Source organism: Streptomyces sp. B8-7, assembly GCF_058833805.1.
Genome location: NZ_JBYRRL010000001.1, coordinates 1,265,485 through 1,379,408, shown reverse-complemented (window position 1 = coordinate 1,379,408; position 113,924 = coordinate 1,265,485). Strand labels below are relative to the sequence as shown.

The following is a 113,924-nucleotide window of genomic DNA, read 5'->3' as shown; positions in this document are numbered from 1 at the left end:
GACGCGGCCTGCAGGGCGTTGACCGACACGCCCTGCCCGAACGGGATGGTGAACGCCTGCGAGGTGGACCACTTCTCCGGCGGGGCGAGGATGCCCCGGGTCTCCCCGGGGAAGCCGAGCCCGGTGGGGCTGCCCAGGCCGAACTTGCGCAGGTAGGAGTACAGGACGCGGTTGGCCTCGGCCTGCGTCTTCCCGAGCTGCCCGGTGGCGAGGATGGTGCCGATGTTGCTGGACTTGGCGAGCACCCCGTTGAGCGTGAGGTACCAGGTGGGGTGGTCGATGTCGTCCTTGAACAGGCGGTCGCCGCGGTGCAGCCGGTTGGGCACGACGACGTGCGTGTCGGCGGTGGCGGCGCCCTCCTCCAGGACGGCGGCCATGGAGACGACCTTCGCCGTGGAGCCGGGCTCGTAGGCGTCCAGCAGGGCCGCGTTGCCCAGGGAGGCCGGGTTCGCCCTGGTGAGGTCGTTGGGGTCGAAGCCGGGCGCGTTGGCCATGGCGAGGATCTCGCCGGTGCGGGTGTCCTGGACGATGACGTAGCCGCGGTCGGCGCGGGACTCCGCGACCTGCCGGGAGATGGCGTTCTGCGCGGCCCACTGGATGTCGCGGTCGATGGTCAGCTCGATGTCGGAGCCGGGCACGGCGGGCGTCTCGGTGGAGCCGGCCGTGGGCACCTGGCGGCCGCCTGACTGGGCGTAGCGGATCTCGCCGTCCCGGCCGGCGAGCTGCTCGTCCAGCTGCTGCTCGATGCCGCCGCCGCCCTTGCCCTCGGCGTTGACCCAGCCCAGTATCCCGGCGGCGAGGTCGCCGTTGGGGTACACCCGCTTGCTGCTGGGGACGGCGAAGACGCCGGCCAGCACGTTGGCGGTGGCGGGGTCGGACCGCGCCTTCCTGGCCAGGGCCGACCTCAGGTCCTTGATCTGCTGCCAGACCTGGGGGGTGCGGCGGTGCGCGAGCAGGGCGTAGCGCAGTTCCCTGTTCTCGGGCCGCAGCTTCTTCACGAGCTCGGCCTGGCCGCGGCCGAGGATGGGTGCGAGCAGCGCGGCCGCCTGCTCGGGGCCGTCGGCCACGCCCAGCTGCTCGCTGGTGAACAGGGTGGGGTCGGCGGTGATGTCGTAGGCGTCGACGCTGGTGGCCAGGGCGACGCCGGTGCGGTCGGTGATCTCGCCCCGCTCGGCGGCCAGCACCTGGCCGACGTACCGGTTCTGTTCCGCCTTCGCGGCGTAGGTGCTCGCGTCGACGGCCTGCACCTGGAGCAGCCGGGCCACGAAGGTCAGCAGCACGAGGGTGAAGGCGAGGCCGACCATGCGCAGCCGGGGGCGCGGGCTGCCCAGCCGCAGCGGGCGCGGGCCGGCGGGGCGGGGGGCCGCGGGCCGGCGGCCGGGCCGGGCCCCGGGGCCCCGGGGCCGGCGGCCGGCCGGGCGGGCGGGGCGCGCGGGGCCGGGGACCCGCCGGCGCGGGGGCTGCCTGCCGAAACTGTCGGCCACTTCCGTCACCTGCCGGGGGTCGGGGTAGGGGTGGACGGGGGCACGGCGGACGCCCCGCCGGGCTGCGCACCGGGTTTCGCGCCGGGTTCCGTGCCGGGTTTCGTGCCGGGTTCCGGATGGGGCCCGGCGCCGGTCGCCGCACCCGGCCGGGTGCCGGATTCCGTGCCGGTCGGGGTGCCGGCCCCCGTACCGGGTGACGGCCGGTCCGCCGGGTCCGGTTCCGCGCCGCCCGGTTCCGCGCCGCCCGGCTCCGCGCCGCCCGGCTCCGCGCCGCCCGGCTCCGCGGCGTCTTCGTCCGCGCCGGGGGCCGGCGCGCTCGCGGCCTTGGGGGCGGCCTCCTGCGGGGCGGCGCCGGGCATCGCCTCGGGGGCGAGGACGAGCGGGGAGCGGGCGGCGGCCTGCTGCGGCGTGGCGGCCGGGGACGGGACGCCCTTCACCGTGCCGTCGTCCTCCAGGAAGGCGGGGTCGCCGCCCGGGACCATGCCCAGCTCCCGGGCCCGGCGCTGGAGGGCGTCCGGGGCCGAGTAGGCGTCCACGTCGCGCTGCAGGGCCTGCTCCTGGTCGGTGAGGTTCTTGGTGTCCTTCTGCAGGTCGGCCTGGCGGAAGGAGCCCTCGCTGAGCGCGGAGTTCAGCACCAGCAGGCCGATCAGCCCGCCGCCGAGGAGCAGCACGACGAGGAGGACGAAGGGGGTGCGCGCGGCCCGGACCGGGCCGTACGGCAGCAGTCGCGCGAGCCGTGCGGCCCGGCCCCTCAGCCGGGGTCTCCCGCTCACTGGCCCTCCCCTGGGTGGTACGTCCGCCCCGTCGCCCGGCTCACTCCACGTCCTCCCTGATGCGCTCGGCGCCGCGCAGACGCGCCGGGGCCGCTCGCTTGTTCTCCGCGATCTCTTCCTCGGTGGGAAGTTCGGCACCGCGGGTGAGCAGCTTGAGCCGGGGCTGGTACCGCTCGGGGACGACGGGCAGTCCGGGCGGAGCGGTGGAGGCGGCACCTGCCGCGAAGACCTGCTTGACCAGCCGGTCCTCCAGCGAGTGGTACGACAGCACGGCGATCCGGCCGCCCACCGCGAGGGAGGCGACGGCGCCCGGTACGGCCCGCTCCAGCACGGACAGCTCGCCGTTGACCTCGATGCGCAGGGCCTGGAAGGTGCGCTTGGCCGGGTTGCCGCCGGTGCGCTTCGCCGCCTGCGGCAGCGCGTCCCGGATCAGCTCCACCAGCCGGCCGCTGGTGCTGAAGGGCTCCTTGTCGCGCTCGCGGACGATGGCCGACACGATCCGCTTGGCCTGCTTCTCCTCGCCGTACGCCCGCAGGATGCGCACCAGTTCGCCGGGCGGGTAGGTGTTGAGGACCTCGGCGGCGCTCATCCCCGTCGTCTGGTCCATCCGCATGTCCAGGGGGGCGTCCTGGGCGTAGGCGAAGCCGCGGCCGGCCTCGTCGAGCTGCATGGAGGAGACCCCGAGGTCGAACAGGACGCCCTGCACGCGCGCGTGGCCGAGCCGGGCGAGCACCTCGGGCAGTTCGTCGTAGACCGCGTGCACCAGCGTGGCGCGCTCCCCGAACGGGGCGAGGCGTTCGCCGGACAGGCGCAGCGCCTCGGTGTCCCGGTCGAGGGCGACCAGGCGGACCTCGGGGAACTGCGTCAGGAGCGCCTCGCTGTGGCCGCCGAGGCCGAGGGTGCAGTCGACGACGACCGCACCGGGCCGGCACAGGGCCGGCGCCAACAGGTCCAGGCAGCGCTGGAGCATCACCGGGACGTGTCGACTGTTGCTCAAGGGGGCCCTCTCAGGTCCGGCGGGGGCCGTACGCACCGCCGGGTCCCCGCCCTCGTGGGGAAGAAGTGGAGAGCGGGCAGGGCCTCGCCTGCCGCTTCGCGCCACTTTAGTCCACGGGGTGATGCGGTCAATCAACCGGCCCGCGCGTGGCGGCGGCCCCCCGCGGCCCCGGCGCCACGCGGACCGCGCCGGGGTCGCGGGGGGCCGTGCCGGGGCCGCGCGGGGGTTCCGCGGAGCCGCGCGGCGGGTCCCCCGGGGCGCGGCCGGAGCCGGGAGCGGACCGGGCGGCCGCGGCGCGAGGACCCCTCGGCGGTGCGCCGAGAGCCGCACCGGGGCTGTGCAGTGCCTCACAACAACGACCCGATGGCATTCTTTGTCCCCTCTCACAACGGGCCTGGGCAGGCGGTGACCAGTACCGTCGTCAGCATGACGACTTCTGCATCAGTTCCCGCCGGCTCCGAGGCATCCACGGAGTACGCCGGCAAGGTCACCGACCGGCTGGTCGAGGCGAACGAGCAGTACGCCGCCGCCTTCACCGACCCCGGCATGGACGCCCGGCCCGTCCTCAACGTCGCCGTGGTGGCCTGCATGGACGCCCGCCTCGACCTGCACGCCGCGCTCGGCCTGCAGCTCGGCGACTGCCACACCATCCGCAACGCGGGGGGCGTCGTCACCGACGACGTGATCCGCTCCCTCACCATCAGCCAGCGCGCCCTCGGCACCCGCAGCGTGGTGCTCATCCACCACACCGGGTGCGGCCTGGAGTCACTCACCGAGGACTTCCGGCACGACCTGGAGATGGAGGTCGGGCAGCGGCCGTCCTGGGCGGTGGAGGCCTTCCGCGACGTCGACCAGGACGTGCGGCAGTCCATGCAGCGGGTGCGGACCTCGCCGTTCCTGCTGCACACCGACGACGTGCGCGGCTTCGTCTTCGACGTGCGCACGGGCCTGCTGCGGGAGGTCGACCCCGCCGCCGGCTGACCCGGCGGCGCGGCTCGTTCCGCTCGGATCCTCCCGGCCCCGACGGGCACAAAGCCCCTAGGAGCCGACATATCGCAGCCAGTTGTCCACAGTCGAGTGACACGAACCGGTAACGGCAACAAGAATGCGGTGGAGGCGACACGTGGAACCACTTCCGCGTGCCGCCCGTGTTCCGGGGTGGGTCGGTCTCGCGTCACAGAGCGTCGGCCCGGCAGATGAACGGGCCGAGGAGGGCCGGGGTGACGACCTATGACGACCGAGCAAGCCAGGAGGGTCCCCCCACCCGGTCCTACGCAGCGGTGGGGGCCGACCTGACCGCCACCGTGGACCGGGTGCGCCGCTCGATGGAGGCGGTGATCGAGGGCAAGCCCGAGGTCGTCCGGCTGTCACTGACGGTGCTGCTCGCCGAGGGGCACCTGCTGATCGAGGACGTCCCCGGCGTCGGCAAGACCATGCTCGCCAAGGCGCTGGCGCGGTCCATCGACTGCTCGGTGCGCCGCATCCAGTTCACGCCCGACCTGCTGCCCTCGGACATCACCGGGGTGTCCATCTGGGACCAGCAGCGCCGGGACTTCGAGTTCAAGCCGGGCGCGGTCTTCGCCCAGATCGTCATCGGCGACGAGATCAACCGCGCCTCCCCCAAGACCCAGTCCGCGCTGCTGGAGTCGATGGAGGAGCGCCAGGTCACCATCGACGGGCAGAGCCACGAGCTGCCCAGCCCCTTCATGGTGGTGGCCACCCAGAACCCGGTCGAGATGGAGGGCACCTACCCGCTGCCCGAGGCGCAGCGCGACCGCTTCATGGCCCGGGTCTCCATCGGTTACCCGAGCGCCGAGGCCGAACTGCAGATGCTCGACGTGCACGGGGGTGTCAGCCCGCTGGAGGACCTCCAGCCGGTGGCGCACGCCCACGAGATCGTGAAGCTGGTCGAGGCCGTGCGCGGGGTGCACGTCGCGGAGACCGTGCGGCGGTACGCCGTCGACGTGGTCGCCGCCACCCGCACCCATCCCGACCTCAGACTCGGCGCGTCCCCGCGCGCGACGCTGCATCTGCTGCGCGCGGCGAGGGCCGCCGCCGCCCTCGACGGCCGCGAGTACGCGCTGCCGGACGACGTGCAGTCGCTCGCGGCGGCCGTGCTGGCCCACCGGCTGCTGCCCACCGCGCAGGCGCAGCTCAACCGCCGCACCTCCGAGCAGGTCGTGCGGGAGATCCTGCGGCAGACCCCGGTGCCCGCCGCGCCCGGGCAGGGCGGCGGCACGGCGGGGTACGGCCGGCAGACGCCGCGGAGGCTGTGATGAGCGGCCCGGCGGCGAGCCGTGCGGAGGCGGACGGCGACGGCCGGGGCGCGGTACGCACCGCGCTGGCCGGCCTGACCACCCGCGGACGCTCCTTCCTCGCGGCCGGCCTCGCCGCCGCCGCGTGCGCCTACGTGCTCGGCCAGGCCGAGCTGCTGCGGGTCGGCCTGCTGCTGTCCGTGCTTCCGCTGCTGTGCGCGACCGTGCTCCACCGCACCCGCTACCGGGTGGCGGGCAGCCGCCGGCTGTCCCCCGCGCGGGTGCCCGCAGCCTCCGAGGCGCGCGTCCACCTGCGCGTGGACAACGTGTCGCGGCTGCCGACCGGCCTGCTCATGCTCCAGGACCGGGTGCCCTACGTCCTCGGACCGCGTCCCCGCTTCGTGCTGGACCGGGTCGAGCCGGGCGGCCACCGCGAGGTGTCCTACCGGGTCCGCTCCGACCTGCGCGGCCGCTACCCGCTGGGGCCGCTCCAGCTGCAGCTGGCCGACCCGTTCGGGATGTGCGAGCTGACCCGGTCCTTCTCGGCGTACGACACGCTCACGGTGATCCCGCGGGTGGAGCCGCTGGCGCGGGTGCGGCTGACCGGTGAGGCCAACGGGTACGGCGACGGACGGCAGCGGTCGCCGGCGCTGGCCGGCGAGGACGACGTGATCCCGCGCGGCTACCGCTACGGCGACGACCTGCGCCGCGTCCACTGGCGTTCGACCGCCCGGCACGGCGAGCTGATGGTGCGCCGCGAGGAGCAGCCGCAGCGCTCCCGCTGCACGGTCCTCCTCGACACCCGTGCCTCGGCCTACGTCGGCGCGGGCCCCGACTCCGCCTTCGAGTGGGCGGTGTCGGGCGCCGCGTCGGTGCTGGTGCACCTGCTGGAGCGGGGCTACTCGGTGCGGCTGCTGACGGACACCGGCAGTTCGGTGCCCGGGGAGGGCGCCGACGGGTTCGCGGGCGGCGGCCCGGAGTCGGCGGACACGGCCGGGCTGCTGATGGACACGCTCGCCGTCGTCGACCACTCGGACGGCACCGGCCTGTCCCGCGCCTACGACGTGCTGCGCGGCGGGAACGAGGGTCTGCTGGTGGCGTTCCTGGGCGACCTGGACGAGGAGCAGGCGGCGGTGGCCGCCAGGATGAGCCGGCGCAGCGGCGGCGCCCTCGCCTTCGTGCTGGACAGCGCCGGCTGGACGGGCGAGCCGTCCGGCGCGGCGGCTGCGGGCGACCGGGGCGGGGACGGGCCGCGGCTGCTGCGGGAGTCCGGCTGGACGGTGGCGGCCGTCCCGCGGGGCGCCGGGCTGGGCGAGCTGTGGCGGCAGGCGGACCGGGAGCGTTCGGGACTGGCCGCGGCCGGTGCCGCCCCGGCCGCCGCCGGGGAGGGGGCCTGATGAGCGGGCGGGCCAGGACGGCGCTGTGCGCGCTCGCCGCCACCCTGCTGACGTCGTGTGCGCTGCTGCCGCTGGTGGACACCCCGGCGTGGCTGCCGCACGCGGCGGTGCTGCTGGCGGTGCAGACCGGTGTCGGGGCCGCCGCCCGCCGGGTGCCGCTGGCCCGCGCGCTGACGGTGGCCGCGCAGGTGCTGGTGTCGCTGCTGCTGCTGACCTTGTCCTTCGCCCGGGCGCAGGCCTTCGCCGGGCTCCTTCCGGGGCCGACGGCGTTCGGGCGCTTCGCCGACCTGTTCGGCCAGGGCGCGCAGGACGTGGAGCGGTTCGCGATCCCGGCGCCGCTGTCCGACGGCATCCAGCTGATGATGGTCACCGGGGTGGTGGTGATCGGGCTGATGGTGGACGCGCTGGCGGTCACCTACCGCAGCGCCGCGCCCGCCGGGCTCCCGCTGCTGGCGCTGTACTCGGTCGCCGCGGGGCTGGCGGACGGGGCCGGCGGCTGGGTGTGGTTCCTGCTGGCGGCCGGCGGCTATCTGATACTGCTGCTGGCGGAGGGCCGCGACCGGCTGTCGCAGTGGGGCCGGGTCTTCACCGGCGGCCCGCGCACGGCGGGCACGCTGTCCGCGCCGGGCTCGGCGGTGGCGCCGGTGCGCTCGGGCCGGCGGATCGGCGCGGTCGCGCTGGGGGTCGCACTCGTGGTGCCACTGGCCCTGCCCGCGATGCGGGGCGGGCTGCTGGACCCGGCAGGCTCCCGGGTGGGTTCCGGCTCCGGATCCGGCGCCGTCACCTCGGTGAACCTGCTGGTGTCGCTGCACGACAGCCTCAACGTGGACCAGGACCGCACGGTGCTGGTGCTGCGCACCGATTCCGAGGAGGTGTCCGGCCCCTACCTGCGGATCACCTCCCTGGACTCCTTCGACGGCACCACCTGGCGGCCCGCCCGGCGGCACACCGTCGACGTGCCGGACGAGTTCCCCACCCCGGTCGGGCTCGGCCCGGACGTGCGGCGGGCCGAGGTGCACACCCGGATCGCGGCCGCCGACTCCTATGCGCAGGACTGGCTGCCGATGCCGTATCCGCCGAGCGGGGTGCGCATCGACGGCCGCTGGCGGTACGAGCCGGTGGGCATGACGGTGAACGGCGACCGCGGGGAGAGCACCCGCGGCAAGACGTACGACGTGACCAGCCTGGAGGTGCGGCCGACGGCGCAGCAGCTGGCCGCGGCGCCCGAGGCGCCCGCCGCGATCCGGCGCGCCTACACGGAGATGCCCGACGGGGTGCCGCAGGTGGTGGCCCGCACCGCCCGCGACGTCACCCTGGGCGCGTCGAGCCGCTACGAGCAGGCGGTCGCGCTGCAGGACTACTTCGCGGTCAGCGGCGGCTTCCGGTACGACACCGACGTGGAGGTCGGTGAGGACCGCGACGCCATCGGGCGGTTCCTGGCGGACCGGCGGGGCTTCTGTGTGCACTTCTCGTTCGCCATGGCGGCCATGGCCCGCTCGCTGGGCATCCCCGCCCGGGTGGCGGTCGGCTTCGCGCCGGGGACGCCGCAGGCGGACGGCACGGTCGCGGTGGGGCTGCGCGACGCGCACGCCTGGCCGGAGCTGTACTTCGAGGGTGCGGGCTGGACGCGTTTCGAGCCGACGCCGAGCCGTGGCACCACACCGCCGTACACCCTGCCCGACACGTCGCAGAACACCGACGTGGAGGCGCCGGAGGACGTGCGGCCGACGGGCCCGGAGGCGTCCGCGGAGCCCTCGCAGAGCAGCAGCTGCGCGGCGGTGGACCGCCGCCAGGACGCGTGTGCGGGGGCGCTGCCGCCGGACGCCGGCTCCACCGGCGGCGAGGGTCCGCCCTGGTACCGGATCGCCGCGTGGGCGCTGCTGGGGCTGGCGGCGGCCGCCGTACCGCTGGCGCCGATGCTGTACCGGCTCAGACGGCGTGCGGTGCGGCTGGGCCCGGCACGGCACGGACCGGCCGCGGCGGGGCCGGCCGGGCCGGACCCGGGCGCCGCGGCGGAGGCCGCCGCCGGCCGGGTGCTGGACGGTTGGGCCGAGCTCCAGGACACCGCCTGGGACTACGGCATCCCGCCGGACGACGCGCTCACCCCGCGCCGCGCGGCGGAGCGGATCGTGCGGCTGGGCGGGCTGGACGAGGCGGCGGCCGGGTCGGTGCACCGGGTGGCGGGCGCCGTGGAGCAGGCGCTGTTCGCGCCGCGGCCGCGGGCCGTGCCGGGGCTCGCGGACGACGTGCACCGGGTGCGGGCCGCGCTGCGGGCGCGGGCCGGCCGGTGGGCGGGGGTGCGCGCGGCGCTCGCGCCGCGTTCCGCCGTCCGGGCGGTGTGGGGCCTCGCCGCCCGGTGGGCCTCGCTCAGGCGGCGGCTGGCGGCTCGCCTGCCGTCCCCGCCGCGGCGCCCGTCGGGACAGCGCGGCGCCTGACGGCCGTCCCTCGTCCGCCCCGTCGCGGCCCGCACCCCTCGGCCGGGGTGCGGGCCGCGGCGGGGCGTGAGCTCTACCGGGCGGGCACCGGTGCGGGCCCCGGGGGCCCGGCCGCCTCGCCCCCGGGGCCCGCCCTGCGGCCGGTCCGGGGGCCGGCGGGGTGTCGTGGGCGGGCGGAGGCGCTCAGGCGCCGGAAGGCACCCTCGCCGGGCCTACGTGCTGGAGAAGGCCCGAGGTGGCCCGTCGGCGGGGGCGCGGGCGCCTCCGGACGGGGCGGCGCGGCCGGGCGCACCGTGCCGGCCGGGACGCATCGTGGTGGGGGTGCGGCTGTTCGGGTGGCGGGCATGCGTGAGGGGGCTGCCGCACCACCTGGGCGGCAGCCCCCTCACGGGAGTCCGTGTCGGATCGGCGAGGCCGCGGACCGACGGGGAGCAGCGCGGGTCAGTGGCCCTGCTGCTCGTCGCGGCGCCGCTGCCAGCGCTGCTCGATGCGCTCCATCAGGGAGCGTTTCGGGCGGCTCTGCCGGCGGCCCTGGGGTCCTTCGGCGTGCTGTTCGCCGGGCTTGGGCGCCCTGCGCCAGCCGGTGACCGCGAGCACCGCGCAACCCAGCATGACGAGGAAGCCCACCACGCTCAGCCACACCTGCTTGGCGACCATTCCAGCCATGAGGAGCGCGATACCTACGAGGAAGCCCGCGACCGCCTGGTAGACCCGTCGCCGGGTGTACGTACGCAGCCCGCTTCCCTCAAGCGCTGTCGCGAACTTGGGGTCTTCGGCGTACAGCGCTCGCTCCATCTGCTCAAGCATTCGCTGCTCGTGCTCGGAGAGCGGCACGGAGTCCTCCTCATCGTGCAGTCGCCGGGGGCGACCCGGGGGGTCCCTTCAGGATAGGCAGGGAATCGCCCCCGTGAAACCCGCCCCTCTACGCCATTTGGCCAACCGGTTCCCGCCATGCACGGCACGGCTCGCTGAGGGTTCATTCCCCGGCGGCCGACCCGTCATGCCGGGGCGGTCTCCCTCGATCATACGGCGCGAGCCGTCCGATCGGAGGGCCTGTGGCGCACTCCATGCCCCGGCGACCCCGCTGATCAGCGGGGCGTCACCGGGTGCACTCAGCCGTCGTGCGCCCCTCGGAGCTCACCGAGCACATGGAGCTGGGTGGCCACCGCGTGGAACGCGGGCAACTCCGCCGCGGCCTCCTCCAGCCGCAGCAGCGCGTCCAGCGCGCCCGGCTCGGTGTCCACGAGGACGCCGGGGACGAGGTCGGCGAAGACGCGCACCCCGTGCACGGCCGCGACGTCGAGGCCCGCGCCCTCGACCAGGCCGGTGAGCTGCCCGGCGGTGAACCGGCGCGGCACGGGGTCGCCCTGGCCCCAGCGGCCCTCCGGGCTCTCCAGGGCCTGCCGGGCCTCGGTGAAGTGCCCGGCGAGGGCGCGGGCGAGCACGGCCCCGCCGACACCGGCCGCGAGCACACTGACCACGCCCTCGGCGCGGAGGGCCGCGACGGCGTTGCGGACGCCTTCGGCGGGGTCGTCGACGAACTCCAGCAGGCCGTGGCAGAGCACGGCGTCGAAGCCGCCGCGCCCGACCACGTCGAACAGTCCGTGGACATCGCCCTGGACGCCGTTCACCCGGTCGGCCACCCCGGCCTCGGCGGCACGGCGCTCCAGTGCGAACAGCGCGTTGGGGCTGGGGTCGACGACGGTGACGCGGTGTCCGAGCCGGGCCGCGGGGACCGCGAAGTTGCCGCTGCCGCCACCGGTGTCGAGGACGTCCAGCGACTCGCGGCCGGTGGCCTTCACCCGGCGGTCCAGCGCCTCGCGGAGGACCTCCCAGACGACGGCGGTGCGCAGGGCGGCGCGGGGGCGGGGCGAGTCGGAGTGCAGTGACGCCGGCTGTGGATGGTGGTGGGTGACGGGCGGGCGCATCGGGTCCGACACGGCATTGACTCCTCGGCGCGGCACCGCCTCTGGCGCGGCGGAGCGAACGGGCGCCCTCCCCGTGCCGCCGGGCCGGGAGAGCATCAGGCGAGTCCACCCTATTGCCTCCGCGCCGGGAGCCGGGCCATCGCGGTGGCGCCCGCGGCCGGGTGCCCGGCGGGCTCGGGGCCCATGCCGCGGGGCACCCGGCCGGCCCTGCACCGGGTCCGCCGGTCAGCCGGCGTCCGGTATCCCCTGCCGGGTGCCGGCCCGCCCGGAAACCGGCCGGGGCGGCGCGGTGTCCGGGTCGGGGCGGGGCTGCGGCAGGACCGGCTGGAGGACCAGCATGCGTTCGACGATGCGGAGGAAGGCGGCCACCTCGCGCACGAGGTCGTCGGCGTCGCGGCGGCCGGCCGCTCCCCTGATGCCGGCCTCGGCCCGCGCGCGGCGGGCGGCTCCGGAGGCGAACAGGGCACTCCACTCGGTGAGCTCGGGTGCGATCTCGGGGAGCACCTCCCAGGCGCTGCGGATGCGGGAGCGGCGGCGGGGCGTGGGTTCGGGGCGGCCGCGCGCGGCGAGCACGGCGGCGGCGGTGCGCAGGGCGGCCAGGTGGGCGGTCGCGTAGCGCTCGTTGGGGGTGTCCAGGACGGCTGCCTCGTCGAGTCCGGCTCGGGCCTGGGCGAGCAGGTCGAGAGCGGCGGGCGGGGCCGGGGACCGGCGCAGGACGGGGTGGACGTCGCTCGCCGGGCCGTTCGGTGAGGGGGCAGGGCCGGTGGCGCGGCGCCGGCGTGCGGCGGCTGCGGGAGTACTGGCCATGACGAACCTCCTGTCGTCTGGGTGACGGCGCCTCCCTTCGGGAGTGCCGTATGCGCCCATCGTGAGGTATGCCACTGACAATCCGTCCCGACCTGGGCTTTTCCCTCGATCCTCGGTTCGGGCTTTGCGCTCGGCGGAAGACTCGGGCTAGTTTTTGAACTGACCAGTCAGTTCAAAAGCTGTCTCGGTTCAAGACCGCTCCGCCGGGATGTGCCGAGAACAGGACGAGAGCCGTCGAGAGCAGTCGAGAGCCGTCGAGAGCCGTCGAGAGCAAGGGGAGGGCATGGGGGAAGCCGAAGCCGACGGCGGTCTCGCCGTCGTGGCCCGGGACTTCGGGCTGGAGGGTTCCCGGGGGTGGGTGTTCCGCGGGATCGGCGTCGACGCCCGCCCGGGCTCGCTGGTGGCCATCGAGGGACCGTCCGGGTCCGGGCGCACGTGTCTGCTGCTGGCGCTGACCGGCCGGATGAAGGCCACCGCGGGGACCGCCGCCGTCGGGGGCATGGCGCTGCCGCAGCGGATGGCGGCCGTGCGCCGGGTCAGCGCCCTCGCGCACGTGCCCGGGGTGACGGACCTGGACCCGGCGCTGACCGTGGCCGAGCATCTGCACGAGCGCGCGCTGCTGCAGCAGCGGTTCACGGGGTCGGTCCGCGGTCTGCTGCGGCCCCGTCGGGAGCGGGCGGCCGAGGAGCGGCTGCGCACCGGGGGCGCTCTTGCGGCGGCCGGACTCGACCTCGCGGACCTGCCCAAGGGCTCCCGCACGGCCGTGCGGGATCTGGAGCGGCTGGAGGCGCTGAGGCTGTCCGTCGCGCTGGCACTGCTCGCCCGGCCGCGTCTGCTGGGCGTCGACGACACCGACCTGAAGCTGTCGGACTCCGAGCGGGGCGAGGTCTGGGCCCTGCTCGGTGCGCTCGCCGCGGCCGGCACCACCGTGCTGGCCGTGTGCAGCGAGGCCCCCGAGGGGGCGGTGGCCGTGTCCACCGGGGCTCCGGGGGGCGCCCCGGCGGCCCCTGCCACCGGCGGGCTCGGCGGGCTGTTCCGGCCCGCCGAGCCCGCCGACGGCCCCCGCGCGGCCCGCCCCGCGGAAGCCGGGGACACCGCCGGCGGCGGGAGCGCCGGGGACGCCGGGAGCGGCGAGAGCCGCGAGGACGGCGAGTGCGCCGAGAGCGCCGAGAGCGCCGAGGACGGCGGAGCCGTGGCGGGCACCGCTGACGACGCCGGCGCCGGTGCGGACGCCGAGGACACCCGGGGCGCACAGGACACCCGGGACGCCGACGAAGCCCAGGAAGCTAAGGAAGCCCAGGAAGCCCAGGAAGCCCAGGGCGAGCAGGACGCCCGGGGCGGCCAGGACGACGACGAGAAGGGGGCGGCCGATGCGCTCGCCGAAGCTGGCCGCTCTTGAGCTGCGGCGGTTCGCCCGGGGCCGGCTCCCGCGGGCCGCCCTGGTGGCGCTCCTGCTGCTGCCGCTGCTGTACGGCGCGCTGTACCTGTGGTCCTTCTGGGACCCGTACGGCCGCCTGGACCGCCTCCCGGTCGCCCTCGTCAACGACGACCGGGGCGCCACCGCCGACGGCCGGCGCATCCACGCGGGGGACGACATCGCCGGGGGGCTGCTGGAGCGGGACGTCTTCGACTGGCACGAGGTGAGCGCCGACCAGGCCCGCAAGGGCGTGGAGGACGGCACCTACTACCTGTCGCTGACCATGCCGGCCGACTTCAGCGAGCGCGTCGCCTCCAGTTCGGGAGACTCCCCGCGGACGGGCGCGCTCCGGGTGCGCACCAACGACGCGAACAACTACATCGTCGGCCAGATCTCCCGGACGGTGTTCAGTGAGGTGCGCACGGCCGCCTCGACGAAGACCTCGCGGTCCTTCCTGGACCGGATCTTCATCTCCTTCTCCGACATCCACGGCGCGACCGTGGAGGCCGCCGACGGCGCCGACCGGCTCAAGGGCGGCATCGACAGGGCGGAGAAGGGCTCCAAGGACCTCGCCGACGGGCTGAAGGACGCCAAGAACGGCAGCGGCGACCTGTCGGAGGGGATCACGAAGCTCGACTCGGGCGCGGGTGACCTGGAGGACGGCGCCGCCCGGGTCGCCGAGGGCACGCAGGCACTCGCCGACAGGGTCAACGGGCTCGCGGAGGAGGTGGGCCCGTTCGTGCGGGAGAACGAGAAGGCCGTCGGGGAGACCGCCCGGTTCGTGGCCGACGCCGCCGGAACCGTCCGGGACGACCTCGCCGACCTCCAAGAGCGCGTCCCGGCCGCCGCGCAGGAGGCCAGGGCCGCCTCGGACCGGCTGGCCGGGCAGTACCGCGACCGCTGCGGGAGCGGTACGGCGGCCGCCGGGCCCGGCGCCACCGCCGGGGCGGACGGCGGGCCGGCTCCCTCGGCCTCCGGCGCCCCGCCCGCGACCGCCCCCGACGCGGCCTGTCCGGCGCTGCGGACCGCCGGGGACGCGGCCGCCGACGTGGCCCGGATCGCCGGGGACCTGGAGACCCTGGCCGGCGACCACGAGGGCGGCCTGGAGAAGCTCGACGGCCATCTGGCCACCCTTCAGCGGCAGGCGGGGGCGCTCGCCGACCGGGCCCCGCACCTGTCGGAGGACCTGGACGACGCGGTCTCCCGGATCAACGAGTTGAACGAGGGTGCGGGGCAGGTCGCCGCGGGCGCGCGGAAGCTGCATTCCGGGCTGGGGACCGCCGAGACCGGCGCGGTGGACCTGGACGAGGGCGTGGGCCGGCTGAAGACGGGCGCGTTCGACCTGAACGGGGGGCTGTTCAAGCTGGTCGACGGCTCCGGGAAGCTCGCCGACGGCCTGCACGACGGTGCCGGGCGCATCCCCGACTACGACGAGTCCGAGCGCGACCGGCGCACCGCCGTGATGGCCGACCCCGTCCAGCTCGCCAGCCAGGCCCTGCACAGGGCGCCCAACTACGGCACCGGGTTCGCCCCGTACTTCATCCCGCTGTCCCTGTGGGTCGGCGCGATGGTCGCCTACATGCTGATCGCCCCGCTCAACCGGCGGGCGCTGGCCGCGGGCGCCGCCGCCTGGCGGATCGCGCTGGCGGGCTGGCTGCCCGTGGTCGCGATCGGTGTGCTGCAGACGGCCGCCCTGATGGCGGTGCTGCAGTGGCCGATCGGGCTGCGGATGGAGCGGGCGGCCGGGACGGTGGGCTTCCTGTGCCTGGTCACGGCGTGCTTCGCGGCGATCGTGCAGTGGCTCAACGCCCGTTTCGGCGCGGCCGGCCGGATCCTGGTGCTCGCCGCGCTGATGCTCCAGCTGACGTCGGCGGGCGGCACCTACCCGGTGCAGACCAGTCCCGGCTTCTTCAACGCGATCCACCCGTTCCTGCCCATGACGTACGTGGTCGAGGCGCTGCGGCGGCTGGTCAGCGGGGGCGGGCTCGGCCCGGTGTGGCAGGCGTGTGCGGTGCTGGCCGCGTTCACGGCCGGCGCGCTCGCGCTGACCGCGCTGTCGGCGCGCCGCCGCCAGGTGTGGACGCTGGACCGGTTGCACCCGGAGCTGACCCTGTGAGCCCCGCGCGCCCCGCGCGCCCCGCGCGCCCCGGCCGCCCTCCGGGGCCGCGGGCTCCGGTGCCCGCGCGGGCGCCGCTTCCTGTGAGAATCGGGACCATGGAAAGCAGCAGCGCCGCGCCGGGCGGCGGCACCCGCCGCGAGGCCACCCGACAGAAGCTCTACGAGGCCGCGGTCACCCTGATCGCCGAGCAGGGCTTCTCCGCCACGACCGTGGACGAGATCGCCGAGCGGGCCGGCGTCGCGAAGGGCACCGTCTACTACAACTTCGCCAGCAAGTCCGTCCTCTTCGAGGAACTGCTGCGGCACGGCGTGGGACTGCTGACCGCGTCCCTGCAGGAGGCGGCGGAGCGGACGGTGGACGGCGGCGGCTCCCAGGTGGACGCCCTGGACGCGATGATCCGCGCGGGGCTCGGCTTCATCGCCCGCTACCCGGCCTTCACCCAGTTGTACGTGGCGGAGTTGTGGCGGACCAACCGCGCCTGGCAGTCCACCCTGATGGTGGTCCGCCGGCAGGTCGTGGCGGTCGTCGAGGACGTGCTGCGGGCGGGCGTGAAGAGCGGTGAGCTCAGCGAGGAGATCGATGTGCAGCTGACCGCGGCCGCCCTGGTGGGCATGGTGCTGGTGGCCGCCCTGGACTGGCAGTCGTTCCAGCCGGAGCGCTCCCTGGACGACGTGCACGCGGCGCTGTCCCGGCTGCTCCAGGGACGCGTCAGCGGCCGCCGCTGACCCCGCACGGCACGCCTGCACGGGCAGGAGGCGGATCCCGCGGACACCGCGCGGACCGCGGGCGCGGCGGGGACCGCAGGCGCGGCGGACGCGGCCGGCCAGGAGGACGGGCACGGCGGGCGCGGCGGGCGCGGCGGGCAAACGAGCACCGCGGGCGCGGCGGGACGGTGCGCCGGCCACGGCGGCCCGCACGACGGGTGGGGCGCCCGCACGACGGGTACGGGTCGGCGCCGGTCCGCTGCGGCCGCGTGTCCCCCGCGGGCCGGACCGGACCGGCGCCTTCGTGTTCCCCCGTGCCTCCCCCGTTCCCGGGGCGGTCGGCTCCCGGGGGTTCCTGCCTCGCTCCCGCCGGCACGCGGGCCGGCGGAAGGAGCGGGTCGGTGGCAGGCGCCGTTCCGCCGCCCCGTGTCGGCGGTGCCGGCGCCGTGCCCCGTTCCGTGCCTCCACTGTCCCGTCCCGGGCCGCCGCGCCCCATCCGTGCGCGTACTCATCCCGGCGCCTAGGTACGGATACTCAGTTCCCCGTACCTCGCCGTTCCCCGTACGTCCTCGTTCCCCGTACCTCGCCCCCGGCGTCCGGCCGCCGGCCGGGAACCGGGAACCGGGAACCGGGGACGGCTCCCCGGCCGCCCGTGGGCCGGGTGGCCGGGCGTGGCCGAGTCCCCCGTACGTCCTCGTTCCCCGTACCTCGCCCCCGGCGTCCGGCCGCCGGCCGGGAACCGGGGACCGGGGACCGGGGACGGCGCCCCGGCCGCCCGTGGGCCGGGTGGCCGGGCGCGGCCGATAAGGTCGCGGTCATGGCACGGATTGCGGTGATCGGCGCCGGGACGGGCGCGATGGCGGCCGCCGCCCGGCTGGCCGTCGCGGGCCACCGGGTGGTGGTGTACGAGCGGACGGAGACGTACGGCGGTGCGGTGCGCCGCCGGGAACGGGACGGCTTCCGCTTCGACACGGGCCCGGGTCTGCTGCCGCTGCCCGCGGTGTACCGCGACCTGTTCCTCAAGACGGGCAGGGAGCCGCTGGAGGAGTGCGTGGAACTGGTCCAGGTCGACCCGTCCTCGTGCCACGTCTTCGCGGACGGCAGCCGGGTGGCCCTGCCCAACGCCTCCCGCGCGGGGGTGGTCGCGGCACTCGACGAGGCCCTGGGCGAGGGAGCGGGCGCCCGCTGGGGCGACTTCCTGGTCCGGGCCCGCGAGGCCTGGGACCGTTCGCGCCGGCCCCTGCTGGAGGAGCCGCTGTGGCCCGACTGGCCGGTGCTGGCCGGGCGCGAGCCCTACCCGGCGGTGCCGCACAAACGCCTGCTGCGCACCCGCCGGGCACGGACGGTGCGGGAGATCGCCGCCTGGGAGCTGCGCGACGAACGCCTCGGCGATCTGCTGGAGGCCCAGGTGCTCGCGCACGGGCTGGACCCGCGGACCGCTCCGGCGAGCGCGGCCCTGCTGCCGTACATGGAGCACGCCTTCGGCATCTGGTACGTGCGCGGCGGGCTGCGGGAACTGGCCCGGGCGGTGTACGAGCGGTGTGTGCGCAGGCGGGTGGAGTTCGTCTTCGGCGCCGAGGTGACCGGCGTCGTGGAGAAGGACGGCCGGGCGGCCGGGGTGGACCTGGCCGACGGCACCCGGGCCGGGGCGGACCATGTCGTCGCGGACGTCGACCCGGCGACGCTGCGCCTGCTGACGGCGCATCCGCTGGACGCGGACGGTGATGTGCGGGCCGACCCGGACGCGACCGGGCCGGGCCGGTTCACGCTGCTGCTGGCCCTGCGCGGCGGACGCGAGCCCGGGGCGGCGCACCGGACGGTCGTGCACGCGCCGGACCGGGAGGCCGAGCTGGACTTCCTGGGGTCGCCCGGCGGTGACCCGGTGCCGCGTCCCACGGTGACGGTGCTGCGGCCCGACGACCCGGCGCTCGTCCCGGACGAGGGGCACGAGGCGGTGGTGGTGTCCGCGGTGGTGCCGGCCGACGCGGGATGGGAGTCGCAGGCCACGGTGCGGCGCTGTACGGAACTCGTCCTGGACGCCGCGGAGGTGGCCCTGCCGGGGCTGCGGGAGCGGCTGCTGTGGCACGAGGCGCGCACGCCCCGCCACACCGAGGCCGAGACCGGTGCCCGCGCGGGTTCGGTGCCCGCGCCCGCGCTCGCCGCGGGCGGGGGGCGGCTGCTGCGCCCGGCCAACTCCACCCGGCTGCCCGGTCTGTACCGGGTCGGCGGCTGGTCCCACCCGGGCGGCGGGCTGCCGCACGCGGGCATGTCGGGCGCGCTGGTCGCGGGTCTGATCGTCGAGGGGGCGGACTACCGCGGTTCGCGGTGAGCGGCGGACGGTGCCGGCGGACGCCCCGCCGGACCACCGGCCGGGGCCCACCGGGCCGGCCCCGGACGGCGGGGGCCCGAGGGCCGGGCCGCGTCCGCGGCGCGGCAGCCGCGGTCACCCGCCCTGCCCGTACCACCCGCCCTGCCCGTACCGCCCGCCCCGCCCGTCCGCTCAGTAGCGGTAGCCCTCGTCGTATCCGCCGTTCCGGGTCTGACCGCCGTCCTGGTAGTAACCCTGGTCCTGGGAGGCGTCGGTGCCCTGGCCCTCGTCGGAGCGCTGCTGCGGCACCCAGACGCCGCCGGGCGGGGTCTCGCCGTACCCGCCGGTCGCGTACGGGTCCTGCCCGTAGGCCTGCTGGCCGTAGTTCTGCCGGCCGTCGTAGCCGGTGTCGTAGGACTGGCCGCCGTAGGTCTGCGTGCCGATGTACGGGTCGGAGTAGGCGGCGTACTGCTGGCCGCCGGTGTCGTAGCCGTAGCCCTGCTGCTGGCCGTAGTCGGACCAGTTGTCGTAGCCGTAGCCCTGTTCGGGGCTCTGCGCGGTCGCCGCGTACTCGTCCTGGGACGGCGCGTCGGGCCGGCCGTATCCCGTGTCGCCGTAGACACCGTAGGAGCCGGTGTCGTCGGGCAGGGGCTGCGGCTGGTAGATCGCGGTGCTCTCGGCGGCCGACGGGTCGACGGCGGGCATCTGCCCGGTCGAGGGGCCGCGGTCGGCGGCCGGCGTGAAGACGTCGTCGCGGTCGTCGTCCGGGCCGTAGCCGGCGTCCTGGCCGTAGGCGCCGTCCGGGGTGTACCCGGCATCCGCTCCGTGCCGGTCCGCGTCGTCGGTTCCCGGACCGGAGGCCTCCAGGACCGGGTCCCGGAACTCGCCGGCGCCGTCACGCTCCGTGCCCGGCCGGCTGACCGCCCAGCCGGACGCGAAGCCGCGGCGGAAGGACATCGTGACGTAGACCTGTCCGACCGCGAAGGCGCACGCGCCCAGGGCGATGACCACGACCGAGGAGACCAGCACACCGGCCACGACGCCGAGGAATCCGGCGAAGGCGAGCAGCCGCCAGCGCAGCCGCGCCTTGTACTGCAGCAGTACCTCGCCGAGCAGCCACAGTGCGACCACGCCGAACGCGATGTAGAGGACCGTCCAGCCCATGTACGCCCCTCTCCCAGTGACCGCTACGCAGTGTGTAGCACACCGGTGCGGCAGGTCTAGACCCGCGGGGGGTGGTGCAGGCCCAGGTTCTCGTAGATTTCCAGTGACGCGGTGGAGTTGTTCAGCGTGATGAAATGCAGCCCGGGGACCCCCTCGGCCAGCAGGCGTGCACAGAACTCCGTGGCGAACTCGATCCCCATGGAGCGTACAGCGGCCGGATCGTCTTTGGCTGTGAGGATCCGCTCTTTCAGCGCGGCAGGGATGTGCGCGTTGCTGAGCTGGGGCAGCCGCTCCAGCATCCGGACACTGGTGACGGGCATGACCTCGGGGATCACCGGTGTCGCACAGCCCGCGGCGGCGACCCGGTCGCGCAGCCGGAGATACGACTCCGGCTGGAAGAACATCTGGGTGATGGCGTAGTCGGCCCCGGCCCGGCACTTGTCGACGAAGTGCGCCACGTCGGTGTCCCACTCGCTGGAGCGCGGGTGCATCTCCGGGAAGGCCGCGACCCCCACGCAGAAGTCTCCCGACTCCTTGATGAGGCGGACCAGTTCGGCGGCGTAGGTGAGGCCCTCGGGGTGGCGCACCCAGGTCCCCATGGGGTCGCCGGGCGGGTCGCCGCGCACGGCCAGCATGTTGCGGATCCCGGCGTCCGCGTACTGGCCGATGATGTTGCGCAGTTCGGCGAGGGAGTGGTTGACGGCGGTGAGGTGGGCGACCGGGGTGAGGGTCGTGTCCGCGACGATCTGCTCGGTCTCCTTGACGGTGCCGGCGCGGGTGGAGCCGCCGGCGCCGTAGGTGACGGAGACGAAGTCCGGGGAGACCGCCTCGACCCGGCGGAGCGCGTTCCACAGGTTCTTCTCGCCCTTGGGGGTCTTCGGCGCCGAGAACTCGAAGGAGTACGTCGTCTTGCCTGCGGCGAGGATGTCGCGCACGGTACGTGCGCGATCCGTCCTGGTCGATGCGGTTCCTAGGGCCATACCGGCAGGTTAGCCAGGGGCCGTCGGTCCCCCAACCGAATCCGGGAAAATTGCCGGAATTGCCGGAGTCTTGTCCAAGGGGTGGACGGTGGATATCCGGAATGCCCCGATCCCGCCGGAGGCCCGTCTCGCCATACGGCCACCGGGGAAGGGGCAGGAGGGCGGACGGCCCTCCCTCGGGTCCCGGTGCCCGTGCCCCGGCGACGGCCGCCCGCTGCGCGGTCTCCCCCGGCGCCCTACGCGGTCCGCAGGCGCCCGGCGAGTGCGGCGGCGGCCGCTCCCGGGTCGTCGGCCTCGGTGATCGCGCGGACCACCACCACCCGGCGGGCTCCCGCCGCGAGCACCTCGTCGAGGTTGCCGAGCCCGATGCCGCCGATGGCGAACCAGGGGCGCCGGGTGCCCAGCTCCGCGGTGCGGCGGACGAGGTCCAGGCCGGGCGCGGTCCGGCCGGGCTTGGTGGGGGTGGGCCAGCAGGGGCCGGTGCAGAAGTAGTCCACGCCGTCCTGGACGGCGGCCGCGGCGGCCTCCGCCTCGCTGTGGGTGGAGCGGCCGACCAGGACGTCGGGCCCGAGGATCGCGCGGGCCGCGGGGACCGGGAGGTCGCCCTGGCCGAGGTGGAGGACGTCGGCGCCGGCCGCGTGGGCGACGTCCGCGCGGTCGTTCACCGCGAGGAGCCTGCCGTGCCGCGCGCAGGCGTCGGCGAACACCTTCAGGTGCTCCAGTTCCTCGGCGGCCTCCATGCCCTTGTCGCGCAGCTGCACGATGTCCACGCCGCCCGCCAGGACCGCGTCCAGGAACCCGGGCAGGTCGCCCTGGCGTCTGCGGGCGTCCGTGCACAGGTAGAGCCGGGCGTCGGCGAGCTGGGCGCGTGCGGTCGCGGGCATGGGTGTCCCCCCGTCGTTCGGTCGGTGTACGGGCCCGGGCGGCTGCCCCGGCCCGTACACCGGGTGCTGATCAGGTCAGACGGCGAGCGCCTGGGCGCGGCGCTTCACCTCCGTGCCGCGATTCTCGCCGAGGGCCTGGGCGGGGGTGCCGGGGAGGCTGTCGTCGGGGGTGAAGAGCCACTCCAGCATCTCTTCGTCGGTGAAGCCGTCGTCCCGCAGGAGCGTCAGGGTCCCGGACAGGCCCTTGACGACCTTGTCCCCGTCGATGAAGGCGGCGGGCACGTGCAGCGCGCGGTTCTCCCCGCGGCGTACGGCGATGAGCTGGCCCTCCTTGACCAGCTGCCGCACACGCGTCACCTCCACACCGAGCATCTCGGCGATGTCGGGGAGGGTGAGCCAGGCGGGGACGAGAGCATCGGTCTTTGCGTCAATCTCGGTCACGGAAACAAGCCTGCCATCCTCCGCCGACAGGAGGAAGCCGAGCCGCCCCGCACGGGCGTCGCGCCGCCCGCGGCCTGCCCGGACACCGCCCCCGGCGGCGGGGCGGGGCGGGGTGCCGGCCCCCCGGCCGCACGCCCCCGCCCGGCCACCGCCCGGCCACCGCCCGCCCGGGTCCGGGCGGGGCGTGGGGCCGGGGCCGTGGCGTCACACCACCGCCGCCTTGAGCGGCCGGGCCGGGTCCGCGAGGAGCCCGGGGTCCATCCGTGCGCCCGCCTCGATCAGCTTCCGCCCCTGGGCGAGGTCGCGCGGGCGGCCCACCGCCAGCAGGGCGACCAGGTGTCCCCCGCGCAGCCAGCACACCGACCAGGCCGGCCCGGAGGGGTCGCCACGCCACAGCAGCGTGTCGGCGACCGGATGGTGTCCGGCGTACTGGACGAAGCGGCCGAACTGCTCGGACCAGAAGTAGGGCACCGGGTCGTAGACGGCCGGCGGCTCGCCGCTCCGCCCGCCGACGATGTTCGCGGCGACCGTGCGCGGCCCCTGGAGGGCGTTGTCCCAGTGGTGGACCAGCAGCCGCTCGCCGTAGCGGCCGGAGGGGAAGGAGGCGCAGTCGCCGACGGCGTACACGTCCGGCAGGCCGGTGCGCAGGCAGGCGTCGGCGACGACCTCCCCGTGCGCGCCCAGCTCGACGCCGGAGCCGGCCAGCCACCCGGTGGCGGGGCGCGCGCCGATGCCGACGACGACGGCGCCCGCGGCCAGCCGGGTGCCGTCGTCCAGGACGACCTCCAGGTTCTCCGCGCCCGCCGCGTGCCCGCCGTCCCCCGCACCGCCCCCGGCGCCGCCTCCCGCGGCCTCCCCGGCTCCCGCGGGCTCGACGCGCCGCACCCGCGCGTGGGTGCGCAGAGCGGCTCCGCTGTCGGCGTACCAGGCGGTCATCGGGGCGGCGACCTCGGCGGGCAGCGCTCCGGCGAGCGGCCGGTCGGCGGCCTCCAGGACGGTCACCGCGCAGCCCGCCTCGCGGGCGGCGGTGGCGAACTCGGCGCCGATCCAGCCCGCGCCGACGACCACGATGTCGTGCCGGCGGGCGAGCACCGGCCGCAGCCGCTCGGCGTCGTCGAGGGTGCGCAGCAGGTGCACACCGGGCACACCCTCCGTGCCGGGCAGCCGGACCGGTTCGGCGCCGGTGGCGAGCACCAGGGCGTCGTAGGGGACCGGTCCGGTGCCGGTGTCCAGGACGCGCGCTCCGGGGCGCAGGCCGAGGACCTCGCAGCCGAGGCGCAGCTCGATGCCGAGGCCCTCGAAGTCGACGTCCAGGGCGGAGCCCTCGGCGGTGCCGAGCAGGACCGCCTTGGACAGCGGCGGGCGGTCGTACGGCTGGTGGGGTTCGGCGCCGATCAGGGTCACCCGGCCGGTGAAGCCCTGTTCGCGCAGGGCGACCGCGGTCTGCACCCCTGCCATGCCCGCGCCCGAGACGACGACCCGCCGCGGCGCGGGCCCTGTTGGTTCCTGCGTCTGCTCGCTCACCTGATCACCATAGACACCTGACAGAACGTCAGTCAGCGCTCGTGCTCCGTGACCTGCTCCACAGCACTCGTCCCGCTGCCCGGACGCGACTCCCACTCCCACGTCTCCTCCAGCCGGATCCGCCCGTCGGGCAGTTCCACCACCTCGGACACGCAGTGTCCCGAGGACGTGGCGCCGTCCTGGGTGAGCTGGACGTAGCGGAAGTCCAGCAGGTCGCCGTCCCGGGTACCCACGAGATGGCCGCGTACGACGTCACCGCCGGCGTAGGCGGCCCAGATCACACCGTCGCGCTCGCGGTAGGCGAAGCGGGTGCGGGTGCCGACCTGCCCGGGGGCCTGGTCGGTGACGGGGGCGAGGACGAGGCCGTCGAGTGAACGGGACACGGGCGGAGGCTCCCTTACAGTCGCGCCGGGCCGGCAGCTAGGGTGGGGCCAACGTAGAGCACTCGCGGGAGCCCGGCGCACCGGGCTGAGAGGGAGGCTGGCGGCCTCCGACCGTACGAACCTGATCCGGGTCATGCCGGCGAAGGGAGGGGCTGGACGCCCATGCCGCACACGTCTGACGTCCTCGTGGTCGGGGGCGGCATCATCGGTCTGGTGACCGCCTGGCGGGCCGCGCAGCGCGGTCTCGCCACGGTCGTCGTGGACCCCGCGCCGGGCGGCGGGGCCGCGCAGGTCGCGGCCGGGATGCTGGCCGCGGTCACCGAACTGCACCACGGCGAGCAGACCCTGCTCGGCCTCAACCTCGCCTCGGCGCGCCGCTATCCGCGGTTCGCGGCCGAACTCACCGAGCTGACCGGGCAGGACCTCGGCTACCGCAGGTGCGGCACGCTGGCCGTGGCGCTGGACGCCGACGACCGCGCGTACCTGCGGGAGCTGCACGCGCTGCAGCAGCGGTCCGGGCTGGACTCCCAGTGGCTGTCGGGCCGCGAGTGCCGGCGGCTGGAGCCGATGCTGGCGCCGGGGGTGCGCGGCGGTCTGCGGGTGGACGGCGACCACCAGATCGACCCGCGGCGGCTGGCCGCGGCGCTGCTGACGGCCTGCGGGCGGGCGGGCGTGGTCGTGCACCGGGACCGGGCGGAGCGGCTCACGGTGGTGCGGGGGCGGGCGGCCGGTGTCGTCACGCAGTCCGGTGCCGCGCTGAGCGCCGGTCGGGTCGTGCTCGCCGCGGGCAGCCTGAGCGGGCGGCTGGCCGGGGTGCCGGACGAGCTGCTGCCGCCGGTGCGGCCGGTGAAGGGGCAGGTGCTGCGGCTGACCGTGCCGCCCCGGCTCGCGCCGTTCCTGCACCGCACGGTCCGCGCGGTGGTGCGCGGCAGCCACGTCTACCTGGTGCCGCGGGAGAACGGCGAGCTGGTGGTCGGTGCGACCAGCGAGGAACTCGGCTGGGACACGACGGTGACCGCGGGCGGTGTGTACGAGCTGCTGCGCGACGCCCACGAGCTGGTGCCCGGCATCACCGAGCTGCCGCTCACGGAGACCCGGGCCGGGCTGCGGCCCGGCTCCCCCGACAACGCGCCGCTGCTCGGGCCGACCGGGCTGGACGGCCTGCTGCTGGCCACCGGCCACCACCGCAACGGCGTGCTGCTGACGCCCGTCACCGGCGACGCGCTGGCGCACGCCCTGGTCACCGGGGAACTCCCCGAGGAGGCCCGCCCCTTCACGCCCCGCCGGTTCACCGGCGCCCTCCCCCGTCTGTCGGAGCAGCCCGTATGAACATCTCGGTCAACGGCGAGCACAGGTCGGTGGAGCCGGGCACGGCTCTCGACACGCTCGTGCGGTCCCTCACCGCGGCCCCCTCCGGGGTGGCCGCCGCCCTCAACGAGACCGTCGTCCCGCGCGCCGCGTGGCCCGCCACCGCGCTCGCGGAGGGCGACCGGGTCGAGGTACTGACCGCCGTCCAGGGAGGCTGACCATGGCCGACGATCCGTTCGTCCTCGGCGGGACGGCGTTCACGTCCCGGCTGATCATGGGCACCGGGGGTGCGCCCAGCCTTGAGGTGCTGGAGCGGGCGCTGGTGGCGTCCGGGACGGAGCTGACCACCGTCGCGATGCGGCGCGTGGACCCCGCGGTGCACGGCTCGGTGCTGTCGGTGCTGGACCGGCTCGGTGTCCGGGTACTGCCGAACACGGCGGGCTGCTTCACCGCCGGGGAGGCCGTGCTGACCGCCCGGCTGGCCCGGGAGGCGCTGGGCACCGACCTGGTCAAGCTGGAGGTCATCGCCGACGAACGCACCCTGCTGCCGGACCCGGTCGAACTGCTGGACGCGGCCGAGACACTGGTGGACGACGGGTTCACGGTGCTGCCCTACACCAACGACGACCCCGTGCTGGCGCGGAAGCTGCAGGACGCGGGCTGCGCGGCGGTCATGCCGCTGGGCTCGCCGATCGGGTCGGGGCTGGGCATCCGCAACCCGCACAACTTCCAGCTGATCGTGGAGCACGCGCGCGTGCCGGTGATCCTCGACGCGGGGGCCGGTACGGCGTCGGACGTGGCGCTGGCGATGGAACTGGGGTGCGCGGGGGTGATGCTCGCCTCGGCGGTGACCCGGGCGCAGGAGCCGGTGCTGATGGCGGCCGCGATGAAGGCGGGCGTCGAGGCGGGCCGGCTGGCGTACCGGGCGGGACGGATCCCGCGGCGGCACTTCGCCGAGGCGTCCTCCCCGGCGGCGGGGCTGGCCCGGCTGGACCCGGAGCGGCCGGCGTTCTGAGCGGGCGGGTGCGCGGCGCCTCGCGGCCTCCGCACCGGCCTCGCGGGGCCGTTGCGGAGGCCGGCCCGCCGGGTGTTGCGGGGCCGGTGGGGCGGATGCCGTACCGGGGGCCGGGGCCGGCCGGGCAGCCTCCGTACCGGGGGTGCGGGTGGGGTGCGCGGCGTCGTGCGGTCCGTCACAGGTCGGCTGCAGTCGCGCCCCGGTCCCGTGCGGGCCGCCGGGGTGTCGGTGACGGCTCGTAGACTCGCTCTGTGGACACGACCCTTCAGGACCCTCTGGTCGGGCAGGTGCTCGACCGGCGCTACCGCATCGAGGCGCGGATCGCGGTCGGCGGGATGGCCACGGTGTACCGGGCCGTGGACACCCGCCTGGACCGTGTGCTCGCGCTGAAGGTGATGCATCCGGCGCTGGCGGCGGACGGGGCGTTCGTGGAGCGGTTCATCCGCGAGGCGAAGTCCGTCGCGCGGCTGGCCCACCCCAACGTGGTGCAGGTCTTCGACCAGGGCACCGACGGCGGTTACGTCTACCTGGCGATGGAGTACGTCGCCGGCTGCACCCTGCGGGACGTGCTGCGCGAGCGCGGCGCGCTCCAGCCGCGGGCCGCGCTGGACATCCTGGAGCCGGTGCTGGCCGCGCTGGGCGCCGCCCACCGGGCGGGGTTCGTGCACCGGGACATGAAGCCGGAGAACGTGCTCATCGGGGACGACGGCCGGGTGAAGGTCGCCGACTTCGGGCTGGTGCGCGCGGTGGACACCGTCACCCAGACCACCGGGGCGGTCCTCGGCACGGTCTCCTACCTGGCGCCGGAGCAGATCGAGCGGGGCGTCGCCGATCCGCGCGTCGACGTGTACGCGTGCGGGGTGATGCTGTTCGAGACGCTCACCGGTGCCCGGCCGCACCAGGGGGACTCCCCCGCGCAGATCCTGTACCGGCACGTCCACGACGACGTGCCGCCGCCGTCGGCGTCCGTGCCGGGTCTGGCGTACGCGCTGGACGAGCTGGTCGCCTCGGCGACCGCGCGGATGCCGGAACTGCGGCCGTACGACGCGGTGGCGCTGCTGGCGGCGCTGCGCGAGGCGCGGGCCGGTCTGAGCGAGGAGCAGCTGGACGCGGTGCCGCCGCAGGCGCTCGCCACCGGGCGCGACGCCCGCGACATCGCGGAGGACCGCACGAGTGTGATCCCGCGCTCGCCGGAGGTGCCCCGGCTGCCCCCGGAGAACTCCTCGGGGAGCCCGACGGTGAACCTCTCGGCGAACCCCCCGGTGAACCCCATGGTGAACCCCCTGGTGACCCCCGTGAGCGGAGCGGGCGGCCGGCAGTACACGAGCCGGCTGGAGGTGGAGCCCGCGCCGCCGCCGCGCCGCCGGTCCGTGCCCCGGCGCGGGCCGCTGTCGGTGCTCGCGGTGCTGCTGCTGGTGTTCGGGGTCGGTGCGGGCGTGTGGTACATCAACTCCGGCCAGTTCACCCGGGTGCCGCCGGTGCTGGCGAAGACCGAGGCGGAGGCCCGCGAGCGGCTGTCGGAGGCCGGCCTGGAGGTCGGCGAGGTGAGGCAGGACTTCAGCGACACCGTCGGTCGCGGCCTGGTGATCAGGACGGACCCGGCGCCGGGTGCCCGCATCAGGGGCAACGACGCGGTGACGCTGACCCTCTCCCGCGGCCCCGAGACCGTACGGGTGCCCGCGCTGCGCGGCCGGACGCTGACCGAGGCGCGGCAGGCGCTGAAGGGCGCCGGGCTGGAGCCGGGGATGGTGACCCGGGAGTTCAGTGACGAGGTGGTGCGCGGGGCGGTGCTGGCCACGGACCCGGAGGGCGGCGCGGAGCAGCGCGCCGGGACCGCGGTCGCCCTGGTCGTCAGCAAGGGCAGCCCGGTGGAGGTGCCCGAGGTGGTCGGGCGGGACCTGGCCGACGCGCGCGCGGAGCTGCTGGAGGCGGGCCTGAAGGTGAAGGTGGCCTCCGCGCAGATCAACTCCGAGCACGACAAGGGCCAGGTCGCGCTCCAGTCGCCGGACGCCGGCGGTGAGGCCGCCGAGGGCGACACCGTGACGCTGACCCTGTCCAAGGGCCCGGTCATGGTCGAGGTGCCCGAGGTGGTCGGCGACAGCGTGTCCGATGCCCGGCGGAAGCTGGAGGGGGCCGGGTTCGAGGTCGAGGAGGACCGGGGGCTGCTCGGCCTGTTCGGCGACACGGTGCGCGGCCAGTCCGTCAAGGGCGGCGGGAGCGCTCCGAAGGGGTCGACGATCACGATCAGGATCCGCTGACCGGGGGGCGGGCGGGGCGTGGCACCCTGGGCGGGTGAGCAGCGATCCCCGTGTCCCCCCGGCCTCCCCGGGCCCCCTGACCGCTTCCGGTGTCCCGGTGGCACCCGGCCCGTTGCGCAACCCCGTCGGCAGCCATGTGCCCGTCGCCGGGGGGCTGAGCACCGTGGGTCTGGCCTACGCCCGTGAGCTGCGGGCCGAGGCCGTGCAGGTCTTCGTCGCCAACCCGCGCGGCTGGGCGACCCCGGACGGGAACCCGCGCGAGGACGAGGCGTTCCGGGCGGCGTGCGCGGAGGCGTCGACGCCGGCGTACGTGCACGCCCCGTACCTGATCAACTTCGGCTCCCCCACGGAGGCCACGGTCGAGCGGTCCGTCGCCTCGCTGCGGCACTCGCTGCGGCGGGCCCGGCGGATCGGGGCGCTCGGCGTGGTGGTCCACACCGGCAGCGCGACCGGCGGGCGGGAGCGGTCCGCGGCACTGCGGCAGGTGCGGGAGCGCATGCTGCCGCTGCTGGACGAGCTGACCCACGAGGACGACCCGTTCCTGCTGCTGGAGCCGACCGCCGGGCAGGGGTCCTCGCTGTGCGCGCGGACCTGGGACCTGCCCCCTTACTTCGAGGCGCTGGACGCCCATCCGAAGCTGGGCGTCTGCCTGGACACCTGCCATGTCTTCGCCGCCGGGCACGATCTGGCCGCGCCGGACGGCATGCACGAGACGCTCGGCCTGCTGGTGGAGGCGGTCGGGCCGGGCCGGCTGAAGCTGGTGCACGCCAACGACTCCGAGGCGGCCGCGGGCTCGCACCGGGACCGGCACGCCAACATCGGGGCCGGCCACATCGGCGAGGACCCGTTCCGCGCCCTGATGACCCATCCCGCGACCGCGGGGGTGCCCCTGATCATCGAGACGCCCGGCGGGAAGGAGGGGCACGCGGGGGACGTGGAGCGGCTGAAGAAGCTCCGCGACGGACAGCCGGGCTCACCGGCGGCCGGCCCGTAGTGCCCCCGGGGTGCGGGCCCGCCCCGAGCGCGCCTGCCCCCCGCCGGATGCCGGATGCCGGATGCCGGATGCCGGGTACGGGGTGCCGGCTACAGGTCGGGCCCGTCCCCCGGTTCCTCCTGGTAGGAGTAGCGCTGCTCCTTCCAGGGGTCGCCGATGTTGTGGTAGCCGCGCTCCTCCCAGAAGCCGCGGCGGTCGGCCGTCATGTACTCCACGCCCCGGACCCACTTGGGGCCCTTCCAGGCGTACAGGTGCGGGACGATCAGGCGCAGCGGGAAGCCGTGCTCGGCGGTCAGCAGTTCACCGTCCTTGTGGGTGGCGAAGAGCGTGCGCTCGGCGGCGAAGTCGGCGAGCCGCAGGTTGGAGCTGAAGCCGTACTCCGCCCACACCATCACATGGGTGACGTCGGCGGCGGGCGGCGCGATCTGCAGGACGGTCCGGGCGGGCACCCCGCCCCACTCCGACCCGAGCATGCTGAACCTCGTCACGCAGTGCAGGTCGGCCAGCACGGTGGTGTAGGGCAGGCCGGTGAACTCCTCGTGGGTCCAGCAGTGCTTCTCCCCGTCGGCGGTCGCGCCGAAGACCCGGAACTCCCAGCGCTCGGGCCGGAACTTGGGCACCGGCCCGTAGTGCGTGACCGGCCAGCCCCGCTGCAGACGCTGCCCCGGCGGGAGCTCGGTCGGTCCTGCTGCTCCAGATTCGCGCTCCACCGGATGACCCATGGCTCCATCCTGACAGACCCGGGACGGTGCCCCGGACCACCCACCGGGAAACCCGGACAGACATCCACAGACATAGACCAGCTCGTCCGAGTCGGCAGACTCGGACGACTCGGACGACTCCGGACAACGGCGGACAACGGCGGACAACGGCGGAGATCTTCGGGCGAGCGCGACTAAGCATGCACTTACTTAGTAAGTATCCACTTACTGGACGATCTTCCGCGTACGGTGCGATCATGCGGCGGCAACCTCCCCATTCCCCAGGCGGAAGGAGCCGCTGCGATGCAGGGCGACCCCGAGGTCCTCGAATTCCTCAACGAGCAGCTGACCGGTGAGCTGACCGCGATCAACCAGTACTTCCTGCACGCGAAGATGCAGGAGAACTTCGGCTGGACGAAGCTCGCGAAGTACACCCGGCACGAGTCCTTCGACGAGATGAAGCACGCCGAGGTGCTCACCGACCGGATCCTGTTCCTGGACGGGCTGCCCAACTACCAGCGGCTCTTCCACGTCCGTGTCGGCCAGACGGTGCGGGAGATGTTCGAGGCGGACCGGCAGATCGAGGTGGAGGCGATCGACCGGCTCAAGCGGGGAATCAGGGTGATGCGCGAGAAGGGCGACATCACGTCCGCGAACATCTTCGAGTCGATCCTGGAGGACGAGGAGCACCACATCGACTACCTCGACACCCAGCTGGAGCTGCTGGAGAAGCTCGGTGAGGCGCTCTACCTCGCGCAGCTGATCGAGCAGCCGGAGAGCTGACCGCGCCCCGCGCGGTCCGGCGGCCTCAGGCCGCGGCCCGGTCGAGCGCGTCCGCCGCGCCCAGCCCCGTCAGCACCGGCCTGCCCTGCTCGGCGAGCTCACGGCGGGGGCAGGCGCCCCGGCCCAGGATCGCCTGGATCCGGCGGACGCAGGACCCGCAGTCGGTGCCCGCCTTGCAGGCGGAGGCTATCTGGCGCGGTGTGCAGGCACCGTCCCGCGCGTGCTGCTGGACCTGGGCCTCGGTCACTCCGAAGCAGCTGCAGACGTACACGCGGTGCACCTCCCGCCGGGATGGATGAGGTCGAGCCGTCCCGATTGATCGGTGAGGCTTACCTAACTTAACCCATGACGGGGGAAGCGCAACAGTGCGACGGGGCGCGGATCCGCTGTGATCCGCGCCCCATCCCGCCGCTTGCCCGCCGCTTGCAGCGCCGGCCGCGCCTGTCGCCGGCCTCTCGCCGGTCTGCCGCCGGCCGGCGTGACCGGCCGGTGCCGGTCACGGCCGGGAGCGGCCTGCGGCCCGTTCCCGGGTCACTGGTCCCGGTACATCTCCGCGACGAGGAACGCCAGGTCCAGGGACTGGCTGCGGTTCAGACGCGGGTCGCAGGCCGTCTCGTAGCGCTGGTGCAGGTCGTCGACGAAGATCTCGTCGCCGCCGCCGACGCACTCGGTGACGTCGTCACCGGTCAGCTCCACGTGGATGCCGCCCGGGTGGGTGCCCAGCGCCTTGTGCACCTCGAAGAAGCCCTTGACCTCGTCGAGCACGTCGTCGAAGCGGCGGGTCTTGTGGCCGGAGGCCGCCTCGAAGGTGTTGCCGTGCATCGGGTCGGTCACCCAGGCCACGGTGGCCCCCGAGGCGGTGACCTTCTCCAGCAGCTCCGGCAGCCGGTCGCGGATCTTGTCCGCACCCATCCGGACGATGAACGTCAGCCGGCCCGGCTCGCGCTCGGGGTCGAGGCGCTCGATGTACTGCAGCGCCTCCTCGGCCGTCGTCGTCGGGCCCAGCTTGATCCCGATGGGGTTGCGGATCTTCGAGGCGAACTCGATGTGGGCGTGGTCGAGCTGCCGGGTGCGCTCACCGATCCACACCATGTGCCCGGAGACGTCGTAGAGGCTGCCCGTGCGGGAGTCGACGCGGGTGAGCGCGGACTCGTAGTCGAGCAGCAGCGCCTCGTGCGAGGAGTAGAACTCGACCGTCTTGAACTCCTCCGGGTCGGCCCCGCAGGCGTGCATGAAGTTCAGCGCGTTGTCGATCTCACGGGCGAGCTGCTCGTAGCGCTGGCCGGACGGGGACGACCGCACGAAGTCCTGGTTCCAGGCGTGCACCTGGCGCAGGTCGGCGTAGCCGCCGGTGGTGAAGGCCCGCACCAGGTTCAGCGTGGACGCGGACGCGTGGTACATCCGCTTCAGCCGCTCCGGGTCCGGGATGCGGGAGGCCTCGGTGAAGTCGAAGCCGTTGACGGAGTCGCCCCGGTAGACCGGGAGCGTGACGCCGTCGCGGGTCTCGCTGGGCTTGGAGCGCGGCTTGGAGTACTGCCCCGCGATCCGGCCGACCTTCACCACGGGCACCGACGCGGCGTAGGTGAGCACGGCGCCCATCTGGAGCAGCGTCTTGAGCTTGTTGCGGATGTGGTCGGCGGACACGCCGTCGAAGGCCTCGGCGCAGTCGCCGCCCTGGAGGAGGAACGCCTCTCCCTTGGCAACGGCCGCCATCCGGGCGCGCAGCTGGTCGCACTCGCCCGCGAAGACGAGCGGCGGATACGACTCGAGGTCCGCGATGACGGCGCGCAGAGCCTCAGCGTCGGGGTACTCGGGCTGCTGCGCCGCGGGCAGGTCTCGCCAGGTGTTGCCAGCGCTCGCGCTGGTCTTAGCGTTCACGGTCACGGGGCCCAGACTACGGGGTCGTCCGGACGTCCTTGGCCCATGCCCATCACATGAGACGTCCCGGACAGCCCTCGGACAGCGGCTCCGCCCGTGCGCCGGGGCGTGCGGTAGGGTGCCCCGCATGTTCGCGTATCCCGGCCGGCACTCCGGCCAGACCTGCCAGAACTGGTGGTGGACCGCTTCTCCGGCGGCCCGCTGACTGCGCGTACCCACACTTCGCGAAGGCCGCCGAGGGGCGGCCTTCGGCGTTTTCCGGGGTCCGTCCCTCCCGAGTGAAATCCAAGCGTGCTCCTAGGTGCTGTCGGAGCCGCGCATCCACCGCGAGAAGGACCGAGAAGGACCGAGAGGGACACCGACCATGCAACTGCTCGATCTGCTCGACGACCCCCGCCCCTTCGCCCTGCTGCGCCGCCGCACGCCGGGCCACGACGAGAACACCGTCGAGGTGCTCCTCGGCCCGGTCGGCGCCCGCGACCGGCTCGCCGACCTGCCCGACGAGGGACTCGCCCTGATCCCGTTCCGGCAGATCCGCGAGCGCGGCTTCGACGTCCGCGACGACGGCACTCCGCTGCTGGTGCTCACCCCCGAGGAGCGGCACACGCTGTCCCTGGCCCAGGCCCTGGCGCAGCTGCCCGCGCACCCGGTGCGGGTGGCGGAGGGCGGCTTCGACGTGGACGACGACGCGTACGGCGAGATCGTCGGCCGGGTGCTGCGCGAGGAGATCGGCCGCGGCGAGGGCGCGAACTTCGTGATCCGGCGGACGTACCGGGGGGAGATCCCCGGCTTCTGCCGGGCGGACGCCCTCGCGCTGTTCCGCCGGCTGCTGGTGGGCGAGCGCGGCGCGTACTGGACGTTCGTGGTGCACACCGGGGAGCGCACGCTGGTCGGGGCGAGCCCGGAGGTGCATGTCCGGATGTCCGGCGGCACCGTCGTGATGAACCCGATCAGCGGCACGTACCGCTACCCGCCCGAGGGGCCGACCCCGGGGCGTCTGCTGGAGTTCCTCGCCGACGGCAAGGAGATCGAGGAGCTGTCGATGGTCGTCGACGAGGAGCTCAAGATGATGTGCACGGTCGGCGACATGGGCGGGGTCGTGGTCGGCCCGCGGCTGAAGGAGATGGCCCACCTCGCGCACACCGAGTACGAGCTGCGCGGCAGGTCCAGCCTGGACGCGCGGGAGGTGCTGCGGGAGACGATGTTCGCGGCGACCGTGACCGGCTCGCCCGTGCAGAACGCCTGCCGGGTCATCGAGCGCCACGAGCCCCTCGGACCGGACGGCACCGGCCGCGGCTACTACGCCGGCGCGCTCGCCCTGCTCGGCCGGGACTCCGGCGGCGCCCAGACCCTCGACTCCCCCATCCTCATCCGCACCGCCGACATCGACGCCGACGGCCGGCTGCGGGTCCCGGTCGGCGCCACCCTGGTGCGCGGTTCGGACCCGGCGGGCGAGGTCGCCGAGACCCGGGCGAAGGCGGCCGGGGTGCTGGCGGCCCTGGGCGTGGCGCCGCCCCGGCCGGATCGCGGCGGGGCACCCGCCCGGCTCGCCGACGACCCCCGGGTGCGGGCCGCGCTGGACGGGCGCCGGGCCCACCTCGCCCCGTTCTGGCTGCGGATGCAGGAGCGCACGGCGGAGCTCGGCGGGCACGCGCTGGTGGTGGACGGCGAGGACACCTTCACCTCGATGCTGGCGCACGTGCTGCGGTCGGGCGGCCTGGAGGTGACCGTGCGGCGCTACGACGAGCCGGGCCTGCGCGAGGAGGTGCTCGGTCACGACGGGACCGTGGTGCTGGGCCCCGGCCCGGGTGACCCGGGCGATCCGGGCGATCCGAAGATGCGCTTCCTGCGGGAGCTGACCCGGGCGGTGCTGCGCGATCCCGCGCGCGGTGTGCTCGGCGTCTGCCTGGGACACGAGCTGATCGCGGCGGAGCTGGGGCTGGACATCGTCCGCAAGGAGGTGCCGTACCAGGGCGCGCAGACGGTGGTCGATCTGTTCGGGCGGCCGGAGACCGCCGGCTTCTACAACAGCTTCACGGCGCGCTGCGACGACGCCGCGGCCGCCGCCCTGGCCGAGCGCGGCGTCGAGGTGAGCCGGGCCGCGAACGGCGAGGTGCACGCGCTGCGGGCGCCTCGCCGGACGGGCACCGCGCCCCGCGCCGCGTTCGCCTCGGTGCAGTTCCACCCGGAGTCGGTGCTCACGCTGAACGGGGCGGCGCTGGTGCGGAAGCTGGTGGGTCAGCTGCGCGGCACGAGCACGTTCTCCGAGCGGCGGCCCTCCGTGTAGTCGACGACGTTCCGCACGGTGGTGTCGATGATCTGCCCGACGGCGTCCTCGGTGTAGTACGCCTGGTGGGACGTCACCAGCACGTTCGGGAACGTGACGAGGCGGGCCAGGGTGTCGTCCCCGACGGCCTCCAGGGACTTGTCGAGGAAGAACAGGCCCGCCTCGGCCTCGTACACGTCCAGGCCGATGCCCGTGAAGCGGCCCGCGCGCAGTTCGCCCACCAGGGCGGCGGTGTCGATGAGGCCGCCGCGGCTGGAGTTGACCAGGATCGCGTCGTCCTTCATCGTCCGCAGCGCGGCCGCGTCGATGAGGTGCCGGGTCTCGGGCATCAGCGGCACGTGCAGGGTGACCAGGTCGGACTCGGCGAGCAGCTCCTCCTTGGGCACGTACCGCATGCCGAGCTCCAGGCAGCGGGGGTTCTCGGCGACGTCCCAGCCGAGCAGGCGCATCCCGAAGCCGTGCGCGATCCGGGTGAAGGCCTCGCCGATCTTGCCGGTGCCGAGCACGCCGACGGTGCGGCCGTGCAGGTCACGGCCCATCAGCCCGTCGAGGCGGAAGTCGAAGTCGCGGGTGCGGGTGGAGGCCCGCACGACGCGCCGGTTGACGGCCATGGCGAGGGTCCAGGCGAACTCGGCGACGGAGTACGGCGAGTAGGACGAGACCCGCGCGATGGTCATGCCGAGCCGCTCGGCGACCTCCAGGTCGATGTTGTTGAAGCCGGTGGAGCGCTGGGCGACCAGCCGGGTGCCGCCCGCGGCGAGGGTCTGCAGCACGCGCGGGCCCAGGTCGGCGTTGACGCTGGTGGAGACCGCCTCGTAGCCGGTGGCGATGGGCGCGGTGTCCTCGTCGAGGAAGACCCCGAGGCAGCGGACCTCGTTCAGGCCCTTGAAGGCGCGTTCGATGAGGGGCTTCTCGTCGGCCTGGACTCCGAACGCGAGGATCTCCACGGGGCCCTCCAGGGGGTGCCGGATACACCGGGTACGTCGGATACACCGGTCGGGCCGAATATACGACGCCGGGAGGGGCGGGGGCGGCGCCCGGTGTCCGGCGCCCGGGTCCGCCCCCGCCGCCGCAGCGCACACCCGCCGGGGCCTCCGCCCGTGCACCCGTGGGCGCCGGACCCGGTGCATGCGCCCGTCGGCACCGGACCCGATGCATGCACCCGTCGGCACCGGACCCGATGCATGCGCCCCTCGGCACCGGACCCGACGCATGCACCCCTCGGCACCGGACCCGACGCATGCGCCCCTCGGCACCGGAGCCAGTGCGTGCGCCCCTCGGCACCGGACCCGACGCATGCACCCCTCGGCACCGGAGCCGGTGCATGTGCCCGTCGGCACCGGAGCCGGTGCATGTGCCCGTCGGCACCGGAGCCAGTGCGTGCGCCCGTCGGCGCCGGAGCCGGTGCGTGCGCCGGCTCCCGCGGCGGCGGCCCGGGATCAGTCCTCGTCCAGGCCCCGCTCGATGGCGTAGCGGACCAGTTCGACGCGGTTGTGGAGCTGGAGCTTGCCGAGCGTGTTCTGGACGTGGTTCTGGACGGTGCGGTGGGAGATCACCAGGCGCTCGGCGATCTGCTTGTAGCTCAGGCCCTTGGCGACCAGGCGCAGCACCTCGGTCTCGCGGTCGGTGAGCCGGGGGGCGCCGCCCCGGTCGCCGTCGGGGCCGGGCGCGGGAGCCGGTTCGCCGGCCAGGCGGCGGTACTCGCCGAGGACCAGTCCGGCCAGGCCGGGGGTGAACACCGGGTCGCCGACGGCGGTGCGGCGCACCGCGTCGAGCAGTTCGGCGGTGGACGCCGACTTCAGCAGGTAGCCGGTCGCGCCGGACTTCACCGCCTCCAGCACGTCGGCGTGCTCGCCGCTCGCCGACAGCACCAGCACGCGCAGCCCGGGCCGGTGGCCGACGAGTTCCCTGCACACCTCGACGCCCGGCCTGACCGGCAGGTTCAGGTCGAGCACCAGCACGTCGGGCAGGGCGGCCCGCGCGCGGCGCACGGCCTGATCGCCGTCGCCCGCGGTGGCGACCACCTCGAACCCGGCCTCGGACAGGTCGCGGGCGACCGCGTCACGCCACATCGGGTGGTCGTCGACCACCATCACCCTGATCGGGCCGTCGTCGCTCATCGCTGTCCTGCCTTCCCCCGGGGGACCTTCGGTACCTTCAGTTCGACCTCCGTGCCCTGCCCCGGGACCGACACCAGCTCGGCGGTGCCGCCGAGGTCGCGCAGCCGGCCCCGGATGGACTGGGCCACCCCCAGGCGTCCCTCCCCCTCGGCCTGGGCGAGCCGGCCCTCGGGGATGCCCGGACCGTCGTCCCGTACGGAGACGACGATCTCGTCGTCCCAGTCCTCGACGAGGATCCAGGCGCGGGCGTCCGGCCCCGCGTGCACGCGGACGTTGTCCAGGGCGGCCCCGACCGCCGCCGCCAGCTCACGGGCCGCGGCCGGCGGCATCGGCACGGGGGCGCCCGGCTCGGCCAGGCTCACCCGGGCGGAGACGAACGGCGCCAGACGGGTGCGCAGGTCCTCCGGCGGGCCGCCGTGCCCCGCGCGGGGCGGGTCCGGCTCCTCGACGGCCCGTACGACGGCGCCCTCGGCGGCGTCCTCGGACACCCGGGAGACCGGCACCAGGCCGCCGGAGACCAGGCTGCGCAGAGCGATCTCCTGCTCGCCGGCCATCCGGCCCAGTTCGGCCGCCTCGCCGCCGAGCACCGCGCCGCGCCGCTGCACCATCGCCAGCACCTGGAGCACGCTGTCGTGGATGCCCCGGGCCAGGCGTTCCCGCTCACGGGTGGCGGCCTCGATCTCCAGGGCGCGCGCCAGGGTGCGCTCGGAGGCGCGTGCGACCTCGACGACGTAGCCGATGGCGATGGCGGCGACCCAGACGAGGATGACGTTGTGGACGGTGTCGCGGGCCGGATGGCCGCGTTCGACGAGGTTGACGACGGCGACGGCGGCGGACGCACCGGCCGCCCAGCGCCACCCGCCCTTGACCGCGAAGGCGAGGACCGAGCCCGCCGTCCAGATCGACGGCAGGGTCGGGCCGCCGTCCGCGATCCGTTCGGCGGAGTCGGCCAGCGGCGTCAGCAGGATGCCGCCGAGCGCGACGGCGAGGTCGACGGCCAGGAAGGGCCGCGTGCAGCTCGCCGCGTTGCGCACCCGGGGCAGGGTGGCCAGGGTCCACGCCACCAGGACGGCGTAGTAGCCGACGGCGAGCCAGGGCCGGTCGAACTCCTGGTGGGCGGTGGCGAACAGGGCCACCGCGTACAGCATGGTCAGCACCCGGTAGGCGGTGAGCGCACGCCACAGCGGCAGCTCGACCGACATCGTCATGACTCTCTCGCGCCTGGCCACCGGCCCACCCCCCGAAGCCCCGGATCCCCCCGTAGTCCTCCAGCCCGGCCGCCGCCCGGCCGCGCTGCGCGCCGGCCGCCCGGCCGGCTGCCCCGGCCGCCGCCGGGTCACCGCTCAGTCGCCGCTCCGCGCCGTCCGGGCGGCCTCCTTCGCGGCCGCCTTCGCGGCCTCCTTGTCCGCCTTGGCCGCCTCCGCGATCTGCCGCTTGGCGGCGGTCGCGTAGATGTCGACGTACTCCTGCCCGGAAAGCTTCATGATCTCGTACATGACCTCGTCGGTCACCGCCCGCAGGACGAACCGGTCGTGCTCCATGCCGTGGTAGCGGCTGAAGTCCAGCGGTCTGCCGATCCGGATGCCGGGGCGCATGACCTTCGGGACGACCTTCCCGGGCGGCTGGATCTTCTCCGTGTCGATCATGGCCACGGGGATCACCGGGGCTCCGGTGGCGAGCGCCACACGTGCGAGGCCGCCGGGCTTGCCGCGGTAGAGCCGGCCGTCGGGCGAGCGGGTGCCCTCCGGGTAGATCCCGAACAGCTCACCGCTCTCGATCACCTCGATGCCGCTTCTGATCGCGGCCTCGCCCGCCCCGCGCCCGCCGGAGCGGTCCACCGGCAGCTGGCCGACGCCCTTGAAGAACGCCGCCGTCAGCCTGCCCTTGACCCCGGGGGTGGTGAAGTACTCGGCCTTCGCGATGAACGTCACCTTGCGGTCCAGCACCGCGGGCAGGAAGAAGGAGTCGGAGAACGACAGGTGATTGCTCGCGAGGATCGCGGCGCCCTCGGCCGGGACGTTCTCCAGGCCCTCCACCCAGGGCCGGAAGACGAGCTTCAGCGAACCCCCGACGGTGACCTTCATCGCGCCGTACAACAACCGAGTGCCTCCTGTGTGTGTCGAACAGACCTTAACCCCACGGTCGCGCGAGTGGCCCGACGACCCTGGTCGGTGTCAGTACGGTCGCGTACGGTGAAGCACACCCGGACTCGTCCGGAGTGCTCGCGGGCCCGGTCCCGGTTCGCCGCGCACGGCCCCCGAGCGGTCCCCCGCACGGGACTCCGGGTACGCCTCACGTTCCCCCGCCCCTCTACGAACAAGGAGACCGAAGGTGCCGGTCCTTCCTGGAGCCGAGCCGTACCGCCACGAGGGCGGGGAGGTCGGCGTCCTGCTGTGCCACGGCTTCACCGGGTCCCCCCAGTCGCTGCGCCCCTGGGCGGAGTACCTCGCCGAGCGCGGTCTGACCGTGTCCCTGCCGCTGCTGCCGGGCCACGGCACCCGCTGGGAGGACATGATGCTCACCGGCTGGCAGGACTGGTACGCGGAGGTGGACCGCGAGCTGCGCGCCCTCACCGAGCGCTGTGCCCGGGTGTTCGTGTTCGGCCTGTCCATGGGCGGTGCCCTCGCCCTGAGGCTCGCGGCCCGGCACGGCGACGAGGTGGCCGGCCTGGTGGTCGTCAACCCGGCGAACAAGGTGCACGGCCTGTCGGCGTACGCCCTTCCGGTGGCCCGGCACCTGGTGCGCTCGACGAAGGGCATCGCCAGCGACATCGCCAGGCCGGGCTCCGAGGAGGTCGGCTACGAGCGCGTCCCGCTGCACGCGGCCCACTCGCTGCGCCGGTTCCTCCAGCTCGTCGACGGTGAGCTGCCGCAGGTCACGCAGCCCTTGCTGCTGCTGCACAGCCCGCAGGACCATGTCGTCCCGCCCGCCGACTCGGCCCGCGTCCTGAGCCGGGTGTCCTCCACCGACGTGACGGAGGTCCTGCTGGAACAGAGCTACCACGTGGCTACGTTGGACTACGACGCGGACCGGATCTTCGCGGAGAGCTACGCGTTCATCGGCCGGCTCGCACCCGGTGTCGGCATGGAAGGGACGGCGGCAGGTGGCTGAGCACGACTCCGAGCGCGAGGGCCGGGAGGAGCGCGACGGCCTCGGACCGGAGGAGCAGAACGTGCCCTTCGACGAGGCCGCCGCGTGGGCGGCGATCGTCGCGGGGTACGGCGACGAGCCGCCGGACCCGCCGGGTGCCAAGCCGTTCAAGTCGGTGGAGGATCTGGCGCGGCTGGAGGGCGCCACCAACGGCGGGACCGGCACGGACACCGGCGACCGGGCCGACGCCGGGACTCGCGGCAGGACGGGCGACAAGAGGAGTGACCAGGCCGGCGGTGCGACCGGCGAGGGGGCGGACGGCGGCTCCGGCTCCGAGGAGGAGGGCGGGCCGCCGCGGCGCGAGGCTCCTCGGGCGGGGGCGCCGAAGCCGCTGGGCGGCTCGGTGTCCTTCGCCCCGGGCGTCGGCCCGCGCGACTACTCGGTCGCCGAGCCCTCCGACGACGACCTCGGCGAGGACGAGGAGGGGCACTTCGTGCCGCCGGAGCCGCCGCCGCTGCCCGCCGCCGACACGACGGCGAAGTTCGCCTGGCTGGCCGTGCTCGGCGGACCGGTACTGCTTCTGCTGGCGGTGCTGCTGGGCTGGGACATGACCTGGTGGCTGGCCACGCTCGGCATCGGCGGGTTCCTCGGGGGCTTCGCCACGCTGGTCACCCGGATGCGGACGGACGAGGACGACGGGGACGACCCGGGCCGGGGAGCCGTCGTCTAGTCGGTGCGGGGAAGGCCGGAAGGCCCCCGGCACAGCCCTCGCCGGGCCGTGCCGGGGGCCTTCCCCTGCGCTGGGCGTCCGTGGCCGACCTGCGCGCCACCCCGGAGCCGAGGTGGTCCGAAGGCCAAGAGCAGTCCGAGGGCCAAGAGCAGTCCGGGGGCCGGTCACGGCCCGGGACCGGGCCGGCCTTGCGGCCGCGTGGCCCGGGACCGGTGCGGCCCGGCGGCGGCGCGGCCGGAAGGCCGGTGCGGCCGGAAGGCCGGTGCGGCCACAGGGCCGGAGCGGTCAGGGGGCCGATGCGGCCACAGGGCTGGAGCGGCCACAGGGCCGATGCGGTCACAGGGCCGATGCGGTCACAGGGCCGATGCGGTCAGGGGGCGGGGATGCGCAGGGCGGCCAGGACCGGGAGGTGGTCCGTGGCGGCCCTGAGGTCCTCCGCGGCGATCCCGGGCTCCCCGAGCGGCACACCGCAGCCCAGCACCTCCACACCCTTGGTCGCGAAGATCGCGTCGATCCGGCGATGGGGCTCGTCGCGGACCCAGGTGTGCTCGGCCCCCCAGGGGGCCGTGGCGCGGCAGTCCTGGAGCCGCGTGGTGAGCCGCCGGAACGCGGGCCCGCCGGGGCCTTCGTTGATGTCACCGCCCGCGACGACGTGCTCGGGGCCGAGGGCGGCGACCCGGTCGAGGAGCATTCCGGCCTGGTCCTGACGCTCGGCCCGGGCGAGCGAGAGATGGCAGCTGATCACGCCGAGCCGGGCGGCGCCGAAGCGGACCACCGCCGTCGCGAAGCCGCGGCGGTGCCCGCCGGGGGTGAGCGGCAGCAGGACGTCCTCGGTGCGCTCGACGGTGGCGCGCAGACCGCACAGCAGGGCCGGTCCCGCCGCGGTCGCACCGCCGGAGAGGATCACCAGGTCGGTGTCCCCCGCCAGCCGGGCGAGCTTCTTGCGCCAGCGGAAGAACCGTGGCGCCTCCTGGACGAGGACCAGGTCGGGAGCGCAGGCCCGGATGACGCGGGCGACGGCGTCGAGGTCGTCCCGCAGGGAGCGGACGTTGTAGCTGAGGACGCGGACGAGGGCTGAACCGTCGGGACCCGTGTGGGACTTGGGGAGCGGCGCCATGCGGATCAATGTACGCCCGGCAGGGCGGGATCCGGGGGACCTCGGGCACGAGGAGCCCCGGCGGGGAACCCGGGGCGCGGGACGGCACCGCGGGAGGACGCCGGGGGACGGCACCGCGGGACGGCACCGCGGGAGGACGCCGGGGGACGGCACCGCGGGACGGCACCGCGGGAGGACGCCGCGGGACGGCACCGCGGGATGGCGCCGCGGGACGGCACCGCGGGACGGCACCGCGGGACGGCACCGCGGGACGGCACCGCGGGACGGCGCCGGGGGACGCGGACGGCGGCCGGACACGGTGCACGGCCGGCCGCGGCGGACGGGCGTCCGGCCCCCCCCCCCCCCCCCCCCCACGCCCGGGACGTCACATGACCGGGTCCGGCTCCCGGGCCAGGTCCGCCGCACCGACCAGGCCGGCCTTGTTGCCCAGCTGAGCGCCGATCACCTCGGCCACCGGACGCCAGTTGCCGCCCACCAGCCAGCGCTTGTAGGACTTACGGATCGGTTCGAGCACGAGCTCGCCCTCGTCGGACAGGCCGCCGCCGACGATGAACGCGGACGGGTCGAAGAGGGAGGCCAGGTCGGCCAGGCCGGCCCCGGCCCAGCGGGCCAGCTCGCGGTAGGAGTCGACGGCGACCGGGCAGCCCTGGCGGGCGGCCACGGAGATGTGCTTGCCCTCGATGCCCTCGGGGGTGCCGTCGCCCAGCGCGAGCAGGATCTCGGCGTTCTCCGGGGTGGCGTTGGCGCGCTGCCTGGCGTAGCGGACCAGGGCGCGGCCGGAGGCGTACTGCTCCCAGCAGCCCTGCGAACCGCAGCCGCACAGCAGGCCGTCCGGCACCATGCGGATGTGGCCGAACTCGGCGGCCACGCCGAAGTGGCCGCGGCGCAGCTTGTTGCCGATGATGATGCCGCCGCCGAGGCCGGTGCCGAGGGTGATGCAGATGACGTTGCGGTGGCCCTTGCCCGCGCCGAACCGGTACTCGCCCCAGGCGGCCGCGTTGGCGTCGTTCTCGACGACGACGGGGAGGCCGACGCGCGCCTCGACCTTCTCCTTGAGCGGTTCGTTGCGCCAGTCGATGTTGGGCGCGAAGTAGACGGTGGAACGCTGACGGTTGACGTAGCCCGCGGCACCGATGCCCACGCCCACGATCTGGTGTCCCGCGCGTGCGCCCTCCACCGCCGACGCGATGGCGTCGATGATGCTCTCGGGCGTGGTGGGGGTCGGCACCTTGTGCGTCGAGAGGATGGTGCCTTCCTCGTCGACCACGCCGGCCGCGATCTTCGTGCCGCCGATGTCGACGCCGATGGTGAGTCCCATGAATCCCTCAGTTCGGTCGAGCCCCGCTACGGCCAACCGTACCCGAGGGCGGGGTCAGTCCACGTCGATGCGCTGCCCCGGACCGCCGTCCTCGTCGTCGCCCCGGCCGCCGCCGTCCCGGCCGCCGTCGCCGTCGCGGGGGTCCCGGCCGAAGCCGGCGCCGCGGGCGGTCCAGCGCCTCTCCTGCGTCTGGACGGCGGAGCGGTAGGCGGCGAGGAGCTCCTGTCCGGCCGAGGCGAGATGGTCGAAGACGTCCGGGTTGCGCTCTATGACGGGCTCGACGGCGGCCCTGGCCTGCTGCACCACCTGCTGCACGGCCTGCTGGGCGGCGGGCCCGGCGACCGCGCCGAGCAGCGGGGACTGCAGCCCGGACAGCTTGTCGGCGACCGTGTCGAGGAGCCTGCGCAGTTCGTCGGCGGCCGACCCCGGCGGGGTGCCGTACTGCTGCCGGCGCCGCTCCCGCTCCGCCGCGAGGTCCTCGGCGCAGGCCCTTGCCCAGGCGTCGGCGTCGGCCTCGGTGGCGCGCTCTGCCGCGGGGGGCTGCTCTTCGCTCATGGCGGGCTCCTGACTACGTTTCGTTCCTACGACGTTACCCGAACGGGCGCCCCGTCCTCACCGTGCCGCCGGCCACAGCGCGGGATCCGGCGCGAACCGGATCCGCAGCTGCTCCTCGCGCAGGCTCGCCCCGTCCACGGTGCACCGCCGCAGCGCCGAGGGCAGCGGCACGACCCGCCGGAACGGACCCGCGCCGAGGACGAGTTCGTCGCCGCGGCGGATCAGGTCGAGGTCCTCGCGCCGGGCGCCGGGCAGGGGAACGCGCCAGAGGAGCACGCCGTCCTCGGCGAGGCGGTCCTCGACCGGCCAGTCCACGGTGGAGGGCGTCTCACCGGGGCCGGGCAGCGCCAGCCGCTCCAGGTCCTCGGCGCCGCGCGGGTCGCGCCCGAGGTGCGCGGCGGTGCGGACGTCGTGGCTGCCCTGCCACTCCTCCAGGATCTTGCGCTGCTGTGCCACCGGCCCGGCGAGCCAGCTGCCGGCGGGCGCCTCGCCCTCGGGCAGCACCCGGGTGGCGATCAGCCGGTCGGGGCGGCGGCCGCGCAGGGCGAGCCCGAGGGTGGCGGCGCGGACGGCGTCGGCTCCGGCCGGGGTCGGCTCGGCGACCAGCCGGACGTGGGTGTGCCGGTCGGCGAGCACGGCCTGGACGGCGCCGAGCTCCACCTCCCAGCGGGCGGCGGTCTCGTAGAGCCACTCCGCGGGCATGGGCACCCCGGCGAGCCGCCCGAGCACGGGCCGCAGCGCGCGGGCCGCCTGCCGCTCGGGCGGGAGCAGCCGGCGCAGGGTGCGGCTCAGTTCCTCGGGCAGGGAGAGCAGGGACAGTGCCCGGTCGGCCGGCGGCAGGTCGACGACGACCGTGTCGTAGGCCTCCGACAAGGCCGCGTCGCGCAGGGCCCGCAGCAGGGCGAGTTCCTCCGCGCCGGGCAGCGGGGTGAGCTCCTCCGGCTCCAGTCGGGCCGCGCCGAGGAGGTCGAGGACGGCGCCCGCCCGCTCCTGGAGGGACACGAGGCCGGTGCGGAACCCGGTGGCGGCGTCGGGCCGCCACGCGGACAGGTTCTCCGCGGCCGGGACGGGCTCGGCGCCGGCCGGGGTACCGAGGACCGCACCGAGGGTGTCGGTCCGGTCACCGCTCAGCACGAGCGTTCGGCTGCCGCTCCGCGCGGCCGCCAGCGCGGTGGCGGCGGCGACGGTGGTACGGCCGGACCCGCCGGGCCCCAGGATCAGGATGGTGCGCATGACGGTGAACGCTAACCCACACACCGCCGCGGCCGCCGGGCCGTGCAGGCGGGGGCTACTTCGCCGGGGACTCCACCCGCTTCTTCAGACCGGCGAGGGCGCGGTCGATGATGACCTTCTCGGCCTTGCGCTTGATCATGCCGAGCATCGGGATCTTGACGTCCACGGTCAGCTGGTAGGTGACCTCGGTGGTCCCGGCACCGTTCGGCCTGAGCAGGTAGGAGCCGTCCAGGGAGCGGAGCATCTGGGACTTCACCAGCGTCCAGGACACCTCGTGCTCGCCCGTCCACGTGTAGGCGAGGACCTGGTCGTCCTTGATCGCTCCGGCGTCCATGACCAGCCGCACCTGTTCCGCCCGGCCCTGCCCGTCCGTCGCGAGGACCTCGGCCTCCTTGACCTCGCCGGTCCAGTCCGGGTAGCGCGCGAAGTCGGCGATCACCTCCATGACGTCGGTCGGTGCCGCCTCGATCGTGATGCTCGAACTGGTGTGTTCCGCCATCGTCGTGGCTCCTTCGGATGCCGGCCGCTGGGAGGTCGTGATGCGCACGTCCGTGCCGGTGTGCGGGCACGTGCGTGGGCACGTGTGTGCCGCGTGAAGGCTACCGCGCCCCCGACCTGCCCCCTTCACCCCCTGCCGCGCCCCGTCCGCGCTCCGTGCGTGACCCGTCCGCCGGTGTCACCATTCGAGCGCCCAGGGCCTGCCCGTGCCCGCGAAGTGGCCGACGTTGACGCACTCCGTCGCGCCGATGCGCATGCGCCGGACCAGGGGCTGGTGGACGTGTCCGAACAGGGCGTAGCGGGGGCGGGTGCGGCGGATCGCCTCCAGCAGGGCCCGGCTGCCCCGCTCGAAGCGGCGGGCGACGGTGTCGTAGACGAGCTCCGGCACCTCCGGCGGGATGTGTGTGCACAGCACGTCGACCTCGCCGACCGCGTCGATCTTGGCGGCGTACTCCTCGTCGGAGATCTCGTAGGGGGTGCGCATCGGGGTGCGCAGACCGCCGCCGACGAAACCGAAGACGCGGCCGGCGATCTCCACGCGCTCGCCGTCCAGGACGGTGACGCCGGGGCGGACGAAGTCCTTCCACAGCGGCGGGATGTCGACATTGCCGTAGGTGGCGTACGTGGGGGCCGGGAAGGCGGCGAACAACTCGGCGTACTGCTTGCGGACGGCGTTCTCGATGACGGTGCCGCGGTCGGCCTCCAGCCCGGCCCACAGCCGGGCGCCGAACGCGCGGGCCTCCTCGAAGCGGCGCGCGGTGCGCAGCTCGACGATGCGGTGGGCGTTCTCGACGCCGAACAGGTCGGGGAAGATGCCGCGCGAGTGGTCGGCGTAGTCGAGGAAGAGGACGAGGTCACCGAGGCAGACCAGGGCGTCGGCGCCGTCCCCGGCGCGGGCCAGGCCGGCCGCGTTGCCGTGCACGTCGCTGACTACGTGGACCCGTGTCCCGGCGCGTGTGGATGCCATGACGATCAAGCGTAGGCGGCGTCCGGGCCCGGTGAACAGTGGCAGCCGGACCTGCGGTTACTGGCTGGTTCCGAACGGTCTCGACTACTGTGCGCAAAGGAGTACCGATCGGTGTGACGCAGCGAACATCTCACCGGGACCCCCTGTCGTAGAAGCCATACCGGCGGGTAACGTCCGGGCAGTCCAGTCGTGCTCAGGTATTCAACCAGTGGTCGCCGGGAGGCGGCCGCTGGCCGGAAACCTGGGCACCGCCCGAGCCTTGGACCGCACCGTCGCAGCACACAACGTCGTGGCGCCGGCGCCCTATGAGGAGCAGCAGTCTTGCGCGAGTTCAGCCTTCCGGCTTTGTACGAGGTCCCCGCGGACGGCAACCTGGCCGACATCGTCCGCAGAAACGCCGCGCAGCATCCCGACGTCGCCGTCATCGCCCGCAAGGCCGGGGGCGACTGGCAGGACGTCTCGGCCCGGGAGTTCCACGCCGAGGTGCGCGCCGCCGCCAAGGGGCTGATCGCCGCCGGTGTGCAGCCGGGCGACCGGGTCGGCCTGATGTCCCGCACCCGCTACGAGTGGACGCTGCTGGACTTCGCGATCTGGAGCGCGGGCGCGGTCACCGTACCGGTGTACGAGACCAGCTCGCCGGAGCAGGTGCGGTGGATCATGTCCGACTCGGGGGCGACGGCCTGCGTCGTGGAGCAGGACTCCCACGCGGCCGCGGTGGAGTCGGTGCGGGAGTCGCTGCCCGCGCTCAAGCACGTCTGGCAGATCGACGGCGGGGCGCTGGCGGAGCTGGACCGGCTCGGCCAGGACGTGTCCGACGGGACGGTCGACGAGCGTAGCTCGATCGCGTGCGCGGACGACCCGGCGACGATCGTCTACACCTCCGGCACCACGGGCCGCCCCAAGGGCTGCGTGCTCACCCACCGCAGCTTCTTCGCCGAGTGCGGCAACGTGGTGGAGCGGCTGCGCCCGCTGTTCCGCACCGGCGAGTGCAGCGTGCTGCTGTTCCTGCCGCTCGCCCACGTCTTCGGGCGGATGGTGCAGATCGCCCCGATGGTGGCGCCGATCAAGCTGGGCACCGTTCCGGACATCAAGAACCTCACCGACGAGCTGGCCTCCTTCCGGCCGACGCTGATCCTGGGCGTGCCCCGGGTCTTCGAGAAGGTCTACAACTCGGCACGGGCCAAGGCCCAGGCGGACGGCAAGGGCAGGATCTTCGACCGGGCGGCGGACACCGCCATCGCCTACAGCAGGGCGCTGGACACCCCCTCCGGCCCGTCGTTCGGCCTGAAACTGAAGCACAGGGTGTTCGACAGGCTGGTCTACGCCAAGCTGCGCGCGGTGCTCGGCGGCCGGGGCGAGTACGCCATCTCCGGCGGTGCCCCGCTGGGCGAGCGGCTCGGCCACTTCTTCCGCGGCATCGGCTTCACGGTGCTGGAGGGCTACGGCCTGACCGAGTCCTGCGCGGCGACCGCGTTCAACCCGTGGGACCGGCAGAAGATCGGCACGGTGGGCCAGCCGCTGCCGGGCTCGGTGGTGCGGATCGCGGACGACGGCGAGGTGCTGCTGCACGGCGAGCACCTGTTCAAGGAGTACTGGAACAACCCGGCCGCGACCGCGGAGGCGCTCGCCGACGGCTGGTTCCACACCGGGGACATCGGCACCCTCGACGAGGACGGCTACCTGCGGATCACCGGCCGCAAGAAGGAGATCATCGTCACCGCGGGCGGCAAGAACGTCGCCCCGGCCGTGATCGAGGACCGCATCCGGGCGCACGCCCTGGTGGCGGAGTGCATGGTGGTGGGCGACGGGAGGCCGTTCGTCGGCGCGCTGGTCACCCTGGACGAGGAGTTCCTGGGCCGCTGGGCGGCCGAGCACGGCAAGCCGGAGGGTGCCACCGCGGCGTCGCTGCGCGAGGACCCGGACCTGCTGGCCGCGGTCCAGTCGGCGGTCGACGACGGCAACGCCGCGGTGTCGAAGGCGGAATCGGTGCGGAAGTTCCGCATTCTGCCCTCCCAGTTCACGGAGGAGTCGGGCCACCTGACGCCGTCGCTGAAGCTGAAGCGGAACCTGGTGGCGAAGGACTACGCCGCCGAGATCGAGGCGATCTACGCCAAGTGACCGGCGGCCCGGTTCACGGCGCGGTGTCCTCGGCGAGGACCCGCGCCATCGTGCGTTCGGCGAGCGCGGTGATGGTGACGAACGGGTTGACGCCGAGCGAGCCGGGCACGAGCGCGCCGTCGGTGACGTACAGCCGCGGGTAGCCGCGGACCCGGCCGTAGTCGTCGGTGGCCTGGCCGAGGACGCAGCCGCCGAGCGGGTGGTAGGTGAAGTCGTCGGCGAAGACCTTGCCGCCGGAGCCGAACAGGTCGTGGCGGTAGACGGTCAGGTTCGCGGCGTTGATCCGGTCGAACAGCTTCTTCGCCATGCGGACGGACACCGCGCTCTGCTCCGCCGTCCAGCCCAGTCGCACCCGGCCGGTGGCGGAGTCGTAGGCGAACGAGGCCCGTTCGGGGTTCCTGGTGATCGCCAGGTAGAGGCTGATCCAGTGCTCGAAGCCCATGGGCAGCGGGGCGATCTCGGCGAAGACCGGGTTGTCGGCGTTGGCCCAGTCGTCGATGCCCAGCACGGGCATGGTGGCCTGGTGGGCGCCGACGGTGTCCCACAGGTGGTTGGCCCGGCCGGCCATGGTGTTGCCGTTGGTGCCCCAGCCCGCGCCCACCCGGGCGTCCAGGTCGGGCAGGGTGCCGGTGTCGCGGGCGCGGACGAGGAGTTCGCTGGTGCCGAGGCTGCCGCCGCCGAGGAACAGATAGCCGCAGCCGTACGTCCGGGTCTCCACGACGGCGCCGGTGTCGTCGATGCGCTCCGCGGTGAGCAGGTAGGAGCCGTCGGCGGCCCTGCTGAGGGAGGTCACCTTCTCCAGGGAGTGGACGGTGACGTTGCCGGTGCCGAGCGCGGCGGCCAGGTAGGTCCTGTCGAGGCTGCGTTTGCCGTGGTTGTTGCCGTAGATGACCTCTCCGGCGAGCGCGGAGCGGGGGGCGGTGCCGGCGGCCTCGCGCTCCATGTGGCCGAAGTCGTAGACGTTCGGCACGAAGACGGTGCGCAGTCCGGCGTTGCGGGCGGCCTTGCGGGAGGTCCGGGCGAACCGGTACCACTCGGTGGCCTCGAACCACCCCGGGTCGACGGAGTTGACGCCGAGCATGGCGCGGGCGCGCGGGAAGTAGGTGCCGTACATGGCGTCCGCGTCCACGGTGGGGAACTGCTCGGTGAAGTAGGACCTGGGCGGGGTGACCGCCATACCGCCGTTGACGAGGGAACCGCCGCCGACACCGCGTCCGACGTAGACGGAGACCGCGTCGTGGCGCACCCGGTCCAGGACGCCCGGGTAGGGGGAGATGGGCTTGTTGACGACGTCCAGCCACAGGAACGTGGAGAGCGGGGCCTCGGTGCGGGTGCGGAACCACATGGACCGGCGGTCGGGTGCGGTGGTGGAGCAGAACACCTTCCCGTCGCCGCCCGCGGTGTTCCACAGGCGGCCCATCTCCAGCACGAGGGTGCGGATCCCGGCCTGGCCGAGCCGGAGGGCGGCCACGGCGCCGCCGTAGCCGGAACCGACCACGATCGCCGGGGCGGAGTCGACTGCGTCGGGCTCGTCGGCGCGGGCCGACTGCAGACCGGCGCGGGTGAACCCGAGGGAGGCCGCGGTCTGGAGCGCGACCATACCAAGTATGTGACGTCTCGTCAGTTGACGCTGCATCAGTTGTGCTGTCATGGCCGCAGCATGCGCCGCTTCACGCCACCCGCCTAGGCCCCCCGCACCGATTCCCCCGTTCCCCCCGTTCCCCCGTTCCCCCCGTTCCCCCCGCACCGAACGCACCCGACGGCCGCACGCCCCACCCGAAGCGGCGCGGCGAACCGCGCGCCCCGCCACACACCACCGTCAGCCCGCAGAACGGCCCAAACCGACCCACCGGAAGAAGGGGCGCGGGGAACTGCGCGCCCCGCCACACACCAGCCGAGGCCGACGACACGGCACAGGCGCCCGGCAGGGCTAGAGCAGCGCCCGCAGCCGCTCGGCCAGCAGGTCCCAGCGCCACCGCTCCTCGACCCAGGTACGCCCCCGCTCCCCCATCGAGCGGCGCAGCTCGGCATCACCGAGGAGCGCGACCACCCGCTCGGCCGCCTCCTCCGGGACCCCGCCCCGGACCACCCACCCGGTCTCCCCGTCCAGCACCGCGTCGGGCGCGCCGCCGGAGTCCCCCGCCACCACCGGCAGACCCGTCGCGGAGGCCTCCAGGTACACGATGCCGAGCCCCTCCACGTCCAGACCGCCCCGCCGGGTACGGCACGGCATGGCGAACACGTCCCCGGCTCCGTAGTGGGCGGGCAGCTCCGCCCAGGGCACCGGCCCGGTGAAGCGCACCGCGTCCGCGACGCCGGACTCCGCCGCCAGCCGGCGCAGCTCACCCTCGTAGGGGCCGCCGCCCACGATCAGCAGCACGGCGTCCGGCACCGCGGCCAGGATCCGGGGCATGGCCCGGACGAGGGTGTCCTGCCCCTTGCGGCGCACCAGCCGCGACACGCACACGACCACCGGCCGGCCGCTGAGGCCGAGGCGTTCACGGACCTCGGCGCCGCCCGAACCGGGATGGAAGGTCTTCTCGTCCACGCCGGGCGGCAGCTGCACCATGCGGGCCGCGGCGTCCGCGCTGAGGGCGCCCGCGATGCGCGAGCGGGTGTACTCGCCGAGGTAGGTGATCGTGTCCGTGGAGTCGCCTATCCGGCGCAGCAGCCCCCGCGCGGCGGGCAGCTGCGCCCAGCCGGCCTCGTGGCCGTGCGTGGTGGCCACCAGCCGCTCGGCGCCGGCCCGGCGCAGGGCGGGGGCCATCAGCCCGAGCGGGGCGGCCGCACCGAACCACACCGCGGTGCAGCCGTGCTCCCGCAGCAGCCGCACGGCCGTGCGGGTCGCGCCGGGCGTCGGCAGCAGCATGGTCGTGCGGTCCCGTACGACGGTGAAGGGCTGCTCGGCGTCGAAGGCGGCGGTCGCCTCGGCGCCCTCCCGGCCGCGCTTCCAGGTGGAGGCGTAGACGACCAGCCGCTCCGGGTCGAGCCGGAGCGCCATGTTGTGCAGAAACGCCTGGATGCCGCCCGGCCGGGGCGGGAAGTCGTTGGTCACGATCAGGGTCTTGCGCATCGCCGCCGACCTTACCCAACGTAGACTCGCGGCTCGGCACGCGGCCGCGCCGCTCGGCGCTCGCGGGCCGCCGGGAGACGATGGACCGGAACGGCCGGCCGCGCCGCACGGCGCGGGCACCGGCCCCCGGGGCGGCCACGGGCCCGGGACGGCGGGCAGCGGACGAGGTGGGGCGCAGGTGCACTGGACGGACGGCCGGGGCTCGGCGTTCGGGCTGCTCGCGCTCTGGAGTCTGAGCCGGCTGGCGCTGCTGCTGTGCGTGTTCAAGGTGTTCGTCTTCCCCGGCCCCGACGTGACCAGCGACGTGTCGGTCATCTACCACGGCTGGTACGAGGTGCTGAGCACCGGAGCGTTCCCGCAGGACGACGTCACCTGGCAGTACCCGCCCGCCGCCGCGCTGGCGGTGCTGTCGCCGGCCGTGCTGCCGTTCCTGGACTACGCGCAGGCCTTCTTCGTGCTGGCGTTCCTCGCCGACTTCGCGGTGCTGGCGATGCTGCTGTTCGCCGGGCTGCGTCCGGGCCGGACGCTGCGCGGAGCCTGGGTGTGGGTGGTCGGCGCGGCCCTGCTGGGCCCGACGGTCTACGCCCGCTACGACGTGATGGTCACCGCGGTCGCGGTGGCCGCGCTGCTCGCCGGGGCCCGTCGTCCGCGGCTGACGGGCGCGCTGGCCGGGTTCGGGGCGCTGCTGAAGGTGTGGCCGGCGCTGCTTCTGGTGGGCTGCGTGCGGCGCCGGGCGTGGGGCGCGGCGGCGCTGACCGCGGCGGCGCTCGCGGCGGTGTTCTGGGTGGCCGTGCCCGGCGCGTTCGCGTTCCTCACCTTCCAGCGGGACCGGGGCACGGAGGTGGAGTCGCTGGGCGCGCTGGTGTTCCACGTGGCCCGGCACCACGGGTGGGACGGCGAGGTCCTGCTGAACTACGGCTCGGTGGAGTTCCTCGGCCCGCACGTGGGCGCGGTGAGCACGGCCTCGCTGGCGCTGAGCGGACTGGCGCTGGGCTGGCTGCTGGTGTGGCGGCTGGCGGCGGTCAGGTTCACCGCGGCCACCCTCGCCGACGCCGCGTTCACGGCGGTGCTGCTGTTCACCACCACCAGCCGGGTGATCAGCCCCCAGTACCTGGTGTGGCTGGTCGGGCTGGCCGCGGTCTGCCTGGCGCACCGGGAGAGCCGGATGCGGCTGCCGGGCCTGCTGGTGCTGGCGGCCTCGCTGGTGACGGTGCTGGAGTTCCCGGTCTGGTTCGCGCACGTCGTCGCGAGCGACACCCTCGGCGTCACCCTGCTCGCGCTGCGCAACGCACTGCTGGTGCTGGCCTGCGTGGTGGCGGCCCGCGCGCTGTGGCGGGCCGCCCGGCCGCGCCGCTCCCCTGCCTCCGTGCCCGGCTGGGCCGGCCGGGCCGACCGGACCCCCGTCGGCTCCTGAGCCCCGGCCGGCCGGGCCCGCACCGGCAGGAGCTCGGGCCGGGGCCCGAGCCGCGGTCCGACCGGGGCTCGTTTCGGGATCGGGCCCGGGTCAGCCGAGTCTGTCGCGCAGGTAGTCCCGCCAGTCGGCGGTGAACTCCGCCAGGGTGGTCCCGAGCTGCCGGTCCAGGGCGTCCTCCACGGCCCCCTCCCGCCGCTCGTGCTCCCCCACGGCCCGGTAGAACGCGCCGAGCCGCTCCTCGCCCCACCGCTCGGCGATCATGCGGCAGGCCAGCCAGGAGCCCTCGTAGGCCCGGGCGAGCGCGCCGGCGTCGCTGCCGAAGCCGAAGTCGCCGTCGGCGGGCAGGGCCTCGGGCAGCCGCCCGGCGTCGACGGCCCGGGCCAGCTCGGGAGCGGCCTCGGACGGGTCGCGCCCGGTGCCGCGGTAGCCGACCCAGTCGGCGTACCCTTCCGACAGCCACAGCGGGGTGGCGGGACGGGTGTGGGCGCGGGTGGCGACATGGGCGGTCTCGTGCGTGAGGACGACCTGCCGCCCGGTCGGGCCGAGCAGCGCGTACGCGTCGGGGTTGACGATGACGCGGTCCGCGGGCGCCCGCCCGGAGCCGCCCACCTCTCCGGTGGTGACGGCGGCGATACCGCGGTAGGAGGAGGGCGGCGCGCCGAGCAGGGCCGCCATGGCGGCCAGCGAGCCGGGCACCAGCACCACCACGCGGCGGCTCCAGGCGCGGCCCCAGGCGTCGGACACGGCCGGTACGGCGCGGTCGGCCAGGTCGGCGTAGTCCCTCAGCGACCGCGCGGAGCGGTCGACGCCGAGCACGATGCTGTGCCGGCCGCGCACCACGGACACCGCGCCCTGGTCCCACAGCTGCTGCCCGGCCTTCCGGGCCGGCCGGTCGGACACCACCCGCCAGGTGCCGTCCGCCGCGCGGGCGAGGCCGAGGGTGCGGCCCGCCACGACCGGCGCCGCGTCGTAGCCGTCGAGGCGGTAGCGCAGCTCGGTGTCGGCGGTGGCGCGGTCGCCGTCCCGGCGCAGCGCGGTCACCCGGTACCGCCAGTCGGCGAGCGGCACCGCGCGCAGCCGCTGGTACACGGTGGTGGCGCCGGTGCCCCGGTAGGCGGCGGCGTCCCGGTCGACGAGCGCCTCGGCCCGCCGGTCGAGCATCCGCTGCACCTGGCCGCGGGCTGCGTCCTCGGCGGTGGGCGCGGCACAGCCCGCGGGGGAGACGAGCAGCACGCAGGCCAGCACCGCACCCGTGCCCCGCCACCGCCTTCGACCAGCCATCTTCCCGATCGTAAGGCCGGACCGCCGGATCAGACCCTGGTCACGGAGGCGATCGGCATCATCCCGACCGGGTCGTAACGGACCGGGGCCCCGGGATAGGGGGCGTGGATGACCTGGCCGTTGCCGACGTACATGCCGACGTGGCTGGCGTCGGAGCGGTAGGTGACGAGGTCGCCGGGCCGGGCCTGGGACAGCGGCACCTGACGGCCGGCGAAGCGCTGGCCCTGGGAGGTGCGCGGGATGGCGACACCCGCGCGGGAGTAGGACCACTGGGTGAGGCCGGAGCAGTCGAAGCCGCTGGGCCCGTTGGCGCCCCACACGTAGGGCTTGCCGAGCGCGGAGCGGGCGGCGGCCACCGCGGCGGCGGCCCGGCCGGAGGCGGGCACGGCGCCGGGGAGGCCGGGCAGGTCCGTGCGGCCGGAGCGGGAGGCCCGGTCGTGGGCGGCGCGGTCGGTGTCGGGCAGGGCGTCGAGCAGCCGGCGGGCCCGGGCGAGCTTGTCCTCGACGGTGCGCTTGTGGGCGGCGACGGCCTTGCGGCTGCGCTCCAGCTCGCCGAGGCGGGCGGAAGCCTCCGCGCGCTCCTGGGCGAGTTCACGCAGCGCGTCCTGGAACTCCCTGAGCCGGCCCGCCTGGCGGGCGGAGATCCGGTCCAGGGCCGCGGCCTTGTCCAGGTAGTCGTCCGGGTCGTCGGCGAACAGCAGGGCGACGGACGGGTCGATGCCGCCGGCCCGGTACTGGGCGCCGGCCAGCGAACCGAGCTCCTCCCGCATGGTGTTGACGCGCTCCTGCTGGCGGGCGATGCGGTCCTGCGCGGCGCGGATCCGGCCGCGCAGGGTGTCCGCGCGCTCGTCGGCCCGGTTGTAGGCCTCGGTGGCCTTCTCCGCCTCCTCGTAGAGGCGGTCCACCTCGGAGCGGGTGTCGTCGTGCGGCGCGGCCACCGCGGACGTGGCGGCCGGTACGGCGCCGAGGGCGGCCGCGGACAGGGCGCACAGGGCGCCGATTCCGCGGTCGAACCCCGACGGTGACGGTGCGAGACGGCGGTGAGAGCCCACGGGTCGACGCGCTCCTTCCACTGGCTGGCTGGAAACGCGGCCGACAGTAGCCCCGGGACGGGGCACCGGCCAAAGACCTCCGCGGGCACGCACGGTGACGCCCCGTCGCCGACGCAGGTCAGTGACGGGGCGCGGGGTCATCACAGGCCGCCGTAATTCGCCCGTTCGGGCGGCACGGTGTCCTGATCTTGAAGGGGTCCGGGCGGGCCGGACGGGTCAGACGCGGACGCCGAACTGGAACGGCATGTTGCCGATCGACTCGTAGCGCACAACGGTGCCGGTGCGCGGGGCGTGCAGCACCTGGCCGTTGCCCGCGTAGAAGCCGACGTGGTGCAGGTCGCCGTAGAAGATGACCAGGTCGCCGACCATGAGGTCGGACTGGCTGTAGATGCGGGTGCCGGCGTTGGCCTGGGCCTGCGAGGTGCGCGGCAGGGAGACGCCGGCCTGTGCGAAGGCCCAGGAGGTCAGGCCCGAGCAGTCGAAGGAGGACGGGCCGGAGGCGCCGTACACGTACGGGGAGCCGATCTTGCTCTGGGCGGCCTGGAAGGCGGCCATGGCGCGGCCGGAGGCGGGCTTGGCGTCGCCGAGGTCGACGCGCTCACCGGAGGAGCGGTCGGCGCGCTGCTGCTCGGCGGCGAGGGCGGCCTTCTCGGCGGCGGTGAGGGAGTTGAGCAGCTTCTGCGCCTCGGCGAGCTTGGCCTGGACCTCGCTCTTCTTCTTGCCGAGTTCCTCGCGGGTGGCGGCGAGGTCCTCCAGCTTCTCGGTGGCCTCGGAGCGCTGCTGGGCCAGTTCGCGCTGTTTGTCCTGGACCTTCTTCAGCGCGTCGACCTGCTGGGCGGTCAGCTGGTCGAGGGTGGAGGCCTTGTCGAGGTAGTCCTCGGGGTCGGCGGACAGGAACAGCTGCACGGAGGGGTCGAGGCCGCCGCTGCGGTACTGGGCGCTGGCCATCGAACCCAGACCGTCGCGGAGCTCGTTGAGCTCCTCCTGGCCGCGGGCCACGTTGTCCTGGACGGTGGAGATCTCCTTCTGGAGCTTCTCCTGCTTCTCCTTGGCGCCGTTGTACTTCTCGGAAGCCTGCTCGGCCTCCTCGTACAGCTTGTCGACCTTGGCCTTGACCTCGTCCTTGGTCGGCTTCTCGCTCGGCGCGGCATTGGCGGCCTGGGCGCTGAAGGCGACGGCGGCGGCGGCTGCGGTGGTCAGCACGGTCACGCGGGCGCGACTCGGCTGCTTGGGTCGACGGTGGGACGCCACGGAGGTGGACTCCTTCTTAGGGGTGATCACCCGATCGGAGGTTCGAGGCCCGACCTTAGTGACCTCCTTGTGATCAGTTCAAATCCTGAGGCCAAAAAACTCCCTCACGGAGCGCATTTGCTGCGCGCAACTCACGTGCGGTGATAAGGGCTTGACGCTACGTTGCGTAAGGACCAGTCCAATTCGGGCAATCCACCGGTACGTTGCCGATGGTGTGTATGCGACTCATGGGGCATACGTGGGAGCGGCCCCCCGGCCGGGCAGACGGCTCCGGCCGGCCGTCAGGGTCGCCCCGGAGCCGGTGCCGGGTGATACGGGCTCGGCTCGGGGGCGGACACCGGCTCGGCTCGGGGGCGACACGGGGTCGGCACGGGGTCGGCACGGGGGCGGACACCGGGTCGGCACGGGGTCGGCACGGGGGCGGACACCGGGTCGGCACGGGGAGAGCGGCTCGGGAGACGCCGCCGGAAGCAGCTCCGGGTCGGCCTGCGGCCGGCATGGGGCCGGCATGGGGCTCGCATGGGGCTCGCATGACATGCAGGCATGAGGACGGCATGCGGCCGCTCCGGCCACGCGTCGGTCCGGAGCCGGCTCGGGGCACACCCCGAAGCGCCGCCCCGGGCACCGGCTGCGGGGCGGCCCGGGAACCGCGCTGGGCTCAGCCCCGGGAGAAGCGCCTGAGCAGGACCAGGGAGGCCACCGGGCGCGCCCCGGCCCGCGCCACGCCGTCGGCGACCTCGCGGTCGGTGGAGGCCACGATGACCGGACGGCCCGGCGGCTCGGCCCGCACCAGCTGGCGGATCAGCTCGTCGGCGGTCACACCCGGCTTGGAGAACAGCACCCGCACCCCGCGCGGCGGTGCCAGCAGCACCGGCGCCGCCAGCTCCGCCCCGTCGAACACGCAGGTGACCTCGGCGCCGGTCTGCGCGGCGAGCTGGGCCAGCTGGCCCAGCAGCCGCAGCCGCTGCTTCTCCAGCGGCATCTGCGGATAGCCCGTCTTCGTGACGTTGTAGCCGTCCACGACCAGGTGCGCCTGCGGCAGTGCCAGCAACTGGTCCAGGATCGCCGGATCGTCCTCCGACAGTGCCCGCGCGGCGATGTCCTTCGGGGTCATCCGGCCCGGCTCGACCGCGTCCACGGTCTGGGCGGGACGCACCGACACCGGCGGCAGCGCCAGTTCACGGCGCAGCCCCTGAGCCGCGTCCAGCACCGTGTCCAGCAGCAGCCGCACCCGCATGTCCTCCACGCTGCGCCCCTCCCGGGCGGCCCTGCGGCTGGCCTCCAGCGCGGCCTCGGTCTCCGCCAGGCGTGCCTTCAGCCGCCGGGCCTCGCTCTCCGCGGCGGACAGCTGCGCATGCCCCTCCGCGCGGACCGTGTCCGTCTCGGCCTGCGCCTTGCGCAGCGCGGCCTCGCCCCGCTTGACGTCGCTGAGGGCCGCGCGCAGCTTGCGGTGAAGCGATTCGGCATCCTTGCGCGCCGAGTCCAGCTCCGCGCGCAGCCGCTCGGTCTCGGCGCGGGTCTGCTCGCGCGCGGCGGCCAGGTCGCCGCGCAGGCGCTCCAGTTCGGCCCGGCTCTCCTCGTCGGCGCGTTCGGCGTCGGCGCGCTGGGCCTCCTCGCCGGCCGCCGCCACCAGCTTCACCCAGCCCGCGGGGCGCAGCACGTAGGCCGCGGCCGCCACGTCCAGCGGGTCCGCGGCCGGGGGCGGCGCACCCGAGTCGAGCGCGCCGGTCAGCTCGGGCTGGGCCGCTCTGAGCTTCTCGCCGATCCGCTGCCGGAACAGGGGGTCGGTCTCCAGCGCCGACGCCATCGCGTTGCCGGCGAACTTGGCCCGCCGGTTCGGGGCGAACCGGGCGTACTGCCGGAGCTGGGCGGGCAGCTCGCCCACCGTCAGGCCGCCGAAGCCGTCCGAGACGATCTGGACGACGCGGCGCCGCACACCGTCGGGCAGCGGACGGTCGAGCACCTCGGCGGCGCCGTCGTCCGGCTCCCCGCCCGTGGTCTCCACCATCCGTCACACCCCAATGCCTGTGCGGGGCCCGCTCCCGTCAGGAGCCGGCGCCCGGCCTGTCCACGAGTTCCACCTGGTCCACCGCGTTGCACCAGCGGCAGCGGACCGATTCGATGGTCTCACTGACCACCTCGCGTTCCTCCACACTCGGCTCCCCGGCGAGGTCGAGGTGGACGTACTCCACGACCTTCGACGAGCGGGTCACGTCGAAGCGGGTGAGGTTGCCGCACAGGGTGCAGCGCCACCGGGTCGTGGCGGTCGGCAGGGGAACCGTCATCGTGACTGTTCGCTTCCTTCTGATACGTGGGCTTCTTCAAGTCTCCGTGACGCGTCGGCTTCCCGACACGTGTGGCACGTAACCCTACGGCCTGGCGATGCCGCCCTGCCCGTCCGTCCACGACGGCGAGGCGGTGCGTCCCCGTGCGTCCGGTTACGTCATGCTCTGTGTCCATGGTCAGTGAGTGGAGCGCGCGGGCCGGCCGGGTGGCCGGGGCCCTGCGGTGGCCGACGGCACCGATGACGTACACGCTGATCGGCCTGTGCTGCCTGATCTTCGTGCTGGGGCCGGCCGCTGGGCTGCACCCGGCCTACGGTTCCGGGGACGAGCTGCTCGCCGCGCAGCAGTCCTACTTCCGGCGCTGGGGCGTGGTCCCCGCAGAACTGTTCGAGGGGTCCGCGCGGGCCGCGCTGACCCCGGCGACCGCCCTGTTCGTGCACGGCAGCTGGGTGCATCTGCTCGGCAACATGCTGTTCCTCTACGTCTTCGGGGTGATGACCGAGGAACGCCTCGGCCACACCGAGTTCACGCTCTTCTACCTGGGCTGCGGCTATCTCGCGCTGCTCGGGTACGCGGCCGCCAACGCCGGCTCCGAGCAGTCGCTGGTGGGGGCGTCGGGGGCGATCTCGGCGGTGCTCGGGGCGCTGCTGTGCCTGTTCCCGCGGGCCCGGGTGACCAGCCTGCTGCCCTTCCTGTTCTTCCTGCCGCTGCGCTTCCCGGCCTGGGTGGTGCTGCCGTTCTGGGCCGCCCTGCAGTGGCTGGCCGCGGGCCGCGCCCCCGAGGGCCCCGGCGTGGCCTACCTCGCCCACCTGGTCGGATTCGGGCTGGGCTTCGCCTATGCGTGGGTGCGTCACGGACGGACGACTAGAGTGAGGACCGCCCCGACTGCGCCGGCCCCCGAGGGAGAGAACCAGCCGTGATCACCGCGATCGTCCTCATCAAGACCAGCGTGGACCGGATTCCCGAGATCGCGGAGCGGATCGCCGCGCTGGACAGCGTGAGCGAGGTGTTCTCGGTGACGGGCACCTACGACCTGATCGCCATGGTCCGGGTGCAGCAGCACGAGGACCTCGCGGAGGTCATCCCGGGCCGGATCAGCAAGATCCCCGGCGTCGAGGGGACGGACACGCACGTGGCGTTCCGCACCTACTCGCAGCACGACCTGGAGGCGGCGTTCGCGATCGGCCTGGACTCCTGACCCGGGCCGTCCGCGCCGCCGCCCCGGCGGCCCCGCCGCCCCGCATCACCCGGACGGCCCGGACGGCCGGTCACACCGCGGGCACGCAGCGGCCGTCCTGAGTCCTGTAGGTCCACCGGGCGCCGCGGGTCACGAGTTCCCGGACCGCGGCCACGAACCGCTCCACGTGCTCGTCGGGGGTGCCCGCGCCGAAGCTGACCCGGACGGCGTTCAGGGACCGCTCCCCCGGCGCCGCCCCGGGCGCCCCGCACTCTCCCGGCGTCCCGGCGTCGCCGCCCAGCAGGATGCGGACGAGGGGGTGCGCGCAGAACAGGCCGTCCCGTACGCCGATGCCGTACTCGGCGGAGAGCGCGGCGGCGAGGTGGGAGCTGTTCCAGCCCTCCACCACGAACGACAGCACGCCGACCCGCGGGGCGTCGTCCCCGAACAGGGACAGCACCCGTGCCCCGGGCACCTCGGCCAGGCACGCCCGGACCGTGTCGAGCAGGTGCCGCTCGTGGGCGGCCAGCCGGTCCCAGCCGGCCTCGGTCAGCGCCCTGCAGGCGGAGGCGATCGCGTGGGCGCCGATGACGTTCGGGGAGCCCGCCTCGTGCCGGGCGGCCCCGTCGTGCCACTCCACCGCCACACCGCCGTCCGCGCGCCGGGACACCCGGCGGCTGGCGCCGCCGCCCGCGAGGTACGGCTCGGCCGCGCGCAGCCAGTCGGCGCGGCCGGCCAGCACCCCGGAGCCGAACGGCGCGTACAGCTTGTGCCCGGAGAAGGCCACCCAGTCGACGTCCAGGTCGCGCACGCTCACCGGGTGGTGCGGGACGAGCTGGGCGGCGTCCAGCACGATCCGCGCGCCCTGGGCGTGCGCGGCGGCGGCCAGCTCACGCACCGGCCACAGCTCGCCGGTGACGTTGGAGGCGCCGGTCACGCACACCAGGGCCGGGCTGCCGGGTTCCCGGCGGGCCAGCGCCCGCTCCAGCGTCGCGACGGCCTCGCCCGGCGTGCGCGGGGCGTCCAGCACGGTCGTACGGGCGTCCTGCCAGGGCAGCAGGGAGGCGTGGTGCTCGGTCTCGAACACGAACACCCGGCAGCCGGCCGGCAGGGCGCGGGCGAGCAGGTTGAGGGAGTCCGTGGTGGAGCGGGTGAAGACCAGCTGGTCGTCCTCCCGGCAGTCGAGGAACGCGGCCACGGTCCGGCGCGCGTTCTCGAACAGGTCGGTGGAGAGCTGGGAGAGGTGGCCGGCACCGCGGTGCACGCTGCCGTAGCAGGGGACGTAGGCGGCCACGTCGTCCCAGACGCGCTGCAGGGCCGGTGCGCTGGCCGCGTGGTCGAGAGCCGCGTAGCCGACCTCGCCACCGGTCACCAGCGGCACGGTGACGTCCAGCCCCAGCACGGGCAGCGGGCCGTGCCCCGGCCGTTCGGCGGTCCGGTCGCACCGGGGGCCGGTACCGCCGGCCGGGGCGGCGGTGCCCGGCCGGGCGGCGGCGACGGCAGCACGGGGCGCCACGGCGACGGTCGTGGCGGTGGCAGTGGCGGTGGTGGCAGTGGCGGCAGTGGCGGCAGTGGCGGCAGTGGCGGCGGCAGTGACAGTGGTGGCCATGGCGGAACTCCTGTGGAGGCGGAGGGCGCCCGGCGCGCAGGGGCGGCCTGGCGGCGCGGGCGGGCCCGGCGGCGCGGGCCGGACGGAAAGGGACGGCTGGAGACGGAGGAGGGATGCGGGAGGGATGCGGGAGGGACCCGAGAGGCGGCGGGGCCGGGCTCCGCGGCCCTCGGGACCGCCGGGCCGGCCGGGGGTGCGGGGCCCGGCCGCTCCGGTGCCGCCGGGCGGCACCGGAGCGGCGGGCGGGGCGCACCCGGCCGCGTCCGCCCCGGGCCAGGTCCGGTCCCGGGCGGACCGGGGCGGACCGGCGCGGAAGCGCGGGGGCCGGGCGGCGTCCGCGTGCGACCGCCAGACGCCGGACGCCCGGGGGGGCAGAGCCCCCGGAGCCCCCGGAGCCGTCGGAGCCGTCGGGCGCCGCGGTGGGTGCGCGTGCCGGACGCCGCGACGCCGCGGGCGGGTGCCGGACGTCCCTCGGGGCGTGCTGCGAGTGAGGCGTCGGCCGACCGCGGGGCGGGTGCGGCGGTGTCCGGTGCGCGGGGCCGCACGGCATGGCGCCGTACCGCCACCGGGGGTACCGGGTGCGTCTCACGACGTGGCGAGCGGGCGGACCGGGCGGCGCCGGGCCGACGGTGCTCGCAGCACGCCCTAGGGCGTGTTTCGAAAGTCCCGCCTGCCTGGCGGCGTCTGGCACGCACGCTCGCCGCGTTGTCGGGCTCGCCCCGATACATCCAGTATCGGGGCGACCCTCCGCCTTGCGATCGCACGCACCAGACGCCGCCAGACCTGCCCTTCGGGCAGACGACGCCACTTTCGAAACACGCCCTAGCGCATTCGCTGACTCATGGAAGGCTCCTCGACGACCAGGACCCCTGGTGTCGCGAGGGGTCCGCGCTTGCCGTGAACCCTGCTGTCCACGGCCTGGTCCTCACCCGGGGCACCCCGCCACGGACGGAGGGTTGCCGGACAGCCGGCCGGGGCCGAGAGGCTGTCACTCATGACCTGTGCAGGAACTTAGGCGAAGTGATCGCGGTCCCGCAACCCGGGTCCGGATCGCGGGACCGTCCGCCGTGCGGTTCAGGCGTTGCTGACGGCCACCCAGCGGTCCAGGGTGCGCTTGGCGGCGCCCGAGTCGACGGCCTCGGCCGCTCTGGCCGTCTGGGTGCGGATCTGCTCCGTCAGAGGTGCCGCGGTGGGCTCCAGGGCGACCAGGGCGGCCGCCGCGTTCAGCAGGACCGCGTCCCGCACGGGGCCCCGCTCGCCGTCCAGCAGCCGGCGGGCGACCTCGGCGTTGTAGGACGCGTCGGCGCCCCGCAGTGCCTCCACGGGGACCAGGTCGATGCCGACGTCGCGCGGGTCGAAGCTCTCCTCGGTCACCGTGCCGTCGCGGACCACCCACACCCGGGAGGTGGCGGTGACGGTCAGCTCGTCCAGGCCGTCGTCGCCGCGGAAGACCAGGGAGGAGTTGCCGCGTTCGGCGAACACCCCGGCCACGATCGGCGCCATCCGGGCGTCCGCGACACCGATGGCCTGGGCCCGGACCCGGGCCGGGTTGGTGAGCGGGCCGAGGAAGTTGAAGGTGGTGCGGATGCCGAGCTGGCCCCGGGCGGCCGCCACGTGCCGGAGCGCCGGGTGGAACTTCACCGCGAAGCAGAAGGTGATGCCGGCCTCCTCGGCGACCTCGGCCACCCGCGCGGGGGTGAGCTCCAGGTTGACGCCGAGCTTCTCCAGCACGTCCGAGGCTCCCGACGCCGAGGACGCGGCCCGGTTGCCGTGCTTGACGACCTTCGCACCGGTGCCGGCCACCACGATGGACGCCATGGTGGAGATGTTGACCGTCTTCGCGCCGTCGCCGCCGGTGCCGACGATGTCGACGGTGTCCCCGGGTACGTCGATGACGTTGGCGTGCGCGTACATGGTGCGGACCAGGCCGGTGATCTCCTCGACGGTCTCGCCCTTGGCACGCAGCGCCACCGCGAACCCGGCGATCTGGGCGTCGGTGGCCTCACCGCGCATGATCCGGTCCATCGCCCAGGCGGTGGCCTCGGCGCTCAGGTCCTGGCCGTCCAGCAGGGCGTTCAGCACCTGGGGCCAGGAACGGCCCGCCGCGGTGTCGCCTCCAGCGGGGGTCACAGCGCTCATCAGCCGCTCCTGCGTGTCGTAGGGGAGTGTGATCCCCAGCCTATCCAGCCCGCGGCAGGGCGAAGGGCCCCGTCCGGTGTTCGGACGGGGCCCTTCGCTGTGGCGTGGCGAACGCGGTCGATCAGTGGTGGCCGTGGCCGCTCGCGATCTCCTTGTACTCCTCGACGGTGGCCTTCGGGATCTGGGAGTCCTCGCCGAAGTACGCCTTGCTCAGCTTGGCGCGCATCTTCTCGGAGCCCTTCACCTTCCGCTCGACGCCGTTCTCGTCGACGGCCGGGCCGATCTCGGCCGGCTGGTACTGGTCGTGCGCGGTGAGCGTGTGCAGCTGCTCCTGGCTGAGCGGCTCGTGCACCTCGATGTACTCGCCGTGCGGCAGGCGCTTGATCGTGCCGGTCTCGCGGCCGTGCAGGACCTTGTCCCGGTCGCGGCGCTGGAGGCCGAGGCAGATCCGCTTGGTCGCGATGAACGCGATGACCGGTCCGGCGAAGAACCCGATCCGGACGAACCAGGTGACCGCGTTGATCGACAGGTGGAAGTGGGTGGCCCACAGGTCGTTGCCACCGCCGACCAGCGTGATCATGTACATCGTCACCCAGGCGACACCGAAGGCGGTGCGCGTCGGGGCGTTGCGCGGACGGTCCAGGATGTGGTGCTCGCGCTTGTCGCCCGTGATCCACGCCTCAAGGAACGGGTAGGCGGCGAAGGCCGCCAGCACCAGGCCGAACAGGACCAGCGGGATGAACACGCCCAGGACCAGGGTGTGGCCCCAGAAGTTGACCTCCCAGCCCGGGAAGAAGCGCACCAGGCCCTCGGCGAAGCCCATGTACCAGTCGGGCTGGGCGCCGGTGGACACCTGGTCGGGCCGGTACGGGCCGATCGCCCAGATCGGGTTGATCTGCGCGATCGCCGCGACGGCCGCGATGACGCCGAAGACCAGGAAGAAGAAGCCTCCCGCCTTGGCCATGTAGACCGGCAGCAGCGGCATGCCGACGACGTTCTTGTTGCTCTTGCCCGGACCCGCGAACTGCGTGTGCTTGTGGTAGAAGACCAGGATCAGATGGGCGGCCACCAGGCCGAGCATGATGCCCGGCAGCAGCAGGATGTGGATCGAGTAGAAGCGGGCCACGAAGTCGGTGCCCGGGAACTCCCCGCCGAACAGGAAGAACGAGATGTACGTGCCGACGACCGGCACGGACAGGATCGCGCCCTGGGTGAAGCGGACACCGGTGCCGGAGAGCAGGTCGTCCGGGAGCGAGTAGCCGGTGAAGCCGGTGAACATGCCCAGGACGAACAGCAGGAAGCCGAACAGCCAGTTGACCTCACGCGGCTTGCGGAACGCGCCGGTGAAGAACACGCGCATCATGTGCACGAACATGCCCGCGAGGAAGATCAGCGCGGCCCAGTGGTGGATCTGCCGGATGAGCAGGCCGCCCCGGACGTCGAAGCTGATGTCCAGCGTGGAGGAGAACGCCTCCGACATGAGCTGGCCCTGCAGCGGGACGTAGCTGCCGTGGTACTCCACCTCGTTCATCGACGGGTGGAAGAACAGCGTCAGGTACACACCCGTGAGGATGATGATGATGAAGCTGTAGAGGCAGATCTCGCCCAGCATGAACGACCAGTGGTCGGGGAAGATCTTGCGCATGTTGGACTTGGCCAGGGAGTAGATCCCGAGCCGGCCGTCGGTCCAGTCGGCGATGCGCTCGCCGGCCGGGGCCTTGCCGCGGGTGCGGCCGGCCGCGCCGGCGGCCGGTGTCGCCGTGGTGTTGTCGTTGGTGCTCATCCGCGCTCCCAGAAGGCAGGACCGACGGGCTCCTCGAAGTCGCCGAGCGCCTCGAGGTAGCCCTCGTCGTTCACGCCGATGCGCAGCTGCGGCAGGGCGTGGCCGGCGGGGCCGAAGATCACCCGGGCGCCGTCGGACAGGTCGAAGGTGGACTGGTGGCAGGGGCACAGCACGTGGTGCGTCTGCTGCTCGTACAGCGAGATCGGGCAGCCCACGTGGGTGCAGATCTTGGAGTACGCCACGATGCCTTCGTGCGACCACTCCAGCTCGCGCTTGTCCTTGATGTCCTCCGGCTGGAGCCGGACGATCATCAGCGCGGCCTTGGCGATCTCGTTCTGGAAGTCGTGGTCGTCCTCCTCCAGGCCCTCGGGCTTGGCGAAGGTCAGCGAACCGACGGCGACGTCGGAGGGACGCAGCGGCTCGTCGGTGTTCATGTTGACGAGCAGCTTGCCCTTGCTCCACAGGGTGTGCCGCAGCTTGTCCTCGGGCAGCGGGCCGAGGTCGCGCAGCAGCACGATGCCGGAGAGCGGGACCAGGGTCAGCGCGCCGAGCATGGTGTTGCGGATCAGCTTGCGACGGCCGATCGCGGACTCCTCGGTGCCCTGCTTGAAGTCGTCGTGGATCTGGCTGCGCAGCTCGGGCGAGGCCTCGATCGGGTGCCGTTCGTCGGCCATCTCCACGTCGGACATCAGGGTGCGGGCCCAGTGGACCGCGCCCGCGCCGATGCAGAACAGGGCGCCGCCCAGGGTCAGGCCCAGCGCGAAGTTCAGCGCGTTGACGTGCCCGATCGGGAACACGAAGACGGACTTCTCGCGCGGGATCGCCACGTAGGAGGCGATGAACCCGACGGTGGCCAGCATCGACAGCGTGAACAGCAGGGCGACGGTGCGCTCGGACCGCTTGGCGGCCTGCTCGTCGATGTCCTGGATGCGGTGCTCGTGGGGCGGCAGACCGGGGTCGGCGAACGGGTTCTTCTCGTCCGCGACGCTCAGCGTGCCCTGCGCGTGGTCGTGGTGTCCTGCGGACTGCTCGGCAGGCACGTTCTCTTCTGGAATGTCTTGGCTACTCATGACTTCTTGGCCTTTGCGGTCCGAGCGGCGACCCAGACGGCGACTGCGACCAGCGCGCCGAGGCCGAAGATCCAGGCGAAGAGGCCCTCGCTGACCGGGCCGAGACCGCCCAGCTCCAGGCCGCCGGGGTTCTCGGTGTCGGAGCCGTTGACCGCTTCGAGGTACGCGATGATGTCCTTCTTGTTCTGCTCCGACAGCGTGGTGTCGGGGAAGGAGGGCATGTTCTGCGGGCCGGTCTGCATGGCCTCGTAGACGTGCTTCGGCTCGACGCCTTCGAGCGAGGGCGCGAACTTGCCCTTGGTGAGCGCGCCGCCCTTGCCGGTGAAGTTGTGGCACTGCGCGCAGTTGGTGCGGAAGAGCTCGCCGCCCTTCGCGATGTCCGCGCCCTGGGGGCCGTACTGCTCCTCGGTCGGGATGGCCGGACCGGCGCCCAGCGAGGAGATGTAGGCCGCGAGCTGGTCGATCTCGGCCTGCGAGTAGACCTTCTTCTTCCGCGGCATCTGGGCGCTCTGGGAGGTGGCGGCCGGCATGCGGCCGGTGCCCACCTGGAAGTCGACGGCCGCGGCGCCCACGCCGACCAGGCTCGGACCGTCGGAGGTGCCCTGACCGCCGGTGCCGTGGCAGCTGGCGCAGCCGACGGCGTAGAGCTTCTTGCCCTCTTCGATGGCGAGGGACTGGGCGGTCTCATCGGCCTGCGCCTTGTCCGCGGGCGCGAACACGGCGTACAGCCCCCCAGTGGCCGCCAGCGCGAGGATGAGGACGACGACCGCCGCCAGCGGATGGCGTCGTCGTGCGGAGAGCTTTTTCACGGATTACCCCGGTGTCAGGATCTTCTGCGTCGATGCTTCTGGATGTGCGGTTCGAAGAACGCGCGGGTGATCGGTCCCTGCTACTTGATCATGTAGATCGTGGCGAAGAGGCCGATCCAGACGACATCGACGAAGTGCCAGTAGTAGGACACGACGATGGCGGCCGTCGCCTGCTCGTGAGTGAACCTGCGGGCCGCGTAGGTACGGCCGAGGACCAGCAGGAAGGCGATGAGACCGCCCGTCACGTGCAGGCCGTGGAAGCCGGTGGTCAGGTAGAACACCGAGCCGTAGGGGTCGGAGGAGAGCGAGAGCCCGTCCTCCTTCACCAGCTCGGTGTACTCGAACACCTGGCCGCCGATGAAGATCGCCCCCATCACGAAGGTGACGATGAACCACATCCGGAGCTTCTTGACGTCACCGCGCTCGGCGGCGAACACGCCGAGCTGGCAGGTGAGGGAGGAGAGCACCAGGATGGTGGTGTTGGTCGCCGAGAACGGGAAGTTCAAGGCGTCGGCCTTCTCACTCCAGAACTCGGGGCCGGTCACCGACCGCAGGGTGAAGTACATCGCGAAGAGGGCCGCGAAGAACATCAGCTCGGAACTCAACCAGATGATGGTTCCGACGCTGGTGAGGTTCGGCCGGTTGACCGACGGGTGCGCGTGCCCGGTTTCTACTGTCGTTGCTGTCGCCACGACCGACATTATGTCGGTCGCTTATCCCGCCCTCACTCCGGGGGGTGCCGTTCGGAGTGTTGCTGGTCGCCGAACCGGTGTTGACGTGGTGTTCAGGGGAGTAACATCCGGCCCAAACGGCCCGTCCGTACGACGCTGACGTCTCGGAGGAACCATGCAGGCGACCGCCACCGTGCTGGTCTACAGCGACGACTCCACCACCCGCGAACAGGTCCGGTTGGCGACCGGGCGCAGGCCTGCCCCGGACGTCCCCGCGGTGGAGTTCGTGGAGTGCGCGACCCCGGCCGCCGTGCTGACGGAGCTGGGCAGGGGCGGCATCGACATCTGCGTCCTGGACGGCGAGGCGGTGCCGATGGGCGGCATGGGCCTGTGCCGGCAGATCAAGGACGAGATCTTCGAGTGCCCGCCGGTGCTGCTGCTGATCGGGCGGCCGCAGGACGCCTGGCTGGCGACCTGGAGCCGGGCCGAGGCGGCGGTGACGCTCCCGGTGGACCCGGTGGAGTTCGCGACGGCGCTGGCCGCCCTGCTGCGTACCAGGCGGCTGCAGAGCGCCTGAGAGTCCGCGGCCCCGCCCCCGCGGCTCGACAGGCCCGGGAGAGCCCGAGGAAGCCGGAGGAAGCCCGAGGAAGCCGGAGGAAGCCCGCGCAGGCGCGAGGGTCCGCGTCGAGGCCGGCGAGGCCGGCGGCGGTGCGCGGGCCGGGGCCCGCCGCGGCGGGCCGGGAGCACCGCCGCGGCGGGCCCGGACCGGTTCTTGAGGGCGCCTGCGGCACCGGCCGCCCTACACCGCGGCGGGGCGGAGCCGGGCGGCCTGCTCCGGCTTCGGGGTCTCCGGGACGCCGCCGACCAGGGCGCTGCCTTCGCGCCACTTCTTCCAGGGCAGGTTCCAGTCGCCGAAGCCGTTGCCGAAGGTCTCCATGATGTCGCCGTCGGAGTTGACGACCTTGACCAGGTCGCCGGCGCGCACGTTGTCGAAGAACCACTCGGCGTTGCCGGTGCTCATGCCGGTGCAGCCGTGGCTGACGTTGGCGTAGCCCTGGGAGCCGACCGACCAGGGTGCGGCGTGCACGTACTCGCCGCTCCAGGTGACGCGGGTCGCGTAGTAGACGGGCAGGTCGTACGAATCGGCGGAGCCCTCGGCGATGCCGATGCTGGTTCCGCGCATCCGTACGTAGTACTCCTTGCCCAGGACGACCTTGACGCCGTTGCGGGTGTCGAAGCCGGGCTTGCCCGTCGTGATCGGCATGGAGTTGATCTCCTTGCCGTTACGGTAGACGGTCATCCAGTGGCTGGCGGCGTCCGTGACGGCGACGACGCGGTCACCGGTGGTGATCTTCACGGGATCCCCGCGGCCGCCCCACAGCCGGTCGCTGATCTTGACGCCGGCGAGTTCGCTGCGGACCTTGACGATGGCGCCGGCCGGCCAGTACTCCTTGGGCCGGTAGTGGAGCTTCTTGTCGTCCACCCAGTGCCAGACGCCCTCCACCCGGGGGCTGGACTCGACCCTGAGGGCGCGCTCGACGACGGCGCGCTGGGCCTTGTCCCTGACCGGCATGCTCAGTTCGGCGGTGAGGGGCTGGCCGACGCCGTACGTGCCCGTCCTGGGCCCGAAGACGACGTCCAGGCGCTGCTTGGTGCGGGGTTTGCCGGTGTCGAAGGCGATCACCTTGCGGCCGGGGGCGCCGTCCTCGTTCTCCGTGCTGACGCGGACCGTGTAGCGGATGTCGGCGGCCAGCGGCGAGGTGCTGTGCCACCGTCTGCCGTCGGCGGAGAGTTCGCCCGTCACGCGGCGTCCCGCGGCGTCCACGGCGACCACGTCGGTGATCCGGCCGCCGGAGCCCTCGGCGGTGATTTCCAGGGGTTTGCCCGGGTCGGCCTTCTCGCCGTCCCCTTCGGGCGCGTTGAACGAGATCTGGTCCGCGGCGTCGTACGGCGCCGCCGACAGCGGGTTGCCGTCGCCGCCGCAGGCGGCGACGGCAGGGCCGAGGGCCATCACCAGCAGGATGCAGCCGGCGACGATACGGGTACGCGGAGAGGTGTTCATGACCTCACGCTAGGAACGCCCGTCAACTGTGGCGCGCCGGGCGACCCGAAAGAGGGAATCCCGGTGGGGGAACGCGGGTGGGGGAAACGGAGGAACCCGGACCCTCCCGTCGGAGTGTCCGGGTTCCCGGCCGTCCAGCACGTGCTACTGGGTGCGGTTCTCACCGCGGTAGTACTCGAAGACCCAGCCCCAGACGCCGATCAGGATGATCGGCAGGGAGAAGTACAGCAGCCACCAGCCCACGGCCACGCCGAGGAAGGCGAGCGCGCCGCCGAAGGCCAGCGAGAGCGGCTGCCAGCTGTGCGGGCTGAAGAAGCCCAGCTCGCCGGCGTCGTCCGCGACGTCGGCCTCCTTGTTGTCCTGGGCACCGGTGTCGACCCGCCGGGCGGTGAAGCCCAGGTAGAAGCCGACCATGATGCACAGGCCGAAGGCCAGGAAGAGCGCCGTCGTTCCGGCCGGCTCCTTCGACCACACGCCGTAGAACACGGCCATGGCCAGGATGAAGAGGCTCAGCCACATGAACATCTTGCCCTGGATCTTCACTTGCCGGCCTCCTTGCCGCCCGCCAGCGCGGCGGCTTCCCGGCCACCGTGGCCCAGCTGCTCCAGCGCGGCGATCTCAGGGTGGTGCAGGTCGAACGCCGGGGATTCGCTGCGGATCCGCGGCAGGGTGAGGAAGTTGTGCCGCGGCGGCGGGCAGGACGTGGCCCACTCCAGGGAGCGGCCGTAGCCCCACGGGTCGTCGACGCCGACCGGCTTGCCGTACTTGGCCGTCTTCCACACGTTGTACAGGAAGGGCAGGATCGACAGGCCGAGGACGAACGAGCAGATCGTGGAGATCGTGTTCAGGGCCGTGAACCCGTCGGCCGCGAGGTAGTCGGCGTAGCGGCGGGGCATGCCCTCGGCGCCCAGCCAGTGCTGGACCAGGAACGTGCCGTGGAAGCCGACGAACAGCGTCCAGAAGGTGATCTTGCCGAGGCGCTCGTCGAGCATCTTGCCGGTGAACTTCGGCCACCAGTAGTGGAAGCCGGAGAACATCGCGAAGACCACCGTGCCGAACACGACGTAGTGGAAGTGCGCCACCACGAAGTACGAGTCGGAGATGTGGAAGTCCATCGGCGGCGAGGCCAGGATGACGCCGGTCAGGCCACCGAAGGTGAAGGTGATCAGGAAGCCGGTCGCCCAGAGCATCGGCGTCTCGAAGGACAGCGAGCCCTTCCACATGGTGCCGATCCAGTTGAAGAACTTCACGCCGGTCGGGACGGCGATGAGGAACGTCATGAAGGAGAAGAACGGCAGCAGCACACCGCCGGTGACGTACATGTGGTGGGCCCACACGGTCACGGACAGACCGGCGATGGCGATGGTCGCCGCGATCAGACCCTGGTAGCCGAACATCGGCTTGCGGGAGAAGACCGGGATGACCTCACTGATGATGCCGAAGAACGGCAGCGCGATGATGTACACCTCTGGATGGCCGAAGAACCAGAAGAGGTGCTGCCACAGCAGGGCACCGCCGTTGGCCGCGTCGAAGACGTGGGCGCCGAACTTGCGGTCCGCCTCCAGGGCGAACAGGGCGGCCGCCAGCACCGGGAAGGCCAGCAGGACCAGGACACCGGTCAGCAGCACGTTCCAGACGAAGATCGGCATCCGGAACATCGTCATGCCCGGCGCGCGCATGCAGATGATCGTGGTGATGAAGTTGACCGAGCCGAGGATGGTGCCGAAGCCGGAGAAGGCCAGACCCATGATCCACATGTCGGCGCCGAGGCCCGGCGAGCGGACCGCGTCGGACAGCGGGGAGTAGGCGAACCAGCCGAAGTCGGCGGCGCCGTCCGGGGTGAGGAAGCCGGCGACGGCGACCAGCGAGCCGAACAGGTAGAGCCAGTAGGCGAACATGTTGAGCCGCGGGAACGCCACGTCGGGCGCACCGATCTGGAGCGGCATGATCCAGTTCGCGAAGCCGGCGAACAGCGGCGTCGCGAACATCAGCAGCATGATCGTGCCGTGCATCGTGAACGCCTGGTTGAACTGCTCGTTCGACATGAGCTGCATGCCGGGGCGGGCCAGCTCGGCCCGCATGAGCAGCGCCATGACGCCGCCGATGCAGAAGAACGCGAACGACGTGACCAGGTAGAGCGTTCCGATGGTCTTGTGGTCGGTGGTCGTCAGCCACTTCACCACGACGTTGCCGGGCTGCTTGCGCCGGACCGGCAGCTCGTCCTCGTAGTACGAGTCTTCGGCTGCCCCGGCACCCTGAGGTTCGTTGAGGATGCTCACAGGTTGTTCGTCTCCCGGTTCTTCTCATGGGCGGTCTGCTCGATGCCCGCGGGAACGTAACCGGTCTGCCCCTTCTTGGCGAGGTCCTTCAGGTGCTGCTCGTAGCGCTCCGGGGAGACGACCTTCACGTTGAACAGCATCCGGGAGTGGTCGACGCCGCACAGCTCGGCGCACTTGCCCAGGAAGGTGCCCTCCGAGTTGGGGGTCACCTGGAAGGCGTTGGTGTGGCCCGGGATGACGTCCTGCTTCATCAGGAACGGCACCACCCAGAAGGAGTGGATGACGTCGCGGGAGGTGAGGACGAAGCGGACCGTCTTGCCCTCGGGCAGCCACAGCGTGGGGCCCGGGTTGCCGGTCTGCGGGTTGGTCTCGCCCGGGGTGCCGCAGGTGTAGACACCGCCGGCGTTCTCCGGGAAGTCGTCCCGGTAGCGGTCCGGGATCGCGTCCAGTTCCTTGGCGGTCCTGGCGTCGCCCGTGGAACCTTCGACGTTCTCGATGTAGTTGAAGCACCAGCTCCACTGGAAGCCCACCACGTTGACCGTGACGTCGGGCTTCTTGGACAGGTCGAGGAGCTTCGACTCGTCGCGGGCCGTGAAGTAGAAGAGGACCGAGACGATGATGATCGGGACCACCGTGTACAAGGCCTCGATCGGCACGTTGTAACGGGTCTGCGGAGGTACCTCGATCTTGGTGCGGCTGCGCCGGTGGAAGATGGCGCTCCACAGGATCAGGCCCCACACCAGCACGCCGACGGCGAGCGCGGCGGCCCAGGAGCCCTGCCACAGGGAGAGGATCCGCGGAGCCTCTTCTGTGGTGGGGGTGGGCATGCCAAGGCGGGGGAAGTCCTTCCATGTGCAACCGGTGGCGGTCGCCAGGACCAGGCCCGCGGTCAGTGCCTGCAGCAGCTTCCGCCGCATCGGGCGCCGCGGCGAGCGGTCGGAGCCGTTGGGACTCACGTAGCGCCTTCCCGAGAGTCTCGCCCGCGCGGTTGGCTGCGGCCTGACTTACTCGGTGGTCGGTCGCCGCCCTGCGTCGGGCAGGGGTTTGGATGTTTATGCGGACCAAACCCTACTGGACGCTTCTGAGGGGGTCGCGGGGAGGGTGCCATACGCGCCGCGGGTCACTCCGAAGAGGTGGGGAAGGGGCTCGATCTGCGGCTTGCGCCACGAGTTGCGGCCCTGCGGGGCCGGCCGCCGAGGCCCCTGGGGCCCCCGCGCGCACGGGGAGTTAGCGTGGCGGTGTGTCCTACTTCGACGCCGCGTCCGGCGCGCCCCTGCACCCCGTCGCCCGCCAGGCCCTGCTGGCCTCACTGGACGAGGGGTGGGCCGATCCGGCGCGGCTGTACCGGGAGGGGCGGCGGGCGCGCATGCTGCTGGACGCGGCGCGCGAGGCCGCCGCGGAGGCGGTGGGGTGCCGGGCCGACGAGGTGGTGTTCACATCGTCGGGAACCCGGGCCGTGCACACGGGGATCGCCGGGGCGCTGGCCGGCCGGCGGCGGACCGGGCGCCACCTGATCGTGTCATCGGTCGAGCATTCTTCCGTACTCCATTCGGCAGAGGCCCACGAGCGCGGCGGCGGTACGGTCACGCGGGTGCCGGTCGGCCGGGAGGGTGCGGTACGGCCGTCGGACCTCGCCGGCGCCCTCCGCCCGGACACCGCGCTCGCCTGCCTGCAGTCGGCCAACCACGAGGTGGGGACCGTGCAACCGGTGGCGGAGGCGGCCGAGGCGTGCCGGGCGGCGGGGGTGCCGCTGCTGGTGGACGCGGCCCAGTCGCTGGGCTGGGGGCCGGTGGCCGGTCCGTGGTCGCTGCTGGCGGCCTCCGCCCACAAGTGGGGCGGACCGGCCGGAGTCGGACTGCTCGCCGTGCGCAAGGGCGTGCGGTTCGCCGTCCGGGGACCGGCGGACGAACGGGAGTCGGGGCGGGCGGCCGGCTTCGAGAACATCCCGGCGATCGTGGCGGCCGTCGCCTCGCTGCGGGCGGTGCGCGCGGAGGCGGACCAGGAGGCCGCGAGGCTGCACGAGCTGACGGACCGGATCCGCGGCCGCGTCCCGCGGCTCGTGCCGGACGTGGAGGTGGTCGGCGACGCCGGGCGCCGCCTGCCGGGCATCGTCACCTTCTCCTGTCTGTACGTCGACGGCGAGGCGCTGCTGGCGGAGCTGGACCGGGCCGGTTTCTCCGTGTCGTCCGGATCGTCCTGCACGAGCAGCACGCTGACGCCGAGCCATGTGCTGAAGGCGATGGGGGTGCTCAGCGAGGGCAACGTGCGCGTGTCGCTGCCGCCCGGGACGCCCGCCGAGGAGGTCGACCGGTTCCTGGACGTGCTGCCGGGGGCGGTGGCGGCGGTCCGGGAGCGGCTGGGCGCCCCCGCACCGGCGGCGGACCGCGCCCCGGAGGGGCGCGCGGGGCGGGACCGGCCCTACGCCGCGGACGGGCGGGCGGAACCGGGCAGGCGGGCGGAACCGGGCAGGCGGGCGGAGCCGGGCAGGCGGGCGGAGCCGGACGGTTCGGAGAAGCCGGCGGAATCGGACGGCCCGGAGGAACCGGACACGGTGGACGCGCCGGACGACGCGGAGGAGTTGGTCGTCGACGCGCTCGGCAAGCGCTGCCCCGTCCCGGTCATCGAACTGGCCAGGGTCATCGGCGAGGTGCCCGTGGGCGGCGTCGTGCGGGTGCTGTCCGACGACGAGGCGGCCCGGCTGGACATCCCGGCCTGGTGCGCGATGCGCGCCCAGCAGTACCTCGGCGAGGAGCCGGCCGGGCGGGGCACGGCGTATCTGGTCCGCCGGGCCGGCTGACCGGGCCCGCGAGGACGCGCTGCGGGCCGGGCGGGCGCAACGGCGACGCCGCGGCAGCGGGCGGCCGGGCGAGGTCCCCGCGGTGCGGCGGCACCCGGAAGGGGCGCGGGGGACCGCTCGGCCGGCCGCGACGGCGCCGCGGCCGGCCGACGTCATGACCGCGGCACCTCCGGCGGGGAGCGCTCAGCCGCCCCGGACGGGCTCAGGCGAGGTGACCGCTCACCTCTTCGGCCGCGTCGTGGCCGTACGCCTTGGTGAACCGGTCCATGAAGTGCGCCCGCTTCAGCTGGTACTCCTGCGTGCCCACGGTCTCGATCACGAGGGTGGCCAGCATGCAGCCCACCTGCGCGGCCCGCTCCAGTGAGACACCCCAGGCCAGTCCGGACAGGAACCCCGCGCGGAAGGCGTCGCCGACGCCGGTCGGGTCGGCCTTGCGCTCCTCCTCCGCGCAGCCGACCTCGATCGGGTCCTCGCCCTTGCGTTCGATGCGCACGCCCCGGGAGCCGAGGGTGGTGACGCGCACCCCGACCCGGCCGAGGATCTCCGCGTCGCTCCAGCCGGTCTTCGACTCGATGAGGCCCTTCTCGTACTCGTTGGAGAACAGGTACGTCGCCCCGTCCAGCAGGATGCGGATCTCCTCGCCGTTCATGCGGGCGATCTGCTGGGAGAAGTCGGCGGCGAAGGGGATGGACCGGGAGCGGCACTCCTCGGTGTGGCGGAGCATGGCCTCCGGGTCGTCGGCGCCGATGAGGACCAGGTCGAGGCCGCCGACGCGGTCCGCGACGGTCTTCAGCTCGATCAGCCGGGCCTCGCTCATGGCGCCGGTGTAGAAGGAGCCGATCTGGTTGTGGTCGGCGTCGGTGGTGCACACGAAGCGCGCGGTGTGCAGGGTCTCGGAGATCCGCACCGAGCCGGTGTCGACGCCGTGCCGGTCCAGCCAGGCCCGGTACTCGTCGAAGTCGAAGCCGGCCGAGCCGACCAGGATCGGCCGGGTGCGGAGCTGACCCATGCCGAACGCGATGTTCGCGCCGACACCGCCCCGTCGCACGTCCAGGTTGTCGACCAGGAAGGACAGCGAGACCGTGTGCAGCTGGTCCGCGACGAGCTGGTCGGCGAATCTGCCGGGGAAGGTCATGAGGTGGTCGGTGGCGATGGAGCCGGTGACTGCGATGCGCACGGCGTGGGTCTCCTGGGTGGAGGATCGGTGACAGTCCACGCTACCCGCTGGACCGCGTGGCCTTGAAGGTGACAAAACTACCCGATAGTAGATCTTTCTTCGTGGGTGTGAACGTGCCTACGGTGCGGTCATGACGAACCCTGAGGCTCCCGTCGTCCCCTCGTCCGCCGAGCTGGACGGCGACCTGGCGTCACTGCGCGGCGACTGCGCCCGGATGGCCCCGCACTGGGCCGCCCCGCGCCGGGACGCGGCCCGTCCGGTGCTTCCGTCCAGCATCCACGGCGTGTCCGTGCCCCCGGCGTCCGCACGGCTGCTGGACGCGATGTCGGACTACGGGGACTGAGCCACCGTCCCGCCGTCCCGCCGTCCGGCCGCCCCGCCGTCCGGCCGGGTGTGTCGCCCGCTCACCCGGACGGCGCAGCCGGCGCGTCCGAGGGAACCGCGCGCTCCCCCGCTGCGTCTCATCGCCGTCCCCCGACGGGGGGACGGCGGACACGACCCTCCAGCGGCAGGAGCGATGCGGTGAGCAGCGAGCGACCCGACACCCCCGATCGCGGCCCCGACCACGACCACCCCACCCCGGACGCGCCCGCGACGGCCGCGAACACCGAGAACACCGAGAGCACCGCGAACACCGCGAACACCGAGAACACCGAGAGCACCGCGAACACCGCGAACACCGAGAACACCGAGAGCACCGCGAACACCGCGAACACTGAGAACACTGAGAACACTGAGAACGCCGAGGGCACCGGGACCACCGAGGGCACTCGGGACACCGGGACCACCGAGAGCACCGAGAGCATTGGGGCTGCTGGGAGCACCCCGGCCGTGGAACCGGTTGCGGCGGAGGGCGCCGGGGCGGCGGAGGGCGCCGGGGCGGCGGAGGGCGCCGGGGCGGCGGAGGCCGTCGCCGGGGCCGGGGCGGCGGAGGCCGTCGCCGGGGCCGGGGCGGCGGGTGACATTCCGCGCCCGGCGGACCACGCCTCCGAGGGCGGCCGGCGGCGCACGCCGGTCGTCGTGGCGTCGGTGGTGGCGACGGTCCTGCTCGTCGCGGGCGGCGGCGCCTATCTGACCGCGTCCGCCGGCGGCCGTCCGGCCGGCAGCGCCTCCTCCGGTACGCCCGGCGACGACGGCACTCCCCCGCCGCTGTCCCTGGACGGCCCGTCCGAGAGGTCCGAGGGCACGGGGATCGCGCCCGGCGAGCCGAACCCGTACGGCGCACGGTACGAGGCCACGGTCCCCCTGCCCGACGGCCCGGACTCGGCGCCCGTGTACCGGGCGAAGGGCGAGGTGGGCAGGGACGCCGTGGCCCGGCTGGCGGCGGCCCTCGGCGTGGACGGCACCCCCCAGCTCCAGGGCGGCTCCTGGCGGGTGGGCGGGCAGGACGCGTTCGGTCCGAGTCTCAGGGTGAACGTCCGGGCGCCGGGCACCTGGAGCTTCCAGCGGTACGCGCCCGGCTCGGACGACTGCAAGGGCCCGGCCGGGTGTCCGCAGCCGGGACCGGCCGCTACGACCGGCCCGGACGCCGGATCGGCCGGAGATCCCGTCTCCCAGGGCGCCGGCCCGGACGCCTCGCCCGCCGGCGCCACCGCCGACCCGGTCGGGGAGGAGGCCGCGAAGCGGGCGGCCGCTCCCGTGCTGAAGGCGGTCGGCCAGGACGACGCGAAGATCGACGCGAGCCAGGTCATGGGCGCGCAGCGGGTGGTGAACGCCGACCCGGTGGTCGGGGGCCTGCCGACCTACGGCTGGATGACCGGGCTCACGGTCGGGGTGGACGGCGAGGTCGTCGCGGGCAGCGGGCAGCTCAAGGCGCCGGTCGAGGGCGACACGTACCCGGTGCTGGGGGCGCGGGAGACGCTGGAGCAGATGAACGCGGGCCAGGTCTCGGACGGGAAGGGCTCGGGCATCGGCGGATGTGCGAGCCCGGTGCCGCTGGACGACGGCACCGAGCCGGTCGCCCCGTGCGAGCCGGACCCGGCGCCGGCGCAGCGGATCGATGTGCGCGGCGCGGTGTTCGGGCTCTCCTCGCACTACGAGGACGGGCGGCAGACGCTGGTGCCGTCCTGGCTGTTCGAGGTGCGGGCGCCGGGTGCGCAGGACTCGTTCACGGTGACGCATCCGGCGGTGGAGCCGCGCTTCCTGGCCGCGCCGGGCCCGTCGGCGGTGCCGCCGCCCGGGGAGCCGACCGCGCCGCCGAGCCCGCGGCCGTCCGGCCCGGCCGACCCGGACGGGCCGACCGCGGCGCCGAGCACGAAGGACGTGACGGTGGAGGCGTACACGGCGGAGGGCCGGGAGCTGACGGTGCGCTTCACCGGCGGGGTGTGCGCGGACTACGAGGTGTCCGCCGTGGAGAGCGCGGACGAGGTGACGGTGACGGTGACCGAGACGCCGTGGCCGGACAGGGTGTGCATCCTGATCGCCAAGGTCTTCCACCGGACCGTGCAGCTGGACGAGCCGCTGGGCGACCGCAAGGTGGTCGGCCCCGACCGTCGCGGTATCCCGCTGGAGAAGCCGGGGGCGCAGCTGCCGTAGGGCGTGCCGCGCCGGGTACGGCGACGGCGGCGGCCCCCTGAACCGGGGGCCGCCGCCGTGACGGGGTGCCGGGCCGCGGGTCAGCTGAAGGAGTCGCCGCAGGCGCAGGAGCCGGTCGCGTTCGGGTTGTCGATCGTGAAGCCCTGCTTCTCGATCGTGTCCACGAAGTCGATGGTGGCGCCGCCCAGGTACGGGGCACTCATGCGGTCCGTGACGACCTTCACGCCGTCGAAGTCCTTCTCCACGTCGCCGTCGAGCGAGCGCTCGTCGAAGAAGAGCTGGTAGCGCAGGCCGGAGCAGCCGCCGGGCTGGACGGCGACGCGCAGGGCGAGGTCGTCCCGGCCTTCCTGGTCGAGCAGGGCCTTGACCTTGGACGCGGCGGCGTCGGTCAGGATGATGCCGTCGGTGACGGTGCTGGTCTCGTCCGATACGGACATCTACATCTCTCCCACGTTGTACGGAGACTGCTTGCCGACGGTTGCAACCGGCGGGACCGCTGTTTCATTCCGGCCGGTCCCCGGTTTCCCTCGCGGGCCGGTCTGTTTCATGCTCGCACACCGGCCCGGGAGCGGAAAACGTCCGGCCGGGGCGCGGCGGGCGCGGCCCGGGCGCCGGGCGGGATTCACGTCACATCGACACTATGGCCATCGTCAAACTGACGTGAAGCGGTTATCATAGATAGCGTCATTTCGACGAGAAGGTCGAAGAGTTCGTCCCGCATGACCCGCCGGCCCGGTGCTCCCGGGCGGCGAGCCGCAGAACAGAAAGGGTGCGTGTCGTGACCACCGCCCAGACCCAGGAGCTCGACGTACAGCCGACGCCCCTCGCCCTGCTCCTGCTCGGCCGCGAGGCCGACCCGCGGAGCGAGCGCGGCGTGGAGTGCCCCGGCGACCTCCCCTCGCCGTCCGATCCGGACCTGGTCGAGCGGGCCCGCGCGGCCAAGGAGAAGCTCGGCGACAAGGTCTTCGTCCTCGGCCACCACTACCAGCGCGACGAGGTCATCCAGTTCGCCGACGTCACGGGCGACTCCTTCAAGCTGGCCCGGGACGCGGCCGCCCGCCCCGAGGCCGAGTACATCGTGTTCTGCGGCGTGCACTTCATGGCCGAGTCGGCGGACATCCTCACCTCCGACGACCAGAAGGTCGTGCTGCCGGACCTGGCGGCGGGCTGCTCGATGGCCGACATGGCGACGGCCGAGCAGGTCGCCGAGTGCTGGGACGTGCTCACCGAGGCCGGCGTGGCCGAGCAGGTCGTGCCGGTGTCGTACATGAACTCCTCGGCCGACATCAAGGCCTTCACCGGCAAGCACGGCGGCACGATCTGCACCTCCTCCAACGCCCGGCGCGCCCTGGACTGGGCCTTCGAGCAGGGCGAGAAGGTGCTGTTCCTGCCGGACCAGCACCTCGGCCGCAACACCGCGGTCCGCGACATGGGCATGTCGCTGGAGGACTGTGTGGTCTACAACCCGCACAAGCCGAACGGCGGCCTGAGCGCGGACGAGCTGCGCGCGGCGAAGATGATCCTGTGGCGGGGCCACTGCTCGGTGCACGGCCGCTTCAGCCTGGAGTCGGTCGAGGACGTGCGCGCCCGGATCCCCGGGGTGAACGTGCTGGTCCACCCCGAGTGCCGGCACGAGGTCGTGGCCGCGGCGGACCACGTCGGCTCGACCGAGTACATCATCAAGGCGCTGGAGGCGGCCCCGGCCGGCTCGAAGTGGGCGATCGGCACGGAGCTGAACCTGGTCCGCCGTCTGGCGAATCGTTTCGCACCCGAGGGCAAGGAGATCGTGTTCCTCGACCGCACGGTCTGCTTCTGCTCCACCATGAACCGCATCGACCTCCCGCACCTGGTGTGGGCACTGGAGTCACTGGCCGAGGGCACGCTGGTGAACCGGATCGAGGTCGACCGGGAGACCGAGGCGTTCGCGAAGCTCGCCCTGGAGCGGATGCTGGCCCTGCCGTAGCCCGCCGTCGGCGCCGGGGCCGGCGGCAGATGCCGCCGGCGGGTGCCACGGAGCGTGCCCCGGCAGGAGCGGGACGCGGGGCCCCGGGTCCCGCTCCTGCCGGGGCACGGAGCCCCGCGCAGACGGGAGGGCCGGGTCCCGGACCACAGGGTCCGGGACCCGGCCCTCCGGCGTCCGCGCGCCGTCCCCCTCCGCGGGTGCCGCCCGCTGCTCCGGCTCCGCGGCCGCCCGGGGGCGCGCCGGCCCTGCCGCCGTCCCGGTCCCGGACCGCCGGGTCCGCGGACCGCTCCGGCGCGCCGCGGGTGCCACGGGCGCCGCCCGGCTCACTCCGTCCTCGGGCGGACCAGGCCCGACTCGTACGCGATCACCACCAGCTGGGCCCGGTCGCGGGCGCCCAGCTTGGCCATCGCCCGGTTGACGTGGGTCTTCACGGTCAGCGGGCTCACCGTGAGCCGCTCGGCGATCTCGTCGTTGGAGTGCCCGCCGGCGACCTGCACGAGCACCTCCCGCTCCCGCACGGTGAGCGCGCCCAGCCGGGACGTGCGGCCCGGATCGTCCTCGTCGCCGTCGCCCTGCGCCAGGAACCGGGCGATCAGCCCCCGGGTGGCCGCCGGCGACAGCAGCGCGTCCCCGGCGGCCGCCACCCGGATCGCGTTCAGCAGCTCCTCCGGTTCGGAGCCCTTGCCGAGGAAACCCGACGCGCCCGCGCGCAGCGACCGCACCACGTAGTCGTCGACCTCGAACGTGGTCAGGATGACGACCCGGACCGCCGCGAGCCCGGGGTCGGCGCTGATCATGCGGGTGGCGGCGAGGCCGTCCGTGCCCGGCATCCGGATGTCCATCAGGACCACGTCGGCCTCCCGTTCCCCGGCCAGCCGTACCGCCTCCGCGCCGTCCGAGGCCTCCCCGACGACCTCCATGTCCGGCTCCGAGTCGACCAGCACCCGGAACGCGCTGCGCAGCAGCGCCTGGTCGTCGGCGAGCAGCACGCGGATCGTCATGCCCGGTCCCCTTCCGGGCCGGTGCGGGTCCTCAGCGGCAGGATGGCATGCACCCGGAAGCCGCCTCCGAAGCGGGGACCGGTGGTGAGGGTGCCGCGGACGGCGGTGACGCGTTCCCGCATGCCGAGCAGTCCGTGTCCGCCGCCTCCGGGCGCGGGGTCGCCGGTGCCGTCGTCCAGCACGCTGACCTCGATGCTCGGCCCCACCCGGACCACGCTGACCTCGGCCTTCGCGGTCTGCCCGCCGTGCTTCTGCACGTTGGTGAGCGCTTCCTGGATGATCCGGTACGCGGCGAGGTCGACCGCCGCGGGCAGCCGGGTGTCCTCGTCCGCGCGGGCGACCTCGACCCGCATCCCCGCCGCCCGGAAGGTCGCCACGAGTTCCTCCAGCCGGTCCAGTCCGGGGGCCGGTTCCGTGGGTGCCTCCGGGTCGCCGGACTGCCGCAGCAGCCCCACCGTGGCCCGCAGTTCGTTCAGCGCCGACCGGCTCGCCTCCCGTACGTGGGCCAGCGCCTCCTTCGCCTGGTCGGGGCGTCGGTCCATCACATGGGCGGCGACGCCGGCCTGCACGTTCACCAGGGCGATGTGGTGGGCGACCACATCGTGCAGGTCGCGGGCGATCCGCAGGCGTTCCTCGGCGACCCTGCGGCGCGCCTCCTCCTCCCTGGTCCGCTCGGCCCGCTCCGCGCGCTCCCGGATCGCCTCCACCACCGCTCTGCGGCTGCGGACCGCGTCTCCGCCCGCCGCGGCCATGCCCGTCCAGGCGAAGATGCCGAGGTTCTCCTGCGCGTACCAGGGCAGCGGGCCCGCGAGCATCGCCGCGCCGGTCAGCACGGTCATGGTGAGGAGGCCTGCCCGCAGGGTGGTGTGGCGGTCCGTGGACGCGGCGACGGTGTACAGCGCGATGACGGCGGACATGGCGACGGGTGCCCGGGGGTCGCCGGTCACGCACTCGACCAGGGAGAGGCCGCCGGTGACGGCCAGTACGGGCATCGGGGCTCTGCTGCGGAGGACGAGTGCGGCCGCCGCGAGTGCCATCAGCAGCAGGCTGAGGGGTTCCGGGGTGCGCAGGCCCCAGGTCACGGCGTTGGCTGCCCGCGGGTCGACGAAGGAGCCGGCCACCATGCACAGGAGTGCGCCGGCCGCGAGCGTCGCGTCCAGCGCCATCGGGTGCGCCTTCATGTGGGCCCGGGCTCGGTCGAGGGAGGTCACGGCTGATTACGGTATCCGGCTCGGCCGGGGTGGAGTCCAGGGGCGGGCCTCGGGCGGGGTGAGGGCGGGCCTCGGGCGGGGTGGGGGCGGGGGCCGGGGCGGGAGCGGGGCAGGGGAGCATCGTGGGAGCGGCCGTCGCTGGGGCTCCGGCCGGTGTGGGCGGGGCGGCCCCGGAGCGCCGTGGTCAGCCCGCCCGCCGTCGGGGGACGGGCGGCCCCGGAGCGCCGTGGTCAGCCCGCCCGCCGTCGGGGGACGGGCAGCCCCGGAGCACCGTGGCCGACTCGTCCGCCGTCGGGGGACGGGCAGCCCCGGAGCACCGTGGTCAGCCCGCCCGCCGTCGGGGGACGGGCGGCCCCGGAGCGTGGGGCGGGGCCGCGGCGGGGGGTGTCCGTCCTCGGTCCGGCATGCGGGTCAGCCGTCGGCCCGGGGCGCTTCGGCCGGACGCTGCGGGCGGGCACCCCCCGCCACGTCCCCTCCCGCCGTACCCGGCTGACCGCCGTCGGAGGACCGGGCGCGGTGGGATGCGGGGCCGTGAGCCGCCGAACGCCCGAAGGACCGGGGCGCGGTGGGATGCGGGGCCCTGAGGCGCCGAACGCCGTCGGAGGACCGGGGTGCCGGGGGGTCAGCCTGGGATCAGGCCGTCGTCGCGGAGCAGGGCCCGGACATCGGCCATGGTCGCCTCGGGTGCGGGGAGGATGAGGTCCGAGGGGGCGAGGGAGGCGTCGGGCAGGGGGGTGCCGAGGCGGCGGACCGCCTCCAGGAGGTTGCCGAACGTGCGCCGGAAACCCTGCTCGTCACCCGACTCGAGCTCCTTGAGGAGCTCGTCGTCCAGCTGGTTGAGCTCGGCAAGATGGCTGTCGGACAGCTTCACCTGCCCCTCCCCCATGATCCGTACGATCATGTCGCCTCCCTCGGCGTGGGCCGCTACTGCTTGTCGAAGCGCGGGGTGTCCTGCGGCTGCTGCTGGGGCGAGGACTCCGAGCCGGGCTGGCCGCCCTCCAGGGCCTGCCGGTCGGTGGTGCCGCCCGCCAGCTCCGCCTTCATCCGCTGAAGCTCCAGCTCTACATCCGTACCACCGGACAGCCGGTCCAGCTCGGCCTGGATGTCGTCCTTGGCGACGCCGGTCGGGTCGTCCAGGGCGCCGGAGGCGAGGAGCTCGTCGATCGCACCGGCGCGGGCCTGGAGCTGCGCCGTCTTGTCCTCGGCACGCTGGACCGCCAGCCCGACGTCGCCCATCTCCTCGGAGATGCCGGTGAAGGCCTCCCCGATCCGGGTCTGCGCCTGGGCGGCGGTGTAGGTCGCCTTGATCGTCTCCTTCTTGGTGCGGAAGGCGTCGACCTTCGCCTGGAGGCGCTGCGCCGCCAGGGTGAGCTTCTCCTCCTCGCCCTGGAGGGTGGAGTGCTGCGTCTCCAGGTCGGTCACCTGCTGCTGGAGGGCGGCCCGGCGCGACAGCGCCTCACGGGCCAGGTCCTCGCGGCCCAGCGCGAGCGCCTTGCGGCCCTGGTCCTCCAGCTTGCCCGACTGCTGCTGCAGCTGGTTGAGCTGGAGTTCCAGCCGCTTGCGCGAGGTCGCGACGTCGGCGACACCGCGGCGCACCTTCTGGAGCAGCTCCAGCTGTTTCTGGTACGAGTAGTCGAGGGTCTCGCGCGGGTCCTCGGCCCGGTCCAGGGCCTTGTTCGCCTTCGCGCGGAAGAGCATCCCCATCCGCTTCATGACACCGCTCATGGGCTTCGCGCGCCCCCTTCTGACGGACTCCAGCTCCAGCTCTGCGACAGAACCCACAGTACGGGCCCTGCCTCCATTGACGCACTGTTCCGGGGCTGATGCGGTCATCCCCGAGGACGACTGCGTCCGCTCCGGCCTCCGGCGCAAGGAGTAGATGGCCCCCGAGAACCCGGTGGGAACCGGGTCTCAGGAGAGTGCTCTCTCCCGGGTACCCGCGGCTCCTGTGCGTGCTGCCTGTCCCCCCTGAGGACGACTGGTGTTGCCGGATCGTTCCCCGCGGGGCTGGGGTCCACACCCGACTACCCCGTACCCTTGGGTTTTGTGTTCCGTAGCCGTGCCACCAAGGACGAGAAGGCCGCCGTCGCCGACCAGGCGCAGCCGGCCGACTCCAAGCAGCCCCGTGACCCGCAGGCCCCGAAGGGCAGGCCGACGCCCAAGCGCAGTGAGGCCCAGTCCCAGCGCCGCAGCGTGGCCAGTACGCCGACGACGCGCAAGGAGGCCGCCAAGCGGCAGCGCGAGGAGCGGCGTGCCGCCCTGGAGCGGCAGCGCAAGGCGCTGGCCGGGGGTGACGAACGCTATCTCCCCGCGCGCGACAAGGGGCCGGTGCGCCGCTTCGCGCGCGACTTCGTCGACTCCCGGTTCAACGTCGCCGAGTTCTTCCTGCCGATGGCCGTGCTCATCCTGGTGCTGAGCGTGGTGCGGGTGCCGAACGTGCAGACGCTGGCGCTGCTGCTGTGGCTCGTCGTCATCGTGCTGATCGTGCTCGACTCCTTCGCCACCGGTTTCCGTCTGCGGAAGCTGCTGGCCGAGCGGTTCCCGGACGAGAAGCGGCGCGGCGCGATCGCCTACGCCCTGATGCGAAGCCTGCAGATGCGTCGCCTCCGGCTGCCCAAGCCACAGGTCAAGCGCGGAGAGCGGCCCTGAGCGCAGCTGCCCATCCCGGGGGCGCCCGGCTGGGCGCCGCGGGCGGCGTGCGGGAGGTCGTCCGGCAGGAGCTGGTGGCCAGGCAGCTCGACGAGCAGATGGCCGGCCGGTTCCCGGTCGGCCGGCGGCTGAGGGTGCTGGACGTCGGCATGGGCCGGGGCGCGCAGGCGCTGCGACTGGCCCGGACGGGGCACCAGGTCACCGGGGTCGAGCGGGACGCCACGATGGTCGCCGCCGCCCGTGAGGCGCTGCGCGCCGAGCCGGAGGGCATCCGGGAGCGGATGCGGATCGTGGAGGGCGACGGCCGGGACACCGGGGTGCACTTCCTGCCCGGAACCTTCGACGTGGTGCTCTGCCACGGCGTGCTGATGCACGTGGAGGCGCCGGACGCGCTGCTCGCCGGGCTGGCGCGGGTGCTGGCACCCGGCGGGCTGTTGTCGCTGCTGGTGCGGAACGCGGACGCGCTGGCCATGCGGCCGGGGCTGACCGGCGACTGGGCCGGGGCACTGGCCTCGTTCGACTCCACCGTCGACCCGGGGGTGCCGCCGCCGCGTGCCCGGGCGGACGCGGACGGGGAGCAGCCCGCGCGGCCGGGCCCGCAGGTGCGGGCGGACCGGCTGCGGACCATCACGGCGACGCTGGCCGGCATCGGAACACCGCTGCACACCTGGTACGGCGTGCGGGTCTTCACCGACACCGTGCCCGACGGCGCGGAGCTGCCCGCGGACGTCGGACAGCTGCTGGCCGCCGAGGAGCGGGCCGGGCGCACCGATCCCTACCGGGCGGTGGCGGCCCTGCTGCACCTGTGCGGGGTGCGCGGCTGACGTCCCGCCGGGGCGGACCACGTTCGGATCAGCCGGGCGGGCCCGGGACCGGGCGTGCGGTGAGACTCGGGGACATGAGCCCTCTCCCCGTGCGCGGCGCCCGGCGGGCGGTCGCGGCCGTCGCCGTCCTGTCCGGCGGACTCGTCCTGGCCACCGGGTGCTCGGACGGCCCGGGACCGCCCGGACCGCCGACGGCTGCCGCGGCACACTCGGCCGGCCCGCGGGAGCAGGGCACCGCGCAGGCCGCTGCCAGGGCGGACAGCGCCCTGGAGGACGGCTACCGGAAGGTCATCGCGGACGTCCTGCCGTCGGTCGTGCAGATCAGAGCGGGCAGCGACCTGGGCTCGGGCGTGGTCTACGACGACAAGGGACATATCGTCACCAACGCCCACGTCGTCGGGGAGTCGCGGTCCTTCACGGTGACGACCGCGAACAGCGAGCGGCCGCTGACCGCCCGGCTCGTGTACTCCTACCCCGAACAGGATCTGGCCGTGGTGCGGCTGGAGGAGCCGCCGGACGGGCTGCGGGCGGCGGTCTTCGGGGACTCCCGGAGCGTCGAGGTGGGGCAGATCGTGCTGGCGATGGGCTCGCCGCTGGGCCTGTCGTCCAGCGTCACCCAGGGCATCGTGTCGGCGACGGGCCGTACGGTGAGCGAGGGGCGCGACGGCGGGGGTGTCGGGGCGACCATCCCGAACATGGTGCAGACGTCCGCGGCGATCAACCCCGGCAACAGCGGCGGCGCGCTGGTGAACCTGGACAGCGAGGTCATCGGGATCCCCACGCTGGCCGCCACGGATCCGGGGTTCGGGGACAGCGCGGCACCGGGCATCGGGTTCGCGATCCCGGCCTCGACGGTGCGGACGGTCGCCGACCAGATCATCCGCAGCGGCCGGGTGACGGACTCCGGGCGCGCGGCGCTCGACGTCACCGTGCGTACGGTCGTCGACTCCGACTACCGGGCGGCGGGCGCGGCCGTGGTGGACGTCGAGGCGGGCGGTGCGGCCGCCGAGGCGGGGCTGCGGCCGGGGGATGTCATCACCGCGCTCGGCGGCACCCCGGTGACCACGGCGACGTCGTTGGCCCAGGCGCTCGCCGAGGACGCGCCCGGCGAGAAGACCACCGTGACCTACGAGCGGCAGGGCGTCGAGCGGACCGTGGACGTGACCCTCGGCGAGCAGTGACACCCCGCCCGGCCCGGACCCCGGCGGCCCGCCCGACGCGCGGAGGGGGCCGGCGCTCCGGGCCGGCGCTCCGGGCCGGCGGGGAGAGGCGGGCCGGTGCTCGGCCGGCCCGGAGCGGGGCGGCCGGTGAACGGGGGCCGCCCCGGTCCGTCACGGTCCGTCAGGCCTCGGCGGTGTCCCCGGCCGGCTCCCCGCCCGTGTCCTCGGCGTGCAGGCTCATCGGGCCGTAGATCTCGGTGGTGTCCTCGAACAGGCGGGCCTGGTCCGCGCCGCCGGCCAGGAGATCCTTCCAGACCTCGCCGATCCAGGACTCCGCGTCGCCCTGGGTGGTGAACTCCTCGGGCTGCACCGCGGGCTCGACCTCCGTCCCGTCGGTCTTCTCGAACCGCCACGTCCACGTCGACATGCAGGCCTCCCTCGCGTTACGTCGTAGGGACCGAGCCTATGGGGTGGGAGGGGGCCACCAGAAGAAGATCCACGCACCGGGCCGGGTCCGCGGCTCCCACAGCGCGGGGTGGGTGCCGGCGGCCGGGGCAGAGGCCGCGGTCGCCGCCGGGCGTACCCGGACGGGCGTGGGCAGGGGCGAACGGCGAGAATCGGGGCGTGGAACTGACTCTGCTCGGTACGGGTGCTCCCGCCGGACTCCCCCGCCCGGACTGTCCCTGCGCCGCCTGCGCGGCCGCGGCCCGGGGTGAGCCGCGGGCCGCCACCGCGGTGCTGGTCGACGGTGCGCTGCTGCTGGATCTGACGCCGGGGGTGGCGTTCGCGGCGGCCCGGGCGGGGCGGAGCCTGTCCGGTGTCCGGCAGGTGCTGCTGTCGCATCCGCACGACGGGCCGGCGGTCGAGGTGCCGGCCGGGCTGCCGCAGCCGGGCCGGGTGCCGGACGGCCGGGAGCTGGCGCTTCTGACGGGGCACCGGGTCCGGGCGGTGGCGATGGACGCGCCGGGCACCGGATATGCGGTGACCGGCCCGGACGGGCACCGCCTGCTGTATCTGCCGCCGGGCGGGGCTCCGGCGGGGCTCGGGGAGAACGGCGCCCCGGGCGAGCCCTACCACCTGGTCCTGGCCGACGTGCCCGGGCGGCCGGACGCGCTGGCCCGGCTGCGGGCGGTCGGCGCGGTGGGGGCGGCGACCGACGTGGTCGCCGTGCACGTGGACCATGACGTGCCGCCCGGGGCGGAACTGCGGCGGCGGCTGGCGGCGGCGGGGGTGCGGGCCGTGCCGGACGGGACGACGCTGCGCGCCGGGGCCTACGGCGAGGCGGCCGACGTGCCCGAGGTGCCGCGGCGGACGCTGGTGCTGGGCGGGGCGCGCTCGGGGAAGTCGGTGGAGGCGGAGCGGCGGCTGGAGTCGTTCCCCGACGTGCTGTACGTGGCCACGGGCGGAACGCGGGGCGGCGACACGGAGTGGGCCGGACGGGTGGCCGCGCACCGGGAGCGGCGGCCGGGGTCGTGGCGGACGGTGGAGACCTGCGACCTGGTGCCGCTGCTGACCGAGGAGGGGCCGCCGCTGCTGGTGGACTGTCTGTCGCTGTGGCTGACCGACGCGATGGACTCGGTGGACGCCTGGGACGACGCGGAGTGGGCGGGCGGCGGTGAACAGGCGCTGCGGGAGCGCGTACGGCAGCTCACCGAGGCGGTGCGCCGGACGCGGCGGGTGGTCGTCGCGGTGTCGAACGAGGTGGGTTCGGGGATCGTGCCGGCCACCGCGTCGGGACGCCGCTACCGGGACGAACTGGGCCGGCTGAACGCGGCGTTCGCGGCCGAGTGCGAGCAGGTGCTGCTGGTGGTGGCGGGTCAGGCCTCGGTGCTGCGCGGGTGAGTGCGGCCCGGCGGACCGGGTGGCCTCGCCCTGCGGGCGGGTGGGCCCGTCCCCCGGTGCGGGGCGGTCCGTCCGGCGGGCGGGGCGCCGCCGGCCGTGGGTCCGCCGCGGCCTGGGCCGGGTCCCCCTCACCCGGCGTGGGACTCCGGGCTCCCCGGTGGTGGCGTGCCGCCGCTTCCGGGGCGGGGCGACCGCCCGGGCCGGGCGGCCGGCACCCGCCGCGCGGGTTCACCCGGACGGGCTCGCCGTCGCGCTGCCGGTGGTGCTCACGTGGAGGCCGGCGGCAGGGGTGCGGGCGATGAGGCGGTAGGTGCGGGAGAGGCGGCCGCCGCGGGTCGGCAGGACGGGGCCCGGGGGTGAGACGAGCGTGCAGCCCTCCGCCTCCAGTTCGGCGCCGAGGTTGGCCGGGGGCAGCAGGTGCGGGTGCCGGGGCGGGGGCAGACGGTGCGGTGAGGTGGCCTCGACCAGCAGGTGGCCCCCGGGGCGCAGCGCGGTGAGGGCGGCGCGCAGTTCCGCACGGGGGTCCGCGGAGTGCTCCAGGTGGTGGAGCATGCTGACCACGTCGTAGCGGGCGCGCAGCCGGGTGAGAACGCCGGGGGCGGTGAGGGTGCCGACGTGTGCCTCCTCGACCCGGCCGGCCGCTCGGGCGCGCTCGACCCGGGGGGTGGCGTCGATGCCGTCGAACGCCGTGTACGGGAACAGGACACGAGCGGTCTCGGGGAAGTCGGCCGGCCCCGTCCCGACGTCCAGCCAGCTCTCCGGCTCGGGGAAGGGAAGCATCGCGCGCGCTGCGAGGCGGTGGCGCAGCCGGGTCACCGCGGCACGCACGCCGTCGGGGCGGGCGGTGTCCCGGGGGGTGCGCGGGGCGGGGCGGGGGTTGAGGAAGACGTGGGTGCAGGCGGCGCACTCGTCCACGCCCTGGGCTCCGGGCCCGGTGCGGGCGCGCAGGGTGGTGGAGCCGCACCAGGGGCAGTCGTCGCGACGTGGACCGGCGGGGGTGGGGGACATCGGCGACTCCGAGGGACGGCCGGGACGGCGGACAGAGGCGTATGACAATCCGCTGCAAAACGGAACGTATGGGATCTCGATCTTGGGTGCAACGACGTGGCGGGGGTGTGGTGGCGCCGTTGTGGTCCTGCGGCGGCCCCGCTGCGGCTCCGCTGCGGCTCCGCTGCGGCCCCGCTGTGCGGCCGTGCCGCGCACCGCTGTCGCCGCGCGGCACCGGCGGTGCGGCGGCGGTGTGGCGGCGGTGTGGCGGCGGTGTGGCGGCGGTGTGGCGGCCTGCTGTTCGACCGAGGCCGGTACTGTTCGGCGAATGAGCCCGCTGAATCTCGACGACTTCACCGATCTGATCGAGCGACCCGACGGCGCGGTGCGCCGCGACGCGGAGGCCCGCAGGGAGCGTCAGATCGTGCCGCCCGGATCACTGGGACGCCTGGACGAACTCGCCGAGTGGCTGGCCGCGGCGCAGGGCGCGGTGCCGGTGCGGCCGGTCGAGCGGCCTCGGGTGGTGCTCTTCGCCGCCGACCACGGGATCGCCGCGCAGGGCGTGTCGGCGCGTGGCGCGGGCAGCGCCGTGGAGCTGGTGCGCCAGGTGCTGGACGGCAGCCGCCCCGTGGCGGTGCTGGCGCGCCGGCTGGGCGTGCCCGTGCGGGTCGTGGACATGGCCCTGGACTGCGACCCGGGTCTGCTGCCCGCGGACGTCGTACGGCACCGGGTGCGGCGCGGCAGCGGGCGGATCGACGTCGAGGACGCGATGACCGCCGAGGAGACGGAGGCGGCGCTCCGGGCCGGCATGGCGGTCGCCGACGAGGAGGCCGACTCGGGGACGGATCTCGTGGTGCTCGGGGACCTGAGCGTCGGCGGGACGACCGTCGCGGGCGTGCTGGTGGCCGCGCTGTGCGGCACCGACGCGTCGGTGGTGACCGGGCGCGGCGGGCTGGCGATCGACGATCTGGCCTGGATGCGCAAGTGCGCCGCGATCCGGGACGCGCTGCGCCGGGCCCGCCCGGTGCTGGGCGAGCAGGTGGAACTGCTGACCGCGGTCGGCGGGGCCGACGTCGCCGCCATGACGGGTTTCCTGCTCCAGGCCGCGGTGCGCAAGCTGCCGGTCGTGCTGGACGGCGTGGTGAGCGCGGCGTGCGCACTGGTGGGGCAGCGGGTCGCGTTCCGGGCGCCCGACTGGTGGCTGGCGGGCCAGCTCAGCGGGGAGCCGGCGCAGGCGAAGGCGCTGGACCGGATGGCCCTGGAGCCGCTGCTGGACCAGGGCGTCACCGTGGGCGAGGGCGCGGGGGCGCTGCTCGCGCTGCCGCTGGTGCAGGCCGCCTCGGCGCTCGCCGCGGAGCTGCCCGAGCGGGCCGGGCGGACCGAGGCGGCCGAGCCGTCCGAGGGGACGGAGCGGAGTGGGCAGGCCGGACTCCCGGACGGCTCCGGGCCGTCCCCCCTGTCCGGGCCGGCCGCGGACGGCGCGCACGCCGGGCTCCCGGAGCAGCCCGGACCGGTCGAGGAGAAGCCGCGGGACGAGTGAACCGGGCGGCGCGCGCCCGAGAGCGGTGCCTCGGGCGGCGAAACGCGCGGACCGGCTGGGAGCGGTGAGCGGATCGGCATGAGCCGGGGGACGCGAGGGCCGGGCACGGGCTGGGCCGGCGCCGGGACGCCGGGGTCCGGCGAGGCGTAGCCCGGCGTTCGGAGACGCGCCCCACCACACGTCCCGCAGGCGCGGGCGGCCCGCGGTGCCCCTCGCGGGCCGTCGAGGGCCGTCCAGGTGCCGGGCGGTGTCCGGGAGAGGAACGTCACGCGAACGCCGCTGAACCCCGCGGTGTGCCCGTCGGTCTACGGGGGTGGCGTGGGCCTCGGCGCCGGACCGGTGCCGGGGCTGTGGCGCGGGCCGCCCGGCTCGTCGACCGACCCGGCTGCGGACAGGGCCGCCGGAGCACGCCGACGCCCTGGAGCTGTGGCCGTCCCGGTCACGGCACGGGTACCGGCCCGTCGGCCCGTCCCGGAGCCGTGGCTCCTCGCCGCACACCGGCCACGTCCCGGCCCGTGCGTCCGGAGCCGGCCCGCCCGCTCCGGACGCACCGCAGGGGGAGATATGCGGAGATATGGGGAGATATGCGGACGACCTGGCCCGCCCGACTCGCCCGCGCCGAGTGGGGGCCGCTCGGTGCCGCCGTACGGGGCCGGCTGCGGGAGCGGGGGTGGCGGGCGCTGGGGATGACGCTGGGCGCGGCGGCGCTGACGGTGCTGCTGCACACGGTGCACCAGCAGCCCTGGGGGTACGGGCCGGTCCAGCAGGCCGGTGCCGTGCGGGCGGCCGATCCGCTGTGGCTGGCCCTGCTGCGCACCCCGCTGTCGCTGTTCGTGCCCGCGCTGAACCTGCCGGTGTGGGGCGCGCTCGCGCAGATCCTGCTGGTGTTCGGGACGGCGGAGCTGTCCCTGGGGCGGGCGCGCACCCTGGCCGTGGGCTGCGCGGCGACCCTGGCGGGCACCCTGTACGCGCGGGCCGGCCTCGCACTCGGGCCCGGTCTGCCGTTCGGGCTGGCCGCCTCCGACGCACTGGTCGTCGACAGCGGGCCGTCCGCGGCGGTGGTGGGGCTCGCGGTCTGGACCGGGCTGCGCCATCGCGCGCGCCTCACGGCGGGCGCGGTGACCGCGGCGATGGTGGTGGAGGTGCTGGTCGAGCCGAACCTCGCGGGCCGGGAGCACCTCGCGGCGATCGCCGGGGTGCTGCTGCTGCACGCGGCGGCCGCCCTGCGGGGCCGCCGCCGGCGGGCCGGTCAGGGGGCGACGGAGCGCTGCGCGGGGTCGGGGGCGCCGCCGATGAGGTCCTGGAGCCGGCGGGCGGGGCCCGTCCAGCGCCGGTCGTGGTGGTAGGCGCGCAGCAGGGCGCGGGCCCGCAGGCGCGGACGGCGGGAGTAGAAGCGGCGGGCCCACGGGGAGAAGGGGCGGGCCAGGCGGAGCGCGCCGACGAGGGCGACGAAGGGCACGACGACGCCGATGATCGCCATGCGGGCCTTGCCCTTGGCGAGGGCCACGAGGGCGAACAGGAAGTTCACGGCGATGGTCAGCAGGACCGTGCCGCGGTTCTGGAGTTCGTCGTCGGACAGGCCGTTCACGCCGAAGGGCGAGAAGCCGAGCAGCATCAGGCCGACCAGGGCGGCGGTGAGCACCACGACCTCCACGCTCTTGCGCCCGGCCTCCGTCCAGTAGACGTCGTCGAGGTGGAGGATGAGCGCGAACTCGTCGAGGACGAGTCCCGCGCCGATGCCGAAGACCACCGCGGCAAACCCCGAGCCGAAGCCCCGGGTGCCGCCGGCGACCGCGGCGAACCCGCCGACGACGGTGAGGACGACGCCGGGCACGACGTGGTGGATGTGCAGTCCGCCCGCCTTGACGTTGCCGAACGGCCCCCGCCCGGCCCGGATGAGACGGGTGATCAGACGGGTGATCAGGAAGGTGGCGAGGAAGGAGAAGAGGGCGAGCAGCAGCGGCAGTTTGCCGGGTTCGATGATGTTGCGTTCCAGCCAGTCGCCCATGTCGGCAGTCTGCGCCGGGGCGTGCGGGGCCGCTCGTCGGGTTAGGCCGTCGCGTAGCCTTCCGGGGTGCTCCGGATACCCGCCCTCCACGGCCTCCGCTTCGCCTTCGGCACCCTGTCCGTGCTGCCCGTGCGCGTCGACCGCTGGGACCGGGGGACGGCCCGGGGCGGCATGCTGTGCGCCCCGGTGGTCGGCGCGGTCGTCGGACCGGTGGCCGGGCTCACGGGGCTGGCCCTGCTGGCGCTCGGGGCGGGTCCGGCGACGGCGGCCGTGGCGTCGGTGGCGGTGCCGGCCGTGCTCACCCGGGGGCTGCATCTGGACGGTGCCGCGGACACCGCGGACGGGCTGGGCAGCGGCAGGCCCGCCGACGAGGCGCTGCAGATCATGAAGCGGTCGGACATCGGGCCGTTCGGGGTGATCACGCTGGTGTTCCTGCTGCTCGGCCAGGTCGCGGCGCTGGCGCAGCTGTACGGCGGCTCCCCGGCGCGCGGCGCGCTGGCGGCCGTGCTGGCCGCGGTCACGGCCCGGCTCGCGCTCACGGCGGCGGCGCGGGCGGGCGTCTTGCCGGCCCGGCCGGAGGGGCTGGGGGCGGCCGTCGCCGGAGTGGTGCCGGTCCGCGCGGCGGCGGGGGCCGCCGCCGTGGTCACGGTCCTGGCGGGGACGGTCGCGGGGGCGGTGTCCGGGGTGTCCGCAGCGGTCCGGGCGGCGGCCGCCGTGGTGCTGGCGCTGGCCGCCGCGGAGGCGCTGCTGCGGCACTGCACACGGCGCTTCGGCGGAGTGACCGGGGACGTCTTCGGCGCCCTCGCGGAGACCGCGGCGACGGTCTGCCTGCTCGTGCTCTGCCTGGGCTGAGCCGCCGCCCGCACCGGCCGCCACCCGGGTCACCCCCCGGGCGGGCGGCGGCGCCGGGCGCCGCCGGGACGGGTCCCCTGCCGCGCGCGTCCGGTGCGCGGACCCGGAGACGGATCGGCAGGAAACCACGACGCCACCGGCAGGTGAACGCCCGGAGGAAGGAGCGACCTCACCCACGCGCGTAGGCTCGTCCCCGGTGCGCGCCGTACCGGTGCGCACCCGGGCGGGGGCTTGAGCTCGTGCCGGATCCGCGGACCCGGCGCCGGCGCCGGTCCGGCCCGGATCCAGGGGGTGTCCGGGACCTGAGCGCGGCACCGGCCGCGGGCAGACGCGGGACACCCCTTAGGGTCGGCTGCCGGGCCCGGCCGACCCACACCGTTCGGCCACAGGAACTTCACATCGGAAGCGAGATTTCACCACCGTGACTGCTCTCACTCTCAGCACGTCCGCGGCGCCCTCCCTGCGGGCCGACGCGCTCGTGATCGGTGTCGCCAAGGGCGCCAAGGGCCCCGTCGTCGCCCCGGGTGCCGAGGCCGTGGACCACGCCTACGACGGCAGGCTCGCCGGCGTCCTGGAGACCCTGGGCGCCTCCGGCGCCGAGGGCGAGGTGACCAAGCTGCCCGCCCCGTCCGGCTTCAAGAGCCCCCTGCTGGTGGCCGTCGGCCTCGGTGCCGAGCCGGAGAAGGGCGCCGGCTACGGCCCCGAGGCGCTGCGCCGCGCGGCCGGTGTCGCCGCGCGCGCCCTGACCGGCAGCAAGAAGGCCGGATTCGCCCTGCCGCTCGCGGACGCCGGCGACACCGGCGCGATCGCGGAGGGCGCGCTGCTGGGCGCGTACTCCTTCGACGCCTACAAGGAGCAGGGCGCCGCCAGGGCCAAGAACGGCAAGGCGCCGCTGGGCGAGGCCACCCTGCTGGGGGCCAAGCCGCGCGACAAGGCCCACAAGGCCGCCGTCGAGCGCGCCACCGCGGTCGCCGAGGAGCTCAACCGGGCCCGCGACCTGATCAACACCCCGCCGAACGACCTCAACCCGGAGGCGTTCGCCGCCGTCGCCTCGGCGGCCGGCAAGGAGCACGGCGTCAAGGTGCAGGTGCTCGACGAGAAGGCCCTCACCAAGGGCGGCTACGGCGGCATCCTCGGCGTCGGCGCCGGCTCCGCGTCCGCCCCGCGCCTGGTGAAGCTGTCGTACACCAGCTCCAAGGCGAAGAAGCACCTGGCCCTGGTCGGCAAGGGCATCACCTACGACTCGGGCGGCATCTCGCTGAAGCCGGCCGGCCACAACGAGACGATGAAGTGCGACATGAGCGGCGCGGCCGCCGTGTTCGCGGCCGTGGTCGCGGTGGCCCGGCTCGGCCTGGAGGTGAACGTCACGGCGTGGCTGGCGCTCGCCGAGAACATGCCGTCGGGCTCCGCCACCCGCCCGGGTGACGTGCTGCGGATGTACAGCGGCAAGACGGTGGAGGTGCTCAACACCGACGCCGAGGGCCGTCTGGTGCTGGCCGACGCGCTGTGGGCGGCGTCGGCGGAGAAGCCGGACGCGATCGTGGACGTGGCGACGCTGACCGGCGCGATGGTGCTCGCGCTGGGCAACCGCACCTTCGGCGTGATGGCCAACGACGACGCGTTCCGCACGGCGATCGTGGAGGCCGCCGCGGAGGCGGGCGAGGAGTCCTGGCCGATGCCGCTGCCGGAGCACCTGCGCAAGGGCATGGAGTCGCCGGTGGCCGACATCGCCAACATGGGCGAGCGGATGGGCGGCGGCCTGGTGGCCGGCCTGTTCCTGCGCGAGTTCGTGGGCGAGGGGATCACCTGGGCGCACCTGGACATCGCCGGTCCGGCGTTCAACGAGAGCGGCCCGTTCGGGTACACCCCGAAGGGCGGCACCGGTTCCGCGGTGCGCACGCTGGTGCGGCTGGCCGAGCTGACGGCCGCGGGCGACCTGGGCTGACGGCGTCCGGCGGGACCTCGCATGCGGGTAGCGCGAGGTCCCGCCGCCGGACGGCCGTCCCCCGGCCGTGCGGCCGGCCCTCCCCCGCCTTCCCCGGCCGTGGGCGAAGGCGGTCGGGGACCCGGGTCCGAGGGTCCGGGGCGGTCCCCCGGTCCTGCGCGGGGGGGGCGTACCGCGGTGTACGGGGAAGCCCGCCGTGCCCGGTCCCGGAGCACCGGGCACGGAGCACCGGGCACGGAGCACGGGGCACCGGGCACGGGGCACCGGGCACCGGCAGCCGGATCCGGTCGTCGCGCGGGCGAAGGGTCCCGCATCGGGACGTACTAGCCCCTACGGGCACGTACCCGTCCCGGCCGGTCGGAGCGGGGCCGTCCCCCGGCGGCGCGCGGCGGTGCCGTCCGCGCCGGCGCCGGCGCCACGTGGGGCGTCTCACACCACGGCCCCGCGTCTCGTTCGGCCGGGACAAGTGCGAAGATGGGGCTCGGCAGGACAGGGCCCCCACCAAAGGGCCGAAGAACGAGCGGCCGGACACCAGCCGCCGACCGGTCACTGGAGACCGGCGTGGCGCACATGCATGGAGGACGTGACGTGGCGAACGACGCCAGCACCGTTTTCGACCTAGTGATCCTCGGCGGTGGCAGCGGTGGGTACGCCGCGGCCCTGCGCGGGGCTCAGCTGGGCCTGGACGTCGCCCTGATCGAGAAGGACAAGGTCGGCGGCACCTGCCTGCACCGGGGCTGTATCCCCACCAAGGCCCTGCTGCACGCGGGCGAGATCGCCGACCAGGCACGCGAGAGCGAGCAGTTCGGTGTCAAGGCCACCTTCGAGGGCATCGACATCGCGGGGGTCCACAAGTACAAGGACGACGTGGTCTCGGGCCTGTACAAGGGCCTGCAGGGCCTCGTCGCCTCCCGCAAGGTGACCTACATCGAGGGTGAGGGCCGGCTGTCCTCCCCCACCTCGGTGGACGTGAACGGCCGGCGCGTCGAGGGCCGCCACGTCCTGCTGGCGACCGGCTCCGTGCCGAAGTCGCTGCCGGGCCTGGAGATCGACGGCAACCGCATCATCTCCTCCGACCACGCCCTCGTCCTGGACCGCGTGCCGAAGTCCGCGATCATCCTGGGCGGCGGTGTCATCGGCGTCGAATTCGCCTCGGCCTGGAAGTCCTTCGGGGCCGACGTCACCGTCGTCGAGGGCCTCAAGCACCTGGTGCCGGTCGAGGACGAGAACTCCTCCAAGCTCCTGGAGCGCGCCTTCCGCAAGCGCGGGATCAAGTTCAGCCTGGGCACCTTCTTCGAGAAGGCCGAGTACACGCAGGACGGCGTCAAGGTCACCCTCGCCGACGGCAAGGAGTTCGAGGCCGAGGTGCTGCTGGTGGCCGTCGGCCGCGGCCCGGTCTCGCAGGGCCTGGGGTACGAGGAGCAGGGCGTCGCGATGGACCGCGGCTACGTCCTCGTCGACGAGTACATGCGCACCAACGTCCCGACCGTCTCGGCGGTCGGCGACCTGGTGCCCACGCTCCAGCTCGCGCACGTCGGCTTCGCCGAGGGCATCCTGGTGGCGGAGCGGCTGGCCGGTCTGAAGACCGTCCCGATCGACTACGACGGTGTGCCGCGGGTGACCTACTGCCACCCGGAGGTCGCCTCGGTCGGCATCACCGAGGCCAAGGCCAAGGAGATCTACGGTGCGGACAAGGTCGTCGCGCTGAAGTACAACCTGGCGGGCAACGGCAAGAGCAAGATCCTGAAGACCGCGGGCGAGATCAAGCTCGTCCAGGTCAAGGACGGCGCCGTGGTCGGCGTCCACATGGTCGGCGACCGCATGGGCGAGCAGGTCGGCGAGGCCCAGCTGATCTACAACTGGGAGGCGCTGCCGGCCGAGGTCGCCCAGCTCGTCCACGCCCACCCGACGCAGAACGAGGCGCTCGGCGAGGCCCACCTGGCGCTGGCGGGCAAGCCGCTGCACGCCCACGACTGACCCGGCCCTCGGGCGCGACGACACTGACTTCCGCAATTCGTAAGGAGCAACCGAAACCATGGCGGTTTCCGTAACCCTTCCGGCGCTCGGCGAGAGCGTCACCGAGGGCACTGTCACCCGCTGGCTGAAGGCCGAGGGTGAGCGCGTCGAGGCCGACGAGCCGCTGCTCGAAGTCTCCACCGACAAGGTCGACACCGAGATCCCGGCCCCGGCCGCGGGCGTCCTCGCCTCGATCAAGGTCGCCGAGGACGAGACCGTCGAGGTGGGCGCCGAGCTGGCGGTCATCGACGACGGCACGGGCGCCCCCGCGGCCGCCCCGGCCCCGGCCGCCGCCGAGGCCCCGGCCGCCGAGCCCGCCCCGGCCCCCGCTGCCGAGGCGGCCCCCGCCGCTCCCGCTCCGGCCGCCCCCGCCGCTCCGGCCGGTGGCGCCGAGGGCACGGACGTGGTCCTGCCCGCGCTGGGCGAGTCCGTCACCGAGGGCACCGTCACCCGCTGGCTGAAGGCCGTGGGCGACTCCGTCGAGGCCGACGAGCCGCTGCTCGAGGTCTCCACCGACAAGGTCGACACCGAGATCCCGGCCCCGGCCGCCGGTGTGCTGCTGGAGATCACTGTCGGCGAGGACGAGACCGCCGAGGTCGGCGCCAAGCTGGCCGTCATCGGCGCCCCGGGTGCCGCCCCGGCCGCCGCCCCCGCGGCCCCGGCCGAGGCCCCCGCCCAGGCCGCCCCGGCCCCGGCACCCGCCGCTCCGGCCGCCCCCGCGGCCCCGGCTCCTGCCGCGCCCGCCGCTGCCGCCCCGGCTCCGGCTCCGGCCGCCCCGGCTCCGGCACCCGCCGCCCCGGCCGCCCCGGCCCAGGCACCGGCCGCCCCGGCGCCCGCCGAGCAGCCGTCCGACGAGGGCGCCTACGTCACCCCGCTGGTGCGCAAGCTCGCCGCCGAGAACGGCGTCGACCTGGGCGCCGTCAAGGGCACCGGCGTCGGCGGCCGTATCCGCAAGCAGGACGTGCTCGCCGCGGCCGAGGCCGCCAAGGCCGCCGCCCCGGCGCCCGCTCCGGCCGCCGCGGCTGCGGGAACCGGCGCCGGCACGGCCCGCAGGGCCCCCGCGCTGGAGGCCTCCCCGCTGCGCGGCCAGACCGTGAAGATGACCCGCATCCGCAAGGTCATCGGCGACAACATGGTCAAGGCCCTGCAGGAGATGGCCCAGCTGTCGTCGGTCGTCGAGGTCGACGTCACGCGCCTGATGAAGCTGCGCGGCCAGGCGAAGGACTCCTTCGCGGCCCGCGAGGGCGTCAAGCTCTCCCCGATGCCGTTCTTCGTCAAGGCCGCCGCGCAGGCGCTGAAGGCCCACCCGGCCGTCAACGCCCGCATCAACGAGGCCGAGGGGACCATCACCTACTTCGACACCGAGAACGTCGGTATCGCGGTGGACTCCGAGAAGGGCCTGATGACCCCGGTCATCAAGAACGCCGGCGACCTCAACCTCGCAGGCATCGCCAAGGCCACCGCCGACCTGGCGGGCAAGGTCCGCGGCAACAAGATCACCCCGGACGAGCTCGCCGGGGCGACCTTCACCATCTCCAACACCGGCTCGCGCGGCGCCCTGTTCGACACGATCATCGTGCCGCCGGGCCAGGTCGCGATCCTCGGCATCGGCGCGACGGTCAAGCGCCCCGCCGTGATCGAGACGGAGGAGGGCACGGTCATCGGCATCCGCGACATGACCTACCTGACCCTCTCCTACGACCACCGCCTGGTGGACGGCGCCGACGCCGCGCGCTACCTCAGCGCGGTCAAGGCGATCCTGGAGGCGGGCGAGTTCGAGGTCGAGCTCGGCCTGTAAGGCACAGCGCACGCACGGCGCCCCCGTCCGGAGCCCCGGGCGGGGGCGCCGTGCGTCGCGAGCCGGGCCGCCCGGATCGCCGTCCGGATGGCCGTCCGGGTGGCGGTCCGGGTGGCCGTCCGGGTGGCGGTCCGGGTGGCCGTCCGGGTGGCGGTCCGGGTGTACACAGCTGTGTAAGTCTCGTCTCACCTGCGCGAAAGCTCCCCCGTGCGTCTCTACGACGGCGGCCTGCGGCCTTATTGTCTAAACGTCGAACGCCCCAGGGGGCCGTGGCCCCTCCCTAAGGAGCCCTCATGACCGCGCCCGTCGTCCACTCGCTGCGCGAGCAGATCCGCGAGCACATCCTGGAGGGCATCATCAGCGGGCGCTGGCAGCCGGGTGAGCGGATCGTGGAGCGGCGCATCGCCACCGAGCTGGAGGTCAGCCAGACGCCCGTGCGCGAGGCGCTGCGGGAGCTGGAGTCGCTGCGGCTGATCGAGTCCGCGCCCAACAAGGGGGTGCGGGTGCGCAGCCTGACCGCCGCCGACCTGGAGGAGAGCTATCCCGTGCGGGCCGGTCTGGAGGCGATCGCCGCCGAGCTCGCGGCCGAACGCCTCGCCCGGGACTGCTCGGCTCTCGAACCGCACGTCGCCGCGCTCTACGAGGCCGACAGCAAGTCCGACGGCACCGCCCAGGTGCGGCACACCGTCGGCTTCCACCGCGAGATGGTGCGCGCCGCCGGGAACTCGGTGCTGCTGCACACCTGGGAGGGCCTGGGCATCGAGGTGTTCACCGCCCTGTCCATCCGCTGGCTCGGTACCGTGCAGCAGTCGTACGCCGAGGAGCACCAGGAGCTGGTCGAGGCGTTCCGGCGGCGCGACCCCCGCATCGCCGAGCTGGTGAAGGCGCACGTACTGGGCTGCGCGCCCCGGCACGAGGGCGAGCGGTCGTCGGACGGGCGGTAGCCGGACGATCGGACGGGCGGCAGGGCGGGCGGCAACCTGACGGGCGGGACGGGCCGCAGCCGGACGGGCGCCGGTCACCGGAGCGAGCGGCGGCGGGGCGGGCACCGGTTCCCCCGCGTGGCGGCGCGCCCGTGCAGGGCCCCCGCACCGGCCCCTCCGTACACCCGAGCGGGGCCCCGCTCAGACGCCGCCGTGTACGGTCGGGGCACGCCGCCCCACCTGCGCAAACCTCTACGGAAGGCGTCACTGGGTGCCACCGCCCAAGGCACCCGGTGCCGACTTTCTCGTGATCAAGAGGTTTTCTCCCTGCCCCTTTGATCGATCATCGATCAGGGGGTTACAGTCGCCGACGGGCCGCGCGGCGGGGCCGCACCACGGCACCGTATCGAGGCTCCAGCCCTGTCCTGCCAAAGACCGAGGGCACCCCCCGACCCTTACCGACGAGGGAACCCCCTTCGACTGAGGAAGGCGGCGACATGACCGACCCCTACGCCATCCAGCCCAGTGAGCTCGACCAGCTCCCCGACCGCGACCCGGAGGAGACCGCCGAATGGCAGGCCTCCCTGGACGCCGTGGCCAAGGCTGCCGGGCCGCACCGTGCCGCGTACCTGATGCGGCGCACGCTGGAGCGCGCCGAGGCGGGCGGCATCGCGCTGCCGAAGCTGCTGGAGACCGACTACGTCAACACCATCCCCACCGCCGCCGAGCCGGAGCTGCCCGGTGACCCGGCGATGGAGGCCCGGATCACGGCGTGGAACCGCTGGAACGCGGCCGCGATGGTCACCCGCGGCTCGAAGCACGGCGTCGGCGGCCACATCGCGACGTTCGCCTCGGCGGCCTGGCTGTACGAGACCGGCTTCAACCACTTCTTCCGGGGCAAGGAGACCGGCGCGGCGGCCGGCTCCGGCGACCAGCTCTACATCCAGGGCCACGCCTCCCCCGGCATCTACGCCCGGGCCTTCCTCGACGGCCGGCTGACCGAGGCGCACCTGGACCACTTCCGCCAGGAGGCCGGCGGCAACGGCCTGCCCTCCTACCCGCACCCGCGCCGGCTGCCCTGGCTGTGGGAGTTCCCGACCGTGTCCATGGGCCTCGGCCCGCTGTCGGCGATCTACCAGGCCCGCTTCAACCGCTACCTCACCCACCGCGGCATCAAGGACGTCTCGGCCTCGCACGTGTGGGCGTTCCTCGGCGACGGCGAGATGGACGAGCCGGAGTCCACGGCGGCCCTCGCCCTGGCCGCCCGCGAGGAGCTGGACAACCTCACCTTCGTCATCAACTGCAACCTCCAGCGCCTGGACGGCCCGGTCCGCGCCAACTTCAAGATCGTGCAGGAGCTGGAGGCCCAGTTCCGCGGCGCCGGCTGGAACGTGGTCAAGACGCTGTGGGGCTCCGCCTGGGACGAGCTGTTCGCCCTGGACACCACGGGCGCCCTGGTCCGCCGGCTGCGCCAGGTCCCGGACGCGCAGATCCAGACGTACCAGACCCGTGACGCCGCCTACATCCGCGAGAACTTCTTCGGGGCCGACCCCGCGCTCGTGGAGATGGCGAAGCTGCTCGGCGACGACAAGATCCTGGAGTGCTTCCACTTCTCACGCGGCGGCCACGAGTCCCGCAAGGTCTTCGCCGCGTACAAGGCGGCTCTGGAGCACAAGGGCGCGCCGACCGTGATCCTGGCCCAGACGGTCAAGGGCCACACCCTCGGTACGGGCTTCGCGTCCAAGAACGCCAACCACCAGATGAAGAAGCTGACGGTGGACGAGTTCCGGACCATGCGCGACCTGCTGGAGCTGCCGATCAGCGACAGCGCCTTCGCCGACGGCCAGGTCCCCTACGGCCACCCCGGCGCCGGCTCCCCGGAGGTGCGCTACCTCGCCGAGCGCCGCGCGGCCCTCGGCGGTCCGGCCCCGGCCCGCCGGGTGCACCCCGTCGGCCCGCTGCCGGCCCCGGCCGAGAAGGCGTTCGCGGCGTTCGACAAGGGCTCCGGTTCCCAGAGCGTCGCCACCACCATGGCCTTCGTCCGCCTCGTCAAGGACCTGGTCCGCGACAGGGAGACCGGCAGGCGCTGGGTGCCGATCGTCCCCGACGAGGCCCGCACCTTCGGCATGGAGTCGCTGTTCCCGTCCCTCGGGATCTACTCCCCCAAGGGCCAGACGTACGAGCCGGTCGACCGCGACCAGCTGATGTACTACAAGGAGGCCGAGAACGGGCAGATCCTCAACGAGGGGATCACCGAGGCCGGTTCGATGGCCGACTTCATCGCCGCCGCCACGTCGTACGCGACGCACGGCGAGCCGATGATCCCGTTCTACATCTTCTACTCGATGTTCGGCTGGCAGCGCACCGCCGACCAGATGTGGCAGCTCGGCGACCAGCTCGGCCGCGGCTTCCTGGTCGGCGCCACGGCCGGCCGGACGACCCTGACGGGCGAGGGCCTGCAGCACGCCGACGGCCACTCCCCGGTGATCGCCGCGACGAACCCGGCGGCGCTGACCTACGACCCGGCGTTCGCCTACGAGGTCGCCGTCATCGTCAAGGACGGCCTGCGCCGTATGTACGGCGAGGCCGCGCCCGGCGAGGACCCGGACGTCTTCTACTACCTGACCGTCTACAACGAGCCGCTGCCGCAGCCCGCCAAGCCGGCCGGCCTCGGCATCGACGAGGGCATCGTCAAGGGCCTGTACCGGTTCAACACGGCCGAGTCGGCCGGGGTGACCGTGGCCGCGGCGAACGCCCCGCGCATCCAGCTGATGGGCTCGGGCACCGCGATCCACTGGGCGCTCAAGGCGCAGCGGCTGCTGGCCGAGGAGTGGGGCGTGGCGGCGGACGTGTGGTCCGCGACGTCTTGGACGGAGCTGCGCCGGGACGCCCTGGAGGCCGACGCGGCCCTGCTGCGCGGCGAGGAGCGGGTGCCGTACGTACGCCAGGCGCTGCAGGGGGCCGAGGGCCCGGTCCTGGCGGTCTCCGACTACATGCGCCAGGTCCCGGACCAGATCGCCCAGTGGGTCGGGCAGGACTGGGCGTCGCTCGGTGCGGACGGCTTCGGCCTGTCCGACACCCGGGACGCGGCCCGCCGGCACTTCGGTGTCGACGCCGAGTCGATCGTCGTCGCGGCGCTGGCCTCCCTCGCCAAGCGGGGCGAGGTCAAGGCGACCGCGGTGAAGGAGGCCCGGGAGCGGTACGGCCTGTAGGGGTACGGCCTGCAGGGGTACGCCTGCGGCAGTGACACGGCGAGCCGCCGGCCCCTGGAAGGGGGCCGGCGGCTCGCCGTGTCACGGGAGGTCCGCGGGCCGGCGGCCCGGTGCTCCGGCCCCGGCCCGCCGCGGGAGCCGGGGCCCTGCCGAAGGGCAGCGTGGTGGCGCGCGCCCGGGGGCCGCTACTCGGCGTGCGGGACGGCGGCCTCCTCCTCGGTCGGGCCCGGGTCGGGGTGGCGGCGCAGCTGGACGATGGCCAGTACGAGACCGCCCCACACGATCAGAATGGCGATGAGCATCATCACGATGGCGCCACCGGACATCAGCGGTCCTCCTCTCCGTGCTCTCCGTGCTCTCCGTGTTCTCCCTGCTCGCCGTGGCCGCCGTGCTCACGGCGTCTGCGGTGCGCCTCGGCCTCCTCGGCCGTCTCCATGTCCAGGTCGATCAGTCCGCCCCGCTCCGCCTTCCAGGGGATCAGGGACAGCAGGATGCCGACCACCAGCGCGGCGATCGCGACGCTCCAGCCCGCGCCCAGCAGGAACGAGGTGGAGTAGCCCTCGTAGTTCTCGTCGAACTCGTGGCGCAGGCTGTCGATCATCATCCAGCCCAGCACGACGGGCGTGATCAGGCCGAGGCACAGGCGCCACCAGTGGCCGAGCTGCACGGCGGAGGTGGCGTCGGCGTCCCGCTGGAGTTCGGGCAGCTTGCGCATGAACCAGGCCACCGCGATCACACCGACCAGCGCGGCGAGCGCGATGCCGTACTGGTTGATGAAGTGGTCGGAGACGTCCAGCAGATAGACGCCCTCGTGGGTCGGGAAGATCAGGATCGAGGCCAGCGCCACCAGGCCGCCGACGCCGAACACGGCCGGGATGCGGTGCATGCCGGTGCGGTCCTGCACGGCGGAGACCACCACCTGGACGATGGAGATCAGCGAGGACAGACCCGCGATCACCAGCGACACGAAGAACAGCACCCCGAACACGCCGCCGCCCCACATCTCCGAGATGATCGTGGGAAAGGCGACGAAGGCCAGCCCGAGGCCCGCGGTCGCCACCTCGCTCACCGGCACGCCCTGGGCCTGGGCCATGAAACCCAGCGTGGCGAAGACGCCGATGCCGGCGAGGATCTCGAAGGAGCTGTTCGCGAACCCGGCGACCAGGGCGGAGCCGGTGAGGTCCGCCCGGCGCCGCAGATAGGACGCGTAGGTGACCATGATGCCGAAGCCGATGGACAGCGAGAAGAAGATCTGGCCGTAGGCGGCCACCCAGACGCTGCCGTTGCCGAGTTCGGACCAGTCGGGCCGGAAGAACGCGTCCAGGCCCTCGGCGGCGCCGTCCAGCGTGAGCGACCGGATCACCAGCGCCGCGAAGAACACGATCAGCAGCGGGATGAAGATCTTGTTGGCCTTCTCGATGCCGCGCCGGATGCCGAACGCCAGGATGCCCAGCACCACCACCCAGACGGCGATGAGGGGCCACAGCACTCCGGAGACGTACCCGGAGACGAAGCCGGGGTCCTGGGAGGCCTTGAGGAAGCTGCCGAAGAGGAAGCCCTCCGGGTCGTCGCCCCAGGCCTGGTCGGCGGAGAAGCCGACGTAGCGGACGGCCCAGGCGATGATGACCGCGTAGTAGGTGGCGATGACGAACGAGATCGCCACCTGCCACCAGCCGAGCGGCTCCGCCGGGCGGGCCATCTGCCGCAGGGCGGCGGGCGGCGACGTCCGGTATCTGCGGCCGATCGCGTACTCCATGATCAGCAGCGGGATGCCCGCCGTGAGGAGCGCGACGAGATAGGGGAAGAGAAAGGCGCCGCCGCCGTTGTCGTAAGCGACGGCGGGAAAGCGCCAGATGTTGCCGAGACCGACTGCGGAGCCGATGGCGGCGAGGAGGAATCCCGTCCGCGTGGCCCATTGTTCACGGGGCTGATTCGCCATGTGCGTGTCCTCGTCCGGGTACATCCCGATTGATGCGACGTTAACAGCGGTTCTGGCGTGCGCACAGGGAGATGTGCGCCCGAGCGGGTGAAGGACCCGGCAGAATGGCTGACATGCGAGCCGCACGGCTGATCAAGATGGTGCTCCTCCTTCAGTCCCGGCCTTCCATGACCGCCGCCGAACTGGCGCGGGAGCTGGAGGTGTCGGAGCGGACGATCACCCGGGACGCCCAGGCGCTGTCCGAGGCCGGCGTGCCGGTGTACGCCGACCGGGGAAGGACCGGCGGATACCGGCTGATCGGCGGCTACCGGACGCGGCTGACGGGGCTGGCCCGCGGCGAGGCGGAGGCGCTGTTCCTGTCCGGAGTGCCCGCCGCGCTGCGGGAGATGGGCCTTGAGGACGCCGCCTCGGCGGCCCGGCTGAAGGTGTCGGCCGCGCTGCTGCCGTCCCTGCGGGACGCCTCGCGTACGGCGGCGCAGCGGTTCCATCTGGACGCGCCGGCCTGGTTCAGCGAGCCCGCGGCGCCGAAGCTGCTGCCGGCCGTGGCGGAGGCCGTGTGGGACGACCGGGTCGTCACCGCGCGGTACCGGCGCGGGGACACCGAGGTCGAGCGGGTCCTCGAACCGTACGGGCTCGTGCTGAAGGCGGGGCGCTGGTACCTGTGCGCGCGGGTGGCCGGCGACGGGGGGCCGGGCGGGGCGAGGAGCGCCGAGGACGGCCGGGTGAACAGGGCGCCGGAAGGCGGGGCGGACGGGGTGTTCCGGACGTACCGGATCGACCGGTTCACGGAGGTGACACCCCGGGAGGAACGATTCATCAGAGACGCGGAGTTCGATCTGCCCGGCTTCTGGGCCGGGCAGGCCGAGCGGTTCGCCCGGTCGCTGCTGCGCGCCGAGGTCGTGGTACGGCTCTCCGAGCGCGGCCTGCGCATGCTGCCGCACACCGTCGACCCGCTCTCCGCACGGGACGCCCTCGCGGCGGCGGGAGAGCCGGGCGCGGACGGCTGGCTGCGGCTCACCCTGCGGGTGGAGTCGGAGGAGGTGGCGCACAGCCAGCTCACTGCGCTGGGAGCGGAGGCCGAGGTGCTGGCCCCGGCGTCGCTGCGCGCCCGGTTCCGGCAGGACGCACGGCGGATGGCCAGGCTCTACCGGTCCGAATGACGCCATGGCGGTGCGGGACCGGACGGCTCCACCGGCCGGCCGTCGGCCGTGGTGGCCGCGGGGACGGGCCGCGGCCACCGGCTGCGGGTGGCCTCCGCGGCCGTCGGCCGTGGCTGTCGGCCGTACGCGGTGGCCATGGTCGTCGGCCGTACGCGGCGGCCGTGGTCGTCGGCCGTACGCGGCGGCCGTGGTCGTTGGCCGTGGGTGCCGGGCGTGGTGTGGGCGGGGGCACAGGGGCGGGTGTGCGGCGTCGGGCCCGAACGGCGGGTACGGACCGGCGGTTTCCGCGTGCGTCGGCGAGGCGCAGGCCCGATGCTGGACCCGTGATGGACGAGACGGAGTTCTGGGAGCTGGTCGACTCCACCCGCGAGGCCGCCGAGGGTGACCCCGAGGACCAGGCCGACCTGCTGGTGGACCGGCTCACCGGCCTGGACCCGGAGTCGGTGCTCGACTTCGCCCGGCACTTCGAGGCCCGCTACCAGCGCGCCTACCACTGGGACCTGTGGGGCGCCGCCTGGGTGCTGCTGGACGGCGCCAGCGACGACGCCTTCGACTTCTTCCGCTGCTGGCTGATCGGCCAGGGCCGGGAGGTGTTCGAGGGCGCGGTGCACGACGCGGACGCGCTCGCCGACCTGCTGGTGGACTTCGACCCGGAGATCGACGGGGACGGCGAGGAGCTGGGCTACGCCGCCGACGAGGCCTACGAGCAGCTCACCGGCACCATCGCCCCCGACCTCGGCATCCCGGCCGCCCCGGCGGAGCCCGAGGGCACGCCGCTGGACCTGGAGAACGACGGCGAACTGGCCGCGCGCTGCCCGCGGTTGTGGCGGCGGTTCAGGGAATAGGCGCTCCGCCGGAAGTACCCCGTACGGTGTCGGCCGGCCGCGGCGCCGTCGTGGCTCGTCGCGCGGTTCCCCGCACCCCTGCGGGGCGCGGCCGGACCGCGCGGTGGACCTCGCCCGGCCCGGTCAGGGGGCATCCGTGCGGGGCGGTGTTCCCGGCTGCGGCGCGCGTACCGGGGCGGTGCGCGCGGCCGGGTGAAGGATCCGGCCCGGCCTGCCGGCCACGACGGCCCCGGTCGGCCACGACGGCCCCGGTCGGCTACGACAGCCCCGGGTACGGCGCCTCGGCCACGACGGCCCCGGGTACCACGGCCCAGGGGGTGAAGCCCCGGCCGCGGAGACCCGGGTACGGCGCTCCCGGGGGGTACGACGGCTCGGCCGCGGCGGCTCGGGTGCGGCCCTGGAGGCGGGCCGCGAGCCGGCGGATCTCCGGAAGCGCGGCGGACAGGGACGCCCCCGGACAGCTGGTCATGAACGCGTCGGTGTGGCCGGCGAGGGTGGGCAGCGTGGCCGCGGAGCCCGCCCGGAACCGGCTGCGGCTGTTGCTGGACACCAGCCGCACGGTCGCCCGGGGGTCGGTGTCCGACAGCCCGAGTTTCCACGCGGCCAGCGCGGCGATCGCGTCCGACATCACCCGGGGCACCGGCACGCCCGCGGTGAAGGTGCCGATGGCGGCGATCCCGGCCGTGCGGTGGTTGAAGCCCTGGGTGTGGGCCCCGGTCACGGCCCGTGTGACGCCGCCCGCCCGGCCCTCGTAGACGACCCCGCAGCGGTCGACGAGGAAGTTGTAGCCGATGTCGTCCCAGTCCCGGGCGCCGGTCTGGTCGGCGTACAGGTACCGGATGATGCGGGGCGTCTCGGAGCAGTCGTAGGCGTTGGGCGAGTCGGTGTGGTGCACGAAGACGGCGAGGACCCGGTCGTCGTAGCGCGGCGGCGGGGTGCTGCCCGGGGCGACGTCCTCGGTGAGCCAGGCCGACCGGGGCAGGATCGCCGGACGGGGCGCGGTGTGCGCGGCGGCGCGGCGGGGGGCGGTCCGGTGCGGGTCCGGCCGGCCGGGCCCGGACGCGCTCAGGGCCAGCCCCAGGGCGACGGCGGCGGCCACACCCGGCAGGCAGGCGAGCACGATCAGCGCGGGGCGGGGTATCCGTACCCGGCGGCGGCCACGGACCTCCGCCGCTCTCCGGAAGGCCGCTCGAAGGACACGCATGCCCCCACTGTCGGACGGTTCCGTTCCGCCCGCGATGTGTGCTGTGCCACCCGGTGGAACCATTGTTCCCCTGTGCGGCGTTTCCCCGGGTGACAGCGCCTGCGACTGATCACCGGGCGCATCGCCCGCGTACCAAGGGGTCAGAGGGAAAGGCGGCTCCGTGGACCTGTTCGACATCCTGCTGCTGGTGGTGGTCCTGGCCTACGCCGGGTCCGGGTACCGGCGCGGCCTGGTGGCCGGCTGTGTCTCGCTCGCCGGGTTCGTGGGCGGCGCGGTGCTCGGCGTGTGGGTGCTGCCGTGGGTGATGGAGCTGGTGACGCCGGGGACCACGGCGGCCACGGCGTTGGCCGTGGTCACGGTGCTGCTGCCCGCGGTGGTGGGACACGAGCTGGCCGGACGGCCGGCCCTGCGGCTCCGGCGCGAGCTGGACCGGGGCCCGCTGAGAGTGGCCGACGGCACCGGCGGGGCCGTGGCCAACGCGGTGGCCGTGCTGGTCGTGGCCTGGGTGGCGGCGAGTGTGCTGGCCGCCTCCTCCTCGCCGCTGCTGACCTCCGCCATCCGCGACTCGCGGCTGCTGGGCACGGTCCAGCAGACGATGCCGGACACCACTCCCGGGTGGTTCTCGCGGGCCACGTCGGCGCTGACCGAGGCGGGCTTCCCGCAGGTCTTCAACCCGTTCGAGAACGAGTCGACGGCCGAGGTGCCCACCCCCTCCGGGGACAGCGTCACGCCCGCGGCCACCCGCGCCGCCCAGCGGGCCACGGTGAAGATCGAGGGCTCCTCGGGCACACAGGGGCGCGAGGGCAGCGGGTTCGTGTACGCGACGGAGCACGTGATGACCAACGCCCATGTGGTGGCCGGCATCGACCGGCCGCAGGTGCGGGTCGGCGGCGTCGGGCAGGTGCACCCGGCGCGGGTGGTGCTCTTCGACCCGGCCAAGGACGTGGCCGTGCTGTACGTTCCGGGGCTCGCGGCGCCCGTGCTGGAGTTCGAGGACACCGCGGCGCGCGGGGACCGGGCCGTGGTGGCGGGCTACCCGGAGGACGGCGGGCTCGACCTCCAGGCGGCCACGGTCGCCGTCCGGCTGCACGCCCGGGGGCAGAACATCTACAGCGACGGGACCGTCACCCGCGAGATCTACTCGATCCGCTCGACCGTCCGCCCCGGCAACTCCGGCGGCCCGCTGCTGACCACCGACGGCAAGGTGATCGGCGTGGTCTTCGCCCGCTCCACCTCGGACCCGCAGACGGCGTACGTCCTCACGGCGGACGAGGTGGCCCCCGAGGCGCGCCGCGCGGCGACGGCGACGACCCCGGTGGACACGGGCCGTCTGATCACACCCTGACCGGACCCGCGGGGCCCCCGGGAGGCGCGGCGTGCGGGGCTGACGGGGCTGACGGGGCAGGCTGGGCTGACGGGGCAGACGGGGCAGGCTGGGCTGACGGGGCAGACGGGGCAGGTGGGCCGGTGTGGCAGGGCAGGCGGTGCGGGAGCGTCGGACGGCGCGGCGGCACCGGACGTGCGGCCGCGGCAGGACCCGGCCGGGTCGCGACGGGACCCCGCCGGGCCGTCCGTGACCGCCCCTGCGGACGGCGGCCGGCGCGCGTGCCGCGCCGGCATGCCGGAGCGGGAACCGCCGGCCCCGGCCGCGCACGGCCCGCCGGGCACGGTGCCCGGGGCCGGACCGGGCGGACGCTCACCGCCGTCCCGGGGGTGCGAGCCGGGCTGCGCTCTCGCGACACGCCCCGGCCGACGTGGCCGAGGCGGTGCCCGGCCGGCGCGCCGCACCCGGCAGGATGGGGGCATGACGCGTGCGCGAATCGTGGTGGCCGGGGCGTCCGGGCTGATCGGCAGGGCGCTGGTGGAGTCCCTGGCGGTGGACGGGCATGAGGTGGTGCGGCTGGTGCGCCGGCCGCCGAGAGCGGCGAACGAGGCCCGGTGGGACCCGCAGGGCGGGCGGGTGGACACGGCCGCCCTCGCCGGGTGCGACGCGGTGGTGAACCTGGCGGGTGCGGGGATCGGCGCCCGGCCGTGGACGGCGTCGTACCGGGAGGAGATCCGCTCCAGCCGGGTCCTCGGCACCCGCACACTGGCCAGGGCCGTCGCCGCGCCGCAGGTGCGGCCGCGGGTCTTCGTCAGCGGCAGCGCGATCGGCTGGTACGGCGACACCGGGCAGCGCGCGGTGGACGAGGACGCGCCGGCCGGGGACGGCTTCCTGGCGTCGGTGTGCGAGGAGTGGGAGGCGGCGGCCGCGCCGGCGCAGGAGGCGGGCGTACGGACGGTGTTCCCCCGCACCGGCCTGGTGGTGGCGCGCGGCGGCGGGGCGTGGGGGAAGCTGTTCCCGCTGTTCAAGGCCGGCCTGGGGGTGCGCTTCGGGGACGGCCGGCAGTACTGGTCGTACGTCTCGCTGCACGACGAGGTGGCCGCGATCCGGCATCTGATCGACCGTGACGACCTGTCGGGCCCGTTCAACGTGACCGCGCCGAAGCCGCTGACGAACCGTGAGATCACCGCGGCGATGGCCGGGGTGCTGCACCGTCCGGCGCTGCTCGCCGCGCCCGCGCCGGTGCTCCGGGCGGCCCTCGGGGAGATGGCGGGCGAGGTGCTGGGCAGTCACCGGGTGCTGCCGAAGCGGCTGCTGGAGTCGGGGTTCGTGTTCGCGCAGCCCGGCATCGAGGACGCGATCCGCGCGGCGCTCGACTGACGGCGAGGCGCCCGGCGGACCGCGACAGCCGGGCGGGCGGGGCGGAGCGAGGCCGGCCGGCGCGAACCGGGCGGAGTGGCGGCGGAGCGGTGGCACGTGAGGCCGCCGAAGTGCACGGAGGCTGACGGGGGTTGGTCGAGGTGGACCCGGGCCGGCCGACGCGGCCGAGGTGGGTCGGAGGGCCCCGGGTCGGAGGGCCCCGGGCCGGAGGGCCCCGGGCCGGACGGAGCGGGGGGCGGCGGCCTGGTCGACGGCGGGGTGCGAGACGGTGTACGTCCGGAGAAGGAGAGTCGACGACCACGTGCGACCGGTATGCGACCGTGCTCTGCCGATGCGCGACTGCCTCTGATCGGTCCCGCTCCTAACCTCGTCGAGCGGGACTCGGGTATCCCCGGAGCCCATCGGGGGCATGAGGTCTCCACCGGCCGCGCAACCTCAAGGAGGGGCACGTGCTACAGCCCGCGTATCAGGCGGACGTCGTCGTGGTGGGAGCCGGGGTCGCCGGGCTCTCCGCAGCACAGAGGCTGACCAGAGCAGGGGTCAGCACAGCCGTCCTGGAAGCCGCCCCCTCGGCGGGCGGCCGCATGTCGACCGAGAAGGTCGACGGGTTCCGGCTCGACCGCATGGCGCAGCCGCTGTCCACGGCATATCCGGAACTGGCCCTGACTCCCGGCCTCGACGCCCTGGTCCTGCGCCGGTTCGCGCCG

Annotated in this window: 97 protein-coding genes, 1 pseudogene and 2 riboswitches (2 of these 100 only partly in view); of the genes and pseudogenes, 44 read left to right on the top strand and 54 right to left on the bottom strand. The window is 74.3% G+C overall.

The annotated features are described in order from the left end of the window. The 3 genes in view from AC5K6T_RS05720 to rsmH are tightly spaced (at most 40 nt apart) and all read right to left on the bottom strand, a layout consistent with a single transcriptional unit that may run on beyond the window. Positions 1-1,484: the 5' portion of a peptidoglycan D,D-transpeptidase FtsI family protein gene (locus AC5K6T_RS05720; RefSeq protein ID WP_493206201.1), read on the bottom strand. The gene continues 484 nt to the left of window position 1, outside the view; 1,484 of the gene's 1,968 nt are visible here — the first part of the coding sequence; its start codon is at positions 1,482-1,484; the stop codon falls past the left edge of the window. 5 nt (positions 1,485-1,489) lie between these two features. After that, positions 1,490-2,257 (bottom strand): cell division protein FtsL, encoded by a 768-nt coding sequence (ftsL, locus tag AC5K6T_RS05715; RefSeq protein WP_493206199.1) that lies wholly within the window; start codon positions 2,255-2,257, stop codon positions 1,490-1,492. A 40-nt stretch (positions 2,258-2,297) separates the two neighbouring features. Beyond that, complete coding sequence (gene rsmH / locus AC5K6T_RS05710) at positions 2,298-3,254, bottom strand: 16S rRNA (cytosine(1402)-N(4))-methyltransferase RsmH (RefSeq protein ID WP_493206198.1); 957 nt, start codon at positions 3,252-3,254, stop codon at positions 2,298-2,300. Between the two features lie 426 nt (positions 3,255-3,680). Here rsmH and AC5K6T_RS05705 point away from each other — a divergent pair, with 426 nt between their 5' ends. The 4 genes from AC5K6T_RS05705 to AC5K6T_RS05690 all read left to right on the top strand — a co-directional run bounded on the left by AC5K6T_RS05705 (position 3,681) and on the right by AC5K6T_RS05690 (position 9,341). Continuing rightward, complete coding sequence (locus AC5K6T_RS05705) at positions 3,681-4,235, top strand: beta-class carbonic anhydrase (RefSeq protein WP_493206197.1); 555 nt, start codon at positions 3,681-3,683, stop codon at positions 4,233-4,235. Between the two features lie 239 nt (positions 4,236-4,474). Next, the gene (locus AC5K6T_RS05700) at positions 4,475-5,530 is read left to right on the top strand and encodes an AAA family ATPase (protein WP_493206195.1); all 1,056 of its coding nucleotides are present in this window, start codon (positions 4,475-4,477) and stop codon (positions 5,528-5,530) included. Beyond that, complete coding sequence (locus tag AC5K6T_RS05695) at positions 5,530-6,906, top strand: DUF58 domain-containing protein (protein WP_493206194.1); 1,377 nt, start codon at positions 5,530-5,532, stop codon at positions 6,904-6,906. Before AC5K6T_RS05700 ends, AC5K6T_RS05695 begins: the two co-directional genes overlap by 1 nt. Further along, on the top strand, positions 6,906-9,341 hold the full coding sequence (locus AC5K6T_RS05690) for a transglutaminase TgpA family protein (protein ID WP_493206192.1): 2,436 nt from the start codon (positions 6,906-6,908) through the stop codon (positions 9,339-9,341). The genes AC5K6T_RS05695 and AC5K6T_RS05690 overlap by 1 nt, the downstream gene beginning before the upstream one ends. 441 nt (positions 9,342-9,782) lie before the next feature. Here AC5K6T_RS05690 and AC5K6T_RS05685 read toward each other — a convergent pair whose 3' ends face one another. The 3 genes from AC5K6T_RS05685 to AC5K6T_RS05675 form a co-directional block, all read right to left on the bottom strand. Next, positions 9,783-10,175: an SCO2097 family morphological protein gene (locus tag AC5K6T_RS05685; RefSeq protein WP_493206191.1), complete on the bottom strand. Its 393-nt coding sequence runs from the start codon at positions 10,173-10,175 to the stop codon at positions 9,783-9,785. 278 nt (positions 10,176-10,453) lie between these two features. Continuing rightward, positions 10,454-11,281 (bottom strand): class I SAM-dependent methyltransferase, encoded by an 828-nt coding sequence (locus AC5K6T_RS05680; RefSeq protein WP_493206190.1) that lies wholly within the window; start codon positions 11,279-11,281, stop codon positions 10,454-10,456. A 213-nt stretch (positions 11,282-11,494) separates the two neighbouring features. Further along, complete coding sequence (locus AC5K6T_RS05675; RefSeq protein ID WP_493206188.1) at positions 11,495-12,076, bottom strand: SAV_6107 family HEPN domain-containing protein; 582 nt, start codon at positions 12,074-12,076, stop codon at positions 11,495-11,497. 283 nt (positions 12,077-12,359) lie between these two features. Here AC5K6T_RS05675 and AC5K6T_RS05670 point away from each other — a divergent pair, with 283 nt between their 5' ends. From AC5K6T_RS05670 to AC5K6T_RS05655, 4 genes are all read left to right on the top strand, one after another. Continuing rightward, a complete protein-coding gene (locus AC5K6T_RS05670) occupies positions 12,360-13,475 on the top strand; it encodes an ATP-binding cassette domain-containing protein (protein WP_493206187.1) in 1,116 nt (371 codons plus the stop codon). Next, entirely contained in the window at positions 13,447-15,609 is a 2,163-nt protein-coding gene (locus AC5K6T_RS05665) for a YhgE/Pip family protein (RefSeq protein ID WP_493206185.1), read from the top strand. The genes AC5K6T_RS05670 and AC5K6T_RS05665 overlap by 29 nt, the downstream gene beginning before the upstream one ends. 98 nt (positions 15,610-15,707) lie before the next feature. After that, on the top strand, positions 15,708-16,337 hold the full coding sequence (locus AC5K6T_RS05660; protein WP_493206183.1) for a TetR/AcrR family transcriptional regulator: 630 nt from the start codon (positions 15,708-15,710) through the stop codon (positions 16,335-16,337). Positions 16,338-17,133: 796 nt separating this feature from the next. Then, positions 17,134-18,645 (top strand): phytoene desaturase family protein, encoded by a 1,512-nt coding sequence (locus tag AC5K6T_RS05655; RefSeq protein ID WP_493206182.1) that lies wholly within the window; start codon positions 17,134-17,136, stop codon positions 18,643-18,645. A 171-nt stretch (positions 18,646-18,816) separates the two neighbouring features. Here AC5K6T_RS05655 and AC5K6T_RS05650 read toward each other — a convergent pair whose 3' ends face one another. The 6 genes from AC5K6T_RS05650 to AC5K6T_RS05625 all read right to left on the bottom strand — a co-directional run bounded on the left by AC5K6T_RS05650 (position 18,817) and on the right by AC5K6T_RS05625 (position 24,000). Then, complete coding sequence (locus AC5K6T_RS05650) at positions 18,817-19,788, bottom strand: SCO2102 family sporulation regulator (RefSeq protein WP_493206180.1); 972 nt, start codon at positions 19,786-19,788, stop codon at positions 18,817-18,819. A 56-nt stretch (positions 19,789-19,844) separates the two neighbouring features. Then, a complete protein-coding gene (gene metF, locus AC5K6T_RS05645; RefSeq protein ID WP_493206179.1) occupies positions 19,845-20,768 on the bottom strand; it encodes a methylenetetrahydrofolate reductase [NAD(P)H] in 924 nt (307 codons plus the stop codon). A 236-nt stretch (positions 20,769-21,004) separates the two neighbouring features. Continuing rightward, positions 21,005-21,652, bottom strand: coding sequence for a thiamine phosphate synthase (gene thiE, locus AC5K6T_RS05640; RefSeq protein WP_493206177.1), 648 nt, complete (start codon positions 21,650-21,652; stop codon positions 21,005-21,007). Between the two features lie 75 nt (positions 21,653-21,727). Continuing rightward, on the bottom strand, positions 21,728-22,093 hold the full coding sequence (locus AC5K6T_RS05635; RefSeq protein ID WP_493206175.1) for an Rv2175c family DNA-binding protein: 366 nt from the start codon (positions 22,091-22,093) through the stop codon (positions 21,728-21,730). 204 nt (positions 22,094-22,297) lie between these two features. Next, positions 22,298-23,617: an NAD(P)/FAD-dependent oxidoreductase gene (locus AC5K6T_RS05630; RefSeq protein ID WP_493206174.1), complete on the bottom strand. Its 1,320-nt coding sequence runs from the start codon at positions 23,615-23,617 to the stop codon at positions 22,298-22,300. A gap of 32 nt (positions 23,618-23,649) precedes the next feature. Then, a complete protein-coding gene (locus AC5K6T_RS05625; protein ID WP_493206173.1) occupies positions 23,650-24,000 on the bottom strand; it encodes an avidin-fold protein in 351 nt (116 codons plus the stop codon). 54 nt (positions 24,001-24,054) lie between these two features. Then, a riboswitch (TPP riboswitch) is annotated at positions 24,055-24,165 on the top strand. Between AC5K6T_RS05625 and thiO the strand changes: the two genes are divergently transcribed. The 5 genes from thiO to AC5K6T_RS05600 all read left to right on the top strand — a co-directional run bounded on the left by thiO (position 24,163) and on the right by AC5K6T_RS05600 (position 29,575). After that, the gene (gene thiO / locus AC5K6T_RS05620; protein WP_493206171.1) at positions 24,163-25,329 is read left to right on the top strand and encodes a glycine oxidase ThiO; all 1,167 of its coding nucleotides are present in this window, start codon (positions 24,163-24,165) and stop codon (positions 25,327-25,329) included. It overlaps the preceding riboswitch by 3 nt. Then, positions 25,326-25,526: a sulfur carrier protein ThiS gene (gene thiS, locus AC5K6T_RS05615; RefSeq protein WP_493206169.1), complete on the top strand. Its 201-nt coding sequence runs from the start codon at positions 25,326-25,328 to the stop codon at positions 25,524-25,526. Before thiO ends, thiS begins: the two co-directional genes overlap by 4 nt. A 2-nt stretch (positions 25,527-25,528) precedes the next feature. Next, the gene (locus AC5K6T_RS05610; RefSeq protein WP_493206168.1) at positions 25,529-26,323 is read left to right on the top strand and encodes a thiazole synthase; all 795 of its coding nucleotides are present in this window, start codon (positions 25,529-25,531) and stop codon (positions 26,321-26,323) included. 251 nt (positions 26,324-26,574) lie between these two features. Then, positions 26,575-28,581 (top strand): Stk1 family PASTA domain-containing Ser/Thr kinase, encoded by a 2,007-nt coding sequence (gene pknB, locus AC5K6T_RS05605; RefSeq protein WP_493206166.1) that lies wholly within the window; start codon positions 26,575-26,577, stop codon positions 28,579-28,581. Between the two features lie 76 nt (positions 28,582-28,657). Next, entirely contained in the window at positions 28,658-29,575 is a 918-nt protein-coding gene (locus AC5K6T_RS05600; RefSeq protein ID WP_493207364.1) for a deoxyribonuclease IV, read from the top strand. 89 nt (positions 29,576-29,664) lie between these two features. Here the strand turns inward: AC5K6T_RS05600 and AC5K6T_RS05595 are convergent, their stop codons facing one another. After that, positions 29,665-30,297, bottom strand: coding sequence for a sulfite oxidase-like oxidoreductase (locus AC5K6T_RS05595; RefSeq protein WP_493206164.1), 633 nt, complete (start codon positions 30,295-30,297; stop codon positions 29,665-29,667). A gap of 282 nt (positions 30,298-30,579) precedes the next feature. On the opposite strand from AC5K6T_RS05595, the gene bfr reads away from it, so the two are divergent. Further along, positions 30,580-31,059, top strand: a complete 480-nt coding sequence (bfr, locus tag AC5K6T_RS05590; RefSeq protein WP_493206162.1) for a bacterioferritin — start codon at positions 30,580-30,582, stop codon at positions 31,057-31,059. A 25-nt stretch (positions 31,060-31,084) separates the two neighbouring features. Here the strand turns inward: bfr and AC5K6T_RS05585 are convergent, their stop codons facing one another. Together AC5K6T_RS05585 and AC5K6T_RS05580 are read right to left on the bottom strand one after the other, a co-directional pair. After that, entirely contained in the window at positions 31,085-31,339 is a 255-nt protein-coding gene (locus tag AC5K6T_RS05585) for a (2Fe-2S)-binding protein (RefSeq protein WP_493206161.1), read from the bottom strand. A 251-nt stretch (positions 31,340-31,590) separates the two neighbouring features. Further along, positions 31,591-32,943 carry a class II 3-deoxy-7-phosphoheptulonate synthase gene (locus tag AC5K6T_RS05580; RefSeq protein ID WP_493206159.1) on the bottom strand — a complete coding sequence of 451 codons (1,353 nt, stop codon included), beginning with the start codon at positions 32,941-32,943 and terminating at the stop codon, positions 31,591-31,593. Between AC5K6T_RS05580 and AC5K6T_RS05575 the strand changes: the two genes are divergently transcribed. Together AC5K6T_RS05575 and AC5K6T_RS05570 are read left to right on the top strand one after the other, a co-directional pair. Beyond that, positions 32,837-33,142, top strand: a complete 306-nt coding sequence (locus AC5K6T_RS05575; protein WP_493206157.1) for a trp operon leader peptide — start codon at positions 32,837-32,839, stop codon at positions 33,140-33,142. The two genes, AC5K6T_RS05580 and AC5K6T_RS05575, sit on opposite strands and share 107 nt — an antisense overlap. Positions 33,143-33,301: 159 nt before the next feature. Next, positions 33,302-35,224 carry an anthranilate synthase family protein gene (locus AC5K6T_RS05570; RefSeq protein ID WP_493206155.1) on the top strand — a complete coding sequence of 641 codons (1,923 nt, stop codon included), beginning with the start codon at positions 33,302-33,304 and terminating at the stop codon, positions 35,222-35,224. Here the strand turns inward: AC5K6T_RS05570 and AC5K6T_RS05565 are convergent. From AC5K6T_RS05565 to AC5K6T_RS05550, 4 genes are all read right to left on the bottom strand, one after another. Next, a complete protein-coding gene (locus tag AC5K6T_RS05565) occupies positions 35,176-36,171 on the bottom strand; it encodes a 2-hydroxyacid dehydrogenase (protein WP_493206154.1) in 996 nt (331 codons plus the stop codon). The genes AC5K6T_RS05570 and AC5K6T_RS05565 overlap by 49 nt on opposite strands. 492 nt (positions 36,172-36,663) lie before the next feature. Next, the gene (locus tag AC5K6T_RS05560; protein ID WP_493206152.1) at positions 36,664-37,344 is read right to left on the bottom strand and encodes a response regulator; all 681 of its coding nucleotides are present in this window, start codon (positions 37,342-37,344) and stop codon (positions 36,664-36,666) included. Next, positions 37,341-38,573 (bottom strand): MacS family sensor histidine kinase, encoded by a 1,233-nt coding sequence (gene macS / locus AC5K6T_RS05555; RefSeq protein ID WP_493206150.1) that lies wholly within the window; start codon positions 38,571-38,573, stop codon positions 37,341-37,343. Before macS ends, AC5K6T_RS05560 begins: the two co-directional genes overlap by 4 nt. 114 nt (positions 38,574-38,687) lie before the next feature. Then, entirely contained in the window at positions 38,688-39,440 is a 753-nt protein-coding gene (locus tag AC5K6T_RS05550) for a lysophospholipid acyltransferase family protein (RefSeq protein WP_493207362.1), read from the bottom strand. Positions 39,441-39,675: 235 nt separating this feature from the next. Here AC5K6T_RS05550 and AC5K6T_RS05545 point away from each other — a divergent pair, with 235 nt between their 5' ends. Both AC5K6T_RS05545 and AC5K6T_RS05540 read left to right on the top strand, forming a co-directional pair. Next, entirely contained in the window at positions 39,676-40,455 is a 780-nt protein-coding gene (locus AC5K6T_RS05545; RefSeq protein WP_493206148.1) for an alpha/beta hydrolase, read from the top strand. Beyond that, a complete protein-coding gene (locus AC5K6T_RS05540) occupies positions 40,448-41,164 on the top strand; it encodes a hypothetical protein (protein WP_493206147.1) in 717 nt (238 codons plus the stop codon). Before AC5K6T_RS05545 ends, AC5K6T_RS05540 begins: the two co-directional genes overlap by 8 nt. 370 nt (positions 41,165-41,534) lie before the next feature. On the opposite strand, the gene AC5K6T_RS05535 is transcribed toward AC5K6T_RS05540, so the two are convergent. The 6 genes from AC5K6T_RS05535 to AC5K6T_RS05510 form a co-directional block, all read right to left on the bottom strand. Further along, positions 41,535-42,281 carry an endonuclease/exonuclease/phosphatase family protein gene (locus AC5K6T_RS05535; protein WP_493206145.1) on the bottom strand — a complete coding sequence of 249 codons (747 nt, stop codon included), beginning with the start codon at positions 42,279-42,281 and terminating at the stop codon, positions 41,535-41,537. 364 nt (positions 42,282-42,645) lie between these two features. Continuing rightward, the gene (locus tag AC5K6T_RS05530; RefSeq protein WP_493206143.1) at positions 42,646-43,599 is read right to left on the bottom strand and encodes an ROK family glucokinase; all 954 of its coding nucleotides are present in this window, start codon (positions 43,597-43,599) and stop codon (positions 42,646-42,648) included. Positions 43,600-43,653: 54 nt separating this feature from the next. Then, a complete protein-coding gene (locus tag AC5K6T_RS05525; RefSeq protein ID WP_493206141.1) occupies positions 43,654-44,154 on the bottom strand; it encodes a DUF5304 domain-containing protein in 501 nt (166 codons plus the stop codon). A gap of 57 nt (positions 44,155-44,211) precedes the next feature. Next, entirely contained in the window at positions 44,212-45,387 is a 1,176-nt protein-coding gene (locus tag AC5K6T_RS05520; protein WP_493206139.1) for an ArsA family ATPase, read from the bottom strand. A gap of 55 nt (positions 45,388-45,442) precedes the next feature. Beyond that, positions 45,443-45,886, bottom strand: coding sequence for an SRPBCC family protein (locus AC5K6T_RS05515; protein ID WP_493206137.1), 444 nt, complete (start codon positions 45,884-45,886; stop codon positions 45,443-45,445). A 177-nt stretch (positions 45,887-46,063) separates the two neighbouring features. Next, entirely contained in the window at positions 46,064-46,852 is a 789-nt protein-coding gene (locus AC5K6T_RS05510) for a metallophosphoesterase family protein (RefSeq protein ID WP_493206135.1), read from the bottom strand. Between the two features lie 321 nt (positions 46,853-47,173). Between AC5K6T_RS05510 and AC5K6T_RS05505 the strand changes: the two genes are divergently transcribed. Further along, positions 47,174-48,970: an AMP-dependent synthetase/ligase gene (locus AC5K6T_RS05505; RefSeq protein ID WP_493206134.1), complete on the top strand. Its 1,797-nt coding sequence runs from the start codon at positions 47,174-47,176 to the stop codon at positions 48,968-48,970. A gap of 13 nt (positions 48,971-48,983) precedes the next feature. On the opposite strand, the gene AC5K6T_RS05500 is transcribed toward AC5K6T_RS05505, so the two are convergent. Continuing rightward, positions 48,984-50,606, bottom strand: coding sequence for a GMC oxidoreductase (locus AC5K6T_RS05500; RefSeq protein ID WP_493207360.1), 1,623 nt, complete (start codon positions 50,604-50,606; stop codon positions 48,984-48,986). 294 nt (positions 50,607-50,900) lie between these two features. Then, positions 50,901-52,043, bottom strand: coding sequence for a glycosyltransferase family 4 protein (locus AC5K6T_RS05495; RefSeq protein WP_493206133.1), 1,143 nt, complete (start codon positions 52,041-52,043; stop codon positions 50,901-50,903). Between the two features lie 178 nt (positions 52,044-52,221). Here AC5K6T_RS05495 and AC5K6T_RS05490 point away from each other — a divergent pair, with 178 nt between their 5' ends. Then, positions 52,222-53,457 (top strand): glycosyltransferase 87 family protein, encoded by a 1,236-nt coding sequence (locus AC5K6T_RS05490; RefSeq protein ID WP_493206131.1) that lies wholly within the window; start codon positions 52,222-52,224, stop codon positions 53,455-53,457. A gap of 90 nt (positions 53,458-53,547) precedes the next feature. On the opposite strand, the gene AC5K6T_RS05485 is transcribed toward AC5K6T_RS05490, so the two are convergent. The 5 genes from AC5K6T_RS05485 to AC5K6T_RS05465 all read right to left on the bottom strand — a co-directional run bounded on the left by AC5K6T_RS05485 (position 53,548) and on the right by AC5K6T_RS05465 (position 59,326). Further along, positions 53,548-54,738: a hypothetical protein gene (locus AC5K6T_RS05485; RefSeq protein WP_493206129.1), complete on the bottom strand. Its 1,191-nt coding sequence runs from the start codon at positions 54,736-54,738 to the stop codon at positions 53,548-53,550. A gap of 29 nt (positions 54,739-54,767) precedes the next feature. After that, positions 54,768-55,790, bottom strand: a complete 1,023-nt coding sequence (locus AC5K6T_RS05480; protein WP_493206127.1) for a C40 family peptidase — start codon at positions 55,788-55,790, stop codon at positions 54,768-54,770. Positions 55,791-56,006: 216 nt separating this feature from the next. After that, positions 56,007-57,041 (bottom strand): C40 family peptidase, encoded by a 1,035-nt coding sequence (locus tag AC5K6T_RS05475; protein WP_493207358.1) that lies wholly within the window; start codon positions 57,039-57,041, stop codon positions 56,007-56,009. Between the two features lie 658 nt (positions 57,042-57,699). Then, a complete protein-coding gene (locus AC5K6T_RS05470; RefSeq protein ID WP_493206125.1) occupies positions 57,700-59,049 on the bottom strand; it encodes an NYN domain-containing protein in 1,350 nt (449 codons plus the stop codon). A 37-nt stretch (positions 59,050-59,086) separates the two neighbouring features. Further along, entirely contained in the window at positions 59,087-59,326 is a 240-nt protein-coding gene (locus tag AC5K6T_RS05465) for a hypothetical protein (RefSeq protein ID WP_352348351.1), read from the bottom strand. A 173-nt stretch (positions 59,327-59,499) separates the two neighbouring features. Between AC5K6T_RS05465 and AC5K6T_RS05460 the strand changes: the two genes are divergently transcribed. Both AC5K6T_RS05460 and AC5K6T_RS05455 read left to right on the top strand, forming a co-directional pair. Next, positions 59,500-60,246 carry a rhomboid family intramembrane serine protease gene (locus tag AC5K6T_RS05460; protein WP_493206123.1) on the top strand — a complete coding sequence of 249 codons (747 nt, stop codon included), beginning with the start codon at positions 59,500-59,502 and terminating at the stop codon, positions 60,244-60,246. Next, positions 60,243-60,524, top strand: coding sequence for an Lrp/AsnC family transcriptional regulator (locus AC5K6T_RS05455; protein WP_493206121.1), 282 nt, complete (start codon positions 60,243-60,245; stop codon positions 60,522-60,524). The genes AC5K6T_RS05460 and AC5K6T_RS05455 overlap by 4 nt, the downstream gene beginning before the upstream one ends. Positions 60,525-60,594: 70 nt before the next feature. Here AC5K6T_RS05455 and AC5K6T_RS05450 read toward each other — a convergent pair whose 3' ends face one another. The 6 genes from AC5K6T_RS05450 to ctaE all read right to left on the bottom strand — a co-directional run bounded on the left by AC5K6T_RS05450 (position 60,595) and on the right by ctaE (position 68,614). Further along, a complete protein-coding gene (locus AC5K6T_RS05450; protein ID WP_493206119.1) occupies positions 60,595-62,112 on the bottom strand; it encodes an aminotransferase class V-fold PLP-dependent enzyme in 1,518 nt (505 codons plus the stop codon). An 883-nt stretch (positions 62,113-62,995) separates the two neighbouring features. After that, positions 62,996-63,112: riboswitch (SAM riboswitch) on the bottom strand. A gap of 74 nt (positions 63,113-63,186) precedes the next feature. Then, on the bottom strand, positions 63,187-64,251 hold the full coding sequence (trpD, locus tag AC5K6T_RS05445) for an anthranilate phosphoribosyltransferase (protein WP_493206118.1): 1,065 nt from the start codon (positions 64,249-64,251) through the stop codon (positions 63,187-63,189). A 121-nt stretch (positions 64,252-64,372) separates the two neighbouring features. Beyond that, positions 64,373-66,034: a cytochrome bc1 complex cytochrome b subunit gene (qcrB, locus tag AC5K6T_RS05440; RefSeq protein WP_493206116.1), complete on the bottom strand. Its 1,662-nt coding sequence runs from the start codon at positions 66,032-66,034 to the stop codon at positions 64,373-64,375. Next, a complete protein-coding gene (gene qcrA / locus AC5K6T_RS05435; RefSeq protein WP_493206114.1) occupies positions 66,031-67,104 on the bottom strand; it encodes a cytochrome bc1 complex Rieske iron-sulfur subunit in 1,074 nt (357 codons plus the stop codon). The genes qcrB and qcrA overlap by 4 nt, the downstream gene beginning before the upstream one ends. Next, a complete protein-coding gene (gene qcrC / locus AC5K6T_RS05430; RefSeq protein WP_493206113.1) occupies positions 67,101-67,913 on the bottom strand; it encodes a cytochrome bc1 complex diheme cytochrome c subunit in 813 nt (270 codons plus the stop codon). Before qcrC ends, qcrA begins: the two co-directional genes overlap by 4 nt. An 80-nt stretch (positions 67,914-67,993) precedes the next feature. Next, positions 67,994-68,614 carry an aa3-type cytochrome oxidase subunit III gene (gene ctaE / locus AC5K6T_RS05425; RefSeq protein ID WP_493206111.1) on the bottom strand — a complete coding sequence of 207 codons (621 nt, stop codon included), beginning with the start codon at positions 68,612-68,614 and terminating at the stop codon, positions 67,994-67,996. Between the two features lie 145 nt (positions 68,615-68,759). On the opposite strand from ctaE, the gene AC5K6T_RS05420 reads away from it, so the two are divergent. Further along, the gene (locus AC5K6T_RS05420) at positions 68,760-69,161 is read left to right on the top strand and encodes a response regulator (protein WP_493206109.1); all 402 of its coding nucleotides are present in this window, start codon (positions 68,760-68,762) and stop codon (positions 69,159-69,161) included. A gap of 222 nt (positions 69,162-69,383) precedes the next feature. Here the strand turns inward: AC5K6T_RS05420 and AC5K6T_RS05415 are convergent, their stop codons facing one another. From AC5K6T_RS05415 to ctaC, 4 genes are all read right to left on the bottom strand, one after another. Beyond that, the gene (locus AC5K6T_RS05415; protein WP_493206107.1) at positions 69,384-70,646 is read right to left on the bottom strand and encodes a L,D-transpeptidase; all 1,263 of its coding nucleotides are present in this window, start codon (positions 70,644-70,646) and stop codon (positions 69,384-69,386) included. A 144-nt stretch (positions 70,647-70,790) separates the two neighbouring features. Then, complete coding sequence (locus AC5K6T_RS05410; RefSeq protein ID WP_493206106.1) at positions 70,791-71,189, bottom strand: cytochrome c oxidase subunit 4; 399 nt, start codon at positions 71,187-71,189, stop codon at positions 70,791-70,793. Continuing rightward, a complete protein-coding gene (gene ctaD, locus AC5K6T_RS05405) occupies positions 71,186-72,925 on the bottom strand; it encodes an aa3-type cytochrome oxidase subunit I (protein WP_493206104.1) in 1,740 nt (579 codons plus the stop codon). Before ctaD ends, AC5K6T_RS05410 begins: the two co-directional genes overlap by 4 nt. Further along, the gene (ctaC, locus tag AC5K6T_RS05400; RefSeq protein WP_493206102.1) at positions 72,922-73,881 is read right to left on the bottom strand and encodes an aa3-type cytochrome oxidase subunit II; all 960 of its coding nucleotides are present in this window, start codon (positions 73,879-73,881) and stop codon (positions 72,922-72,924) included. The genes ctaD and ctaC overlap by 4 nt, the downstream gene beginning before the upstream one ends. 284 nt (positions 73,882-74,165) lie before the next feature. Between ctaC and AC5K6T_RS05395 the strand changes: the two genes are divergently transcribed. Then, positions 74,166-75,722, top strand: coding sequence for a cysteine desulfurase/sulfurtransferase TusA family protein (locus AC5K6T_RS05395; protein ID WP_493206100.1), 1,557 nt, complete (start codon positions 74,166-74,168; stop codon positions 75,720-75,722). Between the two features lie 202 nt (positions 75,723-75,924). Here the strand turns inward: AC5K6T_RS05395 and AC5K6T_RS05390 are convergent, their stop codons facing one another. Further along, positions 75,925-76,899, bottom strand: coding sequence for a carbohydrate kinase family protein (locus AC5K6T_RS05390; protein ID WP_493206099.1), 975 nt, complete (start codon positions 76,897-76,899; stop codon positions 75,925-75,927). A gap of 130 nt (positions 76,900-77,029) precedes the next feature. Here AC5K6T_RS05390 and AC5K6T_RS05385 point away from each other — a divergent pair, with 130 nt between their 5' ends. Together AC5K6T_RS05385 and AC5K6T_RS05380 are read left to right on the top strand one after the other, a co-directional pair. Continuing rightward, positions 77,030-77,242 carry a hypothetical protein gene (locus AC5K6T_RS05385; protein ID WP_493206098.1) on the top strand — a complete coding sequence of 71 codons (213 nt, stop codon included), beginning with the start codon at positions 77,030-77,032 and terminating at the stop codon, positions 77,240-77,242. A 179-nt stretch (positions 77,243-77,421) separates the two neighbouring features. Then, entirely contained in the window at positions 77,422-79,434 is a 2,013-nt protein-coding gene (locus tag AC5K6T_RS05380) for a hypothetical protein (RefSeq protein WP_493206096.1), read from the top strand. Between the two features lie 80 nt (positions 79,435-79,514). Here AC5K6T_RS05380 and erpA read toward each other — a convergent pair whose 3' ends face one another. After that, on the bottom strand, positions 79,515-79,871 hold the full coding sequence (gene erpA / locus AC5K6T_RS05375; RefSeq protein ID WP_130437147.1) for an iron-sulfur cluster insertion protein ErpA: 357 nt from the start codon (positions 79,869-79,871) through the stop codon (positions 79,515-79,517). Positions 79,872-80,212: 341 nt separating this feature from the next. Between erpA and nadA the strand changes: the two genes are divergently transcribed. After that, positions 80,213-81,397, top strand: coding sequence for a quinolinate synthase NadA (nadA, locus tag AC5K6T_RS05370; RefSeq protein WP_493206095.1), 1,185 nt, complete (start codon positions 80,213-80,215; stop codon positions 81,395-81,397). A 323-nt stretch (positions 81,398-81,720) separates the two neighbouring features. Here the strand turns inward: nadA and AC5K6T_RS05365 are convergent, their stop codons facing one another. From AC5K6T_RS05365 to AC5K6T_RS05350, 4 genes are all read right to left on the bottom strand, one after another. Continuing rightward, positions 81,721-82,398 (bottom strand): response regulator, encoded by a 678-nt coding sequence (locus AC5K6T_RS05365; protein WP_493206093.1) that lies wholly within the window; start codon positions 82,396-82,398, stop codon positions 81,721-81,723. After that, positions 82,395-83,609 carry a sensor histidine kinase gene (locus AC5K6T_RS05360; RefSeq protein WP_493206091.1) on the bottom strand — a complete coding sequence of 405 codons (1,215 nt, stop codon included), beginning with the start codon at positions 83,607-83,609 and terminating at the stop codon, positions 82,395-82,397. The genes AC5K6T_RS05365 and AC5K6T_RS05360 overlap by 4 nt, the downstream gene beginning before the upstream one ends. 622 nt (positions 83,610-84,231) lie before the next feature. After that, the gene (gene pspAA, locus AC5K6T_RS05355) at positions 84,232-84,510 is read right to left on the bottom strand and encodes a PspA-associated protein PspAA (RefSeq protein ID WP_493206090.1); all 279 of its coding nucleotides are present in this window, start codon (positions 84,508-84,510) and stop codon (positions 84,232-84,234) included. Positions 84,511-84,533: 23 nt separating this feature from the next. Further along, complete coding sequence (locus AC5K6T_RS05350) at positions 84,534-85,334, bottom strand: PspA/IM30 family protein (RefSeq protein WP_493207356.1); 801 nt, start codon at positions 85,332-85,334, stop codon at positions 84,534-84,536. A gap of 243 nt (positions 85,335-85,577) precedes the next feature. Here AC5K6T_RS05350 and AC5K6T_RS05345 point away from each other — a divergent pair, with 243 nt between their 5' ends. From AC5K6T_RS05345 to AC5K6T_RS05335, 3 genes are all read left to right on the top strand, one after another. Beyond that, a complete protein-coding gene (locus AC5K6T_RS05345) occupies positions 85,578-86,258 on the top strand; it encodes a DUF3043 domain-containing protein (protein ID WP_493207355.1) in 681 nt (226 codons plus the stop codon). Positions 86,259-86,332: 74 nt separating this feature from the next. Beyond that, positions 86,333-87,082 (top strand): methyltransferase domain-containing protein, encoded by a 750-nt coding sequence (locus AC5K6T_RS05340; protein ID WP_493206088.1) that lies wholly within the window; start codon positions 86,333-86,335, stop codon positions 87,080-87,082. A 74-nt stretch (positions 87,083-87,156) separates the two neighbouring features. After that, positions 87,157-88,263, top strand: coding sequence for a S1C family serine protease (locus AC5K6T_RS05335; RefSeq protein ID WP_493206086.1), 1,107 nt, complete (start codon positions 87,157-87,159; stop codon positions 88,261-88,263). A gap of 160 nt (positions 88,264-88,423) precedes the next feature. On the opposite strand, the gene AC5K6T_RS05330 is transcribed toward AC5K6T_RS05335, so the two are convergent. Further along, positions 88,424-88,669: a hypothetical protein gene (locus AC5K6T_RS05330; protein WP_493206085.1), complete on the bottom strand. Its 246-nt coding sequence runs from the start codon at positions 88,667-88,669 to the stop codon at positions 88,424-88,426. A gap of 197 nt (positions 88,670-88,866) precedes the next feature. Between AC5K6T_RS05330 and AC5K6T_RS05325 the strand changes: the two genes are divergently transcribed. Then, entirely contained in the window at positions 88,867-90,084 is a 1,218-nt protein-coding gene (locus tag AC5K6T_RS05325; RefSeq protein WP_493206083.1) for a bifunctional adenosylcobinamide kinase/adenosylcobinamide-phosphate guanylyltransferase, read from the top strand. A gap of 228 nt (positions 90,085-90,312) precedes the next feature. Here AC5K6T_RS05325 and AC5K6T_RS05320 read toward each other — a convergent pair whose 3' ends face one another. Further along, the gene (locus AC5K6T_RS05320) at positions 90,313-91,092 is read right to left on the bottom strand and encodes a class I SAM-dependent methyltransferase (protein ID WP_493206081.1); all 780 of its coding nucleotides are present in this window, start codon (positions 91,090-91,092) and stop codon (positions 90,313-90,315) included. A gap of 307 nt (positions 91,093-91,399) precedes the next feature. Here AC5K6T_RS05320 and cobT point away from each other — a divergent pair, with 307 nt between their 5' ends. Then, positions 91,400-92,611 (top strand): nicotinate-nucleotide--dimethylbenzimidazole phosphoribosyltransferase, encoded by a 1,212-nt coding sequence (gene cobT, locus AC5K6T_RS05315; protein ID WP_493206079.1) that lies wholly within the window; start codon positions 91,400-91,402, stop codon positions 92,609-92,611. A 584-nt stretch (positions 92,612-93,195) separates the two neighbouring features. Next, complete coding sequence (locus AC5K6T_RS05310; RefSeq protein ID WP_493206077.1) at positions 93,196-93,957, top strand: hypothetical protein; 762 nt, start codon at positions 93,196-93,198, stop codon at positions 93,955-93,957. Here the strand turns inward: AC5K6T_RS05310 and AC5K6T_RS05305 are convergent. Next, the gene (locus AC5K6T_RS05305) at positions 93,861-94,619 is read right to left on the bottom strand and encodes a hypothetical protein (RefSeq protein ID WP_493206075.1); all 759 of its coding nucleotides are present in this window, start codon (positions 94,617-94,619) and stop codon (positions 93,861-93,863) included. The two genes, AC5K6T_RS05310 and AC5K6T_RS05305, sit on opposite strands and share 97 nt — an antisense overlap. A gap of 66 nt (positions 94,620-94,685) precedes the next feature. Here AC5K6T_RS05305 and AC5K6T_RS05300 point away from each other — a divergent pair, with 66 nt between their 5' ends. The 6 genes from AC5K6T_RS05300 (at position 94,686) to aceE (ending at position 105,365) form a co-directional block, all read left to right on the top strand. Beyond that, a complete protein-coding gene (locus AC5K6T_RS05300) occupies positions 94,686-95,471 on the top strand; it encodes an adenosylcobinamide-GDP ribazoletransferase (RefSeq protein WP_493206074.1) in 786 nt (261 codons plus the stop codon). Between the two features lie 421 nt (positions 95,472-95,892). After that, complete coding sequence (locus AC5K6T_RS05295) at positions 95,893-97,416, top strand: leucyl aminopeptidase (RefSeq protein WP_493206073.1); 1,524 nt, start codon at positions 95,893-95,895, stop codon at positions 97,414-97,416. Between the two features lie 588 nt (positions 97,417-98,004). After that, positions 98,005-99,393, top strand: coding sequence for a dihydrolipoyl dehydrogenase (gene lpdA / locus AC5K6T_RS05290; protein WP_493206072.1), 1,389 nt, complete (start codon positions 98,005-98,007; stop codon positions 99,391-99,393). Between the two features lie 58 nt (positions 99,394-99,451). Further along, entirely contained in the window at positions 99,452-101,230 is a 1,779-nt protein-coding gene (gene sucB, locus AC5K6T_RS05285; RefSeq protein ID WP_493206071.1) for a 2-oxoglutarate dehydrogenase, E2 component, dihydrolipoamide succinyltransferase, read from the top strand. Positions 101,231-101,523: 293 nt separating this feature from the next. Continuing rightward, positions 101,524-102,174: a GntR family transcriptional regulator gene (locus AC5K6T_RS05280; RefSeq protein ID WP_493206069.1), complete on the top strand. Its 651-nt coding sequence runs from the start codon at positions 101,524-101,526 to the stop codon at positions 102,172-102,174. A 476-nt stretch (positions 102,175-102,650) separates the two neighbouring features. Then, positions 102,651-105,365 (top strand): pyruvate dehydrogenase (acetyl-transferring), homodimeric type, encoded by a 2,715-nt coding sequence (gene aceE / locus AC5K6T_RS05275; protein ID WP_493206068.1) that lies wholly within the window; start codon positions 102,651-102,653, stop codon positions 105,363-105,365. A gap of 185 nt (positions 105,366-105,550) precedes the next feature. On the opposite strand, the gene AC5K6T_RS05270 is transcribed toward aceE, so the two are convergent. Then, positions 105,551-105,691: a methionine/alanine import family NSS transporter small subunit gene (locus AC5K6T_RS05270; RefSeq protein ID WP_493206067.1), complete on the bottom strand. Its 141-nt coding sequence runs from the start codon at positions 105,689-105,691 to the stop codon at positions 105,551-105,553. After that, a complete protein-coding gene (locus tag AC5K6T_RS05265) occupies positions 105,691-107,304 on the bottom strand; it encodes a sodium-dependent transporter (RefSeq protein WP_493206065.1) in 1,614 nt (537 codons plus the stop codon). The genes AC5K6T_RS05270 and AC5K6T_RS05265 overlap by 1 nt, the downstream gene beginning before the upstream one ends. Positions 107,305-107,417: 113 nt before the next feature. Here AC5K6T_RS05265 and AC5K6T_RS05260 point away from each other — a divergent pair, with 113 nt between their 5' ends. Both AC5K6T_RS05260 and AC5K6T_RS05255 read left to right on the top strand, forming a co-directional pair. Beyond that, positions 107,418-108,464, top strand: a complete 1,047-nt coding sequence (locus tag AC5K6T_RS05260) for a helix-turn-helix transcriptional regulator (protein WP_493207353.1) — start codon at positions 107,418-107,420, stop codon at positions 108,462-108,464. A 326-nt stretch (positions 108,465-108,790) separates the two neighbouring features. Then, entirely contained in the window at positions 108,791-109,309 is a 519-nt protein-coding gene (locus AC5K6T_RS05255) for a DUF4240 domain-containing protein (protein ID WP_493207351.1), read from the top strand. A 391-nt stretch (positions 109,310-109,700) separates the two neighbouring features. On the opposite strand, the pseudogene AC5K6T_RS05250 reads toward AC5K6T_RS05255, so the two are convergent. Then, a pseudogene (locus AC5K6T_RS05250) lies at positions 109,701-110,432 on the bottom strand (peptidoglycan recognition protein family protein); the annotation flags it as partial. 241 nt (positions 110,433-110,673) lie between these two features. On the opposite strand from AC5K6T_RS05250, the gene AC5K6T_RS05245 reads away from it, so the two are divergent. The 3 genes from AC5K6T_RS05245 to AC5K6T_RS05235 form a co-directional block, all read left to right on the top strand. Then, positions 110,674-111,858 (top strand): MarP family serine protease, encoded by a 1,185-nt coding sequence (locus AC5K6T_RS05245; RefSeq protein ID WP_493206063.1) that lies wholly within the window; start codon positions 110,674-110,676, stop codon positions 111,856-111,858. Positions 111,859-112,317: 459 nt separating this feature from the next. Continuing rightward, the gene (locus tag AC5K6T_RS05240; RefSeq protein ID WP_493206061.1) at positions 112,318-113,217 is read left to right on the top strand and encodes a TIGR01777 family oxidoreductase; all 900 of its coding nucleotides are present in this window, start codon (positions 112,318-112,320) and stop codon (positions 113,215-113,217) included. Positions 113,218-113,666: 449 nt separating this feature from the next. Beyond that, positions 113,667-113,924, top strand: the 5' end (the start) of a protein-coding gene (locus AC5K6T_RS05235; protein WP_493206060.1) for an NAD(P)/FAD-dependent oxidoreductase. Its footprint extends 1,074 nt past the window's final position; only the first 258 of its 1,332 coding nucleotides appear in the window; it begins with the start codon at positions 113,667-113,669; its stop codon lies beyond the right edge, outside the window.

Coding starts and splice junctions, on each gene's coding strand:
- AC5K6T_RS05705 (WP_493206197.1), top strand. CDS start 3,681: ATGACGACTTCTGCATCAGTTCCCGCCGGCTCCGAGGCATCCACGGAG.
- sucB (WP_493206071.1), top strand. CDS start 99,452: ATGGCGGTTTCCGTAACCCTTCCGGCGCTCGGCGAGAGCGTCACCGAG.
- AC5K6T_RS05415 (WP_493206107.1), bottom strand. CDS start 70,646: ATGAACACCTCTCCGCGTACCCGTATCGTCGCCGGCTGCATCCTGCTG.
- AC5K6T_RS05305 (WP_493206075.1), bottom strand. CDS start 94,619: ATGGGCGACTGGCTGGAACGCAACATCATCGAACCCGGCAAACTGCCG.
- AC5K6T_RS05470 (WP_493206125.1), bottom strand. CDS start 59,049: ATGGTGGAGACCACGGGCGGGGAGCCGGACGACGGCGCCGCCGAGGTG.
- AC5K6T_RS05280 (WP_493206069.1), top strand. CDS start 101,524: ATGACCGCGCCCGTCGTCCACTCGCTGCGCGAGCAGATCCGCGAGCAC.
- AC5K6T_RS05240 (WP_493206061.1), top strand. CDS start 112,318: ATGACGCGTGCGCGAATCGTGGTGGCCGGGGCGTCCGGGCTGATCGGC.
- AC5K6T_RS05270 (WP_493206067.1), bottom strand. CDS start 105,691: ATGTCCGGTGGCGCCATCGTGATGATGCTCATCGCCATTCTGATCGTG.
- AC5K6T_RS05265 (WP_493206065.1), bottom strand. CDS start 107,304: ATGGCGAATCAGCCCCGTGAACAATGGGCCACGCGGACGGGATTCCTC.
- AC5K6T_RS05655 (WP_493206182.1), top strand. CDS start 17,134: ATGGCACGGATTGCGGTGATCGGCGCCGGGACGGGCGCGATGGCGGCC.
- AC5K6T_RS05665 (WP_493206185.1), top strand. CDS start 13,447: ATGCGCTCGCCGAAGCTGGCCGCTCTTGAGCTGCGGCGGTTCGCCCGG.
- AC5K6T_RS05500 (WP_493207360.1), bottom strand. CDS start 50,606: ATGCAGCGTCAACTGACGAGACGTCACATACTTGGTATGGTCGCGCTC.
- AC5K6T_RS05460 (WP_493206123.1), top strand. CDS start 59,500: ATGGTCAGTGAGTGGAGCGCGCGGGCCGGCCGGGTGGCCGGGGCCCTG.
- pspAA (WP_493206090.1), bottom strand. CDS start 84,510: ATGATCGTACGGATCATGGGGGAGGGGCAGGTGAAGCTGTCCGACAGC.
- thiS (WP_493206169.1), top strand. CDS start 25,326: ATGAACATCTCGGTCAACGGCGAGCACAGGTCGGTGGAGCCGGGCACG.
- AC5K6T_RS05560 (WP_493206152.1), bottom strand. CDS start 37,344: ATGAGCGACGACGGCCCGATCAGGGTGATGGTGGTCGACGACCACCCG.
- AC5K6T_RS05650 (WP_493206180.1), bottom strand. CDS start 19,788: ATGGGCTGGACGGTCCTCTACATCGCGTTCGGCGTGGTCGCACTGTGG.
- AC5K6T_RS05350 (WP_493207356.1), bottom strand. CDS start 85,334: ATGAGCGGTGTCATGAAGCGGATGGGGATGCTCTTCCGCGCGAAGGCG.
- AC5K6T_RS05595 (WP_493206164.1), bottom strand. CDS start 30,297: ATGGGTCATCCGGTGGAGCGCGAATCTGGAGCAGCAGGACCGACCGAG.
- AC5K6T_RS05485 (WP_493206129.1), bottom strand. CDS start 54,738: ATGGCTGGTCGAAGGCGGTGGCGGGGCACGGGTGCGGTGCTGGCCTGC.
- AC5K6T_RS05365 (WP_493206093.1), bottom strand. CDS start 82,398: ATGACGATCCGCGTGCTGCTCGCCGACGACCAGGCGCTGCTGCGCAGC.
- AC5K6T_RS05320 (WP_493206081.1), bottom strand. CDS start 91,092: ATGTCCCCCACCCCCGCCGGTCCACGTCGCGACGACTGCCCCTGGTGC.
- AC5K6T_RS05510 (WP_493206135.1), bottom strand. CDS start 46,852: ATGGCATCCACACGCGCCGGGACACGGGTCCACGTAGTCAGCGACGTG.
- ctaE (WP_493206111.1), bottom strand. CDS start 68,614: ATGTCGGTCGTGGCGACAGCAACGACAGTAGAAACCGGGCACGCGCAC.
- AC5K6T_RS05450 (WP_493206119.1), bottom strand. CDS start 62,112: ATGGCCACCACTGTCACTGCCGCCGCCACTGCCGCCACTGCCGCCACT.
- AC5K6T_RS05330 (WP_493206085.1), bottom strand. CDS start 88,669: ATGTCGACGTGGACGTGGCGGTTCGAGAAGACCGACGGGACGGAGGTC.
- qcrA (WP_493206114.1), bottom strand. CDS start 67,104: ATGAGTAGCCAAGACATTCCAGAAGAGAACGTGCCTGCCGAGCAGTCC.
- AC5K6T_RS05310 (WP_493206077.1), top strand. CDS start 93,196: ATGCGGACGACCTGGCCCGCCCGACTCGCCCGCGCCGAGTGGGGGCCG.
- AC5K6T_RS05575 (WP_493206157.1), top strand. CDS start 32,837: ATGACGGCGCGCAGAGCCTCAGCGTCGGGGTACTCGGGCTGCTGCGCC.
- AC5K6T_RS05385 (WP_493206098.1), top strand. CDS start 77,030: ATGACGAACCCTGAGGCTCCCGTCGTCCCCTCGTCCGCCGAGCTGGAC.
- AC5K6T_RS05525 (WP_493206141.1), bottom strand. CDS start 44,154: ATGAGCGAAGAGCAGCCCCCCGCGGCAGAGCGCGCCACCGAGGCCGAC.
- cobT (WP_493206079.1), top strand. CDS start 91,400: ATGAGCCCGCTGAATCTCGACGACTTCACCGATCTGATCGAGCGACCC.
- bfr (WP_493206162.1), top strand. CDS start 30,580: ATGCAGGGCGACCCCGAGGTCCTCGAATTCCTCAACGAGCAGCTGACC.
- thiE (WP_493206177.1), bottom strand. CDS start 21,652: ATGCCCGCGACCGCACGCGCCCAGCTCGCCGACGCCCGGCTCTACCTG.
- AC5K6T_RS05495 (WP_493206133.1), bottom strand. CDS start 52,043: ATGCGCAAGACCCTGATCGTGACCAACGACTTCCCGCCCCGGCCGGGC.
- AC5K6T_RS05670 (WP_493206187.1), top strand. CDS start 12,360: ATGGGGGAAGCCGAAGCCGACGGCGGTCTCGCCGTCGTGGCCCGGGAC.
- AC5K6T_RS05660 (WP_493206183.1), top strand. CDS start 15,708: ATGGAAAGCAGCAGCGCCGCGCCGGGCGGCGGCACCCGCCGCGAGGCC.
- AC5K6T_RS05465 (WP_352348351.1), bottom strand. CDS start 59,326: ATGACGGTTCCCCTGCCGACCGCCACGACCCGGTGGCGCTGCACCCTG.
- AC5K6T_RS05535 (WP_493206145.1), bottom strand. CDS start 42,281: ATGGCGCCGCTCCCCAAGTCCCACACGGGTCCCGACGGTTCAGCCCTC.
- AC5K6T_RS05675 (WP_493206188.1), bottom strand. CDS start 12,076: ATGGCCAGTACTCCCGCAGCCGCCGCACGCCGGCGCCGCGCCACCGGC.
- AC5K6T_RS05335 (WP_493206086.1), top strand. CDS start 87,157: ATGAGCCCTCTCCCCGTGCGCGGCGCCCGGCGGGCGGTCGCGGCCGTC.
- trpD (WP_493206118.1), bottom strand. CDS start 64,251: ATGAGCGCTGTGACCCCCGCTGGAGGCGACACCGCGGCGGGCCGTTCC.
- thiO (WP_493206171.1), top strand. CDS start 24,163: ATGCCGCACACGTCTGACGTCCTCGTGGTCGGGGGCGGCATCATCGGT.
- AC5K6T_RS05260 (WP_493207353.1), top strand. CDS start 107,418: ATGCGAGCCGCACGGCTGATCAAGATGGTGCTCCTCCTTCAGTCCCGG.
- AC5K6T_RS05420 (WP_493206109.1), top strand. CDS start 68,760: ATGCAGGCGACCGCCACCGTGCTGGTCTACAGCGACGACTCCACCACC.
- AC5K6T_RS05610 (WP_493206168.1), top strand. CDS start 25,529: ATGGCCGACGATCCGTTCGTCCTCGGCGGGACGGCGTTCACGTCCCGG.
- AC5K6T_RS05515 (WP_493206137.1), bottom strand. CDS start 45,886: ATGGCGGAACACACCAGTTCGAGCATCACGATCGAGGCGGCACCGACC.
- AC5K6T_RS05695 (WP_493206194.1), top strand. CDS start 5,530: ATGAGCGGCCCGGCGGCGAGCCGTGCGGAGGCGGACGGCGACGGCCGG.
- erpA (WP_130437147.1), bottom strand. CDS start 79,871: ATGTCCGTATCGGACGAGACCAGCACCGTCACCGACGGCATCATCCTG.
- metF (WP_493206179.1), bottom strand. CDS start 20,768: ATGGCCCTAGGAACCGCATCGACCAGGACGGATCGCGCACGTACCGTG.
- AC5K6T_RS05520 (WP_493206139.1), bottom strand. CDS start 45,387: ATGCGCACCATCCTGATCCTGGGGCCCGGCGGGTCCGGCCGTACCACC.
- AC5K6T_RS05530 (WP_493206143.1), bottom strand. CDS start 43,599: ATGGGACTCACCATCGGCGTCGACATCGGCGGCACGAAGATCGCGGCC.
- AC5K6T_RS05255 (WP_493207351.1), top strand. CDS start 108,791: ATGGACGAGACGGAGTTCTGGGAGCTGGTCGACTCCACCCGCGAGGCC.
- AC5K6T_RS05570 (WP_493206155.1), top strand. CDS start 33,302: ATGCAACTGCTCGATCTGCTCGACGACCCCCGCCCCTTCGCCCTGCTG.
- AC5K6T_RS05690 (WP_493206192.1), top strand. CDS start 6,906: ATGAGCGGGCGGGCCAGGACGGCGCTGTGCGCGCTCGCCGCCACCCTG.
- aceE (WP_493206068.1), top strand. CDS start 102,651: ATGACCGACCCCTACGCCATCCAGCCCAGTGAGCTCGACCAGCTCCCC.
- qcrB (WP_493206116.1), bottom strand. CDS start 66,034: ATGAGCACCAACGACAACACCACGGCGACACCGGCCGCCGGCGCGGCC.